Here is a 112,130-nt window from a genome sequence, read left to right on the forward strand (position 1 = left end):
GGCGTCGGCCGGTCCGCAGAAGGTGTTGGAGACGACGTACGCCGAGCCGAAGATCTGGAACGAGTGGATCGACTCCAGCAGGACGTTGAAGAAGAGCACCGGCGAGATCATCGGCAGGGTGATGTTCCAGAACCGGCGCAGCGGTCCCGCCCCGTCGACGGCCGCGGCCTCGTACAGCTCCTTCGGGACCTGCTTGAGCCCGGCGAGGAAGATGACCATCGGGGCGCCGAACTGCCAGACGGTGAGCGCCACGAGGGAGTAGATGATCAGGTCCGGGTCGCCGATCCAGCCGCCGAGGTTCAGGCCGAGGGCGCCGAGTCCCTTGTCGACGACGGCGTTGTCGGAGAAGATCGCCCGCCAGACGAAGCCGACGGAGACGCTGGCGCCGATCAGCGACGGAGCGTAGAAGGCGGCCCGGTACAGGCCCTGGCCGCGGCGGCTCTGGTTGAGCAGCAGCGCGACGGCGAGGGCGAGAGCCAGCTTCAGCGGTGTGCCGATGACGACGTACTTCAAGGTGACCTGGACCGACTTCTGCCAGCGCGGGTCGTCGAACATGGCCGTGAAGTTGTCGAAGCCGATCCACTGGGGCGGCGCGAACAGGTTGTAGTTCGTGAACGCGTAGTAGAGCGACGCGATCATCGGCCCCGCCGTCAGCAGCAGGAACCCTGCCAGCCACGGCGACATGAACAGATAGCCGGCAAGGTTGTCGCGCCTGCCCCGTCGCTTCTGGGCGACGGGGCTGGCGGAGCGGTTCTTGCCGGCCAAGGAAGTGGCGCCGGTGGCGGCGTCCTTGACGAGCGACATGGTGCTGTTTCCCCTCGGAAACGTCGGGGGCCTCAGCCCTGGAAGGCTGCCTCGGCCTCGCTGAAGAACTGCTTCACGGCGGCGGGGACCTTCTGCTTGGCGTTGGCGACGTCACCGGCGATGCGCAGGAACGCGGCCTCGACGACGTCCGCGCCGGACGGGTGCGGGGTGATCTTGCCGAGCACGCCGGCCTTCTCGACCTCGGTCTCGTACGCGCCGATGCCCTTGTTGGCCTCGGCGACGGCCTTGTCGGTCTCCTCGCCGGGCTTGTAGGCGTCGAACTGCTCCTGGGTGGCGAGCACGCCCATGTCGTAACCCATGATCTTGCCGACCTCGGGGTCGTGGACCATGAAGTCGATGAACTTGGCGGCCTGCGCCTGGGCCTTGCACTTGGTGGAGATCGACAGCATCAGCGAGCCGAGGTACTGACCGGTCTCCTTGCCGTCCGTGGTGGGGATCGGCGCCAGCCCGTAGTCGGAGTCGCCCTCGCCCTCGTAGCGCACCGAGAAGTTGTCCCAGGTGAACTCACCGGCCGCGAGGCCTGCGGAGAGCCCGGACTTCGGCTTGACCTGCTCGATCTTCTTCGGGTCGGTGACGAGGCCGGACTTGACGCGCTTGTAGTAGTCGGACCACCACTGCGTCAGATCGTCCTCGGAGAAGCCGAGTTTGCCGTCCTTGAAGAACGCCTTGCCGTTCTGACGCAGGTACAGGTCGTACAGGTACATGATGCCGGCGTACCCGGTGTCACCCGAGATCTTGAGCTTGTCCTGGATGGTCTGGAGCGACTTGAAGTACTCGTCCCAGGTCCAGCCGAACTTGGGCTCGACGCCCGCCTTGGCCCATGCCTTCTTGTCGATGACGAGCGACATGGTGTTGGCGCCGACCGGCACCGCGACCTGCTTGCCGCCGGTGACCTGACCCGCGGTCTCGACACCGCCGCGGAAGTTCTTGAGGTTCAGATTTCCGGCGTCTATCTGAGACTTGAGGTCGAGCAGCACTCCGCGCTTGTCGTACTTGGCAAGAAATGCAACGGAGTTGAGAAAAACGTCCGGCGGATTGCCGCCCGAGGCCTGTGTCTGGAACTTCTCCCAGAACGCCTGGTAGTCGGTGAATTCGGGCTTGATCTTGATCTTCGGGTTCTTCTTCTCGAAGAGGGCGATCGCCTTCTTGATCTTCACGGCGCGCGGCTCGCCGCCCCACCAGGCGAACCGGAGCGTCGCGGGACCGTCCGCGTTCGTCCCGCCCGAACCTCCGTCGTCGCCGCCACAGCCGGCTGCTGCCAGACCGACCGTCGCGAGCGACGCCCCCGTGACCTTCAGCAGGCCACGCCGGTCAAGATCCCTGTTCGTAGGCACAGTTCGCCCCTCCACCCTGCGCATTGAATCGTTTTAGGAAAGCGCTTGCCGGGCCAAGGTAGAGACGGGGCGGTGGCGCGTCAACGGTTCGGGCAAGATTCGCATCGAAGCGCTTCGCGCGTGCAGGTCAGAGCGGTGATTGAACCGTTACAGAGGGAGCAGGAACGCCGAAGGCCCCGGAGACGTGATGTCTCCGGGGCCTTCGGTTCCGGGTGGGCGATACTGGGTTCGAACCAGTGACCTCTTCGGTGTGAACGAAGCGCTCTCCCACTGAGCTAATCGCCCGGGCGCAGGAAGAACATTACCCCATGTCAGCGGGTGCCTGAGACCACCCTGCGGACCGTCCTGCGCCGCTGTGGATCACTCCTTGATGTTCCACGGCATCTCGAGCCCGAACTTCCACACGTAGACCCCGACGAGCACGGCGATGATCACCAGGCCGATCGTGGTCAGGATGATGTTCCGCCGGCGCACCTTCGGGTCCAGGGCACGCTGCGTGGCCTCCGTGACCTTGCGTTTCGTCCAGCGCAGCACCAGCTGCGCCCAGACGAACTCGGTCGCCCAGATCGCCATGCCCCCGAAGATCACCAGCCAGCCCGGGCCCGGCAGCGGCAGCATGATCACGCCCGCGACCACGACCGCGAGCCCCACGACGAAGACGCCCACCTGCCAGCTCAGATGCAGGGCCCTGCGGGCCTGGATGAACTCCGGCGCTCGCGAGCCCAGCGGCTTCTCGGCTTTCCCGTCCTCCGTGTCGGCGACCGCGTCGGGCGCCCCGTCACTCCCCGTATTCATACTGCCAAACCTACCCGAACGATTCGTGTCACCGGAATGGCCGTTCCCCATCAAGAAAGACTCGGCCGTACGAGCTACGTAAAGACGCCCAAAACCCTCAGAGGGGTTTACAACGGCACCGTAGGTGGCATGTCGATTTCGCCGACGTGCGAATCCCCGAGCGCACACTGAGCGAAAGGCCCTGGCGCTTATGAACACCACGGTCAGCTGCGAGCTGCACCTGCGCCTCGTTGTGTCGAGCGAGTCCTCACTGCCTGTTCCCGCAGGACTGCGGTATGACACGGCCGATCCGTATGCCGTGCACGCCACCTTCCACACCGGAGCCGAGGAGACCGTCGAGTGGGTGTTTGCCCGCGATCTCCTCGCCGAAGGTCTTCACCGACCGACCGGCACCGGCGACGTCCGAGTCTGGCCGTCCCGTAGCCACGGTCAGGGCGTTGTCTGCATCGCCCTGAGCTCTCCCGAGGGCGAAGCACTGCTCGAGGCCCCGGCGCGGGCCCTGGAGTCGTTCCTCAAGCGGACCGACGCCGCCGTGCCCCCGGGCACGGAGCATCGCCACTTCGATCTCGACCAGGAGCTCTCGCACATCCTCGCGGAGAGCTAACCGCGCGGGAGGCGCGCGTCGGCAGCCAGCCGCCGTGAGCAGGCGAGAGCTACCCGTGCCGTCGACTCGGGGAGACGGCACGGGGTCAGGCCAGCACAACAACCGCATACGGCAGACATCGGCGCCGTCGCCGTGGGACTTTTCCACGGGGACGGCGTCGTTGCGCGCTCAGCGCCCATCTGTGACCTTCTCGGGGCCGCTCAGGCACTAGGCTCGGCCAGCATCGGCGGGCGAGGGCCCGACCCCAGGCCAGGGAGCGAATCGTGCTGATCACCCACGACACCCGGTGCGCGCTGGACACCGTGGTCGATCTGGTGAACACCGCGCCGGAGGACGACGGCGCTGCCGACGGCCTCGCGAGCGTGGCGGCTCTGGAGGATTTCGTACGAAGGAACGACATCAGCGACGTCGGCGTCCTCACGGAGCGTGACCTCCGCGGGGTGCGCACGGTGCGTGACCGGTTCGCCGAGGTCTTCGCCGCTCCTGACCCGCGGGGCGCCGCGGCGCTGATCAACGAACTGATCGCCGCGGCGGGCACCACGCCCCGTCTGACGGACCACGACGGCTACGACTGGCACGTCCACTACTTCGCTCCCGGTGCGTCCGTCGCGGACCACTTGGCGGCCGACTGCGGGATGGCCCTCGCTTTCTTCGTGGTCGCCGGGGAACAGGAGCGGCTGCGGCGCTGCGAGGCTCCGGACTGCCGGCACGCGTTCGTGGATTTGTCGCGCAACCGGTCGCGCCGCTACTGCGACAGCCGTACGTGCGGGAACCGGCTGCACGTGGCCGCGTACCGGGCACGCCGCAAGGAAGCCGCGGGCTGAGCGGGCTCACAGCAGCAGGAGGTCGTGCAGGGCCGCCATCATGAGCAGGCAGCCGATCACCGCCAGGAAGATCATGAGCGGTGGCTGGGAGAGCGCGAAGAGGCAGCCGCGCTGCTCCGCGAGGTGTTCGGGCGTGGGCGGCGCGGGTTCGCACGGCGACGGCGCCTGCCCCTGTTCGGCGTCCAGCTGGTCGTCCAGCTGCGGTGTGTCGAGCATCTCGCGCCGCAGACTACGCAGCCGCGGGGTGACGGGACCTCAATACATGCGCCCGCGGCGGGAGTTCGCCGGATTTCGTGACACCGCGCACGGGCATCTGCGCGAATTGACGGCTTCTGTCGAACTCTCGTACCGAGAAAGGGCGTTGGATCAGATGCCGTGCTTCTTCAGAATCGCCTCGATGTCGCTGAAGTCCTCGCTCGCCGCGGGCTTCGGCTTCGGCTGTGCGGCGGGCGTCGCGGTGCGGGTGCCCTGGCCGAGCGAGGGGGCGGACGCCGCGGGGGCGACGGCCTCGCGGCGCGCGGCCGCCTTCGCCGCCCGGCGCTCCTTGCGGGTGCCGCCGGAGCGGCGCTCGACGGCGCGCGTCCCCATGAACATCAGCCAGGCGGCGCCGAGCACGCCGAAGCCGGCCCACGCGGTGGGGCTGAACGCGGTGTCGACGACCCACTCGACAGCGCCGGTCATCACCAGGCCCAGCGGGACCAGGGAGTAGGCGGCGAGCCGGGCCGCCGCGAGGAAGCGCTTGCGGTACGCGGTGACGGCGGCGATGCCCAGGCCCGCCACGGACACGGCGGAGCAGACGGTCTCGGCAATCATCCGGTCCTCCTGGAGTCGGGCGTTCTGGTCGCGGGCGGGCGATCCGTGCCCTTCCATCCTGCACCGCCCGAGGGCCCGCGGGCCACGGCCGGGACCGACCTCAGGGACATCTCGGGGTCGGGTCTCCTCCGCAGGTCCAGGTTGGGCGCCGTGATCCGGCCTGGGAGACTGACCCCATGAACGCCCCGAACCCGGCCCCCATCCTTGACGTGTGGTGCGAGCTCCAGTGCCCCGACTGCCGCACCGCCCTGGACGACGTACGCGCGCTGCGTGAGCGGTACGGCGACCGCATCGATCTTCGCCTGCGCCACTTCCCGCTGGAGAAGCACAAGCACTCCTTCGCCGGGGCGCAGGCCGTCGAGGAGGCGTTCGAGCAGGGCAAGGGGTGGGCGTTCGTGGAGGCCGTGCTCGGCCGGGTCGAGGAGTTCGACCGCGCGGGCGAGCCGTTCCTCGTCGAGGTGGCCCGTGAACTCGGCCTGGACGCCGAGGAGTTCGACACCGCTCTGGTCGACGGGCGGCACATCCTGATCGTCGACGCCGACCAGGCCGAGGGCAAGGCGATCGGCGTGACGGGCACGCCGACGTATGTCATCGGGGGCGAGCGGCTCGACGGCGGGCAGAGCCAGGACGGACTGCGCGAGCGCATCCAGGAGATCGCGGACCGGCTGCTCGCCGAGTAGCTCAGAGCAGCTGCTTGTACAGGTGGTACAGGGTCGGCTCGTAGCCGAGCGACTCGTACAGGCGCTGCGCGGGCGTGTTGTCCGCGAAGACGTTGAGGCCGAGCCGGGTGGCGCCCGCGGCGATCGAGTCGGCCTCGGCGAGCAGCATCAGGGAGCGCCCGTGCCCCTGCCCCCTGTGGTCGGGCGCGACCTCGACGTCGTACACGTACCCGCCGTCGGAGCGCTGGGCGACCCACAGCGTGCCGACGCGCTCGCCGTCGTGTTCCAGTACGCCGAGGAAGACGTCCGGGGTCGCGATGCCCTCGGGCAGCAGCGCCGCGTGGTCGCGCTCGGCCTTCAGGCGGGCGTCCTCTTCCATGGCGCCGCGCTGGGCCACCGAGCGCGCGTAGTGCTCCTTGGCACGGTCGAGCCACGGCCCGAACTCGTCCTCCGTCATCCGGCGGCCGACGCTGCCCTCGGGGAGCGCGGGCGGCCGGGCGGGCAGGGTCTTGGCCATGTTCCGGTTGCGCTCGACGTAGCCGAGGGCGCCCGCGAGGCGCAGCAGGGCCTGCTGGTCAGCGGGGACGGCGGCCTCCAGGCGGCGGCAGTTCCAGCCGCGGGCCACCTCCTCGGCGGCGAGCGCGGCGACGGTGCCGCGGCCGCGTCCCCGGTCCCGTTCGTCGATCCGCAGGTCCCGTAGCTGGGCCACGGACGGGCCGAACACGGGGTGCGTGGCGAGGTGGAGCGAGCCGACGGGCCGGCTGTTCACGCACACCGTGTAGTGGCGTGAGCGGGACCCGTCGGCGGTGCGCTGGAGCGGCTCGGTCGGCCGCAGGGTCGTGGTCATCACGGGTGTTCTACCCGCCCGCGCCCCGCGGACGACAGGGGTTTTGCCGGCGGCTTACGGGTCGACGTGGTCCGTGGCCCGCTCGTCCCAGACGCGCATCGCCTTCGCGGTGACCGGGCCGGGGGCGTCGCTCAGGCCGCGGTCGTCCACCCGGTGCACGGCCTGGATGTCGCGCAGGGTCGAGGTCAGGAAGATCTCGTCGGCCTCGGCGAGCACGGTCAGCGGCAGGTCGGTCTCCTTGGCGCCCGTCCACTCCACGGCCAGGGCGCGCGTGATGCCCGCGAGGCAGCCGGAGGCGACCGGTGGGGTGTGGATCTCGCCGTCCAGGACGACGAAGACGTTCGAGCCCGTGCCCTCGCACAGCTGCCCCACGGTGTTCGCGAACAGGGCCTCGGACGCGCCGTGTTCGTGGGCGCGGGCGAGCGCGACGACGTTCTCCGCGTAGGAGGTGGTCTTCAGGCCGGCCAGCGCGCCGCGTTCGTTACGGGTCCAGGGGACGGTGATCACCGAGGTGGTGTCGGGCCGCCGGGTGACCTGGCCGAGCGCGACGACGAGGGTGGTGCCCTGGTCGCCGCGGTCGGAGCCGAGCGGGGAGACGCCGCCGGTGTAGGTGATGCGCAGGCGGCCGAGCGGCATCGGGTTGGCCTGGAGGACGGCGGCGCAGGCGCGGCGCACCTCGTCGAGGTCGGGTTCGGGCAGGCCGAGGCCGCGCGCGGAACGGGCGAGCCGGTCCAGGTGGCGGGTGAGGGCGAAGGGCTGTCCGTCGACCGCCTTCACGGTCTCGAAGATGCCGTCGCCCACGGTCAGCCCGTGATCGAAGACGGAGACGCGGGCCGTCTCGGTGTCCTGGAGCCCGCCGTCGAGCCAGATCTTCACTTCCGTCAGTCCCTCCATCGTGCGTGGACCAGGGCCTAAGTCGTCTCCCTGTACGTTCCCGACGCTACAGCCAGCAGCCGCGACGCCTTCAGCTCGGTCTCCCGCCACTCGCCCTCCGGGTCGGAGCCCCAGGTGATCCCGGCGCCGGTGCCGAAGCGCAGGACGTCGCCGTCCGCGCCGCGGTCGATCCAGAACGTACGGATGCCGACGGCCAGTTCACCGGTCCCCCGGTCCGCGTCGACCCAGCCGATGCCGCCGCAGTACGGGCCGCGCGGCGCCGTCTCCAGCTCGTCGATGATGCGCAGGGCGCTGGACTTGGGCGCGCCGGTGACGGAGCCGGGCGGGAAGGCGGCGCCGAGCAGCTCGGCCCAGCCGGCGCCGTCGGGCAGTTCGCCGCGCACCGTGGACACGAGGTGGACGAGGCCCGGGTGCTTCTCGACGACGCACAGGTCGGGCACGGTCACCGTGCCGGTGGCGCAGACGCGGCCCAGGTCGTTGCGGACCAGGTCGACGATCATGACGTTCTCGGCGTAGTCCTTCTCCAGGAGGTCCGCCTCGGTGCGGCCGGTGCCCTTGATGGGGCCGGACTCGACGACCCTCCCCTGCCGGCGCAGGAACAGCTCGGGCGAGGCCGTCGCGATCTCCACGCCGTGCCCGGGCAGCCGAATCGTTCCGGCGTACGGGGCGGGGTTCCCGCGCGCGAGGAGAGCGGTGAGGGCGTCCACGTCGGCGTCGGCCGCGACCGGCGCGGAGAGCACCCGGCAGAGGTTGGCCTGGTAGACCTCGCCGGTCGCGATGCGCTCCCGTACGCGACGTACGCCTTCCGTGTACGCGGCGTGGTCGAGCGAGGACACCCAGTCCGTGGCCGCGGGGCCGTGCCAGGCGCCCGGGACCGGGGCGGGCACGGGCTGCTCCCGTACGTCGTCGAAGCGGGCGCAGACCAGACGCCCCTCGAAGTCGGCGGAGACCGCCCAGAAGCCGGAGGAGTCCAGGGCCGCGGGGTCGGTGGTCACGTCGCGAAGGCCGGTGGCGAGGAGGCCGCCGAAGCGGGCGAGGGGAGTGAGAGAGGAGGAGCCGTGCACGGTTTTGAGTCTATGGCCGGTGACCGGAGGGTGACCTGGGGTGCGGGTGCGCAGGTCACCGAGGGAATGCGTCGGCGATCGCACCGCAGCACGCTGCGCAAACGCGTTTTGGACCTCCCCCGGGAATCCGCTAGAGTTCAACACGTCGCCGGGACGCGGAAGCGAAACGGAAAGACACGCGAACGTAGCTCAGTTGGTAGAGCGCAACCTTGCCAAGGTTGAGGTCGCCGGTTCGAACCCGGTCGTTCGCTCAGGATGTGGGGGATCTTCCCGAACCCCTACGCTCCTGGTGGAGTGGCCGAGAGGCGAGGCAACGGCCTGCAAAGCCGTCTACACGGGTTCAAATCCCGTCTCCACCTCCATGCGCGATTAGCTCAGCGGGAGAGCGCTTCCCTGACACGGAAGAGGTCACTGGTTCAATCCCAGTATCGCGCACTGGATCTTCGGACTCCGGTTCGTTCCACAGATCCGTCCCGCGCGATTAGCTCAGCGGGAGAGCGCTTCCCTGACACGGAAGAGGTCACTGGTTCAATCCCAGTATCGCGCACGCAGTACCACGTAGTACCTGGCAGTACCCCTCGCGGAGCCTGATAGAGTCTGGCCCGTTCCCGCGCGATTAGCTCAGCGGGAGAGCGCTTCCCTGACACGGAAGAGGTCACTGGTTCAATCCCAGTATCGCGCACCGGCAAGAAGCCCCCGGTCGATTCGTCGACCGGGGGCTTCTTCGTGTTTCACGATGCGTGTTCAGGAAGAGAAGAGCATCCGGCCGAAGCCCTTGTTGTGGTGACCGTGGTGGCCCTGGTGTCCGTAGTGGCCGCCCTGGTGCGGGGCTCCCCACGCCGGGGCAGGGGCGGCGGGGTAGGCCTGTGGAGCGGGCGGGGCCGGAGGGGCCTGCTGCTGCCACTGCGACTCGAGCCGGGTCAGGGACTCCAGCTCGCCGTAGTCGAGGAAGATCCCGCGGCAACCGCTGCACTGCTCGATCTGGACGCCATTGCGGTTGTACGTGTGCATCGGTGCGTGACACTTGGGACACTGCATGGTCGGGTCAACTCCTCGCCGTTCGGCACTGCTTCGCCGGATCACTTCCCGGCTTCCGTCTCCCGCACCCTACTTGGCGTCGCCGTATCCCAACTGGGGCGGTACGGACACCATTCGGGCACAGGCGTCGATCACCGCCTCCTCCACCTCGTCGAGCGCTCGGCCCGCCTCGGTGGCCTTCGTCACGGCGAGAGCGGCGGTCTGCACGGTGAGGGCGCGGGCCGGGACGTCGAGGGCGGGCCAGGGGTCGGGCAGGCTCAGTTCCTTTGCGCCGCCTGTGCGTTGGTAGGCGGTCAGGAAGCGCGTCCAGTCCTCGGCGGGCAGCAGGCCGCAGGCGAACCAGGCCGCGGGGCGCGCCAAGTCCCAGGCGGGGTCGCCGATTCCGAGGTCGTCGACGTCGATCAGGAGCCACTGCGCGGAGTCGGCCGGGTGGCGGACCAGCTGGCCCAGGTGGAGGTCGCCGTGGCACAGGGCCCTTGCGTGGTCGCACGGGGCTTCGGCGCGGGCCCAGGCGGGCAGGGACCGCCAGGCGCGGCGCACGGGGTCCGCGGCCGGGTGGTCGGGGGCCGTGGCGTGCAGGCGGGCCAGGGCGCGGGCGGCTTTCGCGGGGCCGCGCATCGGGGGCAGCGCGTGCGGGAGTTCGACGGTGGGCGTGGTGTGGAGGCGGGCCAGGAGGGCGGCCGCGGCCTCCCAGGGGGCGTCCTCGGGGTGCTCGGGGTCGACCGGGGTGCCGTGGGGCCAGAAGGTGACCAGGCGGTCGTGCAGCGGCGACGCCGTCGGCCGCAGGGGCGGCAGGAGGACGCCGGAGAGGGCCGGGTGGGCGGCCACGGCGACGCGCAGGGCGAGTTCGGCCGGGTCGGTGTCCGGGGCGTGGGCCTTCGCGACGGTGTCGCCGTGCCGGACCACGGTGGCGTCGGGGCGGTCGGCGAGGGTGGTGGCGCCGCAGACGCAGGCGATGCCGGGCGGATGGGCCGCACCCCTGGCTTCGGCCCGGAGCGCGGGAAGCAAGGGCGTGGTCACCCGCCCGAGCCTACGGGTCCGCCGGGGTTCCCGGGGCACAAAAGTGCCGCGTGCAGCTCCCCAGCTGCACGCGGCATTTGTGCCGTCCGCCGCACCCCCGTCCCCACGGGGTTTCATGGCCGGATGTCCCCGCCCGGACCGCTCTTCCGGGCCTGGGGGCGCCGCTCAGCGCCCCAGCATCACGCCCACGGACGACGCTTGTGTGACCACCGCGTCCCAGCCGCCGAAGACGACGACGAGAAGGGCCGCGAGAGGGAGGACCATGGCGGTCGCCACCAAGGGGTGGCGACGGCCGGCCGCCGGGCTGCCGAACGCGTCGGCCCTGCCGATCCGTGCGCGGAGCGCTGTCGTCCGCGATGCCGTGTCCGCCATGGTCCTCTCCCGGTCAAGATCTTGAGTTCTAAATCGTGTTGTCCTTGCCTTGAGCTGTGGCAGCGGCGGGTGCCTGACCTCGGGGGACGAGTGCTGCACCCGCCGCTTGACCTCAAATCTACGATCGGCTGCGCCCCCGGTCGTCATGCCCTCGTACCGATTGCCGGGCCTCCCGGAGGATGAGCGCTCCCACCGCGTGTACTCCCCTGGGTGGAGACGGGGACCTAGGTCTCGGGGTCTTCCCGGAGGGGACGGCTCTTCTCCGCCGCTTCCGACGCCTCCTCTCGCGGAACCGGCTGTTCGACCAGCGCCAGGACCCGCGTCGCCATGAAGCGCGCGGTGCGAACCACGGAGCCGGAGCGGGTGACTTCGCTCACTTCCACCACTCCCCTGCGCACCGCCGTCTCCACCCTGCGGCCTGCCCGGCTCGCCACCACCTCGTACGTACGCGTCGTGTCACCGGCGTCCACGACTATCTCGACCCGATCGCCCTTCATGGGCCCAATCCCCCTTCTGCGACGGGTGGTTGGGGATGCGCGCGACATCAAGCCGCCCTGTTTCCGCGCTCCCTGACCACCTTTCAAGTTTCCCACCCGGCACTGACAATCGAATGGGACGAGAGGGCGCGGCCTCTGCGCGCACCCGGGCGCGGAAACGTAAGCTGTGGCTCGTCAGACGGACCGGGCAGCAGCGGGGATGAACATGGCGATGATGCGCCTGAGGCGCGAGGACCCGCGCGTCGTCGGCTCGTTCAGGCTTCACAGACGGCTCGGCGCGGGCGGGATGGGCGTCGTCTACCTCGGTTCCGACCGGCGTGGGCAGCGGGTCGCCCTCAAGGTGATCAGGCCGGATCTGGCGGAGGATCAGGAGTTCAGGTCGCGGTTCGCGCGCGAGGTGTCCGCCGCGCGGCGGATCCGGGGCGGCTGCACCGCGCGGCTCGTCGCCGCCGATCTCGACGCCGAGCGCCCGTGGTTCGCGACGCAGTACGTGCCCGGGCCCTCGCTGCACGACAAGGTCGCCGAGGAAGGGCCGTTGGCCGCCGCGGACGTGGCCGCCGTCGGGGCAGCGCTGTCCGAAGGGCTCGTCGCCGTCCACGAGGCGGGGGTCGTGCACCGTGACCTCAAACCGTCGAACATCCTGCTGTCCCCGAAGGGGCCGCGGATCATCGACTTCGGTATCGCGTGGGCGACCGGCGCCTCGACGCTGACGCATGTGGGGACCGCGGTCGGCTCCCCCGGCTTCCTCGCGCCCGAGCAGGTGCGCGGCGCCGCCGTCACGCCCGCCACCGACGTCTTCGCCCTCGGGGCGACGCTCGCGTACTCCGCGATGGGCGACTCGCCTTTCGGGCACGGCAGTTCGGAGGTCATGCTCTACCGCGTCGTGCACGAGGAGGCGCAGCTGCACGGGGTGCCGGACGCGCTGGCGCCGCTGCTGCGCGCGTGCCTCGCCAAGGACCCGGAGGAGCGGCCCAGCACGCTGCAACTGTCGCTGCGGCTCAAGGAGATCGCGGCGCGTGAGGCGCAGGGGCTCGGCGAGGTGCGGCCGCCCGCGCCGCGGACCGCCGAGCAGGACCGGCCGACGGGGCGGCTCGTCGAGGACGGTCACACCGAGCGCACCCAGCGGCGTACGCAGCCGGGCACGCCCGCGCCGCGGCCCAGCAACGGCCGGACGGGCGGCGGTTCGGGTCCGCGCAGCACCACGTCCCGGTCGGGCTCCAGGCCCGCTCCGCGCAGTGGTGCCGGGCGGCCCGCTCCCCGTACGAACGGGACGGGCGCGGGCAAGAAGCTGCGGCCGGCGAACCCGCGGCTGCTGCGGCAGCGGCTCTTCGTGTTCGTCGTCGTGACGCTGCTCGTGGCGCTCGCCATCGCGGCGGCTCAGGGCTGCCAGGGCCCGTCGCGCGGGCTCGGCGTCGACAGCGGCGTACCGCGTGTCTCACATGCCGTACAGGACCCCGGTCACAGCTCCGGGCGGCCGGTGGCCACCGCGTAGAAGGCGACGGCGGCCGCTGCGCCCACGTTGAGCGAGTCGACGCCGTGGGCCATCGGGATGCGGACCCATTCGTCCGCCGCCATCAGGGCCTTCGTGGAGAGCCCCTCGCCCTCGGCGCCGAGCATCAGGGCGACCCGGTCCATGCGGTGCGGGGCGACCTCGTCCAGGGACTTGGCCTGGTCGGCGGGGGTGAGGGCCAGGAGGTTGAAGCCCGCTTCGCGGACCGTCTCCAGGGACTTGGGCCAGGCGTCGAGGCGCGCGTACGGGACCGAGAAGACGGCGCCCATGGAGACCTTGACCGAGCGGCGGTAGAGCGGGTCCGCGCAGTCCGGTGAGAGCAGCACGGCGTCCATGCCGAGCGCCGCGGCGGAGCGGAAGATCGCGCCGATGTTGGTGTGGTCGTTGACCGACTCCATGACGACGATGCGGCGGGCCGTCGTGAGGAGTTCCTCGGCCGTCGGGAGCGGTTTGCGCTGCATGGAGGCGAGGGCGCCGCGGTGCACGTGGTAGCCGGTGACCTGTTCGGCCAGGTCGGGGGCTACCGCGTAGACCGGGGCGGGGACCTCGTCGATGACGTCGCGCATGACGTCGACCCACTTCGCGGAGAGCAGCATCGAGCGCATCTCGTAGCCGGCCTGCTTGGCGCGGCGGATGACCTTCTCGCCCTCCGCGATGAACAGGCCCTCGGCCGGTTCGCGCTTGCGGCGCAGTTCTACGTCGGTGAGGCCCGTGTAGTCGCGCAGGCGCGGGTCGGCGGGGTCGTCGATGGTGATGAGACCTTGGGGTTCTGCCACGGGTCGATACTGCCTTGTTCTGGGTGTGGTGCCAACGGCTCGGGACAGGTCGCGTTACCGCGGGTTACGGTCGGGGCCCTCGTTCACCACGGCGCCGATGACGATGACGGCCGGGGGCTTGACGCCTTCCGAGACCGCCGTCTCGCCGACGGTGGCGAGCGTGGCGTCGACGCGGCGCTGGGCGGCCGTGGTGCCCTCCTGGATCAGCGCGACGGGGGTGTCCGCCGGCTTTCCGTGGGCGATCAGGGCCTCGGCGATCTTTCCGATCTTGTCGACGCCCATGAGGATGACCAGGGTGCCGGTCAGCCTGGCCATCGCCGACCAGTCGACCAGGGAGCGCTCGTCGTCGGGCGCCACATGGCCGCTGACCACGGTGAACTCGTGGGCGACGCCGCGGTGCGTGACCGGGATGCCGGCCGCGCCCGGGACCGAGATCGAGCTGGAGATGCCGGGGACGACCGTGACCGGGATGCCCTCGGCCGCGAGGGCCTGGGCCTCTTCCATGCCGCGGCCGAAGACGTACGGGTCGCCACCCTTGAGACGGACGACGGCCTTGCCCTGCTTGGCGTGGTCGATGAGCGCCTGGTTGATGGCCTCCTGGACCATCTGCCGGCCGTACGGGATCTTCGCCGCGTCGATCACCTCGACGTGCGGCGGGAGTTCGTCGAGGAGGTCGCGCGGGCCGAGGCGGTCGGCGATCACGACGTCGGCCTCGGCGAGCAGGCGGCGGCCACGGACCGTGATGAGGTCCGGGTCGCCGGGGCCGCCGCCGACCAGGGCGACGCCCGGGGTGCGCTCCTTGTGGACCGAGACCGTGCCGTCGCGCAGCGCCTCGACGAGGGCGTCGCGGATGGCGGCGGTGCGGCGCGGGTCGCGGTCGGCGGCCTCGGAGGACAGGACGGCGACGGTGACGCCTTCGGTGCGGCCGGTGGCCGGGGTCCAGGCGGTGGCCGCGTCGGCGTCGTCGGAGCGGACGCACCAGGTGCGGGTGCGCTCCGCTTCGGCGGAGGCCTCGTCGTTGGCCTTGCGGTCGGCCGTGGCGATCAGGACGTACCAGGCGTCGGCGAGGTCGCCCTCCTCGTAGCGGCGCCTGACCCAGGTGATCTCGCCCGCGTCCGCCATGGCCTCCACGGAGGGGGTGGCCGACGGGGAGATCAGGGTGATGTCCGCGCCCGCCGCGATCAGGGCCGGCAGGCGGCGCTGGGCGACCTGGCCGCCGCCGATGACGATCGTCTTGCGACCGGTCAGGCGCAGGCCTACGGGGTATGCGGGGTGCTGTGCGGCGGGCATGTCGTGTGGCTCCCGGGGCGAGCGTGCGGGTGGGGCTGCGTCTTTGGAGCCCGGTGTTCGTGTGCTGCTGTGCTGGTGCGGTCAGCTTATGTCGTGGCCTGATCGCACGGCTGGTCGGCACTGGAGGGCTGTGCCCACCCGTCCGCCGTGCGGAACGCCTGCCCACAGCCGGTGCGGGCAGGCGTTCCCGTGGTGCGGAGCCGACTACTTCTCTGTGACGCCCGCCGAGTCGAACGTGGCCACCTCGTGCATCGCCCGGGCCGCGCTCTGGACGATCGGGAGGGCGAGCAGGGCGCCCGTGCCCTCGCCGAGGCGGAGGTCCAGGTCGACCAGGGGGCGCAGGCCCAGCTTGTTGAGCGCGGCGACGTGGCCGGGTTCGGCACTGCGGTGGCCCGCGATGCAGGCGGCCAGGACCTCGGGGGCGATGGCGCGGGCGACCAGGGCGGCCGCGCCGGCGCTGACGCCGTCGAGGATGACCGGCGTGCGGAGCGAGGCGCCGCCGAGAAGCAGGCCGACCATGGCCGCGTGCTCCAGGCCGCCGACGGCCGCGAGGACGCCGATGGGGTCCGCCGGGTCGGGCTGGTGGACCTCGAGGGCGCGGCGCACGACCTCGATCTTGCGGGCGTGGGTCTCGTCGTTGATGCCGGTGCCGCGGCCGGTGACCTCGGCCGGGTCGACCTCGGTGTAGACGGAGATCAGGGCCGCCGACGCCGTGGTGTTGGCGATGCCCATCTCACCGGTCAGGAGCGCCTTGTTGCCGGCGGAGACGAGGTCGCGGGCGGTCTCGATGCCGACCTCGATGGCCGCCTTGACCTCCTCGCGGGTCATGGCCTGGCCGGTCGTCATGTCGGCGGTGCCCGCGCGGACCTTGCGGGGCAACAGGCCGGGCGTGGCCGGGAGTTCGGAGGCGACGCCCACGTCGATGACGCAGACCTCGGCGCCGACCTGGTTCGCGAAGGCGTTGCAGACCGCGCCGCCGCCGAGGAAGTTCGCGACCATCTGGCCGGTCACCTCCTGGGGCCACGGGGTAACGCCCTGGGCGTGGACGCCGTGGTCGCCCGCGAAGATCGCGACGGCCGCGGGCTCCGGGATCGGCGGCGGGCACATCCGGGACAGGCCGGACAGCTGCGCGGAGATGATCTCCAGCATGCCGAGCGCCCCGGCGGGCTTCGTCATGCGCTTCTGCCGCTCCCACGCCTCGCCGAGCGCCTTGGCGTCCAGCGGGCGGATGTTGGAGACGGTCTCGGAGAGCAGGTCGTGCGGGTCCTCGCCGGGCAGGGCGCGGCGGCCGTACGTCTCCTCGTGGACGACCCAGGACAGCGGGCGGCGCTTGGCCCAGCCGGCCTGCATCAGCTCGGGCTCGTCCGGGAACTCGTCGACGTAACCGACGCAGAGGTACGCGACCACTTCGAGGTGGTCGGGCAGGCCCAGCGTGCGGACCATCTCGCGCTCGTCGAAGAAGCTGACCCAGCCGACGCCGAGGCCTTCGGCGCGGGCCGCGAGCCACAGGTTCTCGACCGCGAGCGCGGAGGAGTAGGGGGCCATCTGCGGCTGGGTGTGGCGGCCGAGGGTGTGGCGGCCGCCGCGGGTCGGGTCGGCGGTGACCACGATGTTCACGGGGGTGTCGAGGATGGCCTCGATCTTCAGTTCCTTGAACTGCTTCGCGCGGCCCTTCGGCAGGGACTTGGCGTACGCGTCCTTCTGGCGCATGGCCAGTTCGTGCATCGTGCGGCGGGTCTCCGCCGAGCGGATGACGACGAAGTCCCAGGGCTGCGAGTGCCCGACGGACGGCGCCGTGTGGGCCGCCTCCAGGACGCGGAGCAGCACCTCGTGCGGGATGGGGTCGCTGCGGAAGCCGTTGCGGATGTCGCGGCGCTCGCGCATCACGCGCAGGACGGCCTCGCGCTCGGCGTCGTCGTAGCCGGGGGCCGCGGTGCCGGTCGCCTCGGCGGCGACGGGGTGGGGTTCGGGCTCGGGCTGCGGCTCGGGCGCGACCTCGATGAGTTCGGGCTCGTCGTCGGCGGCCGGCTCGGGGGCCTGCGTGGCGGCGGGGCCGCCGTCGCGGGGCGCGGGCACGACGGGCGCGACCTCGATGAGTTCGGGCTCCTCGGCGACGGGCTGCTCCGCGACCGGTTGCTCGGCGACCGGTTGCTCGGCGGCGGGCTGCTCGGCGCTCTCGGGGGCCGGGGCCTCCGCGACCGGCGCCTCGACGACGGGCGGCGGCTCCTCGGCCTGGACCTGTACGGGCTCCTCGGCCTGGACCGGTGCCGGCTCGGGTGCCGGCTCGGCGACAGCGACCGGCTCGGGCTCCGCGGGCTGCTCCGCCACCGGCTCGGCGGCCTCGGCGACCGGCTCCGCGACGGCGACCGGCTCCGGTGCCTGCGGGGTCTGCGCCTCGGCCACGTACTCGGGAGCGATCGGCTCCATCGCGCTCGGCTCCGCCGGGACGGGCTCGGGAGCGACGGGCTCGTCCGCGACCGGTTCAGCCGCCTCGGCCGGCTCCGGCAGCGGCGGTACGACCATGGCCTGCGGCGGCGTCGGCGCCAGGTGCGGCGTCGTCGGGACGATGCCGTCGACGGGGACGAACTGCCCGAGGGGCTGCTCGGGCGCGGCGGCGTACTGCCCCTGCTGCTCGCCCTGTCCGGCGTACGCGCCGACCGGGGTCGGCTCGGCGGTGGGGGCGAACTCCTGGCCGGCGTCCGGGGTCTGCGGGAACGGAACGTGCTGCTCCGCGTACGCCGCGGGGGCCGGCTCAGGGACGACCGTTTCTGCGGGCGCCGCGAGCGGCATCTCGTATCCGCCCTGCTGCTGCGGCTCGACCGGCTGCTGCTGGTGCTGCTGCTGCGGCGGGGCGGCCTCGGCGGGCTGCCACGGAGCGGCGCCCTGCGGCGGGATGTCGAGGTACTCGGGCCCGGTGGTGGGCGGGCCCGCCTGGCGCACCGGCATGGCGTGCGGCGGCGTCGCCTGCGCGGGGCCGCGGTCGGCGAGCGAGCGCACGGGGCCGCCGCCCGTCTCGGGCACGGGCGGACCCATGTGCAGGGGACGGCGCGCCGGGCCGCCCTGGCTCTGCATCTGCGGGACCTGCTGGGCCTGGGCGCCGACGGGCGTGTGCAGCGCGCCGAGGTCGTGGTGGCCGCTGTCGCGCCCCGCGGTCTCGTGCGGGCCCGGCTCGTGCCCGACGGGCTCGGCGGGCGCCGGGATGTACTGCTGCTGCGCCGGCGGCTGACCCCAGGCGCCCTGGGAGCCGGGCATCAGGAGGAGTTCGTCGTCCTCGGCGGTGGCGTCGGAGGGATCGAGGAAGGTGTACGCACCCGGGGCGGGAACGCCCGGCTGGTCCACCAAGCCTGCGTTCTCCGGCAGCCCCTCGCCCGGAACCTGACCGGTGTCGGTCATGCCTACCCCTCGCCCATCGATGAGAACTTGGCCGCTCCCGGCCGACCGCCGGGTATGCAACCCCCTTGACCGGAGCGGCGCGTCGACCGCCCGTCCTGATGAACGAGCGCACGCGCCGCGCGGCACGAACCGTCCCGGACAACACGCATTGTCCCGGTCGGATCGCGGCCACGGAACGTAGTTCGACCATGGCCTTCTGTGGACTGCGCCACGTTGCGCGTCCTCCGGTCGTTGCCGTACCACACACGCTCCAAAACTGGCGCGTTTTCAGGACATTGACGTACGAAAAATCTGACGTCCCGGTGCGGTACAACGATCGGCCAGCCTACCGCGCGCGTTGGGCCGTCAGGGTCACGGGTGGCGGTCCGGAAGCCGCCCGGACAGGAGGAACCCGACCGTCCGCTCCTTCTCCGTCCAGACGCGAGTGTCCAGTTCGACGGATTGCAGGAGGGCGCACTCGACGTCGTATCCGTGCTCCGTCAGGTCCCTGCCGATGAGTTCGGCGGCGTCGCGTGTCGCTGCGTGCGTGACGATGCGCGCGGGCCGGCGGTCGGCGACGGCCGAGACGACCGCCGCTCCCCCGCCGCCGACGCGGACGACATCGGGCTCGGGCAGGTCCTCCAGGTCGTGCGGCGCGGTGCCGTGCACGATCTGGGCCTGGACGCCGAAGCGGCGGGCGGTGGCGAGGGTGCGGGCGCAGGCGTCGGGGTCGCGGTCGACGGCGATGACGGCGGCGCCGAAGCGCGCGGCCTCCGCCGTGAACGCGCCGCTGCCGCAGCCGATGTCCCACACGAGGTCGCCCGACTTCGGCCCGAGGCGCGCGAGTTGGGCGGCGCGCAGCAGCTCCGTCTCACCCTCGCCGAAGGGGCCCGCGTAGGCGGCGGCGGGCAGCGCCCAGCCGCGCTGCGACGTGTCGGGGTCGCCGCCCGCGAGCCAGCCGCCGCCCTCGGGGGCGCCGGTGGTGACCGGGCCGCCGATGACGATGACGACGTTCGGGTCGCGCCAGCTGTGGTCGGCGGCCTTGTCGGAGGTGACGACGGTGACCTGTTCGCGCTCGGTGCCCAGTTCCTCGCAGATGACGAAGGTGCGATGCACGCCTTCGAGGAGGAGGCCGAGTTCGGCGGGGCCCGCGCCGGGCGAGGTGAGGACGGCGACCTTGGTGTGGGCGCGGCACACGTTCACCGCGCGTCGCAGGGTGCGCCGGTGTGCGACGACCACCTGGGCGTCGTCCCACGGCATGCCCGCGCGGGCGAAGGCCTGGGCGACGGAGGAGACGGCGGGCACGACTTCGACCTCGAGGCCGTACTCGGGTGCGCGCAGGGTCCGTACGACACCGAAGAAGCCGGGGTCGCCGTCCGCGAGGACCACGGCGGTACCGCGGTGGCCCGTGATGCGGCGGGCGGCCAGGGAGACGCTGCCGAGCCGGATCCGCTCGGCGCGCGCGGGCACCTCGGGCAGCGCCAGGTGGTGGGCCGCGCCGGCCACGAGGGTGGCAGCGCCGAGTGCGGAGCGGGCCGCCGCGGTCAGGGGCGAACCGTCCCAGCCGATCACCGTGACCCGGTCGGCCATCGTCGTCAGTCTCCAGGGTGTGCTCGGGTGCGTACGCGCAGCGGTACGCGGGTCATGGGCAGCCGCCGGGGACAGGGCCGGGCGGGGCACCGAGAGCGTACCTGCTGGGCCCGGGGACTTCCTGTGGGGTCAGTTCCAGTCCGAGAAGGCCGTGAAACCCCCGGCTTCGGCGAGCTGCTCGGTGACGCCCTCCAGGTCCTCGGGCAGCAGGCTCCATACGATGAAGTCGGTGCGGACCTCGACCCAGCTGCCGTCCTCGGTGCGGGTGCGCGCCATGCACGCGTTGCGCAGGACGCCCTCGCTGATGCAGCCGATCTTCTGGGCGACCTGCTGGGAGGCCGTGTTGTCGGCGGCGGTGCGCAGTTCGATGCGCTCGAAGCGCTGGTCGCGGAAGAGCCACTGGGCCATGGCGAGGGCGGCCTCGGAGGCGTAGCCCTCGCCGCGGGCCCAGGGGGCGACGATGTACGACAACTCGGTCGCGCGGACATGCCAGTTGGTCTTGGTGAGCTGGACGATGCCGACGAGGCGCTGGGTGAGGAACTCGGTGACGGCGAGGTCGAGTCCGGTGCCCGCGGCCCGCTCCTTCGGCGCGTACTCGTGGATCCAGCGGCGCGCGCCGTCCTCGGTGAACGGCTGGGGGACCGAGGTCCAGGCCGCGACCAGTTCGTCGTTCATCATCTCGGCGAGCGCGGGCACGTCGTCCTCGTCGAGCGGACGCAGCACCAAGCGCTCCGTGCTGATGGAGACCTCGGGGAAGGTGTTCGTCATGCGCCGCTCCGTCCGTGGATGAAGAGCCCAGCATGCAGCATGCAGGCACGTAACTGCACATGGGGGCCGCCCCTGTTGTCAGGTGCGGCCCCCATGCGGAGCGTTCCGGTCAGGCCGGCAGCACCGAGCCCTGGTACTTCCGCTCGATGAACTTCTTCACCTCGGGCGACGTGAGGAGCTCGGCGAGCTTCTTGACGCGCGGGTCGTCCTCGTCGCCCTTCTTGACGGCGAGGACGTTGTTGTACGGGTTGCCCTTCACGGACTCGAGAAGGATGGCGTCCTTCTTGGGGCTCAGGCCCGCGTCGAGCGCGAAGTTGTTGTTGACGGCGGCCACGTCGACGTCGTCCAGCGACCGCGGCAGCTGTGCCGCTTCGAGCTCCTTGAAGGTGAGGTGCTTCGGGTTCTCCGTGACGTCCTTGGGCGTCGCGTTCACCCCCGCGCCCTTCTTGAGCCCGATCAGGCCCTGGGAGGCGAGGAGTTCGAGCGCCCTCGACTCGTTGGTCGCGTCGTTGGGCAGCGCGACGGAGGCGCCGTCCCGCAGCTTCGCGATGTCCGCGGTCTTCTTGGAGTAGAAGCCGAGGGGCGGCAGGTAGACCTCGGTGACGGCGGTCAGCGTGGTGCCCTTGGACTTGTTGAAGTCCTTCAGGTAGGGCGCGTGCTGGAAGAGGTTGGCGTCGAGCTCGCCCTGCTGGAGTGCGGTGTTCGGCAGGACGTAGTCCGTGAACTCCTTGACCTCCAGGTCGAGTCCGGCCTTCTTCGCCAGCTTCTTCTGTACGTACGCGAGGACTTCGCCGGCCGGGGTCGGGGTGGCCCCGACGACGAGCTTGTCGCCCGCGCCCGCGCTGTCGCTCTTGTCGGACCCGCAGGCCGTGAGGCCGAGGACGAGCGCCCCGGCGATCACGGCGGCGGGCAGCGTGTACGCGCGCATCAGAAGGACGCCAGGACCGAGCCGTCGTACTTGTCGGCGATGAACTTCTTGACCTCGGGCGACGTGAGGAGCTTGGCGAGCTTCTTGACGCGCGGGTCGTCCTCGTTGCCCTTCTTCACGGCGAGGAAGTTCGAGTACGGGTTGTTCTTGGTCGACTCCAGGACGAGGGCGTCCTTGGCGGGCTTGAGGTCGGCCTCGATGGCGTAGTTGCCGTTGACCACCGCGGCGTCGACGTCCTGGAGGGAGCGCGCCGTCTGGGCGGCCTCGACCTCCTTGAACTTCAGGCCCTTGGGGTTCTTCGCGATGTCCGCCGGGGTCGCGCTGTTCCCGGCGCCGCCCTTGAGCGTGATGATCCCGTTGGCGTCGAGGAGCTTGAGGGCGCGGCCCTCGTTCACCGTGTCGTTCGGGACGGCGACGGTGGCGCCCTTCTTCAGGTCGTCGGCGCTCTTGACCTTGGAGGAGTAGAGGCCGAGCGGCTCCAGGTGGACCGTGACGACGGGCACGATGTCGGTGCCGTTCTTCTTGTTGAAGTCGTCGAGGTACGGCTGGTTCTGGAAGTAGTTGGCGTCGACGGAGCCGTCCTGGGTCGCCGTGTTCGGCGTGACGTAGTCCGTGAACTCCTTGACTTCGAGGTTGAGGCCGGCCTTCTTCGCCAGGTGGTCCTTGACGTAGTCGAGGATCTCGGCGTGCGGGACGGGGCTGGCCGCGACGACCAGCGGGTCGGACGCCTTGGCCTTGGTGTCGGCCTTGTCGGAGCCGCAGGCGGTGAGGCCCAGGGTGAGGGCGCCGGTGGCGAGGACAGCTGCGGTGATCTTGGTGGTGTTACGCACGAAAAGTGCCTTTCTCCATGGGTGGTGCAACCCGCCGGGTGGGGCGGGGAGTCAGGGGTTCAGCGGACCTTCGCGGTCGCGACCGTGGTGCGGCCCGCGAAGAGGTTGAAGCGGAGCGGTTCGCCGCCCTTGCCCGCACGGCGGTGCAGGACGCGGGCGCCGCTGTCGCCGGCGAGCTGGATGACGGCGATGACGACGGCGAGGATCGCGACGATGATCCACATCAGTTCGGTCTCGAACCGCTGGTAGCCGTAGCGGATCGCGAGGTCGCCGAGGCCGCCCGCGCCGACCGTGCCGGCCATCGCGGAGTAGCCGATGATCGCGATGATCGTCGTGGTGGTCGCCGAGATCAGCGACGGCAGCGACTCGGGCACGAGGACCTTGCGCACGACGGTCCAGGTGTTGCCGCCCATCGCCTGCACGGCCTCGATCAGGCCGCCGTCGACCTCGCGTACGGACGTCTCGACGAGCCGCGCGAAGAACGGGATGGCGCCGATGGCGAGCGGCACGATGGCGGCCTCGCGGCCGATGGTGGTGCCGACGACCCAGCGCGTGAAGGTCATCAGGGCGACCATCAGGATCAGGAAGGGCATCGAGCGGACGATGTTCACGACCTGTCCGATGACCTTGTTGGCCACGCCGTTCTGGAGCATCCCGCCGCGGTCGGTGAGGACGAGCAGGATGCCGAGCGGAAGACCGCCGACGACGGCGATCAACGTGGACCAGCCGACCATGTAGAGGGTGTCCCAACACGCCTGGGACAGCAGCGGCTGCATCTCCGACCAGGTCACTGGGTGACACCTTCCTTCAGCAGTACGGGCGCGTCGCCCTGGTGACCATGGATCTCGACCTGGAGGCCCTGCTCGCGCAGGAATCCGATCGGGACGACGTTCTCCTCGTAGCGGCCGGGCAGTTCGATGCGCATGCGGCCGACCTGCTTGCCCGCGACGGTGTCCATCGCGGCGCCGAGGATCGAGATGTCGACGTTGTAGGTGCGCGACAGCTGCGAGATGACCGGCTGGGTCGTCGACTCGCCGTGGAAGGTGACGTCGATGACGGTGCGGTCGGCGCCGGTGGCCTCGCCGCTGACCGGGAAGAGCGCGGCGGCGAGCTGGGAGCCCGGCGTCGCGAGGAGCTCGCTGACGGTGCCGGACTCGACGATCTGCCCGCGCTCCATGAGGGCGGCGGAGTCGCAGACGGTCTTGACGACGTCCATCTCGTGCGTGATGAGCAGGACGGTCAGGCCGAGCTGCCGGTTGAGGTCGCGCAGGAGCTGGAGGATCGAGCGGGTGGTCTCCGGGTCGAGGGCGCTGGTCGCCTCGTCGGAGAGGAGCACCTTCGGGTCGCCGGCGAGCGCGCGGGCGATGCCGACGCGCTGCTTCTGGCCGCCGGAGAGCTGGGCCGGGTAGGACGTGGCCTTGTCGGCGAGGCCGACGAGGTCGAGGAGTTCCAGCGCCTTGGCGGAACGTTCCTTCCCCGACGTGCCGAGGATCTCGAGCGGCAGCTCGATGTTGTCCTGGACGGTGCGCGAGGAGAGCAGGTTGAAGTGCTGGAAGACCATGCCGATCCGGCTGCGCGCCGCGCGCAGTTCCTTGCCGGCGCGCGGGCCGCGGCCCGCGAGGGCGGTGAGGTCCTGGCCGGCGACGGTCACGGTGCCGGAGGTGGGGCGTTCGAGCAGGTTCACGCAGCGGATCAGCGAGGACTTGCCGGCACCGGACTGGCCGATGACGCCGTACACCTCGCCTTCGCGCACGTGCAGGTCGACGCCGTCGAGGGCGGTGACCTCTCGGCCGCGCGAGCGGTAGACCTTGGTGAGGCCCTGGGTGGTGATCACTGGGGTTTCCGTCACTGTCGAGTGCCGGGCACGGGTGGCGCCGGGCACGGGGCAAACATTCGGGAACTTGGGGGAGTTTCCGGGCGCGGCAGGCTCTCGCTCGTGGCGTGTGCCGGTACGGGATCAGTGGTCGCGGATCCGTACGGAGAAGCTGTGCGCGGGCGCGCGGGTCTCGCTTCGGGGCGCGAGAACAGGCGGTGCGGGGGCCCTCAGAAGGCGCACATTCGACACATACAACGAGCACCGGGCGTCATCGTCGCCTCGGTCGCAAGGGTGCGGCTGCTCGTCGTGGTCATGCGGGAAAGTAAAGCAGACGTGAGGGCGTGGACCGCCCGCCCTGTCCGAATAGCGGACAGGGCTGGACGCCCGGAACGGCACGTCAGGGAGTGGCGGTGAGCTCCACTCCGGCCTCGGTGGCCAGTGCGGACACGGCCGAGAGGTCCTTCACCACGACGTCCGCGACGAGCTCGTGGGCCTCGTGCGTTGTGGCCAAGGCCACGGTCGTCATGCCGCCGGCGCGGCCCGCGGCCAGTCCGGCCGGCGCGTCCTCGAAGACCACGCAGCGGGCGGGGTCCGCGCCGAGCTTCTCGGCGGCGAGCAGGAAGGGCTCCGGGTCGGGCTTGCCGCGGGTGATGTCGTCGGCGGCGATGAGCAGCGGCGGCTCGATGCCCACGGCGGCGAGACGGGCCTCGGCCAGGCGGCGGGTCGCGGAGGTGACGACGGCCCAGCGGCCCGCGGGCAGCGAGGCGAGCAGGTCGAGGGTGCCGGGCAGGACGTGGGTGCCGCCGTTGGGCACGTCCTCGACCTCAAGGTCCTCGATGCGGGCCACGGCCGCGGGCACGGTCTCGGCGGGCAGCAGGTCGGCGGCGATCTCGGCGGCGGGGCGGCCGTGCAGCTCGACCTTCGCGAAGTCCTCGGCGGTGATCCCGTACTCCTGCGCCCACCGGCTCCAGCAGCGGTACACCGACTCCATGGACGAGAGCAGGGTTCCGTCGTTGTCGAACAGCAGGGCGTCAGCGGTGATCTTCATGTTTGCCAAGGCTACGGGGGTAGCTGGGGGCGGGCGCAGCGGGCCTTTTGGCCCGTAATAGGCTCACGGCCATGCTTGATGTCCTGACCCTGGTGACGGGTCTCGCCGCGCTCGCGCTCGCCGCGTGGTGCGGTTTCGCCGCCTCCCGCGACCAGCCGACCAAGGACTGGCACTTCATCGGCATGGCCGTGGTGTCCGTGCTCGCGCTGGTCCAGCTCGTGGTCGGGATCGTGCAGCTGGCCCGGGGCGAGAAGCCGGAGCAGGGCACGACGATCTTCGTCGCGTATCTGATCGGGGCGTTCGCGTGCGTGCCGGCGGCGGGGTTCATGTCGCTCGCCGAGCGCACCCGCTGGGGGTCGGTGACGGTCGCCGCGGGCGGCGTCGTCCTGGCCGTCCTCGAAGTACGGCTCTACGACATCTGGGGAGGATGAGGTGGCTGTGACCTCTTCGGAGAAGGACACCGGGGCGCGGAAGTCCGGCGAGCGGCAGCGGCTGATTGGCGGCCCGGGCATCGTGCTCGTATGGCTCTACGGGGTGATGGTCGTCGGCGCCGTGTCGCGGTCCGTCTTCCAGATCTCGACGCAGTTCGACAAGGCGCCGCTCGCGTACTCACTGTCGGCGGTGGCGGGGCTCGTCTACTGCTTCATCACGTACTCGCTGGTCCGCGGCGGGGACTCGGCGCGGCGGGCCGCTTTCGTGTGCTGCGCCCTGGAGTTGGCGGGCGTGCTGATCGTGGGCGCGTGGACGGTCGTCGACCCGTCGGCGTTCCCGGACCAGACCGTGTGGTCGGACTTCGGGATGGAGTACCTGTTCATCCCGGTGCTGCTGCCGCTCACCGCCATGTACTGGCTGCGCAAGGGCGTGCTGCGACAGCAGCAGCCGGAAGCCACTCTTTAGATCTTTACGCGGCTGCTCAGGCGCTCGTGGCGAAGGCGCCCGCCTCCGCGTCCTTCGCCAGCGTCACCAGCGTGAGGCGCTCGTCCACCTTCTTGGTGGAGACCGGCGCGTAGCCGTGCTTGCGGTACAGGCGCAGGTTGTGCTCGCTGCGGTGGCCCGTGAAGAGCTGGTAGCGCTTGGCGGTGCCGGGCGCCGCGAGGTCGGACTCGATGGCCGCCAGGAGCCGGCCGCCCAGGCCGTGGCGCTGCATGCGCGGGTGCACGATGAGCTTGTTGATCCGGGCGGTGCCGTCGGCGTCGATCGTGCCGCGCACCGACGCGACCACTTCGTCGCCGAGGCGCGCCACCAGGACGCTGCCGCCCGACAGTTCGGCCCTGACCGAGTCGAGGGACTGGGTCAGCGGCTCGATCGTGTAGTCCCCGTAGAGCTGCGCCTCGCTCTGGTAGCAGAGGTACTGCAGCTTGAGGATCTGCTCGGCATCCGCTTCGGTCGCCGCAGAGATGGTCACGCTCATGCCCATGTGTGCATGCCTCCCGCTCACCTGTCCCGCCGGTTGTCCCTCACCCTTTTCCCCGGCGGGCCGTGAGCGCAACCTCGGAGGCCATGATTCTGCGCAGGCATCCCAGACATCTGGAACGTTCCGGCCCAAGACTGCCCTGTGACATACCCAACTCGCCTGCGATCTCACGGTAGGTGAGGTCGTGCGGGGACAGGAGTGCGCCGATGAGGCGGGGGCAGCGTCCGGGGAGTCGCCGGACGGCGGCGTGCAGTGCCCGGGTCCGTTCGCGGGCCAGGATGCGCTGCTCGGGGTCCGACTCGGCGGTGTCGGCGGCGGGTTCGGTGGCGTACGGCAGCTCGTGGCGGGTGGTGCTGCGCCGGCGGCGGGCCTCCGAGCGGACCGTCGCCGTGAGCCAGGCGGCCGGGTCGGGCGGCGGGCCCTGGGTGCCGAGGCGCTCCAACAGGCGCAGCCAGACGGTCTGTTCGAGGTCACGGGCCTCGTCGGTCCCGTCGGCGGCTGTCGGCAGTTCGGCGCGGACCTCCGCGGCGAGCAGCGGGCGCAGGGTCGCGATCACCATGTCGTACGTCATGCCGGGCGGGACGCGGCCGCCCCGGCGCGTGGTTGCCGGGGCGGACGCCTGTCACTCCAACCGGCGCCTGCGGATCAGCCGTTGACGAAGTCCTCGCGGGCGAGGAGGCCGGTGTCGCAGTTGTCGGTGAAGACGCCGTCGATGCCGGTGGCGAAGTAGGTCTTGAAGGCGCCGAACGCGTCGCCGTATGCGTTCGGGTCGGTGCCCTTCTTGAAGTCGGCGGGCAGGAAGGTGTTCTCGTTGCGCATCGTGTAGGGGTGCAGGATCAGCCCGGCGTCGTGTGCGTCCTTGACGAGCGTGGTCGGCTGGGTGAGCTTGCCCGAGGCGTCCTTGGGGATGATCAGGTCCAGGGTGGGGCCGATGCCCTGCGCGTACGTCGCGATCTCCGCGAGGCCCTTCGGCGTGATCAGGTCGGCGACGGTGCGCGGGTCGCCGCTGTCGACGAAGTCCGCGGGCCGGGAGGACGCCGTGGAGAGCAGGACGGCGAGGGGGTTGTCGACGAGCTTGTTCATGCGCTGGATGCTCGTCGGCTCGAAGGACTGGATGATGACGGGCGAGTTCTTCCTGTGCAGTCCGTGCGCGCGCAGGATCCTCGCGAGGCGCTCCTCGACGCCGAGGCCGAGCTTGCGGAAGTAGGTGGGGTGCTTGAGCTCCGGGTAGATCCACACCTCGCGGCCGCGCTTCCTGCTCTGCTCGGCGCGCCAGGCGAGGGCTTCCTCGAAGGTGGGGATCTCCCAGCGGCCGTCGTAGAGGGTGTTGCGCTGGCGGGTCGCCGGGATGCGCTCCTTGGCGCGCAGCGTCTTCAGTTCGGCGAGCGTGAAGTCCTCGGTGAACCAGCCGGTCGTGGAGACGCCGTCGAGGATCTTCGTGGTCTTGCGGGACGCGAACTCGGGGTGCGCGGAGACGTCCGTGGTGCCGCCGATTTCCGGCTCGTGACGGCATACGAGGTGGCCGTCCTTGGTCGGGACGAGGTCGCCGGCCTCGATGATGTGGGCGCCCATGTCGAGGGCCAGTTGGTACGAGCCCAGGGTGTGCTCGGGCCGGTAGCCGCTGGCGCCGCGGTGGCCGATGATCGTCGGCACGGGCAGGGCCTTGTATCCCCGGCCGTTCACGGACCGGTCCGCGTGAGACGCGTCACTGTCGCGGTCGGCGGCTCTCGCGGTTCCCGGCACGGCGAGGGCTGCCGCACCCGTGCCCAGGACCGCGGCCCCGAGCAGCGAACGCCGGCCCACTCCCCCGCCGGTCTGCGACTCATGTGCCTGTTGTGCCTTCTTGTTCCCCATGAAGCACTCCTCCCGCCCAGTAATGCCCTGCGACTGCCTTGCACCTGTCAAAGCGGGACCGATGGTAGGTGGGCGGGAGTGACGAACGGGAGACCTCGGACGGAACGTCAGGGTGCGTCGCGGTGGCCGGTGGGGGTCACGTGTGTGTCAACGGGGTGCGACGGCAGGTGAACCACGTCAACTCTGCGTATCCAGTCGGTGAACCCGATGTGCAAGGGGTACCCGCCCGCGAGTATCGTCCTCACCTGCACAGACCCCGCACCACTTCCCTGTCCATTCCTTGAAAACCGGAGGGCCCGTTGTCCCGCTTCGCGCTCATCAAGGCAGTGCTCGGACCGATCATGCGCCTGATGTTCCGTCTCCGGACGGAAGGCGCCGAGAACATTCCGGGGAACGGTCCCGTCATCCTGGCGGGCAACCACCTGACGTTCATCGACTCGATGATCCTGCCGCTCGTCTGTGACCGGCAGGTGTTCTTCATCGGCAAGGACGAGTACGTCACCGGCAAGTCCCTCAAGGGCCGCCTCATGGCGTGGTTCTTCACCGGGGTCGGCATGATCCCGGTCGACCGCGACGGCGCGAACGGCGGCGTGGCCGCGCTGATGACCGGCCGCCGCGTCCTCGAGGACGGCAACATCTTCGGCATCTACCCGGAGGGCACCCGCTCCCCCGACGGACGCCTGTACCGCGGCCGCACCGGTATCGCGCGGCTGACCCTGATGACCGGCGCGCCCGTCGTGCCGTTCGCGATGATCGGCACGGACAAGCTCCAGCCGGGCGGTGCGGGGATGCCGCGTCCGGGGCGGGTGACCGTGCGCTTCGGCGAGCCGATGGAGTTCTCGCGCTACGACGGCATGGGCCGCGACCGGTACGTGCTGCGGGCCGTGACCGACTCCGTGATGACCGAGGTCATGCGGCTTTCCGGCCAGGAGTACGTGGACATGTACGCCACGAAGGCGAAGGCCGCGTAGCGCCTCGGGAAGCTGATCGGAGCCCCGGCCCACCGGAGATGTCCGGCGGGCCGGGGCTCTGTCGTGTGCGGCCGCGGGTCACTGTTCCAGGCGCTGGCCGCGCAGCAGGAACCACGCCGCGACGGCCGTCGCCAGGAGGACGGCCGCGCCGACGCCGGCCGCGACCTGGAGACCGTCGACGAAGGCGGTCTGGGCCGAGCCGAGCAGCTCCTGCGCCTGGGCCGCCGGCAGCGAGCCGACAGCGTCGACCGCTCCGCCGAGGGACTCGTGGGCGGCCGACGCCACGTCCGCCGGGGTGCCCGGCGGCGCCGTGAAGCCCGCGTAGACGCCCGTGACGATCGAGCCGAGTACGGCGATGCCGAGGGCCGCGCCCAGTTCGTACGCCGTCTCGGAGACCGCGGACGCCGCGCCCGCCTGCTCCTTGGGCACGCTGGAGAGGATCACGTCGGCCGTCACCGTGAACGAGAAGCCCGCGCCGACGCCGACGACCAGGAGCACCGTGCCGAGCAGCGGGTAGCCGGTCGACTGGCTCAGCGTCGTGAGCGCCGCGAGGGCGAGGCCCACCGCGGCGAGGCCGCCCGCGACGACGGACCGCACGGAGAAGCGGCGCGCGACCGTACCGGCGACCAGTCCGGCCGCCACCGCGCCGACAGCGGCCGGGAGTTCGGCGAGCCCCGCCTCGAACGGCTCGCGGCCCTGCACCAGTTGGAGGAACTGGGACAGGAAGAAGACCAGGCCCGACAGGCCGAGGATGGTCAGCAGGTCGGCGAGGACCGCTCCGGAGAAGCCGCGGTTGCGGAACAGGCGCATGTCCAACAGCGGTGAGGAAAGGGTGAGTTGGCGCCGCACGAAGTAGGTGAGCGCGGCGATGCCGATGACCGCGGACACGGCCACGTCCCCGCTCACGCCGTGCGCCGCCGCTTCCTTGACGGCGTAGACGACAGCGATCATTCCGATGAGGGAGAGGGCGACGCTCGCCAGGTCCCAGGGGCCGTGCACCGGGTTCTTCGACTCGGGGATGAGCTTGATGCCGACGACGACCAGGACGGCCATCACGGGCAGGTTGATCAGGAAGACCGAGCCCCACCAGAAGTGTTCGAGCAGGAAGCCGCCGACGACCGGGCCGACCGCCGCGCCGGCCGAGGCCATGGCGCCCCAGATGCCGACGGCGAGGGACCGCTCGCGCGGGTCGTGGAAGATGTTGCGGATCAGGGCGAGGGTCGACGGCATCAGCGTCGCACCGGCCACGCCGAGCAGGGCGCGCGCCAGGATCATCAACTCCGGTGACGTGGCATAGGCGTTGAGCACCGAGACCGCGCCGAACGCGACCGCGCCGGTCAGCAGCAGCTTCTTGCGGCCGATGCGGTCACCGAGGCTGCCCATGGAGACGAGCAGTCCGGCGATGACGAACGAGTAGACGTCGCCGATCCACAGCAGCTGCGTACCGGAGGGCTTGAGGTCCTCGCTGATGTAGGGGGTCGCGAGGCCGAGGACGGTGGCGTCCACGGCGACGAGCAGCACGGCGAGCACGAGGACGCAGAGGGCGAGCCACCGTCCGGGGCGTGCCACCTCCGTCGCCGGGGTGCTCTGTCGGGTGCTGGTCATGGTTCCACGCTCCGTCGTGCGCCGCCGAGCAGCAGCTCGGCGATCATGAATTGGAAGTCCTTCGCCGCCACGCGGCCGTCCATGACGGCCCAGGCGCCGCTGCTGATGAGGCCGTACAGGGCCTCGGTCAGCCAGGCGGGTGTCAGGTCGATGCGGAACTCGCCGTCCTCCTGGCCGCGCCGGAACAGTGCTCCTATGCGGGCGTCCAGGCGGGCCCAGCCCTCGTTCTGCTCCTCGCCCTCGAAGAGCTGGTTCTCGGTGACGAGGAACGCGAGCAGGGGGGCGGACGGCTCGATCGCACCGATGAGGCGGCGCAGCGCGTCCTCGGCGCGGCCGTCCTCCGGGCGGGCCCGGTCGAGCGCTGCCTCGCACTCCCGGATACCGAGGTCCTCCAGGGCGCGGACGAGGGCGTCGCGGCCCGCGAAGTGGCGGTGGAGGGTGGCGCGACTGATGCCCGCGGCCCGCGCGACCTCGTCCATCGTGGCCGTGGACTTGCGGGTGAGCAGGGCGGCGGCGCTGCGCAGCATCTGATCGCGATCGACTGACATGAGACAAGAGTAGACCGAATGAGACGTTGATGTCTCATTCTTGAGGAGGAGGGACTCCGGTGGCCGGGGCGCTCACGCGGTGTTACGACTGTCGGAGCGTTCGTCGGGACGTTCAGGAGCTCCGGGAGGCAAGGGCATGGGGTGCTGCATCTTCGCGGCGATGGCGGCGATCGGACCGCGGGTCGCGCTCGTCATCACCTGGCTGTTCACGAATCTCGTGGACCGCGCCTTCACCGGGGTCCTGCTGCCGCTGCTCGGCCTGATCCTGCTGCCGTGGACGACCTTGGGGTACGTCCTCGCGTACGCGCCCGTCGTCGGCGTCGGCGGCATCGGCTGGGTGGTGGTCCTCTTCGGGCTGCTGCTCGATCTGTCGAGCTACGGGGGCGGGGCGCGCTCCCGCCGCTGAGTCTTCCGTCGGCCCGCCGTCACGGTGTCCAGGCCGCGTCGCTGAGCGCCGCCGACACCTCCTGCGTATAGCGGGCGCAGGCCAGCCACGTACGGGCGAACGCGCCCTCGTCGGCCGGGGCGAGGCGGCCGAAGGCGTCCCGGCCCCGGTCGGCCGCCGCGCGGTGCAGGGCGTCGAGCAGCTCGGCCGCCGTGGGCAGGCCTGCCGTCCGCAGCGCCTTCACATCGGTGTCCGGGGCCCCCAGGGTGAGGGCGCGGCGGCCCGCCACCACCGCCTGGTCGACGCGGCGGCGCAGCGGATGGGTGGGTGCGGGCGGTGTCGGAACCGGGGCGGCAAGCGCGGGCGCGGGCTCCGTCGCGGGGACGTCCGCGCGCGTGAGGCGGTCCAGGCCCAGGTCGTGCAGGGCGCCGGAGGGCAGGCGCACAGCCAGCAGGGCCGCGCGGGCGTGGGCGGCCGGGACGAGGCGGGCGATGACGCGCAGGCGGGTGCCGGGGGCGGCGGCGAGCAGGGCGAGGTTGTCCCGGTGGGCGAAGGCCGGGTCGTCGTGTGCCGCGGTGAGCCGTACGGGCACTCCTTCGCACTCGGCGACCAGGCAGTCGCCTCCCCGCTCGCGGGCGACGCCGTGCAACGTCACGTCCAGGAAGAGCAGGCCGTGGGGCGAGGTACGGGCGCGGGCGGCCTGTTCGGCGACGGGCACGGACCACAGGGCGGCGAGCGGCTGCTCGGTCCAGTCGGCGCCGCGGGCCCGGGCCGCCTGCACGGACTTGCCGGCGCCGAGCCGCCCGTCCTGCGCCACGGTCGCACCGGAGACGGTCAGGCCGGCCCGGGACAGTTCGCGCGCGGTGAGCGACGTGTCGCCGATCCGGACCGCGCGATCGGCGACGGCGCGGGCCCGGGCCGCGGTGCCGGGGGCGAGGTCAGGGACCGTGCAGAGCCGGCCGTCGGCGTCGACGGTCCAGGTGACGCAGCCCGCGTGCCCGGCGGCGGTGAGCACCGGTTCCGTGAACAGGCCGTACAGGCGCAGCGAGCCCGCCGGGGTGTAGCTGCGGCGGGCGGCGCCGCGAGCCGCCTCGTCGCCGGGGTCCCGGGTCAGGGCGTGGGTCGTGGCGAGCAACTCGGTGAGCGCGTCGGCCAGTTCGGCGGTGCGGTGCGCCGGGTCGGCGGCGCGGGCCGCCCGTACGCCGTTCACCACGCGGATCGCGGCGGCGGCCGGGCGGTGCAGTCCGGCGACCTTGCCGACGTGGGCGGCGCGCAGCAGGTCGGCCTGGGAGACGGCGCCGGCACCGTCGACTCCGGCGTCGAGCAGACGGGCGGCGGATTGCCAGAGGGCGTGGGCGGCTTGGGTGACGGGGGTTGTGTCGCGGGCTGGGGCGGGCGGCCTGTCGTGGGCCGGGTCGGGTGGCCCGGCGGATTCCGTGGCGGGGGCCGGGCTGTCCGGCGACGGGACTTCGGCGGAGGCGGTGGGGTCCGGGGCCGCGCCGGAGTCCGGGGTCGCGCCGGAGTCCGGGTCCGTGACGGGGTCCGGGTCCGTGACGGGATCCGGATCCGCGAGGACGCTCGGGTTCTCCAGGGAGTCCGGCTCCGTGGAGGGCTCCGCCACCGGTGCCAGCGTGACCGCCGCCGCGCGGTGGACGCACGCCGGGGCCAGCAGGCAGTCGCAGCGGACCGCGTCGGGCGAGGTCACCGTGCCGCCGGGCGCGTGCAGTTCGACGGTCGTGCCGTCGTCCACGGCGATCCGGTGCACGCCGGACCCGGGGTCGGCCGTGTGCGGGCGCCCCGCGAGTTTGGCCGCGGCGGCGTCCAGGCGTTTGCGCAGCCGGGGCGTGAGCGCGGCGACGATCTCGCCGGTGACGACGGGCTGTACGGGCGGCAACGTGGTCATCGGATCCTCTCCCCCACCCAGCGGGCGAGTTCCAGTGGGCTGAGGGCCGCCACCGGCATGCCCGCGGCGACGAGCCGCCCTGCCGTACCGGTCGAGTACCGCGGGCGCCCCGCGTCGTCGAGGCTCGCGCAGCCCAACAACTGGCAGCCCGCGCCGACGAGTTCCCGTACCTCGCCGAGCAGCCCGCCGAGCGGGTAGCCCTCCTCGAAGTCGCTGATCACCACGACGAGCGTGCGCGAGGGCACGGTCACCAGGCGGCGGGCGTGGCGCAGGCCGGCCGCGATGTGGGTGCCGCCGCCGACCCGTGTCTCCAGGAGCAGGGCGAGCGGGTCGTGCACATGCTCCGTGAGGTCGATGACCTCCGTGGAGAACGCGAGGAAGTGGGTGGACAGGGCGGGCACTCCGGCGAGCACGGACGCGGTCAGCGCGGCCCAGATCGTCGACGCCTCCATGGAGCCGGAGACATCCGTGACGACGATCAGGCGCCAGTCCGCGGCGCGCCGGGCGCGGCCGTGGAAGACCGGCCGCTCCGGCACCACGACGATCCGCCCGTCGTCGGTCCTGCGGGCCGTGGCGAGGTTGGCCCGCAGGGTGCGGGCCAGGTCGAGGCCGCCGCCCGGGCGCCGGGTGGGGCGGGCGGTGGCGGCGCCGGTGAGGGCGGGGCGCAGCCGGGTGGCGAGCGCCCGGGTCAGCTCGTCGACGAGGCGGCGGACCAGCGGGCGCAGGGCGGCGAGCCGTGACTCGGGCAGGCCTCCGGCGTGCTGGAGGACGGTGCGCAGCAGCTCGACGGAGGGGCGGGCCGCGTCGGGGTCGAGCGCCTCGACGGCGTCGGTGCGGCCCGCTGCCGCGGCGGCCGCGAGCACCTCCTCGCGGACGCCGGGTCCGAACAGCGCGGTGAGCGCCTCGGCCCATTCCCGTACGCCGGGGTAGGGGGCTTCGCGGCCGCCGCCGCGGCCGGTGAGGTCGCCGCGGGCCCCCTCGCCGCGGCCGGCGCCGTACAGCTCGTCGAGGGCGGTCGCCAACGGGGCCGCGGCGGGCGGCAGTTCGTCGGCGCGGCGGCCCAGGAGCAGTCGCCAGCGTGCGGCCGGGGCGAGGGTGGCGGCGGGGGCGGCCGGTGCCGGGGTCGCTCGGGATGTTGCGTTCCGAGCGGCATCGGGTGCCTTCGACGGCGCGGGGCATACGAACTCGGGTCCCAAACCCAGTCCCAGCTCCTCCAGCGTCTCGCGCGCCGCCAGGTCCGCTCGGGTCCAGGCCGCCTGGGTCGCGGGGTCCGTCGTGAGCGGGGCGAGGGCGGCGCCGGTGCGGGACTCCACCACGTCGAGGAGGCGGTCCCGGGCAGCCGGTGACAGGGTGTCGAAGCCGCCGCGCAGCGCGGGCAGCCGGTCGAGGAACGCCCGGTCGGACAGGTTCGTGACGCGGTCGAGGAGCGGGTCGAGGACGTCCGGGGCGGTCTCCAGGAGGGCGCCGGCCGCCGTGCACAGGCCGGTCAGCCGGGCGGTGAGCGCGGCGCGGGCGGCCGGGCCGGTCGCCGCGTCCACCCAGGACGCGACCCGGCGGCCGAAGGCCTCGGCCGGGGTGTGGCCGAGCAGGGCCCGCACCGCTCCGGCCGCCGCCGCCATCAGGGGCGTGCCGTCCGCGGCGAGCCGGGCCAGCGCGTCCGTGAGCCGCAGCGAGCCCGGTTCGTCGGCCTGGCGCGCCAGCTCCACCAGCGCTCGGGCGTCCGCCGGGTCGTCGGAGCCCCCGATGCCGTCGAGCGCACGGACCGCCCCCGCGCTCAGTACGTCGGCCGCGGCGGCGAGGCGCAGGCGCCGGGCGTCCTCCGCGTCCGGATCCGGATCGTCCGGGGCGGCGAGGCCCGCTATGTGTCCCGCCGCGAGCCGGTCGACGAGGCGCAGGCCCGCGAGGAGTTCGGGCAGCGTCGCGCCGGCCGGCAGGACCGTGGTCAGCTCGGCGAGCGCGTCCTCGGCGAGTGCGGGCAGCGCGCACTGGGCGGCCTGTTCGAGCGCCGTCAGGGCCTGCGCCGCCGTGGGGCCGCCCTCCTCGGCGGCGGTCCGCATCCGCGTACGCAGCACGCCCTCGGCGGCCTGCGCGGGCGTCACGCCGCGCACGCTCGCGGTCGTCAGGACCGCGGCCGTCGCCGGGGTCCAGGTCACCGTCCACCGGGTGGTGAGCGCCTCGCCGCCGCCCGTGCCGGTGACGGCGTGCTCCTGCGCGTACGGGACCCCGCACAGGGCGAGGCGGCGCAGCAGGATCTCGCGGCGGCGGTCGCGAGGGGTGCGCAGCGGGTCGAGGCGCACCTCCCTTTCCTTGCCCGGCTGTTGGGGTCCCGGCAGGCCGAGCTCGGCGAGCTCCCGCTCCACGGCGGGGCCGAGTCCGCCGCGCGGGGCGGCGGGGGTGGGGCGGCCGGTGCGCTCTCCGACGAGGACCTTCTCCATCGCGCGGGCCACCGCCCGGCCCCGGCCGAGCGGTTCGCCCTGGGCGAGGACGGTCTGGACGGCCTCGACGAGTTCGCCGCGGCCGGGCGCGCGCAGGCCGCGCAGGGCCGCGAGGTCACCGGTGATCCGCACGATCTCGCGGGCGTCGGCCGGGCCGCTGGGGTGGCCCTGCTCCCGTACGTCCGCGCAGATCGCCACGGCGGCGCGCAGCACGGCCTCCCGCAGCGCCTGCGGGGCGCCCGCCGCGTCGAGGACGCGGTGCTGCCACTCCGGGTCGCGGATCCCGGCGGGATAGCCGGAGCGGGCGTCGAGCAGCGGATACGTGTACGGGATGAGGCTGACGGTGCAGTCACCGGCGGCGCTGTGCACCTCCCCGGCAGGCGGTCCTGGGGCCGGGGCCGGGCGGCTCTCGTCCCTGGCCGCGTCCCGGTCCAGCGCCTCCCGGGTCAGGGCGGCCGCATGGAACGCGCCCACGACCAGCGCCGCCCGCCCCCCGTCCGCCGTGGCCGCGCGCACGCACGCCCGCATCCACGCCTCACGCGCGAGGTCCAGCAAGTCGGTGCCCCCACCCTCCTCCGCGTCCCGGCGCAGTGCCCACCCGGTGAGCAGCGCGGCGCGGCGCAACTCCTCGGGCGCCGCTCCGGGGGCGGGCGCTTCGACGAGCCGGTCCCACAGGTCGTCGTCGGCGCGGCCGGTGATCCGCTCGCGCAGGGCGTCCTGGAGACGGCGGCCTGCCTTCGCCGCGGGACCGGTCAGGCGTGGCTCGCGCCAGGCCGGGTCGGCGAGCGGCAGGTCGCAGGCGACCACGGGAACGCCTGCCCGCCGGGCCCAGCGCAGCGCCGCCAGTTCCGGCGAGAAGTCGGCGAAGGGGTAGAAGGCGGGCCCCGCCCCGGTGTCGCCGCCGCCCGCCTTGTCCGCACCCAGGACCGCGGCCAGCGCGACCGGCGCGACGGTCTCCTCGTCGGCCAGCCAGCCCAGGAACTCCTGGGTCTCCGCGGGCAGTTCGACGAGGAGCACATCGGGCCGCGCCTCGTCCAGGAGCCGCGGCACGACGGCGGCGAGCGCGGGAGAGTGATGGCGTACGCCGATGAGGTACGGGCCGTCGGGCGCGGTGAGCGCGGCGACGGCCTCGTCCGGGGCGGGCGGCGACGGCGGAGCGGCGGTCATGTCGGTCAGCCCTCCAGCACCGGGCGCAGGTCCCACAGGGTCCGCCAGCTGGCGGACCCCTCCTCCGCGCGGCGGCGCACCGCCCCGTCCCAGTAGCCGAGCAGGCGGGCCGCGTCGGCCGGGTCGTCCTTGCGCACGACTCCCGTGAGGTGCCCGGGAAGCAGCGCGAGAGCGTCCCGGTCGCCCGGGAAGTAGGCCGCGGCGAGGCCGAGGGCGGCCGCGACGGCCACGGCTTCCGCGGTGCTCATGACCGTCGAGGGGCGCTCGATCTCCCACCCTTCGGCGGAGCGGCCGGTGCGCAGCTCGCGGAACGCGGTCACGAGGATGTCGAGGACCGTGTCGTCGAGGCGGTACTCCGCGCCCGAGCGTTCCACGGCCGCCCTGGACTGGCTGCGGACCAGGTCGAGTTCGGCCTCGAAGTCGCCGATCGGGCCGACCGTCTCGAAGTTGAACCGGCGCTTGAGCGCGGCGGACATCTCGGAGACGCCCTTGTCGCGGAGGTTGGCCGTCGCGATCACGTTGAACCCCGGGGCCGCGAACGCCTGAGCGTGCTCCGTCCCGGCGAGTTCGGGCACGGCCAGGCGGCGCTCGGACAGCAGCGAGATCAGCGCGTCCTGCACCTCGGGCAGGCAGCGGGTGACCTCCTCGACCCGGGCGACGGCGCCCGAGCGCATCGCGGTGAGCACCGGGGACGGCACCAATGCCTGCGGGCTGGGGCCCTGCGCCAGCAACAGGGCATAGTTCCAGCCGTACTTGAGCTGGTCCTCGGTGGTGCCCGCGGTGCCCTGGACGGTCAGCGCGCTGGTCCCCGAGACGGCCGCGGCGAGCAGTTCGGAGAGCATCGACTTGGCGGTGCCGGGCTCGCCGACGAGCAGCAGGCCCCGCTCTCCCGCGAGTGTCACCACGCACCGCTCGACGAGGGCCCGCTCCCCCACGAACTTGCGCCGGATCGCCAGTCTGCGCGGCACGCCCTCCGGTCCGGCCGTCCCCTCGGGCAGGGCCAGGGGCTGGTCGGTGCCCATGACGAAGGTGACGACCGCGCGGGGCGTCAGCGCCCAGCCGGGCGGCCGGGGTCCGGCGTCGTGGGCGGCGAGGAAGGCGAGTTCCTGCGCGTACAGCTCCTCGGGCGGCACGATCTGGCGGGCCGGTGCGGTGGTCGTCAGCGGGGTCATCAGCAGGTCCCCTCCGGGGTTCTCAATGTGCTCACGGTGCTCGGGGTGTGCGGCAGGTGCGGCAGGTGCGGTGCTCTACGGCGGGCGGGGTCAGCCACGGGCCCGCCCCTTCCGGGTAGCCCGCGTGGTCAGTTCCTCGTAGGCCGGTACGTCCCCGGAGCGCACCCGCTCCCAGGCGCGGGCGAACAGTTCGGGGACGGGCAGCAGAGGTACGGCCCGCGTGTGCCCCGTGACGTCGAGGAACGCGCTCTTCCACCCTTCGAGCGGCAGCGCAGGAGCCCTGAGGGCGAGCCAGGGTCCGGGCAGGAAGAGACCGCGCCCCGCCCGCGCCCGCTTGGCCTCGACGACCAGGTCGGTCGCGGCGAGTTCGGCGCGGGCCTTCTTGAGGCGGGCGGGCTTCCAGCCGGTCCACCGCGCCGTGTTCCGGTCGGTGGGGTCGGGCAGGGCGAGGAGCTGGAGGTACAGGGCGGCGGCGTCCGCGCCGATGCCGTGGGCGTCCGCGACCTCGGTGACGAGGCCGGGCACGCTGCGCGTGGGGTCCTGGGCCGGACCCTCGACGTCACCGTCGGCGGCGAGCGCGCGGGTGAGGTCGCCGCCGCGCAGGGCGGCGATACGGCGCAGCGTGCGGGCCGCCCCGGCGCCGACGATGCCCTCGACGAGCCCGATCGCCGGGTCGTCGGGACCGGTCAGCCCGGCCGGCCGCAGCAGCGTCATCTCCTGGTCGCCGTGGCCGGGGTGCAGGACGAACGCCGCCCCTGCGCGGGTCAGGCCGTCCGCGTCCGCGCCGCCGGTCGCGGGCATCCCGTACGCCGTTCGGAGCCGCGCGGCGGTCAGGACGCGGCCCGTCTCCGGCCAGGAGAGGCGGCAGTCCAGGAAGAGGCCGGGGTCGTCGAGCCGGGCGCGCAGCGCGGCCTGCGCCCCGGGCAGCGCGGCCCGCAGCGGATGCCCGTACGGCAGTCCGTACGCGAGGGCCGCGAGCCCGTCGACCGCCTCGGTGAGGGTGCGCGACTGGGGCAGCGCTTCGAGGTCGTCCGCGACGAGCCGCCCCTGATCGCTGATGCGCTGGGTGGTGGTGCGGGACAGCCAGGCGTGGCGGTCCGCGTTCAGAACGGCCTCCGCGGCGGCGAGGGCCGGCACGCCGAGGGCGGCGGTGTCCACGTCCTCGGCGAGCCGGACGAGGCTGCCGAACCGCTCGGTCCACACGGCGCGCGCGGCGGCCGCGTCGGGTCCGGTGCGCCACAGGGCAGCGGTGTCGGCGGGCAGCAGCGCGGCGGCGACCTCGTGCCGCTCGGCGGCGGGCAGCGCGCGCAGCCGCTCCTCCCCTGCCTCGATCTGCGTCCTGGTGAGCCCGGTGACCTCGCGGCACTCGGTCACGTCGTCCGTGGTGAGGGTGCCCCAGGGGCGTCCCATGAGGAGCAGCGCGGCCTGCGCCGGTCCGCAGCCGGGTGCGGCGGCGAGTTCGGCGACGGCTTCGGGGCTCCAGGCCACGGGGCCCGACTCCCGCACACGCGCGGCGAGTTCGGTCAGCCGGTCGGCGCCGAGGCTCGCCGTCAGGGGCTCGCTGCGGTGCACGGTGAAGTGGCCGACCGGGCCGAACGCTCCGCTCGGGTCGTGGTCGAGGGCGATCCACTCCAGGGTGCGGTGGTGGTAGCCGCCGTCGCCGTACACGTACTCGCTGTGCAGCAGGACGACGGTGCGCTCGCCGCAGCGGTGCACCTCGCCCCTGCGCTGGGGCGCCTCGTCGTCCTTGAGCGGCTGCTCGCGCAGGACGACGCGGCGCAGGGTGGCGGTGCCCGCGGCGAGCGGACCGCTCGCGACGGCGTCGAAGAAGTGCAGCAGCGCGGCGCGCTCGGCCTCGTCGGTGAACGGCACGGTGGCGCGGTGGGCGAGGCCCGCCAGGTGCGGCAGCAGCCGCAGCCAGCCGCCGCCGCCGGCGGGGACGGTGCCGTCGTCGCGCGTCCAGCCGTCGGCGAGCGGCGGCGTGTCACGGTGCGGCTCGGGGCCGCTCGCCGGGGCTCCGGACAGGACGTCGCCGACGGCCCTGATCTGCCGCAGCGCGTGCGGCTCGTCGCCGGACCAGTGGCCGGCGACGCCGTGGCCGACGACGGCGCGGACCGCCCGCAGCAGGAGGGTGTCGCTGCCGTGCTCGGGGGTGAAGTCCGCGTACATGGCGCGGCGCGGCCGCGGAGCCCGGGCGGCCGCCTCGCCGGCCGGCTCCGGGTCCGTGAACTGGTGCGCGGACACGCACAGTTGGAGGGCCACGCCGGCGATCGAGGTGATGCCTTCGCGCAGCGCCGGGTCGGTGACGCCGGGCAGCGCGCGGGCGACGGCGGCGGTCCATCGGGCGCGCAGTTCCAGGGTGTCCTGGGCCCTCTGTTCGTCGGTGCGCTCGCCCCGGGTGGCGGTGGCGTGCTCGGCGTAGATCTCGGCGAGTTCCTCGACCAGGGCGGCGGCCGTCTCGTCGGCGCAGTCCCGTAGCGTCTTGGAACCCGCTTCGTCGCGGGGCCGCAGCGCGTGCCAGAACGGCAGCGGCGGCACGAGAGGCGTGCCCGCCGCGTACCGGCCGCCGCCGGGTCCCTGTTGCACGGTGCCGTACGCGCCGGCCGCGGGCGCCGTCCCGTCCGCGTACAGGCCGATGGCGCCGCCGTGCAGGCCGAGCACCGGTGCCGCGCCGCCGGGCAGGCGCAGGGTGCCGACGGGGACGACGCCGCCGCGGTCGAGGAGCGAGACCGTGCCGCCGCCCGGGGTGCCGGCCGTGAGGCGGTCGCCGTCGGCGCGGACCCAGTGGCCGACCACGGTGCCGTCGGTGCCGAGCGGGGTGTCCTCCAGGCCCGGCTGGAGCGGGAGCAGCCGGCAGTCGGCGAGGCGCAGGGGGCTGCCGTCGCGCACGGCGGCCGCGAAGTGGGCGGGGAGCGAGGCGCGCCCGGTGGCGCCGGTCGCCGCGTCGTACTCGATCCAGGAGGTGCCGGTGCTGGTCACCCGCTGCCGCCAGTGTCCGACGCCGTCGCCGATGACCTGGTGGCTCTCGGGCAGCTGGGTGTCGCCCGCGTGCAGCGGCCGGGCGCCGGTGGTGCGGCCGCCCGCGGGCAGCGGCAGGCTCGCGTCGACGGCCTGGTGGTGCCAGAACAGGGAGCGGGGCATGTCCGGTTCGAAGACGTGACCGGGGCGCGAGGTCCAGTAGGCGCGGGCGCCGCCGCTCTCCCACCAGGCGACGAGCAGGTCTCCGTCGACGTACCGGTAGGCGCGGCTGCTCCAGTCGTCGGCGGCCGCGGGGACGCGCAGTTCGTGTTCCACAAGGACGCTGTCCGGGCCGACGACGACGGCCTTGTCGCGGTGGGCGACGATCAGCGCGGGCCACGCCTCCTGGACGACGTACGGCTGCCCGTGCCGGATCTTGGGTGCGGGGCCGAGCCGGCGCATCGCCTCCTCGAGCGCGGGCCAGCCCAGCTCGTCGACGATGCCGGCGCGCAGGGTGCGGGCGAGGTGGGCGGTGAGGTCGTGGTCGCGTACGCGGTCCACGGCGGCCGGGTTGACCTCGGCGGCGACGGAGCGGAAGCGCCGCAGGTGGTTCAGGGCGCCCTCGACGCCGGGCAGGCCCGCGGCGCCGGTGAGCGCGTCGGCCTGCTCGTCGAGCCAGTCGCTCAACACGCCGCGCAGGACGGGGTGTCCGGCGATGAATCCGGTGTGGCGGTGGTTCCAGTTGCCGAAACCGATGTGCGTCCGCAGAAGGGGTGCGAAGCGCGGGTCTGCGGCAAGCGCGGCCAGGTCGCGGCGGCCCTCGGCGTCCCCGTCGAGCCACTCGTCGAGGCCGATGCCGCGGCGCCGCCCGTACACGTTCGGCCCCTGGTCGGGGTGGGGGTCGGCGACCGGGACGCCGAGAGCGAGGCACAGGTCGGCGAGGTCGAGGTCGAGGCGGCTCTGCCATGCGGTCCCTGCGCGGTCCAGGTCGACCGGCCGTCCTTCGGCGACGAGGCGGGCCGCCATGCGCTCCACGAGGGCGTACGTCAGCGGGGTGCGGCGCCTGCCGCGCCAGCCGCCCTGGAGGTGTGCGGCCCAGCGGGACAGCCAGCCGCCCGCGTCCACGTCAGGGGTGGCCTCGGGGGTGGTGAGCAGGGCCTCGGCGCCGGTCTCGGCGAGCAGGTCGAGCCACTGCCGCTCGGCGTCGGCGTCCCGGCCCAGTCCGGTCGGCACGAACTCCAACAGGCGGGCGCGGACGGCGGGTTGCTCCTCGGCGAGGACGGCGAGCGTGGCCCGGTAGGCGGTCCAGAAGGAGGCGGGGGCGCGCACCACGGCCGGGGACGCGAGCAGTTCGGCGAGGAGGGCGGTCTCCTCGGTGACGCGGTTCAGGCCCGCGGCCTTGATGAGGCGGCGCGCGTCCTGCGGCAGCGCCGCGTACGGCGGCATGCCGGCGCCGCACCGCTCGACGACGAGCTGCCGGTACTGCCGCCAGGCGGCCTCGGGGCTGAGCCGCTCGGTGAGGTCGCGGACGTGGTCCTTGAGGGCCTTGACGGTGAGCGCGCCGGCGAAGGCGAACTCCAGGAACACGGCGCGCTGCCGCTCCTCGTCGACGGTCAGGCTGTGCACCCGCTCGGCCTCGCGGGCCTTGCCGAAGAACGTCGCCGCGTAGGTGGTGTTCTCGTGGCGGAGGAAGGCGCGTCCGGCCTCTTCGTAGAAAGTGGGCAGGAAGTGCGGCACGGAGCGGCCGAGGCGCTCACCGAGCGCTTCGAAGCCCTCCTTCGCGGCGCCCGCGCGGGACTTGGCCATGCGGGAGAACCGCTCGACATCCTTGACGAGGGCCAGCGCGTGGTGTCCGTTGGCCGGGTCGTGGACGAGGGGCCAGGCGGGGAAGCCGAGCGTCTCGCGGCGCACCTGGCCGAGGCCGGTGTGCAGTGCGGTGCGGGTCAGTCCGAGGAAGTCGAGGGCCAGGTCCTCGGCCTCGCCGAGGGTCTCGGGGACGAGGCGGACGACGGTCCGGCCCTCGAGGACGGGGTGCGCGTACGCGCGGACCGTCAGCGCGTCGGCGTCCTCGCCCTGGTGGGTGCCGGGCAGCAGGACGGCGCCCGCCTCCAGCAGCGTCCCCGTGTCCGTACCGGTGTACGTCCCCATACCCGTCTCCCCCATAGCCGTCTCCCCCGTGGCCCCGTGCTGCTCGTCGTGTGCGCTCATGCCGCCTGCTCCGTGTCCTCGAGGACGCGGCCCGCGTACAGGGCGGCGGCCATGCGCATGCCTTCGGACCAGGCGACCGGGCCGACTTCACCGAGAGGCAGGGCGGCGCCGTGCGGGGTGGTCCAGGTCAGCGGGCCCGTCTCGGTCTCCTCGTAGCCGTCGTAGTCGCCGACCCAGACACGGGCCTCGACGCCGCGGCCCGCTTCGAGGACGGGCAGCACGGCCTGGCCGCCGCGGACGCGGTAGCCGAGCGAGGTGGCGCGGCCGACGAGGAAGCGGAGCTCCTTGAAGGTGCCGCCCTCGTAGTCGTCGACGGCCTTGGCCGAAAGGTCGCGGTCGGCGCCGCGGACGTAGGTCTCGCGGAACAGCTGCTGGACGCCCTGCTCGACGCCGAGCTCCACCGCGAACTCGCGCAGTTCGTCGAGGTCTTCGAGGAGCACGGGGTGCGGGATGCGGATCTGCGCGGGGCTGACGCGGACCGTGTCGCCGTCCAGGTCGACGAGGCCGATGCCGCGCTCGTCGTCCGCGTCGCGCAGGAAACCGGCCACCGTGCCGTCGTCCCCCGTGACGACGAGGTCCTGGAGCGCGGCGCGCCAGGCGGGGTCGGGCCAGACGCGGGCGAGGACGGCGGCGGGGACGGGCAGGGACCGCGTCATCCAGTTCTCCACCTGGTCGCGGCAGTCGCGCTCGTGGCGCTCAAGCCACTCGGTGAGCTGGCGCAGGCCCACCACGGCCGGTTCGTCGGCGATCTTCGGCGGGACGGACTTCAGCAGCCTGCCCTTGCCGTTGCGACAGACGACCTTGCCGGTCTCGTCCAAGGCGACCTCATAGTCGCCCGCGGTCATCCACCCCACAACTGCCTCCCCGACAGCCCGTGCTGATCAACTGCTCGAACTGTAGAGGCGACCACTGACAACGCGACGCGGCCCGGTCCCCAGGGAGGGGACCGGGCCGCGTGAGCCGCTGCGGCGGGGCTACTTCTTGGCGTCCGCCCAGGTCCGCTGGACGGTCAGGTCCTGCTTGACCTCGGCGAGTTGGACGGCGACCGCGCTGGGTGCCGTGCCGCCGCGGCCGGAGCGGGAGGCCAGGGCGCCCGGCACGTTCAGAACCGTACGGACCTCGGGCGTGAGGTGCTCGGAGATCTTGGCGAACTGGTCGTCGGTGAGCTCGTCCAGCTCCTTGCCGTCGGCCTCGGCGACCTTGACGCACTCGCCCGCGACCTCGTGCGCCACCCGGAACGGCACGCCCTGCTTCACCAGCCACTCGGCGATGTCCGTGGCGAGCGAGAAGCCGGCCGGGGCGAGCTCCTCCATGCGCTCCCGGTTGACGGTGAGCGTGGCCATCATGCCGGTGAACGCCGGGAGCAGGACCTCCAGTTGGTCGCAGGAGTCGAAGACCGGCTCCTTGTCCTCCTGGAGGTCGCGGTTGTACGCGAGCGGGAGGGCCTTGAGGGTCGCCATCAGGCCCGTCAGGTTGCCGATGAGGCGGCCGGACTTGCCCCGGGCCAGCTCGGCGATGTCCGGGTTCTTCTTCTGCGGCATGATCGACGAGCCGGTGGAGAAGGCGTCGTGGAGCGTGACGAAGGAGAACTCCTTCGTGTTCCAGATGATGATCTCCTCCGCGATGCGGGAGAGGTTCACCCCGATCATCGCCGTGATGAAGGCGAACTCGGCGACGAAGTCGCGCGAGGCCGTGCCGTCGATGGAATTCGCGGCGCTGCCGTGCTCGAAGCCGAGGTCCTTCGCGACCGCCTCCGGGTCGAGGCCGAGGGAGGAACCGGCCAGCGCGCCCGAGCCGTACGGCGACACGGCCGTCCGCTCGTCCCACTGCCGCAGCCGCTCCGCGTCCCGGGAGAGGGACTGCACATGCGCCAGGACGTGGTGGGCGAAGAGCACCGGCTGGGCGTGCTGGAGGTGTGTGCGGCCCGGCATCGCGACGTCCGGGTGCGCCTCGGCGAGTCCGACGAGGGCCTCCTGGAGGTCGGCGATCAGGCCGCCGATGATCCGGGCGTGGTCGCGCAGGTACATCCGGAAGAGCGTCGCCACCTGGTCGTTGCGCGAGCGGCCCGCGCGCAGCTTGCCGCCGAGGTCCGGGCCGAGGCGCTCGAGGAGTCCGCGCTCCAGGGCGGTGTGGACGTCCTCGTCGGCGATGGTGCCCACGAAGGAGCCGTCCGCGACGTCCGCCTCCAGCTGGTCGAGGCCGGCGATCATCCGCTGCAGCTCGTCCTCGGTGAGCAGGCCCGCCTTGTGCAGCACGCGCGCGTGGGCTCGGGAGCCCGCGATGTCGTACGGGGCGAGGCGCCAGTCGAAGTGGACGGACGCGGAGAGTTTCGCCAGGGCCTCGGCCGGCCCGTCGGCGAACCGGCCGCCCCAGAGGCGGACATCTCCGGTGTTGCTGCTCACGGTTGCTCCTTGTTGTGCCGGTGTGCCGTCGTCCCGGTCGTGCGGGCCCGGCCGTGCGGTGTCGCGCCGATGCCCTCTAGGCATAACTATGCAGACCTCTGTATGTTTTGTCAACGGGGCGCTCCGCACGGCGCCCGCCCGGGCCGACGCCGGGCAGGGCAAACGCTGAGCCCGGTCCCGCCCGGCGCATAAAGCGCTCAGGGCCCGCGTGGGAAAATCGCCGCATGGGAAAAACGTACGACCGCATCGACGGCCGCCTGCGCACCTTCATAGAAGAGCAGCCGATCTTCTTCACCGCGACCGCGCCGCTCTCCGGCGACGGCACCGTGAACCTCTCCCCCAAGGGCCTCAAGGGCTCCTTCGCCCTCCTCGACGAACTGACCGTCGCCTACCTGGACTTCGCCGGGTCGAACGCCGAGACGATCGCGCACCTTCGCGAGAACGGCCGGATCACGCTCATGTGGTGCGCGTTCCAGGGCCCGCCGTCCATCGTGCGGGTGCACGGCCGCGGTGAGCCCGTCTTCCGCGACGACCCGCGCTTCGGCGAGCTCCTGGCGCACTTCGAGGACATCGACCCGACCCGCAGCGGTCTGCGCGCGATCATCGTCGTACGGGCCGAACTCGTCCGTGACACCTGCGGGTTCGCGGTGCCCTTCATGACGTACGACGAGGAGCGGACGCTGCACGGCGACTACTTCGCGCGCAAGGACGACGGTGAACTCGCCGCGTACTTCGAGAAGAAGGAGCACATCGGGCAGAGCCTGGACGGCCTACCGGGGCTGCCGTTGCCGCTGCCGCCCGCTACGTTCTGAGGCATGCGTCCCTTACGAGCAGGTATCGCCGTCGCCCTGGCCTCCTTCGCCGCGCTGGGTGCCGCCCCGCCCGCCGGCGCCACCGCCGCGGTCCCGTTGCCCGCCCGCATGGCCGACACCGGCGGCGGGCGCCAGTTGATCACCGCCGAGGCGCCCCGCGCGTCCGCCACGTCCGGCACCGTCACCTGGTGGGACCGCCGGGCGGATGGCCGCTGGGCGAAGGCGGGTTCGGTGACCGCGCGGTTCGGCGCGAAGGGCCTGGTCGAGGGCGCGCGGCGCAAGCAGGGGACGAACACGACACCGACCGGCCTGTACGACCTGCCGTTCGCGTTCGGCGTCAAGGCGGCGCCGGGCGGGACGCGGGCCGCGTACCGCCGGGTGCACCGCGACTCCTGGTGGTGCCAGGACAACGCCTCGCGCTCCTACAACCGCTGGACCGAGCCGCGCCCGGCCGACTGCCGCGCCTCGGAGTCCGAGCACCTCGCCGACTACGACACGCAGTACGCGTACGCCCTTGTCGTCGGCTTCAACTACCACCGTCCGGTGCACGGCCGCGGCGCCGGGATCTTCCTGCACGTCAACGGCCGTGCGACGACGGCCGGTTGTGTGTCCGTGCCGCAGGACGCGATGCGCCGGATCCTGGCGTGGGCGCGGCCGGGGAAGGCGCCGCACATCGCGATCGGCACGTCGGGCGGGGCGACGGCGATCACCCGGTACTGAAGCCCCGCCCCGTCCGCCACCGAACCACATGTAGCGACCACATATCGAGACAGGGTTGCAGGGGTGCCCGGCCGCGGCGTTGCATCGCCCGGTGCACAGCGAAACCGAACACACGACCATCAGTTCCCCCGACCGGAAGAGCGGCTCCGCCGACCGTGCGGCGCGGCTCGCGGTCACTGTCTTCCCCGTGCTCGTCCTCGTCGCGGGCGCCTGGGGCCTGGCCGCGCCCGGCACCTTCGCCGGGTGGGGGACGAACGTTCCCTATCTCCTCGGCGTCGTGATGTTCTGCATGGGTCTGACGATGACGCTCGACGATTTCCGCGGCGTCGCGCGGCGCCCCTGGGCCGTCGGTCTCGGGCTCGTGGCCCACTACGTGATCATGCCCGGGCTCGGCTGGGCGATCGCCCACGCCCTGGGCCTCTCCCCGCAGTTGGCGGCCGGCGTCATCCTCGTCGGCTGCGCGCCGAGCGGGACCGCGTCCAACGTCGTGACGTTCCTGGCCCGCGGCGACGTCGCCCTGTCGGTGTCCGTCGCGACCGTCTCCACGGTGCTCGCGCCGCTGATCACGCCCCCGCTGACGCTGCTGCTCGCGGGCGAGTACCTGCCGGTGGACGCCGGGTCGATGATGACGGACATCCTCAAGACCGTGCTGCTGCCGGTCGTCGCGGGTCTGGTCGTCCGGCTGGTGCTCGGCCGCTACGTGGACCGGGTCCTCGGCGTGCTGCCGTGGCTGTCGGCGCTGACCATCGCCGTGATCGTCGCGGTGGTGGTGGCGGGCAGCGCCGAGACCATCAAGTCGGCGGCGGCGCTGGTGCTCCTCGCCGTCGTGCTGCACAACGGCCTCGGTCTCGCCCTCGGTTACGGGGCCGGGAAGCTGGCCCGGCTCGGCGCACCGGCGTCGCGGGCGATGGCCTTCGAGGTCGGCATGCAGAACTCGGGGCTCGCCGCGTCGCTGGCCACGGCCCACTTCAGCCCGCTGGCGGCGCTGCCCGCCGCCGTGTTCTCGGTGTGGCACAACGTCTCGGGCGCGCTGGTCGCGGCATGGATGTCGTACCGGGCGAAGAACGAAGCCGCGGGCCAGGGCTGAGCCCCGGGCCGCGGCCTGAAGTGCCGGTCCGTCAGTGATCGTTCTGCGCGAGGCGGAGCATGTGCTCCGCCAGCGCCTGACCGCCCGCCGGATCCCGGCTGATCAGCAGCAACGTATCGTCACCGGCGATCGTGCCGAGGATGACGTGCAGTTCGGCCTGGTCGATGGCCGAGGCGAGGAACTGTGCCGCGCCCGGCGGCGTCCGCAGCACCACCAGGTTCGCCGACGCCTCGGCGGAGATGAGCAGTTCACCGGCGAGGCGGCGCATGCGCTCCTCCTTCGCCGACTCGCCGAGCGGTGCCTGCGGGGTGCGGAAGCCGCCCTCGCTGGGCACGGCGTAGATCAGCTCGCCGCCGGTGTTGCGGATCTTGACCGCGCCCAGTTCGTCGAGGTCACGGGAGAGCGTGGCCTGGGTGACGTTGAGTCCGTCGTCGGCGAGCAGCTTCGCCAGCTGGCTCTGCGAGCGCACCGGCTGCCGGTTGAGGATGTCCACGATCCTGCGGTGGCGGGCGGTGCGCGTCTGCGGCACGGCCGGGCCGTGAGGGTGGTGGGCGAGCGCCACGTTCCTCGCGGCCTGCTCGTCTCTCGCGGCCTTCTCCGCGTTCTCCGCTTTGCTGCTCATCGTCGTCGTCCCATCCTCAGGCTCGGTCCCCGTCGGCCGCGGCCGTGTCCAGTGCGGCGGGCAGCGCCGCGAGGAACGCGTCCGCCTCGGCGTCGGTCAGGTTCAGCGGGGGCATGAGCCGGATGACGTCGGGTGCGGGCGCGTTCACCAGGAGGCCCGCGTCCTGGGCCGCCTGCTGCACCTGCGGTGCGCGCGGCCCGGTGAGCACGATACCCAGGAGGAGGCCCGCGCCCCGGACGTGGCTGACCAGCGGGTGGCCGAGCCCTTCGATTCCGGCCGTGATCCGCTCGCCGACCCGCTTGGTGTTCTCGAGCAGGCTCTCGGAGGCGATCGTGTCGAGGACCGCGAGTCCGGCCGCGCACGCGATCGGGTTGCCGCCGAACGTCGAGCCGTGCTGGCCGGGCTTCAGCAGCTTCGCGGCCTCGCCGAACGCGACGGTCGCGCCGAGCGGAAGACCGCCGCCGAGCCCCTTGGCGAGCGTGACGACGTCGGGCTCGATGCCCTCGTCTGCCTGGTACGCGAACCAGTGCCCGGTCCTGCCGATGCCGGTCTGCACCTCGTCGAGGACGAGCAGGGTGCCGGTGGCGCGGGTGATGTCCCGGGCGGCCTTGAGGTAGCCGGCGGGCGGGACCACCGCTCCGTTCTCCCCCTGGATCGGCTCGATGATGACGAACGCCGTCTCCTCGGTGACCGCGGCCCTGAGCGCGTCCACATCCCCGTACGGGACGTGCGTGACGTCGCCCGGGAGCGGGGTGAAGCCGTCCTGCTTGCCGGGCTGGCCGGTCAGGGCGAGGGCGCCCATGGTCCGGCCGTGGAAGCCGCCGGTCGTGGCGACCATGTGGCGCCTGCCGGTGAGCCGGCCGATCTTGAACGCGCCTTCGTTGGCCTCGGCGCCGGAGTTGCAGAAGTAGACCGCGCCGTCCCGGCCGAACAGCTGGAGGAGCCGCTCGGCGAGGGCGATGGGCGGCTCGGCGATGAAGAGGTTCGAGACGTGGCCGAGGGAGGCGATCTGGGTGGAGACGGCCTCGACGACCGCGGGGTGGGCATGGCCGAGCGCGTTGACCGCGATGCCGCCGACGAGGTCGAGGTACTCCTTGCCGTCGGCGTCCCACAGCGTCGCGCCCGCGCCCTTGACCAGGGGCAGTCGCGGCGTGCCGTAGTTGTTCATGAGGGCGGCCTGCCACCGCGTCGTCAGCTCTTCGTTGCTGCTCATGAGTTGGGTTCCCCCTCCGCGTCGGGCACGACCATCGTGCCGATGCCTTCGTCCGTGAAGATCTCCAGCAGGATCGAGTGCTGGACCCGCCCGTCGATGACACGGGCGGTGTGCACGCCGTTGCGCACGGCGTGCAGGCAGCCCTCCATCTTGGGGACCATGCCGCTCGCCAGCTCGGGGAGCAGCTTTTCGAGTTCGGTGGCGGTGAGCCGGCTGATGACCTCGTCGGAGTTCGGCCAGTCCTCGTAGAGGCCTTCGACGTCGGTCAGCACCATCAGCGTCTCGGCGTCCAGCGCAGCAGCGAGTGCCGCAGCCGCCGTATCAGCATTGACGTTGTAGACATGGTGGTCGTCCTGGGAGCGGGCGATCGAGGAGACGACCGGGATTCGGCCGTCGGCGAGCAGGGCCTCGATGGCGCCGGTGTCGATCTCGGTGATCTCGCCGACGCGGCCGATGTCGACCAACTCGCCCTCGATGCGGGGCTGGTGCTTGGTGGCGGTGATGGTGTGCGCGTCCTCGCCGGTGAGGCCGACGGCGAGCGGGCCGTGCTGGTTGAGCAGGCCGACCAGCTCACGCTGGACCTGTCCGGCGAGCACCATCCGCACGACGTCCATGGCGTCCTCGGTGGTGACCCGCAGGCCCGCCTTGAACTCGCTGACGATGCCGTGCTTGTCGAGGGCCCTGCTGATCTGCGGGCCGCCGCCGTGCACGACGACCGGCTTGAGCCCGGCGTGGTGCAGGAAGACGACGTCCTGCGCGAACGCGGCCTTCAACTCCTCGTCGATCATGGCGTTTCCGCCGAACTTGATGACGACGGTCTTGCCGTGGTGCCGGGTCAGCCAGGGCAGCGCCTCGATGAGGATCTGCGCCTTGGGCAGGGCGGTGTGCTTCCGCGCGGGGGCCGTCTTCTGCTTCTCGGTCGGCTCGCTCATGACGAGTACGCGCTGTTCTCGTGGACGTAGTCGGCGGTCAGGTCGTTCGTCCAGATCGTCGCGGTCTCGGTGCCCGCGGCGAGGTCGGCGACGATGTGGACCTCGCGGTAGCGCATGTCGACCTTGTCGCGGTCCTCGCCCACGCCGCCGTTCTTGCAGACCCACACGCCGTTGATCGCGACGTTCAGCTGGTCCGGCTCGAAGGCCGCCGACGTCGTGCCGATGGCGGACAGGACCCGGCCCCAGTTGGGGTCCTCGCCGTGCAGGGCGCACTTGAGGAGGTTGTTGCGGGCGATGGAGCGGCCCACCTCGACGGCGTCGTCCTCGGTCGCGGCGTTGATCACCTCGACCTTGATGTCCTTGCTGGCGCCCTCGGCGTCACCGATGAGCTGGCGGCCGAGGTCGTCGCAGACGGTCCGTACGGCGGCCGCGAACTCGGTGTACTCCGGGGCGACTTCGGAGGCGCCGGAGGCGAGCAGCAGCACCGTGTCGTTCGTCGACATGCAGCCGTCGGAGTCGACCCGGTCGAAGGTGACCCGGGTGGCGTCGCGCAGCGCCTTGTCGAGGATCTCGCTGTCGAGGTCGGCGTCCGTGGTGAGGACGACGAGCATCGTGGCGAGGCCGGGGGCCAGCATGCCGGCGCCCTTCGCCATGCCGCCGACGGTCCAGCCGTCGCCCTCGTACACCGACGTCTTGTGCACGGTGTCGGTGGTCTTGATGGCGATCGCGGCCTTCTCGCCGCCGTGCTCGGAGAGCTGGGACGCGGCGGTCTCCACTCCCGGGAGCAGCTTGTCCATGGGGAGCAGTACGCCGATGAGGCCGGTGGAGGCGACGGCGACCTCCCCCGCGTTCAGGTCGAGGACCTCGGCGACCTTCTCGGCGGTGGCGTGCGTGTCCTGGAAGCCCTTCGGCCCCGTACAGGCGTTGGCCCCGCCGGAGTTCAGGACGACGGCCGAGACGAGGCCGCCCTTGAGGACCTGCTCGGACCAGAGGACCGGGGCGGCCTTGACGCGGTTGGAGGTGAAGACGCCCGCGGCCGCCAGGCGGGGGCCGCGGTTGACCACGAGGGCCAGGTCCGCGTTCCCGCTGTCCTTGATTCCGGCGGCGATGCCCGCGGCCTGGAATCCCTTGGCTGCCGTCACACTCACGGCGCGACTCCGATCGTCGAGAGGCCCGTGGTCTCATCCAGACCCAGGGCGATGTTCATGGACTGAACGGCACCGCCTGCGGTGCCCTTCGTGAGGTTGTCGATGGCGCTGATCACGATGACCCGGCCGGCCGCCGCGTCGTGTGCGACCTGCACCTGCACCGCGTTCGACCCGTACACGGCGGCGGTCTGCGGCCACTGCCCCTCGGGCAGCAGGTGCACGAACGGCTCGTCGGCGTACGCCTTCTCGTACGCGGCCCGTACGGTCTCGGCGGTGACGCCGTCCTTGGCCTTGGCGCTGCACGTGGCGAGGATGCCGCGCGGCATGGGCGCGAGGGTCGGCGTGAAGGAGACGGAGACCTTGTGGCCCGCGGCCGCGCTGAGGTTCTGGATCATCTCGGGGGTGTGCCGGTGGCCCCCACCGACGCCGTACGGCGACATGTTCCCCATGACCTCGCTGCCGAGCAGGTGCGGCTTGGCCGCCTTGCCCGCGCCCGAGGTGCCGGAGGCGGCGACGATCACGGCCTCGCTCTCGACGAGCCCTGCCGCGTACGCCGGGAAGAGGGCGAGGGAGACGGCCGTCGGGTAGCAACCGGGCACCGCGATGCGCTTGGACCCCTCCAGCGCGGCGCGGCCGCCCGGCAGTTCGGGAAGGCCGTAGGGCCAGGTACCCGCGTGCGGGCTGCCGTAGAACGCCTCCCAGTCGGCCGCGTCCTTCAGCCGGAAGTCGGCGCCCATGTCGACGACGAGGACGTCGGGGCCGAGCTGCTCGGCGACGGCGGCGGACTGCCCGTGCGGGAGCGCCAGGAAGACCACATCATGCCGTCGGCCCTGCCCGGCGAGGACGTCGGCGGTGGTCTCCTGGAGGACGCGGTCGGCGAGGGGGAACAGGTGGGGCTGGAGCGCACCCAGGCGCTGCCCCGCGTTCGAGTTGCCCGTCAGGGCGCCGATCTCCACCTCGGGGTGGGCGAGCAGCAGGCGCAGAACTTCCCCGCCCGCGTATCCGCTCGCTCCAGCCACTGCTGCGCGTACCGCCATGGAACCCTCCTCTTCGATGGCATGACTATACGTGGCGATGCACGTTTATGCAATCATGCGGGTCTGCGAGACATACCGTTCCCCCGCGATCCCGAGCCCGCGCGACCGATGAGTTTTCCGTCCGCCGCCGGTCCAAGCTGGTGACACTCCAGGAAGGGACACCGTCATGTCAGAGCTTCTCGTCGACTTCATCACCTCCCTCGACGGCTACGCGTCCGCGGAGGGATGGCCCGGGTTCTGGGGTCTGGAGAGCCCGGAGTACCTCGCCTGGCTCGGCAAGCAGCCCGAGTCCACCTACCTGATGGGGGCGAACACCTACCGTCTGATGTCGGGCTTCGCGGCGGGCGAGGTGCCGGAGGGGCTTGACGAGTTCAGGCCCGAGGAAGAGGCATCCGTGGACGAGCTCACGCAGGCGCCCAAGGTCGTCTTCTCCTCCTCGCTGGAGGCTCCGCTGACCTGGGCCAACTGCACGCTCGTGCGGGACGACGCCGTCGAGGCGGTCCGTGACCTGAAGGCGAGCGGGTCGGGGCTCCTCAGCACGATCGGCAGCCTCAGCCTGTGCCGGTCCCTGCTGAGCGCCGGACTCGTCGACCGGTTCCGGGTCGTGATGTTCCCGGTGATCACCGGGGCCACGGGCGAGGAGCGCATCTACGACGGCTATCCGGACGTCGCCCTGGAGATGACCGAGCACCGCACCTTCGAGGGTGGCCTCCAGCTGGTCGAGTACAAGCCCCGCGTTCTCGAACACCCGCCGCTCGGCGCCCCCGCCTGATGCCGCTCCCCCGCGAACCGCGCTCACCGGACCGCTGACGGTGCGCTCGGCTTCCGGCGCAGGCTGTTCCGCGACCACCCGCGCGCGGATCCGGCGGCGTGGGACGCAGGGGGCAGGTTCGAGCGGCGGGCGTCCTGATGGGCGCGGCCGAGCTGTGGGCCGACGCGGGCGGGTGGTCCGCGGGCCGGGTTTGACCTGGAGCGCACTCGAAGTCATAGCGTCGACAGGGTCAGGAACGCTCCCCCGTCCTTCTGGAGGCCACCATGACGGATCTCCCCACCCGCCGCCTCGGCGCGCTCACCGTCTCCGCACAGGGCCTCGGCTGCATGGGCATGAGCCACGCCTACGGCACCTCCGACGACGACCAGTCGATCGGCACCCTGCACCGGGCCCTGGACCTCGGCGTCACCCTTCTCGACACCTCCGACTTCTACGGCGCCGGACACAACGAGGAACTGATCGGCCGCGCCCTCGCCTCTCCGGGGCGCCGCGAACAGGCCGTCGTGGCGACGAAGTTCGGCTTCGCCAACAAGCTCGGCGAGCCCGTCGAGATCCGCGGCGACGCGGCCTACGTACGCCAGGCCTGCGAGGCGTCGCTGCGCCGGCTCGGCGTGGACCACATCGACCTGTACTACGTGCACCGCGTCGACCGGAGCGTCCCGGTCGAGGAGACGATCGGTGCGCTGGCGGAGCTGGTCGAGGAGGGCAAGGTCCGTCACCTGGGCCTGTCCGAGGCCGGTCCCGAGACGCTGCGCCGCGCGCACGCCGTGCACCCGATCGCCGCGCTGCAGAGCGAGTACTCGCTGTGGACGCGGGACCTGGAGGCCGACGTTCTGCCGGTCTGCCGGGAGTTGGGCATCGGAATCGTGCCGTTCTCGCCCCTCGGCCGGGGCTTCCTCACCGGCCGGTACAGGTCGACCGAGGCCCTGGAGGACGGGGACATGCGGCGCGCCCAGCCGCGGTTCGCCGACGGGAACCTGGAGCGCAACCTCGCCATCGTCGCCCGCCTGGAGGACCTCGCGGCCCAGAAGGGCGTCACCGCGGGCCAGTTGGCGCTCGCCTGGGTCCACCACCAGGGCGACGACATGGTCCCCATCCCCGGCACGCGCCGCCAGAAGTACCTGGAGGAGAACGTCGCGGCGGCCACCCTGGACCTCTCCGCGGACGACCTCGCCGCGATCGGTGCGGCGGCCGGCGACGTGGCGGGCGCCCGCTACGACGACGGCAGCATGAAGTTCGTGAACGGCTAGCCACGCGCGACGGACGCCGTGCCGCCCTTGTCGAGCGGACACGGCGTTCGTCACGAGGTCACGAGGTCACGAGCGGCAGATCATTCCGCCGGCCCCGAGGGACTCAGTCCTCCTTGATCCTCAGGAACGTCACCGAGTTCGCCGGGAACGTGTACGTGAACGAGTCCGCGACCCCCTCGAACGTCGACGTCACCGGCTTCACCGGGGTCTCGGTCGCACTGTTCTCGGCGTCGGGCGCGGCCGTCAGCGTCGTCACCGCGGCCTTCCGCCCGACGTCGGCGCCGCCGAGCTTCACCGTCGTACGGGCCTGCGCGTCCTGCGCGTTGACGACCTTGACGATCAGGTCACCGGTCTTCTTGTCGCGCGTGACGACCTGACGGAACGGCTCCGCGGGCTTGTCGTCCTTGAAGGAGCCCCACTCCTGCCCGTCGAGGTAGAGCGTGACCTGGCGGCCGCGCACCTTGATGTCGACGTCGTAGGCGCGGCCCGTCTCGATGGTGCCGGGCTTGGCGATGAGCGTCGACTTGCCGCCGTTCACGGCCTGTTCGACGGCGGACTGGGTGTTGTTCCAGCCACCGAGGTTCCACCAGTAGTAGTTCCCCGTGTCCTTGACACCGAAGGCGACGAGGAAGCCCTCCTTGCCGGACTTCTTGGTGGCCTTCACATGCAGGTCGTAGTTCTGCCAGCCGGGGTCGCCGGCGGTGACCAAGGTGTTCTCGGCGGCCTCGTCGGACTGCACGTACTGCCCGTCCTGGACGCTCCAGCTGCCGCTTCCGCTGCCGGTCCACTTCGCGGCGTCACCGCTGAAGTCGTCGCCGAACAGGGCCGTCCCGTCGGCGCCGGTGACCTTCACGTCGTCGTACGCGGCGCTCGTCGCCCACGTCGACAGGCCCACGGCGCCGGTGATCGGCTCCAGGGTCGACGGCGTGGCGGTGGCGGTCGAGGGCACGACCTGGTCGCCGACGTTGCGCATGAACAGCTTCTGCACCTCGTAGTCGGCCGAACCCCACGACTTCTGGTCGTTGAACCAGATCATGTCGGGCGCCCACTGCACGGTGTCCTGGCGGGCGAACAGCGGTGCGTACGAAGCGAGTTTGACCACGTCGGCGTTGCGCTCGAGGCCCGTCATGTACGCGGCTTCCGACATCGCGTTGGACCACTTGTTGCCGAGGGACGCGTACTCGCCGAGGAAGACCTTCGGCCCGTTCCTGTCGTACGAGTCGTAGCGGTCGTTGTTCTGGAGGAACCACTGCGGGCTGTTGTAGTAGTGCTCGTCGACCATGTCGACGTGGGCGTCCTTGTTGAGCTTCCAGGCCGTGTCGAACGTCGAACCGGAGTCGTCGGGGCCGGAGTTGGAGATGACCTTGACGTCCGGGTACTTGGCCGCGATGGCCGTACGGAACTGCGTGAAGCGGGCGAAGAACTCGTTCGGCAGGTTCTCCTCGTTGCCGACCTCCAGGTGCGTGAGGTGGAAGGGCTTCGGGTGGCCCATGTCGGCGCGGAGCTTGCCCCATGTGCTGGCGACCGGCCCGTTGGCGAACTCGATGAGGTCGAGGGTGTCCTGGATGTGCCGCTTGAGCAGCGCGTCGTCGTCGGTCGCCCTGTTCTGGCCGCAGCCGGTGACGAGCGCGGGCACCACGGGCAGCGGCATCGCGCCGATGTCCTCGGCGAACTGGAAGTACTCGTAGTAGCCGAGCCCGTAACTCTGGTTGTAGCCCCAGAAGTTGGAGTTGGTCGCGCGCTGCTCGACCGGCCCTACCGTGTCCTTCCACTGGTAGGAGCGCTTGCGCTCATAGCCGGACGCCTCGTCGTAGCCCTTCATCGAGCCGGTGTTGACGAGGCAGCCGCCGGGGAAGCGCACGAAACCGGGCTTCAGGGCGGCGACCTTCTCGGCGAGGTCCTTGCGCAGGCCGTTCTTGCGGCCCTTGTAGGTGTCGCGCGGGAACAGCGAGACCATGTCGAGCGCGGTGTCCGCCGACGAGGTGACGGAGAGGCGTCCCGTGGTGCTGGCGCGCGAGGCCGTGAACGTCGCCGTGTACCTGGCCCAGCCGCCGCGGGTGTCCACGCGCCGGGCGGTGGCGAGGGCGCCGTCGGCGTCCCTCAGCGCCACGGTCAGCGCGGAGTCGCCGCGCGCCCACACCGAGAAGTCGTAGCTCTTGCCCTTCGCGACGGTGATGCCGGTGCCGTACGCGGAGTTGGTGACCGTCGAACCCGCGCCCAGGGCAAGGTAGTTGCGGTTGCGGGCGTTGAGCCGACCGGCGTCGTCGACGACCTTGGCCGTGCCGTCGACGGACCACGCAGTGAGCGGCGTGTACGCCTTGTTGTCAGCGGTCGAGTACTCGAAGGACCGGTTCTGGAGCAGCTCGGCGTAGAGCCCGCCGTCGGCGGCCCGGTTGATGTCCTCGAAGAAGACGCCGTACATCGTGTCGTCGATCGTCGCGCCCGTGCGGCTCGGGTCGACGGTGACCGTGTAGTCGGTGGCCCCGGCGGCCTCGGTTGTGTCGTCGGCCATGGCAGAGGGCATGACCGCGGTGCCGGCCAGCAGGGCCCCCACCGCCGCTCCGAGCCCGAGTCTCCAGCGCCTGCGTCGTCCACGCGTCATGCGCTTCCCCATCCTTCACAGCGAATACGGAACTGTTCGATATCTCGTACGTCGTCCTAAACTGCGAACGGCAAGATAGGAAGCGACGGAGCGCGCGTCAACGGTTGGCGCAGAAGCGAACGGAGTGATGAGGGTGAGGGGCGAACTCTGGCCGGTTTCCGACGTGTTGGCGTACCTCGCGGGGCGCTGGCAGGTCGAGCGGACCGTGCGGGACCTCGCCGACGACGTGACCGGCACGTTCACCGGCACGACGGAGTTCACCCCGCTCGACGGCCCGGCGCCCCAGGGCGGGCTGCTGCACTTCGAGTCCGGCGTCTTCGCGTGGCGCGGCACGTCACGCCCCGCCGAGCGCACCCTGCGCTATCTGCCCGGCTCGAAGGACGAGACACCGGGCACCGCCGTCGTGCACTTCTCCGACGGCCGCTTCTTCCACGGCCTCGACCTGCGCACCGGGCACCACATCGCCGACCACCCGTGCTCCGCGGACCTCTATCGCGGCGAGTTCACCGTGTACGACGCCGGCCGGTGGCGGACGGTGTGGCGCGTGAAGGGCCCGGCGAAGGATCTGCGGCTCACGACGGACTACCGCCGAGCCGCGGACTCCACCGCCCCGGATGACCGCTGACCGTGGCCGCCGACAGGGGGCGCTCGTCGATGTTCCCGTACGCCGACGGGGGCGCCTTCAGCGCGTGGACGAGGGCGGCGCGGACCACCGACGGCTCGGCGATGGCCACCACCCGGGTCCCGTCGGCGGGCCGGGTGTCAGCGGCCCGAAGGGCCTCCGGCAAGGGCAGTGGTGGGCGACGGGCGGGACAGCGGTCCGAGCCCCGGCGCCGCGCGCTGCACCTCGTACCAGCCGGCCCCGTCCAGCGGCCGGTCGCCGTCGAAGCGCTCGGCGAGCGGGGAGGGTCTGCGCGCGGCGGCCGGAAGCGTGACGCTGCGCTGCATGTGCCTGATCGTGAACTCGCCGGTAGCTCAGGTCGAGGCTTCACGCGCGGCGACGATTCAGCGGGGCTGCGGGCGCAGCGACTGGTCGAAGTAGAAGACCATCCACTGGTCGGGTCCGGGCAGCGGTTCGAAGCCGACCTCGGCGTAGACCGCGTGCGCGTCCTTGGTGGCGAGCAGGATGCGGCGCACGCCCATCGGCCCCATGTGGTCGCGCACGGCGGCCGCGAGGGCCTTGCCGAGCCCCTTGCCGCGCACCCGCCGGTCCACGTAGACGTCGCAGAGCCAGCCGAAGGTGGCATGGTCCGTGACGACCCGGGCGTAGCCGACCTGCTCCCCCGAACCGACCTCGTACACACCGAAGTTGAGGGACCCCGCGATCGCCTTGTCCTGCTTCTCGCGCGGGCGGTGCATCGCCCAGTACGCGTCGGTGGACAGCCAGTGGTGCACCCGCGCCGCGTCTATGCGTGCGGGGTCGGCGGAGATCTCGTATCCGTCCGGAAGGTACGTCGTCATACCGCGAGCCTTGCAGGTCAGCCGGGCTTCAGTCGAGCCGGGCCCGCCCCGGGAGAAGTTCGTCACAGGCCGCGCGGAGCCGGCGTACCCCCTCGGTGATCTCCGCCGTGCCGGCGACGGCCACGAAGCTCAGCCTGATGTACGGGGCCGGGGACTCGGCCGCGAAGTACGGGCTGCCGGGGGCCACCGCGACGCCGGCCCGCAGCGCGCCGTCGACAAGGCGCCGCTCGTCCGTGCCGTCGGGCAGCCGCACCCACAGGTGGTAGCCGCCGGCCGGGATGTGCGGCAGCGTCAGCTGCGGCACCTGCGCGGTGAGCGCGGTCGTCATGGTGTCGCGGCGGTGCCTCAACTCCCCTGCCACGGTGCGCAGATGGCGCGGCCAGGCGGGCGACCCGACCAGTTCGAGCGTCGCCTCCTGGAGCGGGCCCGGCACGAAGAGGTGGTCGACGACCTGGATGGCGCGCAGCCGCTCCAGGACGGAGCCGCGCGCGGCGAGGCAGCCGATGCGCAGGCTCGGCGAGGTCGCCTTGGTGAGCGAGCAGACGTGCACGACGACGCCGTCGGGATCGTCGGTGGCGAGGGGCCTGGGCAGCGGTCCGGCGTCCTCGTGCACGAGGCGGCGCACGAAGTCGTCCTCGATGACGAACGCCCCGGCCTCGCGGGCGATCCGCAGCACCTCGGGCCGCCGCTCGGCGGAGAGCACCGCGCCGGTCGGGTTCTGGAACAGCGGCTGGCACACGAAGAGTCGGGCGCCGGTCGCCTTGAAGGCCTGGGCGAGCAGGTGCGGTCGCACCCCGTCCCGGTCGACGGGCACCGGTACCGGGCGCAGGCCCGCGGCCCGCGCGATCGCCAACATGCCGGGGTACGTGGGCGATTCGACCAGCACGGGCGCGCCGGGCGGGGCGAGCGCCCGCAGGGCCGTCGTGAGCGCCGACTGTCCTCCGGCGGTGACGAGGACCTCGGCCGCGGTGATCGCGCCGCCGATGCCGCGCGCGAACCACGAGCGCAGTTCGGGCAGTCCGTCGACGGGCGGCCGGTTCCACGCGCCGGGGCGGCGGCCAGCACGCGCGAGGGCCGCCGCCATCGCGGCGGTGGGCTGGAGGTTCTGATGCAGATAGCCGCCGTTGAACTCGATGACGCCGGGCGGCGGCGCGGCGAGCGTCATCAGGACCCCGGAGGCGTCGACGGCGCGCGGCACCGGTTCCGTGGCGGAGTCGGCGCTGAGCGCGACCTCCTGCCAGGACGTGTCGCCGACGGGGGCGGCGGCGCGCGGCGCGGCCTTGTAGGCGCCCGCGCCGGGCCGGGTCACCACGAGGCCTTCGGCGGAGAGCTGGGCGAGGGCCCGCGAGACCGTCACGGGGCTGACCCGGAACCGCTCGACGAGGGCGCGGCTCGACGGCAGCTTCTCATCCACGGAGTAGCGGTTCAGCTCCGACTTCAACTGTTTCGCCAGCTCACTCACGCTGCTACTCTCATGCATGAGAACAGAGAATAGCGCTACCGACCCGGACGCGATAGCGGTTGCCGAGCGGCCCGCGACGCGGGCACCCCGGCGGGGCCGCCCGTCCGCCGCCGCCTCCGGCACCCTGCTCGCCGCCCTCGGCGTCACCACGTTCTCGCTCACCTTCCCCTCCACCGCGTGGGGCCTTGAGGGCTTCGGCCCCTGGTCCCTGGTCAGCCTGCGCAGCGTGCTCGCGGCGGTGATCGCCGGAGCGTGCCTGCTCGCCCTGCGCGTCCGCTTGCCGGAGCGCCGCCACTGGGCCGGGCTCGCGGTCGTCGCGGCCGGTGTGGTGCTCGGCTTCCCGATGCTCACGACGCTCGCGCTGCAGACGGCGACGACCGCTCACTCGGCCGTGGTGGTGGGCCTGTTGCCGCTGACCACGGCCGTCTTCTCGTCCCTGCGCACGGGGGCCAGGCCCTCCCGCACGTTCTGGATCGCGGCCTGCGCGGGCGCGGCCGCCGTCATCGCCTTCACGGTGCAGCAGAGCGGCGGCGCCCTCACGCGGGCCGACCTCTACCTCTTCGGGGCGCTCCTGATCTGCGCCGCCGGGTACACGGAAGGCGGCCGGCTCGCCAAGGAGATGCCCGGCTGGCAGGTCATCGGCTGGGCCCTCGTCCTGTGCCTGCCGCTCGCCGTGGCGGGCGCCGTGGTCTCCCTGGCGTACGAGCCCGTGCACCTCACCGGGCACGCGGTCGTCGGCCTGGTGTGGGTGGCGACGGTCTCGCAGTTCCTCGGCCTGGTCGTCTGGTACAAGGGCATGGCCGTCATCGGCGTACCCAAGGCGAGCCAACTCCAGCTCGCCCAGCCGCTGTTGACCCTGGTGTGGTCGGTGTTCCTGCTCGGCGAGTCGCTTCCTGTGGCGGCGCCGCTCACCGCGGTGGCGGTCCTGGTCTGCATCGCGGTGACCCAGCGCGCCCGCGGCTGACACCTCTGCGGGGTCTCAACTCCCTTGACACGCCGTAGACTTGCGGCAACTCACGGGCACGGCGAGGAGGTCACTCCTGATGCGCGCAACCGTAGGCGACCAGCTCCTGGTGCACGGCCGGATCGTCGGGCAGCACGACAGGGTCGCCCAGATCATCGAGGTGCTCGGCGCCGACGACGGACCGCCGTTCCGCGTCCGCTTCGAGGACGGGCACGAGGCGATCCTGTCGCCGGGCCCCGACGCGGTCGTCCGCCACGGGGCAAGCAGGCGCGAGTAGTCCGGGAGCGGGGTCAGGCGTAGTGGTCCGCGACGACGCGGGCCATCGCGCCGTTCCTGTCCTGCCCGACCTCCTTGGCCGAGAAGTACACGTGCCCGCGCACCTCGGGGAACCCGTCCGCGTAGTCGAGGTGCCGGGACAGCTCCGCCGGGTCCTGCCAGGCCGCGGGCTGCGCCGGATCGCCCGCCTTGTAGAGGGCCTCACCGATGTACAGACGCACGCCTGTGCCCCGTACGACATCGGCCCACCATCGCACGAGCTTCGCGTAGTCGGCGGCCGCGAAGCCGATGTTCCAGTACACCTGCGGCACGATGTAGTCGATCCACCGCTCGCGCACCCACTTACGGGTGTCCGCGTGCAGGTTGTCGTAGGTCTGCACGCCCGCCGTGGTGTCGGAGCCCTCCGGGTCGGTCGCCATGTTCCGCCACACCGCGAACGGGCTGATCCCGAACCGGACATGGGGCCGCGCCCGCTTGATGCGTGCCGCCATCTCCCGGACGAGCCGGTCGATGTTGTCGCGCCGCCAGGCCGCCCGGTCCGCGAAGCCGCCGCCGTAGCGCGCGTACGCGGCGTCGTCGTCGAAGGTCTGTCCGGCCACCGGATACGGATAGAAGTAGTCGTCGAAGTGGACCGCGTCGATCGCGTACTTGCGTACCGCGTCGAGCATCGCGTCCTGCACGAACCGGCGGACCTCCGGCAGACCCGGGTTGTAGTAGAGCTTCCCGCCGTACGGGACGACCCAGTCGGGGTGCAGCCGGGCCGGGTGCGTGGGCAGCAGGCGGCTCGGGTCGGTGTGGTTCGCGATCCGGTACGGGTTGAACCAGGCGTGCAGCTCCAGGCCGCGCCGGTGCGCCTCGGTCACGGCCGTGCCCAGCGGGTCCCAACCCGGGTCCTGGCCCTGCGTCCCGGTGAGGACCTGCGACCACGGCTCGTACGGGGACGGCCACAGGGCGTCGGCGGTCGGCCGCACCTGGAAGACCACCGTGTTGAGGCGGCGGCGCACCGCGGTGTCCAGGTGCGCGATCAGCTCGGCCCGCTGCTCGGCCGCGGTGAGCCCGGCCCGCGAGGGCCAGTCGCGATTGGCGACGGTGGCCAGCCACATGCCCCGCATCTCGCGCGGTCCCGGCACCCCGCGCCCGGCGGCGACGGCGTCCCCCGCCGTCAGCGAGGCGACCGTGAGCGCGGCCCCGAGCGCGAACGTCCGACGTGACATACGACGTGAGATACGTCCCATGGTTCCCCCCAGTTTCCTGTGCCACGGTGGTGCGCGGATGAACAGCCGTTAACCCGAGCTCCACCCCTCCCATGTCTACGGGGTAACGTGCAGATCCGAAAGACCCTGTAGAGCACTGGCGCCGGCGACCCCGGACGAACAGCGAAAGGCACGAGGTGACGGACGCCTTGACTGACATCACACGCGTCGGAGTGGTGGGCTGTGGCCAGATGGGAGCCGGGATCGCGGAGGTCTGCGCCCGCTCCGGCCTGGACGTGATGGTGGCCGAGACCACCGGCGAAGCCCTGGAGATCGGCCGTACCCGGCTGCTCAACTCCCTCGCCAAGGCGGCCTCCCGCGGCAAGATCACCGACGAGGAACTGGCGGAGACGCAGGCGCGCCTCACGTTCACCACCGACCTCGGCGAGTTCGCCGACCGGGACCTGGTCATCGAGGCCGTCGTCGAGAACGAGCAGGTCAAGACCGAGATCTTCCAGGTGCTCGACCAGGTCATGACGCGCCCCGACGCGATCCTCGCCTCGAACACCTCGTCCATCCCGCTGGTGAAGCTGGCCGTGGCGACGTCCCGCCCCGACCACGTCATCGGCATCCACTTCTTCAACCCGGCCCCGGTGCAGCAGCTCGTCGAGCTGATCCCGGCGCTGACCACGTCCGAGGGCACGATCAGCCGCGCCCAGGCCCTGGTGGAGAAGGTCCTCGGCAAGCACGCGATCCGCGCCCAGGACCGCTCGGGCTTCGTGGTCAACGCGCTGCTCGTGCCGTACCTGCTCTCCTCGATCCGGATGTTCGAGTCGGGCATCGCCAGCCGCGAGGACATCGACAACGGCATGGAGCTGGGCTGCGCCCACCCGATGGGGCCGCTCAAGCTCTCCGACCTGATCGGACTCGACACCATCGCGTCCATCGCGGACTCGATGTACGCCGAGTACAAGGAGCCGCTGTACGCCGCTCCGCCGCTGCTTCAGCGGATGGTCGACGCGGGCCGCCTCGGCCGCAAGACGGGGTCGGGCTTCTACACGTACGCCTGACAGCACGTACGCCTGACGGCACGCACCCCTGATCACTCACCGTGTTCGTTCACGGGCCCGGCGCTCTTCGGAGCACCGGGCCCGTTGCGTTCGCACGGGGTGCGCGCGACGGACGAGCATATGCCCTCCGCACACGCTCCCGCCGTGTCCACCAGGCGAGTTGACTTCCGATGCGCATGACAGGGATGTCATGACTACGGAAAGGAGCGGACTCGTGACCACCGACCCGGAGCATGCCGTGGTCCCCGAAGAACTCGCAGAGTTACGCCGCGTCTTCGAGGTCGGCCTGACCCGTATCGACGGCCAACTGGCTTTGCTCGCCCACCGCGACGACCAGACGGCCAAGGATCAGGACGACCTCAGCGCGCGGATCAAGGCGCTGGAGCACACCCGCTGGCCCCTGCCCGCGGTCGCCGCGCTCACCGCGGTCGGCGCGCTGGCCATCGCGGTGTGGCAGGCACTCGGTCACTAGGGCAACTGGCCCTAACCGAGCCGGAGATGGTGCAGGAGCAGTAACGCGGCCGCCATGTTGGCGGCCGGGACCTCTCCGCGAGCGATCATGTCGGGGACGAGTTTGAGCGGGACCCATTCCCTGCGGTCCGACTCGAAGTCGTCCTGGGGGTGGCCGACGTACGTTCCCTCGTCGGTCCAGTAGATGTGGTGCCGGGCATCCGTGAGGCCGTTGGACGGCTCCACGGTCAGCAGGTGCCGCAGCGGTCCCGGCCGCCAGCCTGTCTCCTCCTCCATTTCCCGGGCGGCCGCGTACGCGATGTCCTCACCGTCCTCGACGACACCCGCGGCCAGTTCCCAGCCCCAGCTGTCGGTGATGAAACGGTGCCGCCACAGCAGCAGCACCTCGTTGGCCTCGTTCACCACCGTGGCCACCGCCACCGGGCGAAGGCGTATCAGGAAGTGATCGAGGTGCTTGCCGTCCGGCAGTTCGACGTCGGCCAGATTGACGCTGAACCACCGGTTTTCATACACAGTCTGTTCGTTTTGTTTCGTCCACTGCACGGTTCTGCCACCTTCCGCCGAGTTGATGGCAATATCGCAGCAGTGGCGTGAACGAGCGCCCAGCAGAAGGGCTCAAGGGCTCAGAGCGGTACGCGCAGCGCCCCGTCGATGAGTTCGGCGGCCTCGGCCGTGCCGGCGCAGCCGCTGCGTACGAGGTGCTCGCGTACCGCCCGGAGTCTGTCGCGCAACCGCTGGGACTCCATGCCCCGCGCGGCCTCGGCCATCTGCACGGCGGTCTCCACCGCCTGTTCGGCGTGGCCCTGGCGCAGCTGGATCTGGCTGAGCACGGCGAGCCGGTGCACCCGGCCGCGGTCGTGCGCCGGGGTGTGCACGGCCTCCTGGGCGTGCTCCTTGGCGGCCGCGTAGTCCCCGAGGCTGAACAGGGCTTCCGCGACCTGGACGTTGACGAATCCGGGCTGCACGTAGCCCGTCTCGTCCGGTTCGTGTCCGCGCCGGATCCGGTCGGCGGCGGACTCGGCACGCCGGATGCACTCCAGGGCGCTCGTACCGTCGCCGAGGTGTGCGTACGCCTTCGCCTGCATCGCGTACAGATCGGAGGCGAGCGCCGGGGTGATGTGCCGTCCGGCCGCGCGCAGGGCCGCCTCGGCGAAGGCGACGGCCTGCCGGTGCTCGCGCATGTGCAGCGACTGGTTGACGAGCAGCGCTATGACGTACGCGCCGAGCCCCCGGTCACCACTGGCTTTGGCGAGCCGCAGCGCCTGGTGGAAGTAGCGCTGGGCGAGGCCGTGGGCGTCGGAGTCGTAGGCACAGATGCCCGCGATGGCCACCAACCCGCCGGTGGCGCGGTGCAGTTGGCGGCCGGTCGCGTCCGTGTAGCTGCCGCGGAGCAGCGGCGCCGCCTCGGCGTTGAGGAAGCCGACGATCCGGGTGCGCGTCGCGATGCCGCCCGCCTTGCGGTACATCTGCTCGTAGTGCGTACGGGCCGAACGCATCATCTCGATGTCGGCGGCGCTGACCAGGAGCCGCCCCCCGCGCGAGACGTCGTTGTCCTCCGGTGGGTTCTCCCACTCCCAGACGGGCATCACGGCCGGGGTGCCCGTGACGGCGGGGGCGTCGAGGATGTGCCGGCGCTGCTGTTCGTCGGAGCGCCACAGGGCCGTGGCCCGCTCGACGAATCCGGAGAGGCCGGACGCCCCGTGCGGGGTGGCCGGTTCACCGGGGATGCCGAGGCCGATGTCGTCGAGCGTGACATGCCGCTGGAGCCGGGCCGCGAGCACCTCGCAGATCAGGTCGGGGACCTGACCGCGCGGGCGCTGCCCCTTCAACCAGCGGGCGACGGCGGTGTGTTCGTACCGCAGGGCCAGACCGCGGGCCTTCCCGGCCTGGTTCACATGTGCGGCGAGGCCCGCATGGGAGATCCCGGCCTCGTCGAGGATCGCGTCGAGCAAGGTGTTGGGCTGCATGGATGCCCTCCGTGGGCTCAGTGGCGCCAGCGTAGTCGCTGGTTCTTCACACGGGGTGTGATCGGAATGCTCAACTCCGGGTGCTGTGCACTCTGTTGTGGCTGGTTTCCTCCCGCTTGACTGAACTGCCTCGCAAGAGGCCGGCCGGGCCGCCGGCTCCCCCTCGACAGTGCGGCGGCCCGATCCCGCGTCGTCCGCCCGCTCGCCTGCCCGACAACTCCGCGGCGGGCGGACGGCGCGCCCCTGGAGCTTGATGCCCTCGCAGCTTGGAGCCCTGGATGTCAGCGAGCGTGGTGCGCGCTGTGCAGGGCCGGTTCGCCGGCCTGCGTCGGTACGCGCCTGCGGTCGTTGCGCAGGACGAGCATCGCGGCGTCGTCGCTGGGCGGCCCGGCGAGGTGGCAGAGCAGCCGCGTGTGGACGGCCTGGATGAGGGCCTTGGGCACGACCGGCCTGCGCCGTACGGCGGCCGTGAGCTCGGCGGTCAGCGGAAAGAACCGGCCATGACCGTCGCGGGCGTCCTCGATGCCGTCGGTGTGCAGCAGCATCGCCTCACCGGGCAGGATCCGCCCGCACCGCACGGGCTCGAGCTCGGCGGGCAGTGGGAACGGGCCGAGCGGCGGCATCGGATCGCCGCCGCTCATCGTCGTCACGCAGCACACCGCTCCGGGCCGCAGCAGATACGGCCAGGGGTGCCCGCAGTTGAGCGCGTACACGGCGCCGTCCTGCCGGATCTCGAGCAGCAGGACGGTGACGAACTCCTCAGCGAGGGGGTTCTCGGGCTCCCCTCCCCCGGCGGCCGGGTGCTCGTCGCGCGAACGCTGGCGCAGATGGCGGGCGTGGGCCCGCTCCAACCGGCGCAGCACGCACCCGAGTTCGTCCTCGTCGTGAGCGGCCTCGCGAAAGCTTCCGAGCACGGCGCCGACGGTGGCGAGCGCGGCGAGGCCGTGCCCGCGGACGTCACCCATGACGACGCGGACCCCGTGGTCGGTGGCCACGACGTCGTACAGATCGCCGCCGACGCTGGCGCCACGGTCGGCGGAGAGCTGGCCCGCGGCGAGCGCGAGCCCGTCGAGCCGGGGCGGCAGCGGCCGCAGCAGCACGGACTGCGCGGCACCCGCGACGGCCCGGATCTCTCTGAGCTCGCGCAGCAGCGTCTGCCGCACGTGGAGTATCAGCCCGGTGCCCACGGCGAAGAACACGGCGCTGGTCACGATCCGCGCCCCCAGGCCGTTCTGCTGGGCGAGGGGGCAGGTGAGCTTGTACGTGATGGCGACGGCGCCCCACACCGTGGGCAGGCCGAGCGTCAACGCGCGCCGGCCCCCGCCGGGTTCGCCCCAGGGCGTACGGGCGGTGCGCACGAACAGGGAACGGAGGGAGGCGGGGAGGACTCGGGTGGGCGCCCCGGTCGTGGTTCGCATCATGCCGATGGCCCCCTAGGTCGTGTCCGCACAGTCCCAGTTCAGCGCGGTCACCGGTCGGCCCGGCGGCCGCACTGATTCTGTCGACCGCCTGCCCCGATCGGACCAGATCAACGAGATTCCTCACCCGAACGAGTGAGGGGCGCATCCGGTGTTCCGGATGCGCCCCTCACCTGGGACTACGTGCGACGTGGCGCGACGCTCACGCGCCGCGCAGCACCGCGCCCGTCCGCTCGGCGGCGAGTGCCACCGCGGCGTCACGGGCGGCGGACGCCTCGTCGACGGTCAGCGTGCGGTCGCCGGCCCGGAAGCGCAGCGCGTACGCGAGCGACTTCTTGCCGTCGCCGAGCTGCTCGGCGTTCTCGTACACGTCGAACAGGCGCAGCGACTCCAGGAGTTCACCTGCGCCTTCGCGCAGCACCTTCTCGACCTCGGCGGCCGGGACGGTCTTGTCGACGACGAGTGCGACGTCCTGCGTGGCGACGGGGAACGTGGAGATCCGCGGCGCCTGCACCGCGCCCGTGGACGCCTGCTCGATGAGGTCGAGCTCGATCTCCATGGCACAGGTGCGCTCGGGCAGGTGCATCGCCTTGACGACGCGCGGGTGCAGCTCACCGGCGTGGCCGACGAGCGTGTCGCCCGCGTACAGGGCGGCGCAGCGGCCCGGGTGCCACGGCTCGTGCTGGTCGGCGCGGACCGTCAGCTCGACCCCGGCCTCGGCGGCCACGGCACGGGCCGCCTCGATGGCGTCCGCCCAGGTCGCCGGGGTGCCCTTGCCCCACCAGCCGGCCTGCTCGCGGGCGCCCGCGAGGACGACGGCGACGCGGCGCGGCTGGCGCGGCAGCGCGCTGGTGAGCTCCGCGATCTCCTCGTCGGTGGGCCTGCGGTCCACCGGGAGGCGCACGGCCTTGTGCTCGTGGCCGGTCGGCCGGAAGACGAGGCCCGTCTCGAAGAGCGCGAGGTCGTGGCTGCCGCGTCCGTCGTTGCGGCGCAGCGCGCCGAGCAGGCCCGGCAGCAGCGTCGTACGGAGCGAGGGCTCCTCGTCGGAGAGCGGGTTGACCAGCTCGACGGTGACGCGGCGCGGGTCGTCCTTGTCCAGGCCCAGCTGATCGAGGACGGCCTGCCCGATGAACGGGTAGTTCAGCGCCTCGACATAACCGGCACCGGCGAGCGCCCGGCCCACGCGGCGGTGCAGCCGCTGCCGGTCGGTCAGACCACGGCCGGCCGGGGGCTTCGGCAGGGTCGAGGGCAGGTTCTCGTAGCCCTCGAGCCGGATGACCTCTTCGGCCAGGTCGTTCGGGTCGGTCAGGTCGGGGCGCCAGGACGGCACCGTGACGACCAGCTCGTCCTGCCCGTAGACGTCGCAGCCGACTTCCTGGAGGCGCCGCACGACGGTCTCGCGGCCGTACGCGACGCCCGCGACCTTGTCCGGGTGGTCGGCCGGGATGCTGATGGTGCGCGGGGCACCCGGCGCGATGACCTCGGTGACGCCCTCGTCCGCGGTACCGCCGGCGAGCAGCACGAGGAGGTCGACGACGCGCTGCGCGGCGGCCGACGTGGCCTGCGGGTCGACACCGCGCTCGTAGCGCTTGGACGCCTCGGAGGTCAGCTTGTGGCGGCGCGCGGTGCGGGCGATCGTGATCGCGTCGAAGTGCGCCGCCTCGACGACGACGTCGGTCGTGCCGGCGTCCGCGTCGTGGTCGGCGATCTCCGTGTTGGCACCGCCCATGACACCCGCGAGACCGATCGGACCGCGGTCGTCGACGATGACCAGGTCCTCCGCGTCGAGCTTGCGCTTGACGCCGTCGAGCGTGGTGATCTGCTCGCCCTGCTGCGCCCGGCGCACGCCGATGGCGCCCTGGACGAGCGAACGGTCGTACGTGTGCAGGGGCTGGCCCAGCTCCAGCATCACGTAGTTCGCGACGTCGACGGCGAGCGAGATCGGGCGCATGCCGGCCTTCTGCAGACGGCGCTGGAGCCAGATCGGCGAGCGGGCCTCGGGGCTCAGACCGGAGACGGTGCGCGCGGTGAAGCGGTCGCAGCCGATGGGGTCGGAGACGCGGACCGGGAAGCCGTTCGCGTTCGGCGCCGGGACGTCGAGGAGCGCCGGGTCGCGCAGCGGAAGCCCGTATGCGATGGCGGTCTCGCGGGCGATGCCGCGCATCGACAGGCAGTAGCCGCGGTCGGGCGTGACGGCGATGTCGAGGACCTCGTCGACCAGCTCGAGCAGCTCGATGGCGTCGGTGCCGGCCTCGTGCTCCGGCGGCAGCACGATGATGCCGTGCGTGCCGTCGTCGCCCATGCCGAGCTCGTCGGTCGAGCAGATCATGCCGTGCGACGTCCTGCCGTACGTCTTGCGCGCGGCGATCGCGAAGCCGCCGGGCAGCTCGGCGCCGGGCAGCACGACGACGACCTTGTCGCCGACCTGGAAGTTCCGGGCGCCGCAGACGATCTCCTGCGGCTCGCCGGTGCCGTTGGCCTGGCCGACGTCGACCGTGCAGAAGCGGATCGGCTTCTTGAAGCCCTCGAGCTCCTCGATCGTCAGCACCTGGCCGACGACCAGGGGGCCCTTGATGTCGGCGCCGAGCTGCTCGACGGTCTCGACCTCAAGTCCTACGCCGACGAGCTTGGCCTGCACGTCGCGGCCGGTCTCAGTGGCGGGGAGGTCGACGTACTCCCGCAGCCAGGAAAGCGGGACCCGCATCAGATCTCCATCCCGAAAGGCCGGGTGAACCGGACGTCACCCTCGACCATGTCTCGCATGTCTTCGACGTTGTGGCGGAACATCAGCATCCGCTCGATGCCGAACCCGAAGGCGAATCCGCTGTACTTCTCGGGGTCGACACCGCACGCGGTGAGCACGCGCGGGTTGACCATGCCGCAGCCGCCCAGCTCGATCCAGCCCTCGCTGCCGCAGGTGCGGCACGGACGGTCCGGGTTGCCGACGGACTCGCCGCGGCAGACGTAGCAGACCATGTCCATCTCGGCGGACGGCTCGGTGAACGGGAAGTAGTTGGGGCGCAGTCGCGTCTTCATGTCGTCGCCGAAGAGCGCCCTGACCATGTGGTCGAGGGTGCCCTTCAGGTCGGCCATGGTCAGGCCCTCGTCGATCGCGAGCAGCTCGATCTGGTGGAAGACCGGGGTGTGCGTGGCGTCGAGCTCGTCGGTGCGGAAGACGCGGCCGGGGCAGACGATGTAGACGGGCGGCTCACGGTCGAGCAGCGCGCGCGCCTGCACCGGGGACGTGTGCGTGCGCAGCACGACGCCGGACTCGTCGCCGACGGTCTTCTCGCGGCCCTCGGGACCGGCGACGAAGAACGTGTCCTGCATCTGCCGCGCCGGGTGGTCCGGCGTGAAGTTCAGGGCGTCGAAGTTGAACCACTCGGCCTCGACCTCGGGGCCCTCGGCGATCTCGTATCCCATGGACACGAAGACGTCCGCGACGCGCTCCATCATGGTCGTCAGCGGGTGGCGGGCGCCGGCCGGCGTGCGGTCGTAGGGCAGCGTGACGTCCACGGCCTCCTCGACCAGGACGCGCGCGTCGCGCTCGGCCTCCAGCTCGGCCTGGCGGGCGGCGAGGCCCCGGCCGACGGCGGCGCGGGCCTGGCCCACGCGCTTGCCGGCCTCGGCCTTGGCCTGCGGCGGCAGCGCGCCGATCTCGCGGTTGGCGAGCGACAGCGGCGACGTGCCGCCGGCGTGCGCGACCTTGGCGGCCTGAAGCGCGTCGAGCGAGTCCGCTGCGGCGAAGGCGGCGAGCGCCTCGTCCCGCATGCGCTCGATCTCTTCCGGTTTCAGTGCCTCGACCTCGACAGGGTCGTACGACTTGTTCGGTGCCGACATCTCTTCCCGTGCTTCCGGTTGGCTGGCGGATGGCCCCGTCTACGACTCGTCCCGAATCCGACGACGAACCGTCCCTGACGTGGAGACGCAATGTGCCAAAGGACGAGTCTAACGGGGGTGAGGTGTGCGATTGCGCCCGTGGGGCCCGTGCGCTCAGCTGGTGAGATACGCCGGGGTGGCCACGGGCAACGTAAATCGGAACTCGGCGCCGCCGCCGGGCGCTCGGCCCACCGTGATGGTGCCGCCGTGGGCCTCGACGATGCCCTTGACGATGTAGAGGCCCAGGCCCGTGCCGCCGCGCTTGCTGCCCCGCCAGAAGCGGGTGAAGACGCGGTTCATGGACTCCTCCGGGATGCCGGGGCCTTCGTCGCTCACGGTGACCGACGTGCCGAGGGGCTCGGCCCGCTCGATGTCGATCGTGACAGTTCCCTCGCCGTGGCGCACCGCGTTTTCCAGCAGGTTGCTCAGGATCTGGTCGACCTTGTCGGGGTCGGCCCACAGGTCGGGCAGCGGCTGCGTGACGCGCAGCAGGAACCGGTCGGCCGCCTGGCCCGAGGCGACGTGCGCCTGGATGTGCCGGGAGACGGCAGCGGCGATGTCGACGGGCTGGCGCCGCACTTCGAGGCGCCCGGAGTCGATCCGGGAGATGTCGAGCAGCTCGGCGATCAGCCGGGTGACGCGATTGGCGTCGGCGTCGACGGTCTCCAGCATCAGCCGCTTCTGCTCGTCGGTGAACCGTTCCCACTTCGCGAGCAGCGTCGCGGTGAAGCCCTTCACGGAGGTCAGCGGCGAGCGCAGTTCGTGGGCGACGGTGGCGATCAGCTCGGCGTGGCTGCGCTCGGTGCGGCGCCGGGCCTCGGTGTCGCGGACCGAGACGACGACGCGGCGCACGGGCCCGGTGGGGCGGCTGCGGACGTAGCGCGCGGTGACGAGGACTTCGCGGCCGCCCGGCAGGAGCAGGTTCCGCTCGGGCTGTCCGACGCGGGTGGCGAGTCCGCCGTAGGGGTCGGTCAGCTGCCACCAGCGGCGGCCTTCGAGGTCCTCCAGGGGCAGCGCCCGCTCCAGCGGGGCGCCGAGGGCCCGGGGTGCGGGGACGGCGGTGATGCGCTCGGCGGCGCGGTTGAAGCAGACGACGCGGCCGCTCTCGTCGGCGACGACGAGTCCGTCGGGGAGGTCGTCGGGGTGGACACCGAGCCCGGCGAGGTCGTCGGGTCCGCACCGGGGCGCGGCAGGGACCGACGGTCCCTGCGCTCCTCGTGAGCTGCTCGTGCCGACGACGCTCATCTCCCCGTATCCCACCTCTCGCCCCTATCCAGGGACAGGCCCGAGGTGGTCACCCTACTAGCTGGGCGTGACGGAACGGCACCCTCCGGGGGCGCGCTGGGCCCGTGCGGAGGCGTACAGGCACACGGCGGCCGCCGTCGCGAGGTTGAGGCTCTCGGCCTTGCCGTGGATGGGGACGCGCACGACGGCGTCCGCGAGCGCGCGGGTCTCCTCCGGGAGCCCCCACGCCTCGTTGCCGAAGACCCAGGCGGTCGGGGTGCCCATGGTGCCCTTGTCGAGTTCGTCGTCGAGGTCGTCGTCCCCGGCGCCGTCGGCGGCGAGGATGCGTACACCCGCGCCCTTGAGCCCCGCGACGGCCTGCTCGACGGGCACGCCCACGGCGACCGGCAGGTGGAACAGGGAGCCGACCGAGGCGCGGACGGCCTTCGGGTTGTACAGGTCGACGGAGGCGTCGGTCAGCACGACGGCCTCGGCCCCGGCGGCGTCGGCGCAGCGCAGCACGGTGCCCGCGTTCCCGGGGTCGCGCACATGGGCCAGGACGGCGACGAGCTGGGGCCGCGCGGCGAGGATCTCCTCGAAGGGCACGTCCAGGAACCGGCAGACGCCGACGACGCCCTGCGGGGTCACGGTCGTGGAGATCTCCGCGATGACGCTCTCGTCGGCGAGGTGCACCCGGGCGCCGGCCTCGCGCGCCTCGCCCACGATGTCGGCGTAGCGCTCCGCGGCCTCGACGGTCGCGAACATCTCCACGAGCCCGCCGTGCGCGGCGGCCTCCCGCACGGCCTGCGGCCCCTCGGCGAGGAACAGCTGCTCCTTCCCCCGGAAGTTCCGCTTCCCGAGCCGCCGGGCGGCGGACACACGGGACGATTTGGGAGAGATCAGCTCAGGAACAGCAACCATGGAACTCACCTGGGGAGAAAGTGCCCCGTAAGGGGCGCGGGGAACTGCGCGACCGGCCACAACCGGTCCGCACACGGCACACAACAGACGACGGCAGATGCGACGCCGAACGCATTCGGACCCGCAAGCAGCAAGCTTGCGGGTCCGAATAACCGGCTCAGCGGAGCGATCAGGCCGCAGCCTTGGGCGCGTTGACGTCAGCCGGCAGCGCCTTCTGCGCAACCTCGACCAGCGCGGCGAACGCGTTGGAGTCGTTGACGGCGAGCTCCGCGAGGATCTTGCGGTCCACCTCGATGTTGGCGGCCTTCAGACCCTGGATGAGGCGGTTGTACGTCATGCCGTTCTGGCGGGCAGCGGCGTTGATGCGCTGGATCCACAGCTGACGGAAGTCGCCCTTGCGCTTCTTGCGGTCGTTGTAGTTGTAGACCAGGGAGTGGGTGACCTGCTCCTTGGCCTTGCGGTACAGACGCGAACGCTGACCGCGGTAGCCGCTGGCCTGCTCGAGGATCGCCCGACGCTTCTTGTGCGCGTTGACTGCGCGCTTGACGCGTGCCACTTGTTAACTCCTTGTAGCGGGGTCGGGGTTGACGTCACCCGACCCAAGTTCGTATGGGTCCCGGTCGTGCTGACGTAGTGGCGCCTGGGCGCCGTACGTCACTTGCCGAGAAGCTTCTTGATCTTCGCGGCGTCGCCCGGGGCCATCTCGGCGTTGCCGGTGAGGCGGCGCGTCACGCGGGACGACTTGTGCTCGAGCAGGTGGCGCTTGCCGGCGCGCTCACGGAGCACCTTGCCGGAGCCGGTGATCTTGAAGCGCTTGCTGGCACCGCTGTGCGACTTGTTCTTCGGCATAGCGCCGTTCTCTCCTCGTCAGTGGCGTTCCCGGCCGGTCCGTGCCTCAGGCGCGAACCGGCCGTGGGGGAACGTCAGTTGTGTCAGTTGGGTGTCCGAGGCGTACAGGCTGCACGCCGCCGGATCATGCCTCGGCCGGAGCCTCGGCGGGGGCCTCGGTGTCGACCTCGGCCTCGACCTCGACCTCGTCCGACTCCGCCGCGTTCTGCGACTTGCCGGGGTTGGCCTTCGCGTCGGCCTTGCGGGCGGCCTGGGCCTCCCGGGCCTCGGCCATGGCTTCGGTCTTCTTCTTGTGCGGACCGAGAACCATGATCATGTTTCGGCCGTCCTGCTTCGGGTTCGACTCGATGAACCCGAGGTCTTCGACGTCGTTCGCGAGACGCTGCAGCAGTCGGTAGCCGAGCTCCGGCCGGGACTGCTCGCGACCACGGAACATGATCGTGATCTTGACCTTGTCGCCCTGCTTGAGGAACCGAACGACGTGACCCTTCTTGGTGTCATAGTCGTGCGGGTCGATCTTCGGCCGGAGCTTCATCTCCTTGATGACCGTGTGCGCCTGGTTCTTGCGCGCCTCACGGGCCTTCATGGCCGACTCGTACTTGAACTTCCCGTAGTCCATGAGCTTGCAGACGGGCGGACGGGCGTTCGCCGCCACCTCGACCAGGTCGAGGTCGTACTCCTGAGCAAGCTCAAGGGCCTTGGCAAGCGGAACAATCCCGACCTGCTCGCCGCTGGGACCGACAAGTCGCACTTCGGGAACGCGAATCCGGTCGTTGATGCGGGGCTCGGCGCTGATGGATCCTCCTCGGTAGCACCACACGACGGCCTGGCGGGCCGCCGCGTAACGTCTCGTTACGTAGTACCAACCGCTCCAGCGCACAAAAAATGCCCCGGACGGTACACATCGCGGGACTCCGAGAACTACCGGAGCACCGCCACGGTGAACCGCGGGGCGCATCATCGGACGGTTCCATCGTCCGTACGGAACGATGGGGACCATCTGACCGGTGACCCACCGCCCTAGCCGGGCGGTCAGGTGGGAGATCGGAGCCTCCACTTGTGGGCCAGTCGCTCTGTCCAAGGGACAGGGGCGTCCGGCCGGTCGTTACACAAGGTTAGCAGCACTTGGGGGGTGCGCCCAACCGAGTGGACGGCGGCTTATCGTGGGGCCCATGAGTGACGCGACCCCCGCAACCGAAACCCCTGACTACGACGCGCTGACCCGCGACATCGCCGAGGTGCCCGCCGTCGAGGTCATCGTGACGGTCGCGGTGAACCTGATGAGCGCCGCCGCGGTGAAGCTCGGCCTCACCGAGGAGGGCGACGCCCACAAGGACCTCGACGAGGCCCGCAAGCTGATCCACGCCCTGGCCGGTCTGCTCGACGGCAGCGCCACGGAGATCTCGTCCTTCCACGCGGCGCCGCTGCGCGACGGCCTGAAGTCGCTCCAGCTCGCTTTCCGCGAGGCGTCGATCGTGCCGGACGAGCCGGGCCAGGGCCCGGGCGAGAAGTACACGGGCGCCATCTACGGCTGACCCGCTGGTTCAGCCTCGTACGTACAAGGGCTCGCCGGGAGGCGTGGCGTCGGCCGGCAGGAGTGCCAGGTCGAGGCCGCGCACCAGGCGGGCCCGCAGTGTTTCGTCGGCCGCGATGCGGCGGGCGAGCGCCTGGGCGGTGACCGAGGGGTCGGCGGCCGGGTCGAGGACGAGGGCGAGGACGCCGTCCGCCTGGCCGGGGCCCAGGTAGGCGCGGGCCACCGCGGGTTCCGCGGCGACGGCCGTGCGCACCGCGTCGGTGACGGCCGGGTCCGCGAGGGGGTCGGTGCTGGTGCGGCCCTCCGCGAGGGCGTAGAGGGCGGCGCCCGTGATCTCGTACGGGACCGGGCCCGCGAGGTCGAGGACGACGGTGTCGGCCTGCTCGTGGGCGGCGGCCTGGAGCGCCTGGTGGAGGGGGACGGCGACCGGGCGGGCCTCGGGGTCCCACAGGGCGAGGGACGCGGTCGACGTGAAGGCGGGGAGGGCCTTGCGGTCGCCCGCCTTGAGGGTCGGCACCGCCATGTCGGAGGTCTTCTCGCGGCGAAGGCCGTTCTCGTCCTCCTCGACTTCGCCGAGCACGGCGACGACGGGGACGAGGAGCCGGGCGCCCTTGAGGGCCTCCAGGACCGGGCCGTGGGCCGTGCGGTCGGCCGACCACGCGGCCAGGGCCTCGGCGAGGCGGGGGTCCGCGGTGCCGTCGTCGTCGGAGAAGCCGGGGTCGGGAATGTTCTTGTTCGCCACGTTCACCGACCCTACCGAGCGCGGCCGCCCGTGTTCTCAGCGGACCCTGAGGTCCTGCTCATGGTGGACACAGAGCCGGGTCCGAGCATCTCCGTATGCCTCCGAAGCCCCGCCGCCGGCGCCCTCTCGTGTACGCGGCCGTCGCCTCCGCCATGCTCGTCTCCGGGACCGCCGCCACTACGGTCCACGTGAAGGCGCAGGCGCACGACGCGACTTGCGCTGGTGTCGCACATCACGTCCGCCGAGGGGGATTCGTCCGTGTCACCGTCCGCTTCTTCTTCGCCGACCGCGGATCTCGACGCGCTGCTCGCGAAGGCCGTGGAGTCAGCCGCCGCCGGGCACGGCGGGGACGTGTCCGTGGCGGTCCTGGAGGTGGACTCCGGGGCGCGCGCCTCGTACGCGTCGGGCGGGGGGACGTACGACACCGCGAGCATCGTGAAGGTCGACGTCCTCGCCGCGCTGCTGGTGCGGGCGCAGGACGCGGGGCGGGAGCTGACCGCGCAGGAGAAGACGTACGCGACCGCGATGATCGAGAACAGCGACAACGCGTCGACGACCGAGTTGTGGAACGCCATCGGGCGGGCCGACGGGCTCGACGCGGCGAACGAGCGGCTCGGGCTGACCGGGACGACCGGTGGGGACGGGCCGCTGTGGGGGCTCACGCAGACGACGTCCGAGGACCAACTCGTCCTGCTCAAGCAGGTGTTCGGGGTCGGCCACGCTCTCGTGCTGGACGAGGAGTCGCGCGCGTACGTGCGGGAGCTGATGGGGAACGTCGAGTCCGGCCAGACGTGGGGGGTGTCCGCGGCCGGTGACGCGGACACGGCCGAGCTGAAGAACGGGTGGCTTCAGCGGAGCACGACCGGGCTGTGGGTCATCAACAGCGTGGGGCGGGTGAGCGTGGACGGGAAGCGGTACCTGGTGGCCGTCGTCTCGAACGGGAGCGCCACCAAAGACGCGGGGATCTCGCTGGTGGAAGACGTGGCGAAGGCCGCCGTGCGGACGGTCAGCGCCGGCGGCTGAGACGGTGGCCGCGCCACAGGTGGACGGCCGCGCCGAGCAGCAGGACGCCGAGGCCGCCCGCGACCGGGCCGACCCAGGCCGCGGGGCCCTCGTCGCGCGGGTCGTCGGGGCCCGCGCCGAAGTACTTCTTGCCGTACGCCGTCGAGGTCAGGCCCTGCGGTTTCAGTTTCGCGGCGGCGGTGATCGCGGCGGCCGGGTCGATGAGGCCGTAGCCGCGTGAGTCGTCGCGGCCGCCGGCGGGCGGGTCCTGGGCGGTGTCCTCGACGAGCTTCTTGATCTGGGCGGGGCTCAGTCCGGGGTGGGCGGCGCGGATCAGGGCGACGGCGCCGGAGACGAACGCGGAGGCGGCGCTGGTGCCCCAGGCCGAGTAGTACTTGCGGTCGGGGTCGGCGGTGACGATGCCGCGGCCGGGGGCGGCGACGGAGGCGTACCAGCGGCGGGTGGAGAAGGAGGCGCGGGTGCCGGCCGCGTCGACGGCGGTGGCCGTGATGACGCCGGGGTAGGCGGCCGGGTAGGAGATGTGGTCGCCCTTCTCGCCGCCGTTGCCCGCGGAGGCGACGACGGAGACACCTTTCTTCAGGGCGTACTGGATGGCCGCGTCCTCGCCGGCCTCGGGGTGGGCGGTGTCGGAGTCGTCGCCGAGCGAGAGGTTGATGACGTCGGCGCCGTGGTCCGCGGCCCAGCGGATGCCCTCCGCGAGGGCGTTGCCGCGGGTCTCGCGGGCCTTGGCGCGGGACGGGTCGCCGTCCTCCAGGATCACGCGGACGGGCAGGATCTTCGCCTCCGGGGCGACGCCCATCACGCCGTCGCCGCCGCCCTGGCCGTGTCCGTGGCCCGCGATGATGCCGGCGATGGCGGTGCCGTGGCGGGCCCAGGGCCGGTCGCCGCGCCCGGCGCCGAAGCCGACGAGGTCCTTGCCCGTGAGGACGTTGCCCTTCAGGTCGGGGTGCTGGTCGTCGACACCGGTGTCCAGGACGGCGACCGTGATCCCCTTGCCCTTGGTCGTGCGCCACGCCTCCTGGGTGTGCATCGCGGTGAGGCCCCACTGCTGGGCGCGGACCGAGTCGGCGTGGGCGGCGGTCGACGGGAGCAGGGCGAGGGCCGCGGCGCCGGCGACCCCGGCGAACCCGGCGATCGTGCGGTGGTGCTTCATGACGGCTGCTCCGTGGACTTCTGTACGGCCTTGCGCAGGCTCCGTTCGACGCGGTCGGCGATGCCCTGCGCCTCGTGGCCGAGTCCGGCCTGGGCGGGGGCGGTCGTGGCGCCCGCCTTCATCGCGTCGGCGGCGGGCTCCGGGTCGGCGACGGTGCGGCCGTCGGCGAAGCCGGAGACGGCGTAGACGACGACGGGGGCGTCGGTGAGGACGTCGATCGTCCAGGACGCGCGCTGGGCGTCTCCGAAGCCCGCGGCGGCGGTGCCCTGGGCGGCGTACGGGCGCGGCATGAGGTCGGTGCGCCGGTCGAGGCCCTGCTCGGTGAAGCGGGTGCGCAGCGCCTGGCTGGCCTCGGCGTCGGCGCGCGTGAACATCAGGCCGACGGTGGTGACGTTGGACTGCGTGGCGTCCGTGTACGTGGCGCGCAGGAGGCGCAGGCAGCCCGCCGGGCGCAGCGCCTTGCGGAGCAGCGGGTCGAACGCGCCCTTGCAGCCGCTGTCGGGGGCGACGGCGATCCGGGTCCAGGTGCGGTCGGCTCCGCCGGGGCCCGCGCCCTCGCCCTTGAGAGTGGGCGGGAAGAGCCGGTCGACGGGTATGCCGTGCCACAGTTCGCCGGCCGCGTGGTAGGCGCTGTGCGCGGAGGCGGGGTCGTCGCCGCCGTCGCCGGCGAGCAGGGAGCCGGTGGCGGCGCCGCCGATGAGGCCGAGGCCGAGCACGAGGCAGGCCGCGGCGGCCGCCGCGCGGGGCCGCAGGCGGGAGCCGACGGGGCGCAGGCGGGTGGTGCTGTCGTCGTAGTGCTCGGGGCGGGCGAACGTGACGAAGGGCCTGCCGGCGGTTTCGGGGTGGGGGGTGAGGTCGACGGCGCCGATCGGCCTTCGGGGGGCTGACGTCGGTGCGGGTGGGACGGGGCGGAGGCGGGTGGTGGTCTCGGTGGGGGGTGCCTCCGGGGGGAGGGGGATCGAACTCGCCTTCGCGCCGTTGCCGGTCGAGGTGGTGTTCGCGGGTGCGGACTTCGTGTCGTTGCTCGCGCCGTTCCTCGCGCCCCTTTGGGGCGGCGGTGTGTCCGGGAAGCGTGAAGAGGGGGACGGCGGGGGCGGCGTCGCCGGCAACGGGGGTGTGCCGGAGGGGAGTTGGGGGGCAGGGGCGTGGGTGGGGCGGGGCGGGACACGTCGGGCTTCCGTGCTCATGCCTCCCCGTTTCCTCGAGCCTGCGTCGCGTCACTCTAACGGGCCCGCCCGGCAACAGGGGGAACGAGCCCGCACCCGCGGCCGATCTGCCCGTATCGTCCCTCTACCCTGCGGTAATCGGGTCTGGCAGGCTTCGGACATGACACCGCGCGCCGCCGACCGTGCCCGTTACGACCGGGCCACCGCACACCTCGACGCCCCTGTGGCGATCGTGGATCTGGACGCCTTCGACGCCAACGCCGACGATCTCGTACGCCGGGCCGGCGGGAAGCCGGTCCGGGTCGCGAGCAAGTCGGTGCGGTGCCGGGCCCTGCTGGAGCGGGTCCTCGCCCGTGACGGGTTCGCCGGGATCATGTCGTTCACGCTGGCGGAGTCGATCTGGCTGGCGCGCTCCGGGTTCGAGGACATCCTGCTCGCGTACCCGTCGGCGGACCGGGCCGGTTTCGCCGAGCTGGCGCACGACCCGAAGCTGGCCGCCGCCGTGACGGTGATGGTCGACGACCCGGCGCAGCTGCGGCTGATCGACGACGCCCGGGACGGCGGCACCGAGGAGATCCGGGTCTGCCTGGAGCTCGACACGTCGTGGCAGGTGCTGGGCGGGCGGGTCAGGATCGGCGCGCTGCGCTCCCCGCTGCGCACGCCGTCCCAACTCGCCGATCTGGCGCGGGCGGTGGTCCGCGCGCCCGGGTTCCGGCTCGTGGGGATCATGGCGTACGAGGGTCATGTGGCCGGGGTCGGGGACGCGCTCGCGGGGCGTCCGGTGCGCTCGCGGGCGATCCGGCTGATGCAGGCCGCGGCGCGCAAGGAGCTGGCGGTGCGGCGCGGCGAGGTGGTGCGGGCCGTGCGGGCGGTGGCGCCGGACCTGGAGTTCGTGAACGGCGGCGGCACGGGCAGCGTGCAGCACACGGCCGCCGAGGACGCGGTGACGGAGATCGCCGCAGGGTCGGGGCTGTACGTCCCGCGGCTCTTCGACAACTACACGTCGTTCAGCGGACGTCCGGCCGCGCTGTTCGCACAGCCGGTGGTGCGCCGCCCGGGGGTGGGCGTGGTGACCGTGCTCGGCGGCGGGTATCCGGCGTCGGGCGCTCCCGGCCCGGACCGGCTGCCGGTGCCGTATCTCCCGGAGGGGCTGCGCTACGACGCCCAGGAGGGGCCGGGCGAGGTGCAGACGCCGCTGCTCGGCGCGGCCGCCGACGATCTGCTCCTCGGCGACAAGGTGTGGTTCCGGCACGCGAAGGCCGGTGAACTGTGCGAGCGGTTCGAGGTGTTGCACCTGATCGAGGGCGACGCGGTGACCGGGACGGTGCCCACGTATCGCGGCGAGGGCTACACGTTCCTCTAGCTCTTACGTGCTGGGGCCGATGCTGCTGCCCACTCCCCCGCCGCCCGAGCCGCCCACGGGGCGGATCCCCTTGACGATCTTGTCGAGGTCGGAGAGCGGGGGTGCGGCGTCGCTCGCGTCGAGGGTGCAGCGCACGGCGACCAGCGCTTCGGAGCCGACGCTGGAGGGGAAGACCACCGACTGCACATAGCCGCCGGGGCCCTCGGCGGTCGTGACCTTCCAGCGCACGAGGTAGCCGGCCCGGCCCGCGACCGCCAACTGCCGCGCTGCGACGACCTTGTGGCCGGTGATGCCGCCGAAGGGCCGCTCCCCGATCGCGTTCTTGTCGTACGCGAGGTCGGCGGCGTCGGAGACGTCCTTCTTGGCGAGGACCTCGGGATCGGTCTCGTCGGTGTTGGTGACGGTGTGCGTGGAGACGGTGCCGCGCCGGCACAGGCCGTCGTCGTACGGGCAGTCGTAGGTGCGCGGCGTGGTGATGAGGGTGTACTCGTCGGCGACGGTCTCGGCTTTCTGCCAGCCGTCGACGACGGGCAGTGTGATGCCGTTGAGCGGATCGGTGACGCGGCGGGCGTCCTCGGTCGGGGACGGCGCGGGGGCGCTGCTCGATGCCGCGGAGGAGGACTGGGCCAGTTCCGAAGGCACCCCGGTGCGCGCCTCGGGCCCGCCGGAGTCGCCGTTCACGAGGAGGACGACCCCGGTGACGACGGCCGCGACGAGCACGAGGCCCGCGGCGGCGAGGGCGACGATCCTGCCGCCCCGCGAGGGGCCGGCCGCCACCGGTACGTGCGGCTGCCTGCGGTGGGGGGTCCACGCGGCCCCGTCCCACCAGCGTTCGGTGGACGGGGCCTTGGGGTCCGGGTACCAGCCGGGCGGCGGCGTCATGCTCATGCGGGCACTGTAGGCCGCACCCGGCTCACGCGTACACGCGGTCGGTACCCGGGATCAGTACACGGTGTCCGTCTGATCGGGCACGACCGAACCGTCGTCCCTCAGGAGCGGTCCGAAGCCGCCTTCGGGCTTGTTGTACGCGGCCGTCGAGCACGGATAGGGGGACGCCTTCCTCGGCAGCGGCTCGATGAACATCGGGTTGGCGACCCAGCGTCCGTCGGCGTTGTCATAGGCGCGGCACATGATCTCGTTCTTGTTCCGGTTGAGGACGAGGTGGGCGCCGGTCGCGTCGCCGACGAAGGTCACGTCGGTGTCGGCGTCACCGCCGCCGAGCGCGATCCGCTTGCCCGGGCGCTGCTTCTCCCAGGCCGACGTGCCCTTCACATGGAAGATGTCCTGGTTGACCCAGCAGCGCTTGCCGTCGATGTACGGGATGGCCTCGCCCTGGGTGCGGCCGACGCCGCCGCAGCCTTCGTTGTACGTCGTGATGCGGCCCTCGGCGTCGAGGACGGACCGGATCGCGATGGTGTGCGCCCGGTCGATGCCGACGCCGCGGGACCACACCTCGGTCACCGGCTCGGATCCGGCGGACACGATGTAGACGTCGAAGCCGGCCTTCTGCAACGTACGGATGAGGTCGCGCTGCTGGTCGTAGTAGCGGACGTAGCCGGGGATGGTGTGCGTGCCCAGCTTCTGGGTCGCGCCGACCGGCGCGGCGAGGGCCTCGGTGCGGGCCGCGGCCGCGTACGACTCCAGCTCGGGGACCGTGTGGCCGGCGAACAGCTGGGGCACCCAGGCGTACTGGGGCACCGTGCGGCGGTGGTTCCAGTCGCCCGCGAAGGCGGCGGCGCCGCTCATGGTCCTGCCCGACTCACGGATGTTGAAGATCTCGTCCGTGCAGTCGGTGTCGGTGGAGGTGGGCAGCGGCGATCCGACGGGGACGGCGGTGCCGCAGGCGGCCGTGAGCGCCTTGTCGGCGTCGTCGGTCATCCACTTGCTGGTCTTCTTCCAGCTCGCGGGCCGCAGGATCTTGTCGTGCTTCAGCGACCAGGCGATGGTCGCGTCGGTGACGTCGTTCTTGGAGACGGTGTTGTCCCAGTCGAACGCGGCGACGGGGCGGGGGCCGTGGTGACCGTGGCAGGTCCCGCGTTCGTCGATCATGCGCTGGAGCTGGGCCCGGTTCTGCCCGTACCACGGCAGCTCCTGCGAGAGCTGCGGGCACTTTCCGGAGGTCGGGGACGCGGACGTGGCGGCGGCCGCAGGAGAGACGAGAGCCGCGGTCACCAGGACGGTGACCACGGCTGAGGTCCACGCGGCAACATCTCTGTTACGCATGTGAAGGGACCGTACACCCGGTTGTCGCGTCCCCTACAGAGGCGTGACGTACGCGCCCGAAATCCCGCCGTCGACAAGGAAGTCGGTGGCGTTGACGAAGGAGGAGTCGTCGCTGGCCAGGAAGGCGACGGCGGCCGCGATCTCGTCGGCCTCGGCGAACCGGCCGACCGGAATGTGCACCAGGCGGCGCGCCGCCCGCTCCGGGTCCTTGGCGAACAGCTCCTGGAGCAGCGGGGTGTTGACCGGGCCGGGGCACAGGGCGTTGACGCGGATGCCCTCGCGGGCGAACTGCACGCCCAGTTCACGGGACATGGCGAGGACGCCGCCCTTGGACGCGGTGTACGAGATCTGCGAGGTGGCCGCGCCCATCCGCGCCACGAACGACGCGGTGTTGATGATCGAACCCTTGCCCTGCTGCCGCATGTAGGGGATCGCGGCCTTGCAACACAGGTACACGGAGGTGAGGTTGACCTCCTGGACGCGCTTCCACGCCTCCAGGCCCGTGTCGAGGATGGAGTCGTCGTCGGGCGGCGAGATGCCGGCGTTGTTGAAGGCGATGTCGACGCTGCCGTAGGTGTCGAAGGCCGTCTTGAAGAGGGCCTCGACCTGTTCGGCGTCGGTGACGTCGACCTGGACGAAGATCCCTCCGGCCTCCTCGGCGGCCTTCTTGCCCGCGGTGGCGTCGATGTCGCCGCAGACGACGTGGGCGCCCTCGGCGGCGAGGCGGCGGGCGGTCGCGAGGCCGATACCGCTGCCGGCGCCGGTGATGACGGCGGTGCGGCCGACGAGGCGGCGGCAGATGCTGTTCTCTTCGGTCACTGTGCGGGGCCCTCCGTGCTTTCCGTGCGTTCGGTGCTTTCCGTGCTGATGAAGACGTTCTTGGTCTCGGTGAAGGCGGTCAGGGCGTCGGGGCCGAGCTCACGGCCGAGCCCGGACTGCTTGTAGCCGCCGAACGGTGTCCAATAGCGCACGCTGGAATGGGAGTTGACGGACAGGTTGCCCGCGCGGACGGCTCCGGACATGCGCAGGGCGCGGCCCAGGTCGCGGGTCCAGATGGATCCCGAGAGGCCGTACGGGGTGTCGTTGGCGAGGCGGATCGCGTCGGCCTCGTCGGAGAACGGGAGCAGGACGGCGACCGGGCCGAAGATCTCCTCGACGGCGGCGCGCCCGTCCGGCGCCTCGCCCGTCAGTACGGTCGGCGGGAACCAGAAGCCGGGCCCGGTCGGGGCGCTGCCGCGGATCGCCGGCGCGTCGCCGGACACGAAGTGCCGTACCCGGTCCAGCTGCTGACGGGAGATCAGCGGGCCCATCTGTGTCTTCTCGTCCAGCGGGTCGCCGACCACGACGGCTCCGATCGCGTCCGTGAGATACGCGACGGCCTCCTCGTACACGGACTCCTGGACGAGGACGCGGGTGCGGGCGCAGCAGTCCTGTCCGGAGTTGTCGAGGAAGGAGAACGGGTCGAGGGCCCGGGTGAGGTCGGCGTCGGCGAAGACGATGTTCGGGCTCTTGCCGCCCAGTTCGAGGGTGACGGGCTTGGCCTGTTCGGCGCAGCGGCGCATGACGTCGCGGCCGGTGCGCGTGGAGCCGGTGAAGACGACCTTCGCGACGTCGGGGTGGTCGACGAGGGCGCGGCCCGCGTGGGCGCCGTAGCCGGGCAGAACCTGGAAGAGGTGCTCGGGAAGGCCCGCGTCCAGGGCGAGTTCGGCCAGGCGCAGGGCGGTGAGCGGGGTCGTCTCGGCGGGCTTGAGGACGACCGCGTTGCCTGCCGCGAGGGCGGGGGCCGTGCCCCAGGCGGCGATCGGCATCGGGAAGTTCCAGGGGGCGATGACGCCGACGACGCCGAGCGGCTCGTGGAAGGTGACGTTCCAGCCGCCGGGCGCGGGGATCTGCGCCCCGTTGAGGCGTTCGGCGCCGCCGGCCGCGTACAGGAGCAGGTCCCGTACGTTGCCGGCCTCCCAGCGCGCGTTGCCGATGAGGTGTCCGGCCTCGCGGACCTCCAACTGGGCGAGTTCTTCCGCGTGCCGGTCGACGGTGTCGGCGAAGCGGCGCAGCAGGCGGGCGCGGTCGGCGGGTGCCGCGGCGGCCCAGCCGCGCTGCGCCTCCACGGCGCGGCGCACGGCACGGTCGACGTCGCCCGCGTCGGCGGCGGGGACGGTGGCGACGACGTCCTCGGTGGCCGGGTTGAGGACGGTGAGGGTGGTCGGGTCGGTGGGGGGTGCGGTGCTCAGGTCGGTCTCCCAGTCGGGCGCGAGCGGGGTCACGGGGTCACAGCCTTTCGAAGCCTCGGCGAAGCTCCCAGTCGGTGACTGCGGCGTCGAACGCGTCCAGTTCGACGCGCGCCAGATTGCGGTAGTGGGCGACGACCTCGTCCCCGAACGCGGCCTTCGCGATCGGGCTGTTCTCCCAGAGCTCGGCGGCCTCGCGCAGGGTGGAGGGGACGTGCTCGTACCCGGCGGTGTACGCGTTCCCCGCGCAGGCGTCCGGGAGTTCGAGCTTGTGCTCCACGCCGTACAGGCCCGCCGCGACCATGCCGGCGACGGCGAGGTGCGGGTTGACGTCGCCGCCGGGGAGCCGGTTCTCGAAGCGGAGCGAGCGGCCGTGGCCGACGACGCGCAGCGCGCACGTGCGGTTGTCGTGGCCCCAGGCGACGGCGGTGGGCGCGAAGGAGCCCGGCTGGAAGCGCTTGTAGCTGTTGATGTTCGGCGCGTAGAGCAGGGAGAAGTCGCGCAGCGCGGCGAGCTGGCCGGCGAGGAAGTGCCGCATGAGCTCGGTCATCCCCTCGGGACCGGACATCGCGCCCGCGCCGTCCGCGTCCGTGAGCGAGAGGTGGATGTGGCAGGAGTTGCCCTCGCGCTCGTTGTACTTCGCCATGAAGGTGAGCGAGACACCGTCCTGCGCGGCGATCTCCTTGGCGCCCGTCTTGTAGACGGCGTGCTGGTCGCAGGTGACGAGCGCCTCGTCGTAGCGGAAGACGATCTCGTGCTGGCCGGGGTTGCACTCGCCCTTGGCCGACTCGACGGTGAGGCCCGCGCCCGCCATCTCGTTGCGGATGCGGCGCAGCAGCGGCTCGATGCGGCCGGTGCCGAGGACGGAGTAGTCGATGTTGTACTGATTCGCGGGCGTGAGGCCGCGGTAGTTCGCGTCCCAGGCCTGCTCGTACGTGTCCTTGAAGACGATGAACTCCAGCTCCGTGCCGACCTGGGCGGTCAGGCCCAGCTCGGCGAGCCGCTCCAGCTGGCGACGGAGGATCTGGCGGGGCGCGGCGACGACGGGCGAGCCGTCCTCCCAGGCGAGGTCGGCGATGAGCATCGCGGTGCCCGCGTTCCAGGGGACGCGGCGCAGGGTGGACAGGTCGGGGTGCATCGCGAAGTCCCCGTAGCCGCGGTCCCAGGAGGACATCGCGTAGCCGTCGACCGTGTTCATCTCGGTGTCGACGGCGAGGAGGTAGTTGCAGCCCTCGGTGCCGTGGTGGAGGACCTCGTCGAGGAAGAACCGGGCGGCGAAGCGCTTGCCCTGGAGGCGGCCTTGCATGTCGGGGAAGGCCAGGACGACGGTGTCGATCTCGCCGCCCGCGACGAGGGCGTGCAGCTCCTCGACGGCGAGCGGGGGTGTGCGGTCTGCCACGGGAAATCCTCCTAGGCCCTGGGGTCCCTTGGGTCAGCCGAGAGCCATAAGGTATTGCCGAGAACCTTTGCTTGGGAAGGGGGTTGGGCCAGATGTCGCACACGGACGACGCGGGGGGCCTCGCCACGGTGCTGCGCCCGGTCCGGGCGGGCAACGGCTTCGAGGAGGCGCTGGAGCAGATCCTCCAGGTGGTCAGGCTCGGCCTGGTGCCCGGGGGTGAACGGCTGCCGTCCGAGCGGGAGTTGGCGGACCGGCTCGGCATCAGCCGGGTCACGCTGCGCGAGGTTCTGAAGGTACTTCAGGACCAGGGCCTGGTGGCGTCGCGGCGCGGCCGGTACGGCGGCACGTTCGTCGTGCCGCGCACGGCGACGCCCGGCGAGGACGAGCTGCGCCGCCGTCTGGCGGACGTGGACGTGGAGGACGCGCTGCGCTTCCGCGAGGTCCTCGAGGTGGGGGCCGCGGGGCTGTGCGCGTCCCACGGGCTCGACGCGGCACCGGCCGCACGGCTGCGCGCCGCGCTCGCCGACACGCACGACGCCCCGCTCGACGCCTACCGCCGCCGGGACACCCGGCTGCACCTCACCCTCGCGGAGCTGTCCGGGTCACCGACGCTGGCGGCGCAGTACGCGGCGGTGCGCGCCACGATCAACGAACTCCTCGACTGCATCCCGCTGTTGGTACGGAACCTGGAGCATTCGCAGCGCCAGCACACCGCCCTGGTGGACGCTGTGCTCGACGGGGACGCGGACGGGGCGCGGGAGATGATGCGGGAGCACTGCGCGGGCACGGCGGCGCTGCTGCGCGGCTTTCTCACGTAGCGCCCCGCAAAAGGTCTTCCCCCATTCCATTGACCTTTCTCTTGGCCGTGCCCACATGCTGAACGTGTCGGTGTGCCGGGCGGCGGTCTCGTACGCTCTGAGCCCCCGGACCGAGAAGGATCACGCCATGGTGAGCAGGCCGCTGATCGGCATCAGCACCTACCTGGAGGACCGTGCCCGTTGGGGCGTGTGGGAGCTGCCCGCCGCCCTCCTCCCGGTCGGCTATCCGCGGCTCGTGCAGGAGTCCGGCGGGCTCGCCGCGATGGTGCCGCCGGACGACCCGAAGCACGCTCCCTCCGTGGTGGCGCGGCTCGACGGGGTGATCGTCGCGGGCGGCCCCGACGTGGAGCCGTCGCGGTACGGGGCCGAGCGCGATCCGCGTACGGGACCCGCGGCAACGGAGCGCGACACGTGGGAACTCGCCCTGATCCGGGCCGCGTTGACGTCCGGGACGCCACTGCTCGGCATCTGTCGCGGCATGCAGCTCCTGAACGTGGCGCTGGGCGGCACCCTCACGCAGCACATCGACGGTCACGTGAAGGAGGTCGGCACGTTCGGCCGGCACACGGTCACGTCGGTGCCCGGCACGCGGTACGGGGAGCTCGTCCCCGAGCCCTCCGACGTGCCGACCTACCACCATCAGGCGGTGGACCGTCTCGGCAAGGGCCTCGTGGCGTCGGCCCACGCGGCGGACGGCACGGTCGAGGCGGTGGAACTGCCCGGCATGTCCTGGGTGATCGGGGTCCAGTGGCACCCCGAGATGGGCGAGGACACGAGGGTCACACAGGGCTTGGTACGGGCGGCGTCGGCCCCGCACGGCTTCTGATCCAAGCCTTGCGACGAACGACAAGCGGGACCACATCAAGCCCCTGCGGCGATTGAGCAGCGGGGTCCGGGGCAGAGCCCCGCGACCTCAGCGAGATCGCCGCTCAACCCGACCGGGTCAACGACAACAGATCCCGCGCAGGCCCCGTCGGCAGATGCCCCGCAGGCCACACAGCCCGAAGATCCCGGCTCAGCCGAACCCCCTCCAGCGGAACCTGCACCAGCCGACGAGACGCCAGCTCCTCCCCCACCGCCAACTCACTGAGCACAGAAGGCCCGGCCCCGCTGACCGCCGCCGCCTTCACCGCGGTCGTCGACGACAGCTCGATCAACGGCCGCGCGAGCCCGCCGAGCGCGGCGTCGAGCACCTGCCGCGTCCCCGACCCCTCCTCGCGAAGGATCAGCGGCGTCGCCGCCAGCTCGTCCGCGAGCAGCGGCCGCCGGCGCCGCGACCACGGGTGTCCCGGCGCGGCCACCACGATGAGGCTGTCCTGCGCGATGACCGCCGAGTCGAGACCGGCCGGCACGGAGACTCCCTCCACGAACCCCAGGTCCGCGTCGCCCGACAGCAGCCGTTCGCCGACGGTCGCCGAGTTCCCGGCGAGCAGCGACACCGCGGTGTCAGGACGCTCGGCCCGCAGGGCGATGAGCCAGCGCGGCAGCAGGTACTCGGCGATCGTCATGCTCGCCGCGACCCGCAGCCGGGAGTCCCGCCGGACGCGCAGCGCCTGCGCGCCGGCGTCGAACTCCTCCGCGGCGTCCACGATCCGCCGCGCCCAGTCGGTGACGAGCGCGCCCGTGTCGGTGAGCCGCGAACCGCGCGGCGACCGGTCGACGAGGGCGAGGCCGAGCTGTCGCTCCATGGAGCGGATGCGGCTGCTGGCGGCGGGCTGGGTGATGCCGAGTTCGCGGGCTGCCGCGCCGAGACTGCCCAGGCGGGCGACGGCGAGCAGCAGCTCGAGGGCGCCGAGGTCGGGCACCCGGTGCGCGAGCGCCCCGGGCACCGTCGGGTCCGTCTCCGTACGCTCCTTGCTCATAAAGTCAGCTTATGCCCCCATAGCGACAACGTCCCTGGTGGGGGCCCTGCCATTGCGGGAGCGTAAAGACATGGTCACCGCTGTCCGCCACCTCGGCCCCAACTGGTACGCCTCCGTCATGGGTACCGCGATCGTCGCCAACGCGGGCGCGACGCTGCCCGTGCAGTTCACCGGGCTGCGCACCGCGTGCACGCTCGTGTGGGCGCTGTCGTTCGTGATGCTCCTGCTGCTGCTCGGCGCGCGGGTTCTGCACTGGGTCCACCACCCCGACCAGGCGCGGGCGCACCTCATGGACCCGGCGGTGGCCCCGTTCTACGGCTGTCTGTCGATGGCGCTGCTCGCGGTGGGGGCCGGGACGCTGCTCGTCGGCCAGGACTGGATCGGGGTCGGCGCGGCGGTCGCCGTCGACTCGGTGCTGTTCGTCGCGGGCACGCTCATCGGTCTCGCCGCCGCCGTCGCGATCCCGTACCTGATGGTGGTCAGGCACCGTATCGAGCCGGGTCAGGCGTCGCCGGTGTGGCTGCTGCCGGTCGTCGCGCCGATGGTGTCGGCGGCGGTCGGCCCGCTCCTCGTGCCCCACCTCCCGCCCGGCCAGGCGCAGCAAACCCTGCTCCTCGCCTGCTACGCCATGTTCGGTCTGAGCCTGCTGGCGACCCTGGTGATGCTGCCGGTGATCTTCGCGCGGCTGGTCACGGCCGGCCCCCTCCCCCTCGCGCTGACCCCGACGCTGTTCCTGGTGCTCGGTCCGCTGGGCCAGTCGACGACCGCGGCCAACAAGTTCGCCGACGTCGCGGGCGGTGTGCTGCCCGACTCGTACGCGCACGGCTTCACCGCGTTCGCCGTCCTCTACGGCGTCCCGGTGATGGGCTTCGCCCTGATGTGGCTGACGCTCGCCGTGGCGATGGTGGTGCGGGCGCGCCGCAGGGGCATGGGGTTCGCGATGACGTGGTGGGCGTTCACGTTCCCCGTCGGCACATGCGTCACGGGCGCGGAGGGCCTCGCCGAGCACACCGGCCTCGCCGCGTTCGACGCCCTCGCGCTCGTCCTGTACGGGGTACTCGTGGCGGCCTGGGCGGTGGCGGCCCTCCACACGGCCCGCGGCCTGCGCACCGGCCGCCTCCTGGCGCCACCGCGGGCCCGGGTCACCGCTTCAGCGCTCGGTACCGCTTGAGGAGGGCGGTGATCCGCGCCGGGTCCGCCGCGCCGTTCAGCTCGGTCAGCAGGTCGTCCGGGCAGAGCTCGTAGTGGTCGCCCCACCAGCGGCGGCCCGCGTTGTCCCGGATCCGGTACCCGCCGGGCACGCCTCGGGCGACGTACCGCCGTCTGCTCACCGCTCCCCCGCCCTCCCTCGCAGCGCCGCGCCAAGAACACCCGGCGCCTCGGCCAACGACGGCCCGTACCACGTCAGATGGCGGCCGCTCACCAGCGCCGACGGGGTCTCGAATGCCTCGGGGCCGTCGGTTGCGGTGAAGCGGTAGGGCTCGTCGGGGAGGACCACCAAGTCGGGCTCCGCCGCGCGCAGTTCGTCGAGGGGGACGCGGGGATAGCGGTCGGAATGGTGGGCGTACGTGTTGTCGACGCCGAGCCGGGACAGGAGGTCGCCGGCGAAGGTGTCGCGGCCGAGCACCATCCAGGGGCGCCGCCAGATCGGCACGACGGCCCGCAAGCGCCGTGCGGGGACGGGGAGTCGGCCCCAGGCCGCCTCCGCCTCGTCCAGCCATCGCGGCCGGGACGACGCCCCGCAGGCGCGCAGGACCCGGTCCAGTTCCCGCAGCGCCTGCGGCAGTTGACGTATCTCGGTGACGAGCACCTCGATGCCGGCCGCGCGCAGGGCGGCGAGGTCGGGCTCCCGGTTCTCCTCCTCGTTGGCGAGGACCAGATCGGGGCGGAGCGCGAGGATCGCCGGGACGTCCGGGTTCTTGGTGCCGCCGATCCGGGGGACATCGAGCCCGGCGGGATGCGTGCACCAGTCGGTCGCGCCGGCCAGGGCATCCGGCAGCGTGACGGCCACCGCCTCCGTCAGCGACGGGACGAGTGAGACGACCCGCACGCTACTTCGGCCCGGGCTCGTCGACCGCGTCGATGTGCTCGGCGACCGCGACCACGAGGACCCGCGTGTCCGGCACGGTCGCCCGCCAGCGGTGCCGTACGCCGCCGGTCAGGTACAGCGTGTCACCGCGCACGAGGCGGTACGCCCGCCCATCCGCCTCCACCTCGACGGCCCCCTCGGTGACGTACATCAGCACGTCGTTGCGGAGCTGGAACTCGCGGCCCGGGTCGTGGTCGCCCACGAACTCCTGGGCGTGCATCTGATGGTGGCCGCGGACGAGGGACCGTACGACGGTGTCCGCGCTGTCCCCCTCGTCCACCGAGGTGTCGTCGGCGCGCACCAGATCGACGGTGCGGGCGGGGTCGGCGGCGGCGAGGAGTTCGACGGCGGTGGTGCCGAGGGCGTCGGCGACCTTCTCCAGGGAGCGGTGGCTGGGCCGGGCCCGCTCGTTCTCGACCTGGCTGAGGAACGGCACGGACAGACCGCTGCGCTCGGCGACGGCGGAGAGCGTCAGTTCGAGCGTGCGGCGGCGGCGTCGCACGGCCGCGCCCACGCGAAGTGTCTCCTTGTGTTCGTCCATGACTTCCGCTCCCTCCCGCCGATCCCACCGCCGCGCTGTTCGTTTATCTGCACCCTACGCATGTTCGCCGGACGGTTTCATGCGAGCGGAGGAAGCCGTGGGTTCGTATCGGGCCGTGTGCTGGAGCTCCCGCCAGTACACGAGCTGCCCGGATTCTCCGTCCGCCGCACCCTCCGCGGGGATGAACAGGCTTACCAGGAGAGCGGGCCGGCCACCAGGGTCCGTGATCAGGTTCGCCGACGGATTCGCGAAGGAGGTGGAGCCGCCGTGCGTGCGCAGCGGGACGCGGTCGGCCCGGCCGGAGGCGGGATCGTAGGCGTACGTGGACCAGCTGCCGAAGTCGTCGCGCCACCGCTGCCCCTCGATGAGGACCATCGGCTGCCCGGCGAGTTCGAGCGGGGCCCGGTCGCCGATGTTGCCGGTGGCGCCGTGCGTCTCTATCGCGCGGTCGAGGCGGTGGACGGGCTCCGCGTGCCAGTCGCGGTAGTCGCGCAGGGTGGCGGTGAGCTGACGGTCGGTGTCGCAGTCGGCGCGGTAGTGGCCGGTCAGTTCGATCGTGCCGCCGCGTACGGCCGTGATCGCGGGCGTGCCCTCGGAGCAGCGCGAGAGCGTGCGGGGCGCGTCGAAGGCGTGGGCGGCGCGGCCGGCGAGGAGCGCGTCGAGGTCGTCGTAGCCGCGCACCGCGATGTGGTTGGCCGGGTCCTTCTCGTAGGCGAGGACATAGCCGCCGCGGCCGTCGGCGGCGAGCGCCGGCTGGCTGGATCCCGCCCCGAAGTCGTGCCGTCGCTGCCAGTTCACGAGGTCGTCGGAGGTGGCGACGGCCGAGTGGAAGCGGCCGTCGGCGAGCATCGTGTGATAGACGGCGAGGTACATGCCGTCGGCGGCCTGCACGATCTGGGCGGCGTCCATGGTCCGCCCGGTGTCGTCGGCGGAGGCGTAGTGGTACCCGTCCGCCGTGGTGACATTCGCGGCAAGTTCCACAAAACGGGCGGTGGCGGTCGAGGCCGCCGAAGCGCTGGCGGCGGGCAGCTGGACGAACAGCAGAGCGGCGGCGAGCGCGGCGGCGGCGAAGGCGCTGAGCCGGGCGGCGGACACGGTGCTGTCGAGCGTACGAACGCGAGCCGCGACGACGGAACGGAACGAGGGGTGGGCTGTCTCACAGCCCACCCCTCGCGTCACGCACGCGTACCGGAGATCAGGAAGCGGTCATCCGCTTCTCGACGTCCGCGTGATCCTTCAGCCACGCGGCGACGGCCTCTTCCTCCTGGCCCTTGCCGCGGTTCTTGATCTCGGCCTCCAGGCTGCCCAGCTCGTCCTCGCTCATCTTGAAGTTCTTGAACCACTTCGTGAGCTGCGGGTAGTCGCTCGGGAAGTCCTTGTTGGAGATCGTCCGGATCGTGTTGCCCTCACCGAACTTCTTCTTCGGGTCGGCCAGCTTGGTCAGCTTGTACTCGCTGTACGCCCAGTGCGGCGACCAGAGCACGACCGCGATCGGCTCCTTCTTCGCGTAGGCGCGCTTGAGTTCGGCGAGCATCGCCGGGGTCGAGCCGTCGACGACCTTGTACTCCTTGTCCAGGCCGTAGCCGGGGAGCACGTCCTTCTTCAGGAGGTTCATCTCGCCGGTGCCCGGCTCGATACCGATGATCTTCCCGTCGAAGGTCTTCGACTTGCCCTTGAGGTCCGCGAGGGACTTGACGCCCTTCACGTACGACGGAACGGCGAGTTCGAGGGAGGTCGGACTGTACCAGCTGCCCAGATCCTTCAGGTTGTCCTTGCTCTTGTTCCAGTAGTTGCTCTGGGCGTACGGCAGCCAGGCGTCGAAGTTGACGTCGAGGTCACCGCTGGCGAGGCCGGTGTAGACCGGGCCGACGTCCATCTGCTTGAGGTTCAGCTTGTAGCCGCGCTTCTCCAGGACGTTCTTCCAGAGATACGTGACCGCGACGTCCTCGTCCCACGGGAACCAGGCGACGTTCACCGGGTCCTTGGAGTCCGAGCCGGTGCCGGAGGACTGCTTCTTGACGGGGGCGAGCTTGTCGACGAGGCCGGGGTGGGACTTCAGCCACGTCTTGACGGCGTCCTGCTGCTTGCCCTTGCCCGCCTTGTTGATCTCGGCCTCAAGACTGGTGAGCTGCTTCTCGCTCATCTTGAAGTCCTTGAGCCACTTGGCGACCTCGGGGTTGTCGTCGCCGAAGCCCTTGCGGGACAGCGTGTGCACGCCGTCGCCCTTGCCCCAGACGCCCTTCGGGTCCTTGAGCTTCTTGAGCTTGTAGTCGTTGTACGCCCAGTGCGGCGACCACAGCGGAACCACGATGGGCTCCTTCTTGGCGTACGCGCGCTTCAGCTCGGCCAGCATCGCCGGCGTCGAGCTGTCGACGACCTTGTACTCCTTGTCGAGGCCGTACGCCTTGAGCACCTTGCTCTTGAGCAGCGCGGTCTCGCCGGCGCTGGCCTCGATGCCGGTGATCTTGCCCTTGAACTTGTCGCCCTGGCCCTTGAGGTCGGCGAGCGAGTCGATGCCCTTCATGTAGGCGGGCACCGTCAGCTCCAGGGACGTCTCGCCGTACCAGGCGCCGAGGTCGTCGAGCTGCTTGCCGTACTTCTTCCAGTACTGGGCGTGCGTCGTCGGCAGCCAGGAGTCGGTCTCGAAGTCGACGCTGCCCTGCGCGAGCGAGGTGTAGAGCGGGCCCGCGTCGAACTGCTTGGCCTCGACGTCGAATCCGCGCTGCTCCAGGATCTCCTTCCACAGGAACGTGGAGGCGACGCCCTCGTCCCAGGGGATGTAGCCGATGGAGATCTTCTTGCCCTGGCCGACGTTCGTGCTGTCGCCGGAGGCGGTCGACGAGGTGGTGCCGCCGAACATGCCCATGCCGCCCGCGACGAGCGCGAGGACGACGACACCGACGACCGCGACGGCCGGACGGGGACGGTAGGACCAGATGTTCAGGCCCTGCGCGGAGCGCAGCTTGGCGAGCGCGCGGCGGCCGAGCGGGGAGACCTGCTGGCCGAGCGAGCTGGTCATGCGGTCCAGGTAGATCGCCAGGATGACGATCGCGATGCCGGACTCCGCGCCCAGGCCGACGTTCAGCTGGCCGATGGCCTGGTTGACGTCGGCACCGAGGCCCTCGGTGCCGACCATGCCCGCGATGGCGGCCATGGACAGGCCGAGCATGATGACCTGGTTGACGCCGGCCATGATCGTCGGCAGGGCGAGCGGCAGCTGCACGCGCAGCAGGGTGTTGCGCGGCCTGGTGCCGAAGGCCTCGGCGGCCTCGACCAGTTCCTTGTCGACCTGGCGGATGCCCAGCTCGGTCATGCGGACGCCCGGGGGCACCGCGAAGATCAGGGTCGCCACGATGCCGGCGGGGGCGCCGGAGCCGAAGAACAGGATGGCGGGGATCAGGTAGACCATCGCCGGCAGCGTCTGCATCAGGTCGAGGACCGGCCGGAACAGGCCGCTGACCCGGTTCGAGCGGGCCGCCCAGATGCCGAGCGGCACGCCGACGACCAGCGCGATGAGCGTCGCCACGAGGACGAGCGCCAGCGTCTGCATGGCGTGGTCCCACAGCTCCAGGTTCACGATGAACCCGAGGCCGACGAAGGTCAGGACGCCGGCGAGTGTGCCGCGCAGCCAGAAGGCGATGACGGCGAAGATGCCGACCAGGATCAGCGGCTCGGGGGCCTGGAGCAGGTCGCTGATGCCCGTGTAGATGCCGTCGAAGCAGGTCTTGAGGAAGTCGAAGAGCCACGACATGTGGCCCAGCAGCCACTCGACCACATCGTTGACCCAGTCGCCGAAGGGGATCCTAGGCACCGGCGTTCACCTTCTCCACCGGCTCGTCGCCCTCGCCGCGCGGGGCGGGGACGGCGTCCTTCGGCTCCTTCACGAGGCCGCTCTTCCCGGCGTCCTCGACGGTCTTCATCGGCTCGCCGAGCACCGCGAGCAGCCGTTCGCGCGGCACGACGCCGACGAGCTTGCCGCCCTCACCGGTGACGGCGACGGGTATCTCACTGGTCGCGCAGGGCGTGAACAGGTCGATGATCGGGGTGTCCTCGGTGACCGTCGCGGGCGCCGCGGCCTTGTCGTAGCCCTTCTCGGCCACGGCCATGATCGCGCCGGCGGTCAGCACGCGGGAGCGGTCGACGTCCTGGGTGAAGGACGCGACGTAGTCGTTGGCCGGCGTGACGAGGATGTCCTCGGCGGAGCCGATCTGGACGATGCGGCCGTCGCGCATGACGGCGATGCGGTCGCCCAGGCGCATGGCCTCGTTCAGGTCGTGCGTGATGAAGACGATGGTCTTCTTCAGCGTCTTCTGGAGATCGAGGAGCTGGTCCTGCATGTCGCGCCGGATCAGCGGGTCGAGCGCGCTGAAAGACTCGTCCATCAGGAGCAGGTCGGCGTCGGTGGCGAGCGCGCGGGCCAGGCCCACACGCTGCTGCATGCCGCCGGAGAGCTCGTCCGGGAAGGACTTCTCCCAGCCCTTGAGCCCCGCGAGTTCGAGCGCCTCACGGGCGCGCTTGTCGCGCTCGGCGCGCGGCACTCCCTGCACCTCCAGGCCGTAGCCCGCGTTCTCCAGGACGGAGCGGTGCGGGAAGAGCGCGAAGTGCTGGAAGACCATGCTGATCTTCTTCGAGCGCACCTCACGCAGCTCCCGTGCGGAGAGCTGCGTCAGGTCCTGCCCGTCGAAGCGGACGTGTCCCGCGGTGGGCTCCAAAAGTCCGTTCAGCATGCGCAGAAGGGTGGACTTGCCGGATCCCGACAGACCCATGACGACGAAGATCTGGCCGGGCTCGACGGTGAAGGACGCGTCGATCACGGCGGCGGTGGTGCCTTCGGCGCGCAGCTCCTCACGGTCTGCTCCGCGGCGGAGTTTCTCCACCGCCTCATCGGGTCGTCTGCCGAACACCTTGTACAGGTCTTCGGCTTCAAGCCTGGACACATACACCTCTCGGGTCGAACCAAGACGGCCCGCCTCCCCCGCCGGCGGGCCGTGGAGCGGTGCGGAGTCTGCCCGCGTGAAACCGGCCACGATTCAATAGTTGAACGTGCGACCGGCTCCGCTCCGGCTCGGCGCCTGCCCGGGCTTATGCCGATCAAACAGAAGAGTGGTCCAGTTCACATCGCGTTCACGGTGGTCGACGGTTTCCGCACAAGCGGAGCCGGGCATTGGTGGCCGACTGCGACTGTCAGTGGGCTGCGGCATGATGCGAGGCGTGATCCAAGGACCCGAAGCCACCACCGTGCCCCAGCGTCTGATGCTGCTCGACACGGCGTCCCTGTACTTCCGCGCCTACTTCGGAGTGCCCGACTCCGTGAAGGCCCCGGACGGCACGCCGGTCAACGCGGTGCGCGGGCTGCTGGAATTCATCACCCGGCTCGTCCACGACCACCACCCCACGCACCTGGTGGCGTGCATGGACGCGGACTGGCGCCCGCAGTGGCGCGTCGACCTCATCCCCTCGTACAAGGCGCACCGCGTCGCCGAGGAGACGGCAGCCGGCACCCCGGACGAGGAGGAGATCCCCGACACCCTCTCGCCGCAGGTCCCGATCATCGAGGCCGTGCTCGACGCGCTCGGCATCGCGCGCGTGGGCGTCGAGGGGTACGAGGCGGACGACGTGATCGGCACGTTCACCGGCCGTGCGAGCGGCCCGGTCGACATCGTCACCGGCGACCGCGACCTGTTCCAGCTCGTCGACGACAAGAAGGAGCGGCGTGTCCTGTACCCGCTCAAGGGCGTCGGCACGTTGCAGATGACCGACGAGGACCTGCTGCGCGAGAAGTACGGCGTGGACGGCTCCGGTTACGTGGACATGGCCCTGCTGCGCGGCGACCCGAGCGACGGCCTGCCGGGCGTGCCCGGCATCGGCGAGAAGACGGCCGCGAAGCTGCTCGCCCAGTTCGGTGACCTCGCCGGGATCATGGCGGCCGTCGACGACCCGGCGTCGAAGCTGACGCCGACCCAGCGCAAGCGGCTCGACGAGGCGCGGCCGTACATCGCGGTGGCGCCGACGGTGGTCCGCGTCGCGGCCGATGTACCGCTGCCGGACGTGGACACGGCGCTGCCGCGCGAGCCCCGTGACCCCATGGCCCTGGAGGAGCTGGCGAACCGCTGGGGCTTGGGCGGATCTTTGCACCGGCTCCTCGCCACCCTCTCCGGATGAGGTGTTAGCTTAGGTAAACCTAAGTAGTGGTGACCGAGGGAGACCGCACATGGCCGAGCGTCCCGCACGCAAGCCCCGCAAGGCCCGTTCCGCGCAGGTGGTGCGGACGGAACGGCTGACGCCGCACATGCAGCGCGTGGTCCTCGGCGGTGACGGGCTCGCGGACTTCCCCGCGGAGCTGGAGTACACCGACCACTACGTGAAGCTCCTCTTCCCGCCGGCCGGGGTCACCTACGCCGAGCCCTTCGACGTGGAGCGCATCCGCGAGGAACTGCCGCGCGAGCAGTGGCCCGTGACGCGTACGTACACGGTGCGCGCCTGGGACCCGGCCGCGCGGGAGCTCACCCTCGACTTCGTGGTCCACGGCGACGAGGGTCTCGCGGGTCCGTGGGCGGCGCGCGTCCAGCCGGGCGAGACGATCCACTTCATGGGCCCGGGCGGCGCCTACCGCCCCGACACCGCGGCGGACTGGCATCTGCTCGCCGGTGACGAGAGCGCGCTGCCCGCCGTCGCCGCGGCGCTCGAAGCGCTGCCCGAGGGCACGCGCGCGCATGTCTTCCTGGAGGTCGAGGGCCCCGAGGAGGAGCAGAAGATCGACTCCCCCGTCGAGGTCACCTGGCTGCACCGGGCCGGTCGCCCCGCGGGCCGGGCGCTGGTCGCCGCGGTCACCGAACTGGACTTCCCCGAGGGCCGGTTGCAGGCGTTCGTGCACGGCGAGGCGGGTTTCGTGAAGGAGCTCCGCCGCCATCTGCGCATCGACCGCGCGATCCCGCGCGAGGACCTCTCGATCTCCGGCTACTGGCGCCTGGGGCACAACGAGGACGGCTGGCAGGCCTCGAAGCGGGACTGGAACGCACAGGTGGAGGCGGAGCAGGAGGCGGGAGCCTGACGGCTCCCCGCCCCCGGCCTTGCGGCTACACCTTGCGCTGATACGCCCTGAAGGTGCGCGTCGACAGCCACACCGCCGCCACCGCGAGGATCAGCAGACCCCCGCCCCGGCTCGCCACGTCCGACCAGTCGGGGTCGGGGGACATCGCCGAACGCCCCGCCACCATCGCCCAGTCGAGCGGGTTGACGTCGGCCGCGTGCCGGATCCAGGACGGCATCTGGGACGGCGCCATGAACGCCGACGACAGGAACGTCAGCGGGAGCAGCAGGAAGGTGTTGATCCCGATGATCGACTCCCGCTCCTGGACGAGCATCCCCAGCGCGTTCGACAGCGCCCCGAAGACCGTGCCGAGCAGCACCGAGGCGACGACCAGGACGAGCACGCCCACCGCGCCGCCCGCGTAGTCCGCCCCGCCCAGCAGGCCGAGCAGCACGATGACCACCGACTGGAACGCGGTGACCAGGCCGTTGTTGACGACGTTGCCGTTGGCCAGCGCGGTGCGGCTGACCGGTGTCGTCAGGAAGCGGTTGAGCGTGCCGCGCTGGATCTCGTCGAGCGTCGTCATGCCCGCCCACATGTTGGAGCTGAGGGCGCTCATCACGACGACGCCGGGCACCAGGTAGTCAAGGTACGAGGTGGTGCCGAAGCCGCCGAGCTCCACCACGTTCTTGAAGAGGCTGCCGAAGAGGAACAGCCAGACCACCGGCTGGATGAGCGTGATCAGCAGATACGCGGGCTGCCACACGAACACCATCAGCTGACGCTGCGTCATGTACCAGGTCTGGGCCAGGGTGTTGGGCAGGCTGTCGGACACATTCGTGGCGCTCATCGGGCGCCTCCCGTCAGGGCCGGGGCGGCGTCGGCCTCGGTGTAGCGGCGGCCGGCGTGGCGGAGATAGACGTCGTCGAGGGAGGGGCGGGCGACCGTCGCGGAGGCGACCGCGAGGCCGGCCCGGTCGAGGGCACCGAGCAGCAGCGGGACCGCCGCCGCCCCGTCGTCGGCGCGCACGCTGATGCGGCGGCCGTCGACGTGGGCCTCGTTCACCCCGGGCAGGCCGGCGAGCGCGCCGTTCAGGAGGCCGCGTCCGTCGTCACCGACCGGTTCGGGCAGCGCCAAGTGGACGGCGTCGCCCCGCAGTTCACCCTTGAGCGCGTCGGGGGTGCCGGCCACGACGACGCGGCCGCGGTCGACGATGGCGATCCGCTCGGCGAGCCGGTCGGCCTCTTCCAGGTAGTGCGTGGTGAGCAGGATCGTGAGGCCCTCGTCTCCGGCGAGCCGGGCGATCTCGTCCCACATCGCGGTGCGCGCCTCGGGGTCGAGCCCGGTCGTCGGCTCGTCGAGGAAGAGCACCTCGGGGCGGTGCACGAGGCCGAGCGCCACGTCGAGGCGGCGCTGCATCCCGCCCGAGTACCCCTTGACGGGCCGGTCGGCGGCATCGGTGAGCGCGAACCTGTCGAGCAGCTCGGCGACCCTGCTCCTGAGGCCCGCGCCCCTCAACCCGTAGATCCTGCCCTGGAGTCGAAGGTTCTCGCGGCCGGTGGCGACGGGGTCGGCGCCGGACTTCTGGGCGACGACGCCGATCGCGCGGCGCACCCGGCCTGGGTGGCGCAGCACGTCGTGGCCGGCGACCTCGGCGGTGCCGGAGTCGGGCCGCGCGAGGGTCGTGAGGATCTTGACCGTGGTGGACTTGCCCGCCCCGTTCGGCCCGAGGAGGCCGAAGACGGTGCCGGGTTCGACGGTGATGTCCAGCTCGCTGAGGGCCGTGACATCGCCGGGGTAGGTCTTGACGAGACGGTGCGCCCGTACGGCGGGCGCGATGCTGTTCATGACGGAGCTCTCCCCAGTGGGTGAGTCGGTGCGTGACGGGGTCGCGTACGTGATCGCGTACGCGCGGGACGACTGATCCACGTGACGAGCTCCGGGCTACCCTGGGTGTGCCGCACCTCGGTGGCCGGGCCCGCTCCACGGTGGGGTCGGTCCGGGGTTCGAGACCCTGGCGGGGCCGCTGCAACGGCCCTGCCGGGGTCTGTTTCCGCATCGGTCGTGCGGTGTCAGCTGTCCGTGGGCGACTCCTCCAAGTCCTCCAAGTCCCGGAATTCCGGCGGGACTTCACCGGTCTCGTGGAACGACCGCCACTGCGCGACACCCTCCAGTGAGCCGCTCCTGACCTCGTCGAGGAAGGACCGGATCCACTCGGCCTGGGCCTGGAGCATGTGCAGCTGGTACTCGGTCTCGACCAGGAAGATCCGCGGCAGCGTCTCGTACAGCTTGGCGAGTCCGCCGCGCGCGCTCGCCACCTGGAGGTCGAGGCCCGCGAGCCGCTCCTCCAGGAGGCGCACCACCTCGTCGGGATGCAGGATCCCCATCAGGGACAGCGCGGTCTCGAAGATCGGGTACTCGGTCGCGGGCACGGCGAGCAGGTCGGAGAGCCACTCGGCGGCCTCCTCGCGGCCCGCGTCGGTGATCCCGTAGAGCGTGCGCTCCGGCCGGTTGCCCCGCCGCTGCACGCCCGCGACCTCGACGAAGCCGTGCTTCTCCAGGTTCTGCACGACGGTGTAGAGCGAGCCGTAGTTGATCTTCGTGGTGGTGTCCTTGCCGCGGCGGCGCAGCGTCTGCGCGATCTCGTACGGGTGCATGGACTTCTCCATGAGCAGCACCATCACGGCGAGCGCGAGCGGGTTGGAGAGCCTGCGCCGCTTCGTCGCCACCGCAACCACCTCGACCCGTCCGGGCCGTGTCGCCGGCCACTGGCTCGCTTACGAATACTCGTGGCCGAACATATCGCGAGTTGCCGGGACGGTCAATACGCGATGCATCGCGAATGCGCGGCGTGCGCCCCCGCCGGGTGAGCACTTGGGCGCTGTCGCGACACGGTCATGTCATACGGGCGAAACGGCGCACCCCTAATTTCTGTCGCCCGACAGGAATCCCTCCGGCCCCGAAGGCAGGTGTCGCGCCCCGTGACCACCCTCGCCCCGTCCGACGCCACCCCGTCCCGGCCCCTGCCCGCCGACGACGCCTCGCTCACCGCGTTCGGCTACCGCCAGGAGCTGCACCGCAGCCTCGGCCGGTACGCGTCGTTCGCCGCCGGCTTCTCCTTCATCTCCGTTCTGACGACGGTCTTCCAGTTCTTCGCCGTCGGATACGCGTTCGGCGGACCGGTCTTCTTCTGGACCTGGCCCGCCGTGCTCGTCGGGCAGTTGCTCGTCGCGGCGTGCTTCGCCGAACTCGCCGCGCGCTACCCGATCTCGGGCGCGATCTACCAGTGGTCCACCCGCCTCTCCACGCCGTCCTTCGGCTGGTTCGCGGGCTGGATCATGGTGATCGGGCAGATCGTCGTCGTCGCGGCGGCCGCGCTCGCGCTGCAGATGGTGATGCCGCCGCTGTGGTCCGGGTTCCAGCTGGTGGGCGGCGACCCCTCGCCCACGTCGGCGACGGGCGCGGCGAACGCGGCGGTCCTCGGCGTGATCCTGCTGGCGCTCACCACACTGGTCAACGTCGTCGACAACCGCGTGATGTCACTGATCAACCGGGTCGGGGTGACCGCCGAGATCGTCGGCGCGATCCTCATCGTGGTACTCCTGCTCACCCATTCCGAGCGCTCCCCCGGCATCACCTTCCACCTCGGCGAGGCAGGTCGATCGGGCCTCCTGGCCGCCCTGTTGACGGGCTCGCTCACCGCCGCGTACGTCCTGATCGGCTTCGACAGCGCGGGCGAGATGAGCGAGGAGACGCACCATCCGCGCCGAACCTCGCCCCGTACGATCCTCACCGCGCTCGGCGCCGCGGGCCTGCTCGGCGGGCTGCTCGTGCTCGGCGGGATCCTCGCGGCGCCCAGCCTCACCGACGGCGGCCTCGCCTCGGGCGGCCTGAGTTACGTCCTCACCAGCAGCCTCGGCGACGGAGTCGGCCGGGTGCTGCTCGCCGACGTGGTGATCGCCATCGCGGTGGCCACGCTCGCCATCCAGACGGCCGCGTGCCGGATGCTCTTCTCGATGGCACGCGACGGGGTGCTGCCCTGCTCCCGCGTCCTGTCCCGGGTCAGCCCGCGCACCGGGATGCCCACGGGCCCTGCCCTGGTCGTGGGCGTCTGCGCGGCGGCCCTGCTGCTCCTGAACTTCGCGTCGCCGGACGCCTTCCTCGCCATCGGCACGACCTGCATCGTGATGCTGTATCTGGCGTACGCGATGGTGACGGGCCCGATGCTGGTGCGCAGGGTGCGCGGCACCTACCGGGGCTCCCGCGCGGACGGCACCGACGAGACGGGCCGCCCGCTCTTCTCGCTGGGCCGCTGGGGCCTGCCGGTCAACGCCCTCGCCCTGCTCTACGGCCTGTTCATGACGGTCAACCTGGCGTGGCCCCGGGCCGCGGTGTACGACCCGACGGGCGGGCACTGGTACTTCCAGTGGTTCACGGTGCTGTTCCTCGGCGCCACGATCGCCCTCGGCGCGGCCTTCCGCTGGACCCGCGCGCGCCGCCCGCTCCCGGAGCCCGCGCTCGCCTGAGCCCTCCCGCCCCGTGAGTCCCCGTACCCTTGCCCGGTGACCCGCCGCTCCTCCCGCACCCCGCCCTCCCCGCTCCCGCAGCGCGACGGGGTCGACCCGGTGCGGGTGCGGATGCCCGTCGACGGGGCGTGGCGGACGGTGCGCGAGCATCTCGTGGGGCGGCTCGCCGCCGGGGACGGGGTGATCGACGCGATGATCGACGCGGGGCGGATCGTGCGCGCCGACGGGTCCGCCGTGACCGCCGGGACGCCGTACGAGCCCGGCGGGTACGTCTGGTTCCACCGGGACCTCGCGCCCGAGACCCCCGTGCCGTTCGGCGTCGACATCGTGTACCGCGACGAGCACATCGTCGTCGCCGACAAGCCGCACTTCCTGGCGACGACACCGCGCGGCAGTCATGTCGCCGAGACGCTCCTCGCGCGGCTCCGTCGGGAGACGGGCATCGCCGCGCTCGGCCCCGCGCACCGGCTCGACCGGCTGACCGCGGGGCTCGTGCTCTTCGTCGTACGACCGGAGGAGCGCGGCCGGTACCAGACCCTGTTCCGCGACCGGCTCGTGCGCAAGACGTACGAGGCGGTCGCCGCGTACGACCCCGGGGTCGCGCTGCCGGTCACCGTGCGCAGCCGGATCGAGAAGGAGCGCGGGGTGCTCGCCGCCCAGGAGATCCCGGGCGGCGAGGTCAACGCCGAGAGCCACGTCCAGCTCGCGGCGCACCACGGTACGTGGGGGCTCTACGCGCTCACGCCGCACACCGGGCGGACCCATCAGCTGCGGGTCCACATGAACAGCCTGGGCCTGCCGATCCTCGGCGATCCGCTCTATCCCCGCATCGCCGGTCCCGTGGCGCCGGACGACTTCCGCAGGCCTCTGCAACTCCTCGCGCGCTCCCTGGAGTTCAGGGATCCGGTGACCGGCTTCGAGCACCGGTTCACCAGTGGACGCGTCCTTGAGGCCTGGGAGTCGTACGACAGCTGGGATCAGTAGCCGCGCCACCAGCGCAGGAAGCGCTGCCAGGCGCCCGGCGCCCGCTGCGGCTCGGCGGGGGCCGCGGGCGCCGGAGCCGGTGCGGGGGCGGGCGCAGGCGCGGGGGCCGGCATCGGCGCGGCCGGCGCGGACGGCGACACCTCCCACTCCTTGCGCGCCGTCGGCACGCCGCTCTTGGTTCCCGGGCCCTCCTGCGGCCGCGGCGAGAACTCCACGGGCAGCGCCACGAGGTGCCGCGACATGATCGTCGACCGCCACCTCAACTCGGCCTCGGACACGGCGAGTTCGGCGTCGGGCAGACGCATGAGGAACGCGTCCACGCCGATCTCGGCGATGGCACGCCCCAGGTCCTGGCCCGGGCAGGCGTGCGGCCCGCCGCCGAACGCGAGGTGCGAGCGGTTGCCCATCATGTGCGCCGTCGGGTCGGGGCGCACCGCCGGGTCGACGTTGCCCGGCTGGATGCCGAAGATCAGGCCGTCGCCCTTGCGGATGCGCTGCCCGCCCAGTTCCGTGTCGACCTTGGCGAAGTAGCCGATGTTGGCGCTGAACGGCGGCTCGTCCCACAGGGACTGCTCGACCGCCTCGGGCACCGTCATCTGCCCGCCGTTCAGCTGGGCCCTGAAGCGCGGGTCGGTGAGGACCACCCGCAGCACGTTGGCGATGAGGTTGGCCGTGCCCTCGTACGCGGCGATGAGGATGAGCCGCAGATGCTGCCCCACCTCGTCGTCGGTGAGGGCGGCCGGGTGGGCGATGAGGGCGGTGGTGAAGTCGTCCTCGACCGGCTCGGCCCGGCGCCGCACGGCAAGTCCCATCAGGACGCTCATGAGGTACTCGTTGCTCGCGACGGCCGTCTCGGTGCCCTTGAGCATGTCGCGGGCCGCCTGCACGATGCGCTCGTCGTACGCCTCCGGGGCGCCCAGGAGTTCGAGCATGACCATCATCGGCAGGTGCTCGGCGAACTCGCTGACGACGTCGCAGGAGCCGCGCTCGGAGAACCGGTTGATGATGACCTGCGTCGCCTTGTTGATGGTGCGGCGGACGCTGCGGTGCTCGATGGTGTCCACGGCGGCGAGGACGGCGCCGCTCTGCCGGCGGTGCTCGTCGCCCTCGGTCATCGAGCAGATGGGCTGGAAGGTGAAGACCGGCGCGAGCGGATGCGTCGGCTTGACGGTCCCGTCCTTCAGGGGCGTCCAGTTGCGGGCGTCGCGGTTGAACTGGCTCGGGGTGCTGACCATCTGGAGGTTCTCGCTGTGGCCGAGCACCGCCCACATGCGGACGTCCTCGTGGATCAGCACCGGTGCGACGGGGCCGTGTTCGGCCCGCAGTTTCTCGTAGACGGCCGCGATGTCCTCGTCGGCCTCGGGCCCGTACAGCCGGCGCAGCCCGTCCGGGCCGAGGGCGTGCGCGGGGCAGCCGGGCGGCGGGGCTGCCGAGGGGTCCCCGAGGGCGTCGAATCCGGTCGGTGACTGGGAGGGCTGGGAGGGAGGCGTCACGTGATCGCTCCGGTCATGTGGTCAACAGATGCAGATACGAGGCGAGTGGGGGTGGTCAGGCGTGATGCAGGGCCATCTCGTGCAGATAGCGCATCAGGGTCATCAGGACGTCGCGGCTGGAGGCCCTGCGGCGGGCGTCGCACTCGATGATCGGGACGTGCGGGTCCAGGTCGAGGGCGTTGCGCAGTTCCTCGGAGGGGTAGCGCGGGCCGTCGGGGAACGCGTTGTTGGCGATGACGAACGGCACACCGCGCTCCTCCAGGCGCCCGATCACGTCGAAGCTGACCTCCAGGCGGCGGGTGTCGATGAGCACGACGGCGCCGAGCGCCCCCTCGAACAGGCCGTTCCACAGGAACCAGAAGCGCTCCTGGCCGGGCGTCCCGAAGAGGTAGAGGACGAGCTCGTCGGTGATGCCGATCCGGCCGAAGTCCATGGCCACGGTGGTGGCGGTCTTCGTCTCCGAGCCGTAGTTGTCGTCGACGCCGATGCCCGCCTGCGTCATCGTCTCCTCGGTGGTGAGCGGACGGATCTCGCTCACGGATCCGACCATCGTCGTCTTGCCGACGCCGAACCCTCCGACGATGACGATCTTCACGGCCGAGGTGACCGTCTCGGGCATCCGGTCCTCGGCGCGCGGGCCCGGGATGTGCACGCTGCCGGTCGCCATGTCGGTGGCGCCGGGCGCGTCAGAGCTTCTGTAGTCCATGCATCACCGCTTCGAGGAGGGAACGGTCGGCGGTCGCCCCGCGGATCACGGGTGCGCGCGCCTGGACCAGTTCGGCCGCGAGGAGTTCGCCGAGCAGCACGGTGACCACGCTGAACGGCAGACTGAGGTAGGCCGAGATCTCGGCCGTGGACAGGGGTGTGTGGCACATCCGTAAGACGGCGACCTGTTCGGGGGTCGCCGACCGCGGCGGGTCCGCGCGCGCCACGATCAGGGTGACCAGATCGAGGGTCGCGCGGTCCGCGCCGTCGGTGCCGCCCGTGATGACGTACAGGCGCTCGGGGTCGACCGCCTTTCCGTCCTGCGGGGCCCGCCGCTCGCGCTGCGGCGGTTCCCGGAACGGTGGTTCGGGTGGGCGCCGACTCATACGGTCTGCCCGTTGCGTCGCGGCGGGCTGGTGAGGTGGGCGCCGATCCGGATGACGAGGTCGCGCATCTGGTGGCTGACGAGCCCCGCGTCGACGAACTGGTCGGCGAGGACCGCGAGATACGCGCCCTTGCCCGCGGCCATCAGATAGAAGAAGCCGCCGTCGACCTCGATGATGACCATGTTCATGGTGCCGTCGCTGGCCGGGATCTCGGTCGCGACGGCGGACGCCAGGGACTGAAGTCCCGCGCAGGCGGCGGCGATCCGGTCCGCGGCGTCCGGGTCACCTCCGTAGCGGGCGATGCGCAGGCCGTCCGAGGAAAGCACCACCACCTGATGGATGTTGGGCACGCACTCGGCGAGCTCCTTGAGCATCCAGTCGAAATTGGCGCGTTGCTGGATCACTGTCGGTCTCCCTCGTCGACCTGCTGGTTGTACGCGTCGTCATGCGGCTTCTCCGCGTCGCCCGACCCGTCCGGGGCGTCCGGCTTCAGCCCGTTCATGAACGCCTCGACCCACAGGCCGGGTTCGGGCTGCGCCGGCTTGGCGTGCTCCGGCTCCGCGGACGGCGCGGGCGCGGGCGCGGGCGGCGCGGCGGGCGGCGGCATGCTGAGGTCGGGGTTGCGCGGCGTCACGATGATCTGGTCCTCGATGATCTTCGTGTCGTACTTCCTGCGGCGCTGCGGCAGTCCATTGGCCCGCCATTCGGTGACCACCGGGACGTCGTCCTCCAGGGGAACGAGCGGGGCGGACGGGCGCGGGCCCGTGGTGGGGCGCCGCGTCTTCTTCAGCCGCGGCTCTTCCTTGATCGGTACGCCGTTGTGGTCGACCCGGGGCACGGCGGTGGCGCCGATGCCGTGCGCGAGGCCGGGCGCGGGCTCGGTGCTCATCATCTCGCGCGGCACGACGAGGACGGCGCGCACGCCGCCGTAGGCGGACTGACGCAGGGAGATCTGCATGTTGTACACGGAGCAGAGCCGGCCGACGATCGCGAGGCCGAGGCGGGGGTTCTCGCCGAGGTCGTTGAGGTCGACGCCGGCCTTGGCCTTGTCCAGCATCCGCTCGACCTTGGCCTGGGCCTCCTCGCCGAGGCTGATGCCGCCGTCCTCGATCTCGATGGCGATGCCGGTCTGCACCTCGACGGCGGTGACGTGCACCCGGGTCGACGGGGGCGAGTAGCGGGTCGCGTTGTCGAGGAGTTCGGCGCACGCGTGGATCAGGGGTTCGACGTAAATGCCCTTGATGGCGGTGTCGCAGATGGCGTGCAGGTCGATGCGCGGGTATTCGAGGATGCGCGACATGGCACCGCGCAGCACGCTGTAGAGCTTGACGGGCCGCGGCCACTGGCGGCCGGGGCGGGCGCCGCCGAGGACGGTGACGGAGTCGGCGAGGCGGCCGATCAGGGCGGTGCCGTGGTCGATGCGCAGGAGGTCGTCGAAGACCTCGGGGTTGCGGCCGTGGTCCTCTTCCATCTCGCGCAGTTCCTGGGCCTGCTTGTGCACGATGGCCTGGACGCGGCGGGCGACGGAGACGAAGGCGCGCTGGGCGGCGTCGTTCTCCGCGATCGAGCGGTCGACCTCTTTGAGGCAGCGGCGCATGAGTTCGCGCTCGCCCGCGGTGACGTCGCGGAAGGCGGGGTCCGAGTCGCAGGCGTACTGGACGGCGTCCTTGGGGTTGTCACCGGCCTTCACCAGGTGCACGGCGTGCGGGACGACTTCCTTGGCGATGCGCAGCGTGCGCTGCTCCTGGCCCGCGATCCGGGCCTCGAGTTCGGCGACGTGGTGCGCGTACTGCGTGCGCTGGCCCCGGATGACGCGGCCGCGGCGGACCGCCTCTGCGGCGACGGCGACGACCAGGAGCGTGCCGAGGGCGCCGCACAGGGCGACGGCGAGGCGGGCCGGCTGCGCGACGGTGCCCACGGCCGCTCCGGTGGCGGCGGCCATGACCATCGCGGGAAGCAACAGCACGCGTGTGTAGGGGACGTCTCGGCCACCGGGAGGCGATTGAACACTCACCATGTATGCCCTCTGAACGATCGGGTCGGGGAAGTTTGCGACGGTTCGCCATGTTTCGTTCCGGGGATCAATGCGAACCATCGGCGCGCAGGGGAACAAGCGCCCGAATACATCTCAACTCGGTGCGCTGCGGGCGAGCTTAGTCCGGCCGGATCATCGCCGAGTCATATTCAGTAAGGCCCTGAAATAACCCCCGCGAGAGGAATACACTCGCTCCCATTTACACGCTCAGCTGTGAATCGCACACATGGAGTGAGGGCGTCCGGACGTCCGAACACCGTTGCCCCGAAGGGGTGTTGCGCCAGAGGTGAGCAGGTCAGACGCCGGCGATGCGCAGCGCCGCGTCGGCCGTGGCCGCGGCGAAGACCGACACGGAGCGTTCCGGGTCGGACCGGTGCACGAGGATGACGCCTTCGATCAGGCCGAACAACAGGTCGGTCCGCAGCGAGAGTTCACCCTTGGCGAGGGTGGAACCCGCGCCGGTTTCGGCGATCAACTGCCGGTACGCGTCCTTGAGTTCGGCCCGCACGGCGTGGAACCCGGCGAACCGCTCGCTGCGCACCTCGGGCAGCAGATAGAGGCCGCCCAGATTGTGCGGGCCGCCGCACAGCAGCTCGACGTCCCGGCGGCACAGCTCCCACAACCGGTCCTCGGCCGTGCGCTCCGCGTCGGCGAGCAGCGCGCGGGCGAGGGTGAGCGAGGGGGTGACGGTCGACTCCAGGAGCTCCGCGAGCAGCTCCTCCTTGCCGGAGACGTAGTGGTACATGGTCGCCTGGCGCATCCCCGCCCGCTCGGCGACGGCCCGCGTGGTGGTCGCCGCGTACCCCTTGGTCGTGAACAACTCGGCGGCGGCCTCCAGGAGTTCGGCACGCGGATCGAGCCCGCTGTCCGGCCGCTGCGCGGCCCGCGGGCGTCCGACGCGACGCGCTCCCGAAGTGCTCATACGGTCGATCGTTGCACATCCG

Annotated in this window: 104 protein-coding genes, 6 tRNA genes and 1 pseudogene (1 of these 111 only partly in view); 33 read left to right on the forward strand and 78 right to left on the reverse strand. The window is 71.9% G+C overall.

Annotated elements, in window-relative coordinates; translation table 11 throughout:
* From AB0L37_RS16015 to AB0L37_RS16030, 4 genes are all read right to left on the reverse strand, one after another.
* Window positions 1-804: the 5' portion of a sugar ABC transporter permease gene (locus AB0L37_RS16015; protein WP_365504861.1), read on the reverse strand. 165 nt of this gene lie to the left of the window's left edge; 804 of the gene's 969 nt are visible here — the first part of the coding sequence; the start codon lies at window positions 802-804; its stop codon lies beyond the left edge, outside the window.
* 32 nt (window positions 805-836) lie between these two features.
* On the reverse strand, window positions 837-2,159 hold the full coding sequence (locus AB0L37_RS16020; RefSeq protein ID WP_365504863.1) for an extracellular solute-binding protein: 1,323 nt from the start codon (window positions 2,157-2,159) through the stop codon (window positions 837-839).
* A gap of 213 nt (window positions 2,160-2,372) precedes the next feature.
* A tRNA-Val gene (locus tag AB0L37_RS16025) sits at window positions 2,373-2,444 on the reverse strand.
* 75 nt (window positions 2,445-2,519) lie between these two features.
* Window positions 2,520-2,954, reverse strand: coding sequence for a TIGR02611 family protein (locus AB0L37_RS16030; RefSeq protein ID WP_365504865.1), 435 nt, complete (start codon window positions 2,952-2,954; stop codon window positions 2,520-2,522).
* Window positions 2,955-3,144: 190 nt separating this feature from the next.
* On the opposite strand from AB0L37_RS16030, the gene AB0L37_RS16035 reads away from it, so the two are divergent.
* Together AB0L37_RS16035 and AB0L37_RS16040 are read left to right on the forward strand one after the other, a co-directional pair.
* Window positions 3,145-3,558 (forward strand): SsgA family sporulation/cell division regulator, encoded by a 414-nt coding sequence (locus tag AB0L37_RS16035; RefSeq protein WP_004002642.1) that lies wholly within the window; start codon window positions 3,145-3,147, stop codon window positions 3,556-3,558.
* Window positions 3,559-3,821: 263 nt separating this feature from the next.
* Window positions 3,822-4,382 carry a CGNR zinc finger domain-containing protein gene (locus tag AB0L37_RS16040; protein ID WP_365504867.1) on the forward strand — a complete coding sequence of 187 codons (561 nt, stop codon included), beginning with the start codon at window positions 3,822-3,824 and terminating at the stop codon, window positions 4,380-4,382.
* Window positions 4,383-4,388: 6 nt separating this feature from the next.
* Here the strand turns inward: AB0L37_RS16040 and AB0L37_RS16045 are convergent, their stop codons facing one another.
* Together AB0L37_RS16045 and AB0L37_RS16050 are read right to left on the reverse strand one after the other, a co-directional pair.
* A complete protein-coding gene (locus tag AB0L37_RS16045) occupies window positions 4,389-4,568 on the reverse strand; it encodes a hypothetical protein (protein WP_365505091.1) in 180 nt (59 codons plus the stop codon).
* A gap of 180 nt (window positions 4,569-4,748) precedes the next feature.
* A complete protein-coding gene (locus AB0L37_RS16050) occupies window positions 4,749-5,195 on the reverse strand; it encodes a hypothetical protein (RefSeq protein WP_365504869.1) in 447 nt (148 codons plus the stop codon).
* Window positions 5,196-5,371: 176 nt separating this feature from the next.
* Here AB0L37_RS16050 and AB0L37_RS16055 point away from each other — a divergent pair, with 176 nt between their 5' ends.
* Entirely contained in the window at window positions 5,372-5,875 is a 504-nt protein-coding gene (locus tag AB0L37_RS16055; RefSeq protein WP_365504870.1) for a DsbA family protein, read from the forward strand.
* Window position 5,876: 1 nt separating this feature from the next.
* On the opposite strand, the gene AB0L37_RS16060 is transcribed toward AB0L37_RS16055, so the two are convergent.
* Genes AB0L37_RS16060 through AB0L37_RS16070 form a run of 3 tightly spaced genes read right to left on the reverse strand, consistent with a single transcriptional unit; the run spans window position 5,877 to window position 8,659 of the window.
* A complete protein-coding gene (locus tag AB0L37_RS16060; RefSeq protein WP_365504872.1) occupies window positions 5,877-6,701 on the reverse strand; it encodes a GNAT family N-acetyltransferase in 825 nt (274 codons plus the stop codon).
* A 54-nt stretch (window positions 6,702-6,755) separates the two neighbouring features.
* Window positions 6,756-7,577: an aminodeoxychorismate lyase gene (locus tag AB0L37_RS16065; RefSeq protein WP_365504874.1), complete on the reverse strand. Its 822-nt coding sequence runs from the start codon at window positions 7,575-7,577 to the stop codon at window positions 6,756-6,758.
* 35 nt (window positions 7,578-7,612) lie between these two features.
* Window positions 7,613-8,659, reverse strand: coding sequence for a chorismate-binding protein (locus AB0L37_RS16070; protein WP_365504876.1), 1,047 nt, complete (start codon window positions 8,657-8,659; stop codon window positions 7,613-7,615).
* A 178-nt stretch (window positions 8,660-8,837) separates the two neighbouring features.
* Here AB0L37_RS16070 and AB0L37_RS16075 point away from each other — a divergent pair.
* From AB0L37_RS16075 to AB0L37_RS16095, 5 genes are all read left to right on the forward strand, one after another.
* Window positions 8,838-8,910, forward strand: a tRNA-Gly gene (locus tag AB0L37_RS16075).
* A gap of 37 nt (window positions 8,911-8,947) precedes the next feature.
* Window positions 8,948-9,021, forward strand: a tRNA-Cys gene (locus AB0L37_RS16080).
* A gap of 1 nt (window position 9,022) precedes the next feature.
* Window positions 9,023-9,094, forward strand: a tRNA-Val gene (locus tag AB0L37_RS16085).
* Between the two features lie 40 nt (window positions 9,095-9,134).
* Window positions 9,135-9,206, forward strand: a tRNA-Val gene (locus tag AB0L37_RS16090).
* A 63-nt stretch (window positions 9,207-9,269) separates the two neighbouring features.
* A tRNA-Val gene (locus AB0L37_RS16095) sits at window positions 9,270-9,341 on the forward strand.
* A 62-nt stretch (window positions 9,342-9,403) separates the two neighbouring features.
* On the opposite strand, the gene AB0L37_RS16100 is transcribed toward AB0L37_RS16095, so the two are convergent.
* From AB0L37_RS16100 to AB0L37_RS16115, 4 genes are all read right to left on the reverse strand, one after another.
* Window positions 9,404-9,697 carry a zf-TFIIB domain-containing protein gene (locus AB0L37_RS16100; RefSeq protein ID WP_365504878.1) on the reverse strand — a complete coding sequence of 98 codons (294 nt, stop codon included), beginning with the start codon at window positions 9,695-9,697 and terminating at the stop codon, window positions 9,404-9,406.
* 69 nt (window positions 9,698-9,766) lie between these two features.
* Complete coding sequence (locus AB0L37_RS16105) at window positions 9,767-10,717, reverse strand: aminoglycoside phosphotransferase family protein (protein ID WP_365504880.1); 951 nt, start codon at window positions 10,715-10,717, stop codon at window positions 9,767-9,769.
* Between the two features lie 165 nt (window positions 10,718-10,882).
* On the reverse strand, window positions 10,883-11,089 hold the full coding sequence (locus AB0L37_RS16110; protein ID WP_365504882.1) for a hypothetical protein: 207 nt from the start codon (window positions 11,087-11,089) through the stop codon (window positions 10,883-10,885).
* 224 nt (window positions 11,090-11,313) lie between these two features.
* Complete coding sequence (locus AB0L37_RS16115; RefSeq protein WP_255974475.1) at window positions 11,314-11,586, reverse strand: hypothetical protein; 273 nt, start codon at window positions 11,584-11,586, stop codon at window positions 11,314-11,316.
* Window positions 11,587-11,785: 199 nt separating this feature from the next.
* Between AB0L37_RS16115 and AB0L37_RS16120 the strand changes: the two genes are divergently transcribed.
* On the forward strand, window positions 11,786-13,078 hold the full coding sequence (locus AB0L37_RS16120; protein WP_365505093.1) for a serine/threonine-protein kinase: 1,293 nt from the start codon (window positions 11,786-11,788) through the stop codon (window positions 13,076-13,078).
* Here AB0L37_RS16120 and AB0L37_RS16125 read toward each other — a convergent pair.
* From AB0L37_RS16125 to AB0L37_RS16170, 10 genes are all read right to left on the reverse strand, one after another.
* Complete coding sequence (locus AB0L37_RS16125) at window positions 13,045-13,872, reverse strand: RNA methyltransferase (RefSeq protein WP_365504884.1); 828 nt, start codon at window positions 13,870-13,872, stop codon at window positions 13,045-13,047. The genes AB0L37_RS16120 and AB0L37_RS16125 overlap by 34 nt on opposite strands.
* 54 nt (window positions 13,873-13,926) lie before the next feature.
* Complete coding sequence (cobA, locus tag AB0L37_RS16130) at window positions 13,927-15,162, reverse strand: uroporphyrinogen-III C-methyltransferase (protein WP_365504886.1); 1,236 nt, start codon at window positions 15,160-15,162, stop codon at window positions 13,927-13,929.
* A 204-nt stretch (window positions 15,163-15,366) separates the two neighbouring features.
* On the reverse strand, window positions 15,367-18,555 hold the full coding sequence (gene cobT / locus AB0L37_RS16135) for a nicotinate-nucleotide--dimethylbenzimidazole phosphoribosyltransferase (RefSeq protein WP_365504888.1): 3,189 nt from the start codon (window positions 18,553-18,555) through the stop codon (window positions 15,367-15,369).
* A 351-nt stretch (window positions 18,556-18,906) separates the two neighbouring features.
* Complete coding sequence (cbiE, locus tag AB0L37_RS16140; RefSeq protein WP_365504890.1) at window positions 18,907-20,124, reverse strand: precorrin-6y C5,15-methyltransferase (decarboxylating) subunit CbiE; 1,218 nt, start codon at window positions 20,122-20,124, stop codon at window positions 18,907-18,909.
* Window positions 20,125-20,253: 129 nt separating this feature from the next.
* Complete coding sequence (locus AB0L37_RS16145; protein ID WP_365504892.1) at window positions 20,254-20,892, reverse strand: GNAT family N-acetyltransferase; 639 nt, start codon at window positions 20,890-20,892, stop codon at window positions 20,254-20,256.
* Window positions 20,893-21,001: 109 nt separating this feature from the next.
* The gene (locus tag AB0L37_RS16150; protein ID WP_365504894.1) at window positions 21,002-21,820 is read right to left on the reverse strand and encodes a MetQ/NlpA family ABC transporter substrate-binding protein; all 819 of its coding nucleotides are present in this window, start codon (window positions 21,818-21,820) and stop codon (window positions 21,002-21,004) included.
* Window positions 21,820-22,650 (reverse strand): MetQ/NlpA family ABC transporter substrate-binding protein, encoded by an 831-nt coding sequence (locus AB0L37_RS16155; protein ID WP_365504896.1) that lies wholly within the window; start codon window positions 22,648-22,650, stop codon window positions 21,820-21,822. The genes AB0L37_RS16150 and AB0L37_RS16155 overlap by 1 nt, the downstream gene beginning before the upstream one ends.
* Window positions 22,651-22,709: 59 nt before the next feature.
* Entirely contained in the window at window positions 22,710-23,441 is a 732-nt protein-coding gene (locus tag AB0L37_RS16160) for a methionine ABC transporter permease (RefSeq protein WP_365504898.1), read from the reverse strand.
* Window positions 23,438-24,484, reverse strand: a complete 1,047-nt coding sequence (locus tag AB0L37_RS16165) for an ATP-binding cassette domain-containing protein (RefSeq protein WP_365504900.1) — start codon at window positions 24,482-24,484, stop codon at window positions 23,438-23,440. The genes AB0L37_RS16160 and AB0L37_RS16165 overlap by 4 nt, the downstream gene beginning before the upstream one ends.
* Before the next feature lie 379 nt (window positions 24,485-24,863).
* Window positions 24,864-25,514, reverse strand: a complete 651-nt coding sequence (locus tag AB0L37_RS16170; protein ID WP_365504902.1) for an HAD-IA family hydrolase — start codon at window positions 25,512-25,514, stop codon at window positions 24,864-24,866.
* Window positions 25,515-25,585: 71 nt separating this feature from the next.
* Here AB0L37_RS16170 and AB0L37_RS16175 point away from each other — a divergent pair, with 71 nt between their 5' ends.
* Together AB0L37_RS16175 and AB0L37_RS16180 are read left to right on the forward strand one after the other, a co-directional pair.
* Entirely contained in the window at window positions 25,586-25,945 is a 360-nt protein-coding gene (locus AB0L37_RS16175) for a hypothetical protein (protein ID WP_365504904.1), read from the forward strand.
* A 7-nt stretch (window positions 25,946-25,952) separates the two neighbouring features.
* Window positions 25,953-26,411 carry a hypothetical protein gene (locus tag AB0L37_RS16180; RefSeq protein ID WP_365505095.1) on the forward strand — a complete coding sequence of 153 codons (459 nt, stop codon included), beginning with the start codon at window positions 25,953-25,955 and terminating at the stop codon, window positions 26,409-26,411.
* Between the two features lie 16 nt (window positions 26,412-26,427).
* Here the strand turns inward: AB0L37_RS16180 and AB0L37_RS16185 are convergent, their stop codons facing one another.
* From AB0L37_RS16185 to AB0L37_RS16195, 3 genes are all read right to left on the reverse strand, one after another.
* Window positions 26,428-26,931: a GNAT family N-acetyltransferase gene (locus AB0L37_RS16185; RefSeq protein WP_365504906.1), complete on the reverse strand. Its 504-nt coding sequence runs from the start codon at window positions 26,929-26,931 to the stop codon at window positions 26,428-26,430.
* A gap of 40 nt (window positions 26,932-26,971) precedes the next feature.
* Complete coding sequence (locus tag AB0L37_RS16190) at window positions 26,972-27,499, reverse strand: sigma-70 family RNA polymerase sigma factor (protein WP_365504908.1); 528 nt, start codon at window positions 27,497-27,499, stop codon at window positions 26,972-26,974.
* A gap of 74 nt (window positions 27,500-27,573) precedes the next feature.
* Window positions 27,574-28,782 carry a glycerophosphodiester phosphodiesterase gene (locus AB0L37_RS16195; RefSeq protein WP_365504910.1) on the reverse strand — a complete coding sequence of 403 codons (1,209 nt, stop codon included), beginning with the start codon at window positions 28,780-28,782 and terminating at the stop codon, window positions 27,574-27,576.
* 341 nt (window positions 28,783-29,123) lie between these two features.
* On the opposite strand from AB0L37_RS16195, the gene AB0L37_RS16200 reads away from it, so the two are divergent.
* On the forward strand, window positions 29,124-29,753 hold the full coding sequence (locus tag AB0L37_RS16200; protein ID WP_365505097.1) for a lysophospholipid acyltransferase family protein: 630 nt from the start codon (window positions 29,124-29,126) through the stop codon (window positions 29,751-29,753).
* 78 nt (window positions 29,754-29,831) lie between these two features.
* Here the strand turns inward: AB0L37_RS16200 and AB0L37_RS16205 are convergent, their stop codons facing one another.
* Both AB0L37_RS16205 and AB0L37_RS16210 read right to left on the reverse strand, forming a co-directional pair.
* Window positions 29,832-31,358, reverse strand: a complete 1,527-nt coding sequence (locus AB0L37_RS16205; protein WP_365504912.1) for an MFS transporter — start codon at window positions 31,356-31,358, stop codon at window positions 29,832-29,834.
* A complete protein-coding gene (locus AB0L37_RS16210; RefSeq protein ID WP_365504914.1) occupies window positions 31,355-31,906 on the reverse strand; it encodes a helix-turn-helix domain-containing protein in 552 nt (183 codons plus the stop codon). Before AB0L37_RS16210 ends, AB0L37_RS16205 begins: the two co-directional genes overlap by 4 nt.
* Before the next feature lie 136 nt (window positions 31,907-32,042).
* On the opposite strand from AB0L37_RS16210, the gene AB0L37_RS16215 reads away from it, so the two are divergent.
* A complete protein-coding gene (locus tag AB0L37_RS16215; RefSeq protein ID WP_365504916.1) occupies window positions 32,043-32,312 on the forward strand; it encodes a hypothetical protein in 270 nt (89 codons plus the stop codon).
* Between the two features lie 19 nt (window positions 32,313-32,331).
* On the opposite strand, the gene AB0L37_RS16220 is transcribed toward AB0L37_RS16215, so the two are convergent.
* From AB0L37_RS16220 to argH, 6 genes are all read right to left on the reverse strand, one after another.
* Window positions 32,332-34,194: a hypothetical protein gene (locus tag AB0L37_RS16220; protein WP_365504918.1), complete on the reverse strand. Its 1,863-nt coding sequence runs from the start codon at window positions 34,192-34,194 to the stop codon at window positions 32,332-32,334.
* Complete coding sequence (locus AB0L37_RS16225) at window positions 34,191-37,796, reverse strand: DUF5682 family protein (protein ID WP_365504920.1); 3,606 nt, start codon at window positions 37,794-37,796, stop codon at window positions 34,191-34,193. The genes AB0L37_RS16220 and AB0L37_RS16225 overlap by 4 nt, the downstream gene beginning before the upstream one ends.
* 5 nt (window positions 37,797-37,801) lie before the next feature.
* Entirely contained in the window at window positions 37,802-38,968 is a 1,167-nt protein-coding gene (locus AB0L37_RS16230; protein ID WP_365504922.1) for an AAA family ATPase, read from the reverse strand.
* Window positions 38,969-39,058: 90 nt separating this feature from the next.
* A complete protein-coding gene (locus AB0L37_RS16235) occupies window positions 39,059-44,134 on the reverse strand; it encodes a hypothetical protein (RefSeq protein ID WP_365504924.1) in 5,076 nt (1,691 codons plus the stop codon).
* Window positions 44,131-44,988 (reverse strand): DUF4132 domain-containing protein, encoded by an 858-nt coding sequence (locus AB0L37_RS16240; protein WP_365504926.1) that lies wholly within the window; start codon window positions 44,986-44,988, stop codon window positions 44,131-44,133. The genes AB0L37_RS16235 and AB0L37_RS16240 overlap by 4 nt, the downstream gene beginning before the upstream one ends.
* A 120-nt stretch (window positions 44,989-45,108) precedes the next feature.
* Complete coding sequence (gene argH, locus AB0L37_RS16245) at window positions 45,109-46,536, reverse strand: argininosuccinate lyase (RefSeq protein ID WP_365504927.1); 1,428 nt, start codon at window positions 46,534-46,536, stop codon at window positions 45,109-45,111.
* Between the two features lie 224 nt (window positions 46,537-46,760).
* Between argH and AB0L37_RS16250 the strand changes: the two genes are divergently transcribed.
* The 3 genes from AB0L37_RS16250 to AB0L37_RS16260 all read left to right on the forward strand — a co-directional run bounded on the left by AB0L37_RS16250 (window position 46,761) and on the right by AB0L37_RS16260 (window position 49,155).
* Window positions 46,761-47,348 (forward strand): pyridoxamine 5'-phosphate oxidase family protein, encoded by a 588-nt coding sequence (locus AB0L37_RS16250; protein ID WP_365504929.1) that lies wholly within the window; start codon window positions 46,761-46,763, stop codon window positions 47,346-47,348.
* A 3-nt stretch (window positions 47,349-47,351) separates the two neighbouring features.
* A complete protein-coding gene (locus tag AB0L37_RS16255; protein ID WP_365504931.1) occupies window positions 47,352-48,068 on the forward strand; it encodes a L,D-transpeptidase family protein in 717 nt (238 codons plus the stop codon).
* 91 nt (window positions 48,069-48,159) lie between these two features.
* The gene (locus AB0L37_RS16260) at window positions 48,160-49,155 is read left to right on the forward strand and encodes a bile acid:sodium symporter family protein (RefSeq protein ID WP_365504933.1); all 996 of its coding nucleotides are present in this window, start codon (window positions 48,160-48,162) and stop codon (window positions 49,153-49,155) included.
* Window positions 49,156-49,186: 31 nt separating this feature from the next.
* On the opposite strand, the gene AB0L37_RS16265 is transcribed toward AB0L37_RS16260, so the two are convergent.
* From AB0L37_RS16265 to argC, 5 genes are read right to left on the reverse strand one after another with little or no spacing between them, the layout of a single operon-like run.
* On the reverse strand, window positions 49,187-49,777 hold the full coding sequence (locus AB0L37_RS16265) for an arginine repressor (RefSeq protein WP_365504935.1): 591 nt from the start codon (window positions 49,775-49,777) through the stop codon (window positions 49,187-49,189).
* A gap of 16 nt (window positions 49,778-49,793) precedes the next feature.
* On the reverse strand, window positions 49,794-50,990 hold the full coding sequence (locus AB0L37_RS16270) for an acetylornithine transaminase (RefSeq protein WP_365504936.1): 1,197 nt from the start codon (window positions 50,988-50,990) through the stop codon (window positions 49,794-49,796).
* The gene (gene argB / locus AB0L37_RS16275; RefSeq protein ID WP_365504938.1) at window positions 50,987-51,922 is read right to left on the reverse strand and encodes an acetylglutamate kinase; all 936 of its coding nucleotides are present in this window, start codon (window positions 51,920-51,922) and stop codon (window positions 50,987-50,989) included. The genes AB0L37_RS16270 and argB overlap by 4 nt, the downstream gene beginning before the upstream one ends.
* A complete protein-coding gene (argJ, locus tag AB0L37_RS16280; RefSeq protein WP_365504940.1) occupies window positions 51,919-53,070 on the reverse strand; it encodes a bifunctional glutamate N-acetyltransferase/amino-acid acetyltransferase ArgJ in 1,152 nt (383 codons plus the stop codon). Before argJ ends, argB begins: the two co-directional genes overlap by 4 nt.
* The gene (gene argC, locus AB0L37_RS16285) at window positions 53,067-54,107 is read right to left on the reverse strand and encodes an N-acetyl-gamma-glutamyl-phosphate reductase (protein ID WP_365504942.1); all 1,041 of its coding nucleotides are present in this window, start codon (window positions 54,105-54,107) and stop codon (window positions 53,067-53,069) included. Before argC ends, argJ begins: the two co-directional genes overlap by 4 nt.
* 166 nt (window positions 54,108-54,273) lie before the next feature.
* Here argC and AB0L37_RS16290 point away from each other — a divergent pair, with 166 nt between their 5' ends.
* Window positions 54,274-54,879 (forward strand): dihydrofolate reductase family protein, encoded by a 606-nt coding sequence (locus AB0L37_RS16290; protein ID WP_365504943.1) that lies wholly within the window; start codon window positions 54,274-54,276, stop codon window positions 54,877-54,879.
* A 263-nt stretch (window positions 54,880-55,142) separates the two neighbouring features.
* Window positions 55,143-56,129, forward strand: coding sequence for an aldo/keto reductase (locus AB0L37_RS16295; RefSeq protein ID WP_365504945.1), 987 nt, complete (start codon window positions 55,143-55,145; stop codon window positions 56,127-56,129).
* Window positions 56,130-56,232: 103 nt separating this feature from the next.
* Here the strand turns inward: AB0L37_RS16295 and AB0L37_RS16300 are convergent, their stop codons facing one another.
* Window positions 56,233-58,731, reverse strand: a complete 2,499-nt coding sequence (locus AB0L37_RS16300) for an alpha-L-arabinofuranosidase C-terminal domain-containing protein (RefSeq protein ID WP_365504947.1) — start codon at window positions 58,729-58,731, stop codon at window positions 56,233-56,235.
* Between the two features lie 133 nt (window positions 58,732-58,864).
* Here AB0L37_RS16300 and AB0L37_RS16305 point away from each other — a divergent pair, with 133 nt between their 5' ends.
* Window positions 58,865-59,356, forward strand: coding sequence for a DUF6314 family protein (locus tag AB0L37_RS16305; protein WP_365504949.1), 492 nt, complete (start codon window positions 58,865-58,867; stop codon window positions 59,354-59,356).
* Here AB0L37_RS16305 and AB0L37_RS16310 read toward each other — a convergent pair.
* The 3 genes and pseudogenes from AB0L37_RS16310 to AB0L37_RS16320 all read right to left on the reverse strand — a co-directional run bounded on the left by AB0L37_RS16310 (window position 59,304) and on the right by AB0L37_RS16320 (window position 61,672).
* Window positions 59,304-59,679: pseudogene (locus tag AB0L37_RS16310) on the reverse strand (hypothetical protein). The gene AB0L37_RS16305 and the pseudogene AB0L37_RS16310 sit on opposite strands and share 53 nt — an antisense overlap.
* A 57-nt stretch (window positions 59,680-59,736) precedes the next feature.
* Window positions 59,737-60,192, reverse strand: coding sequence for a GNAT family N-acetyltransferase (locus AB0L37_RS16315; protein WP_365504951.1), 456 nt, complete (start codon window positions 60,190-60,192; stop codon window positions 59,737-59,739).
* 28 nt (window positions 60,193-60,220) lie between these two features.
* Window positions 60,221-61,672 carry a PLP-dependent aminotransferase family protein gene (locus AB0L37_RS16320; protein ID WP_365504952.1) on the reverse strand — a complete coding sequence of 484 codons (1,452 nt, stop codon included), beginning with the start codon at window positions 61,670-61,672 and terminating at the stop codon, window positions 60,221-60,223.
* Here AB0L37_RS16320 and AB0L37_RS16325 point away from each other — a divergent pair.
* Both AB0L37_RS16325 and AB0L37_RS16330 read left to right on the forward strand, forming a co-directional pair.
* A complete protein-coding gene (locus AB0L37_RS16325) occupies window positions 61,671-62,618 on the forward strand; it encodes a DMT family transporter (RefSeq protein ID WP_365504954.1) in 948 nt (315 codons plus the stop codon). The genes AB0L37_RS16320 and AB0L37_RS16325 overlap by 2 nt on opposite strands.
* A 79-nt stretch (window positions 62,619-62,697) precedes the next feature.
* The gene (locus AB0L37_RS16330) at window positions 62,698-62,895 is read left to right on the forward strand and encodes a DUF1918 domain-containing protein (RefSeq protein ID WP_365504956.1); all 198 of its coding nucleotides are present in this window, start codon (window positions 62,698-62,700) and stop codon (window positions 62,893-62,895) included.
* A 13-nt stretch (window positions 62,896-62,908) separates the two neighbouring features.
* Here AB0L37_RS16330 and AB0L37_RS16335 read toward each other — a convergent pair whose 3' ends face one another.
* Window positions 62,909-64,108, reverse strand: coding sequence for a family 10 glycosylhydrolase (locus AB0L37_RS16335; RefSeq protein WP_365504958.1), 1,200 nt, complete (start codon window positions 64,106-64,108; stop codon window positions 62,909-62,911).
* Window positions 64,109-64,296: 188 nt separating this feature from the next.
* On the opposite strand from AB0L37_RS16335, the gene AB0L37_RS16340 reads away from it, so the two are divergent.
* Entirely contained in the window at window positions 64,297-65,157 is an 861-nt protein-coding gene (locus AB0L37_RS16340; RefSeq protein WP_365504960.1) for a 3-hydroxybutyryl-CoA dehydrogenase, read from the forward strand.
* Between the two features lie 214 nt (window positions 65,158-65,371).
* Entirely contained in the window at window positions 65,372-65,629 is a 258-nt protein-coding gene (locus tag AB0L37_RS16345; protein WP_365504962.1) for a hypothetical protein, read from the forward strand.
* Window positions 65,630-65,640: 11 nt separating this feature from the next.
* Here AB0L37_RS16345 and AB0L37_RS16350 read toward each other — a convergent pair whose 3' ends face one another.
* From AB0L37_RS16350 to infC, 10 genes are all read right to left on the reverse strand, one after another.
* Window positions 65,641-66,171 (reverse strand): NUDIX hydrolase, encoded by a 531-nt coding sequence (locus AB0L37_RS16350; protein ID WP_365504964.1) that lies wholly within the window; start codon window positions 66,169-66,171, stop codon window positions 65,641-65,643.
* Window positions 66,172-66,251: 80 nt separating this feature from the next.
* On the reverse strand, window positions 66,252-67,595 hold the full coding sequence (locus tag AB0L37_RS16355; RefSeq protein ID WP_365504966.1) for a transcriptional regulator: 1,344 nt from the start codon (window positions 67,593-67,595) through the stop codon (window positions 66,252-66,254).
* 281 nt (window positions 67,596-67,876) lie between these two features.
* Window positions 67,877-68,881, reverse strand: coding sequence for a PP2C family protein-serine/threonine phosphatase (locus AB0L37_RS16360; protein ID WP_365505099.1), 1,005 nt, complete (start codon window positions 68,879-68,881; stop codon window positions 67,877-67,879).
* A 334-nt stretch (window positions 68,882-69,215) separates the two neighbouring features.
* A complete protein-coding gene (pheT, locus tag AB0L37_RS16365; RefSeq protein WP_365504968.1) occupies window positions 69,216-71,717 on the reverse strand; it encodes a phenylalanine--tRNA ligase subunit beta in 2,502 nt (833 codons plus the stop codon).
* Complete coding sequence (gene pheS, locus AB0L37_RS16370; protein ID WP_365504970.1) at window positions 71,717-72,853, reverse strand: phenylalanine--tRNA ligase subunit alpha; 1,137 nt, start codon at window positions 72,851-72,853, stop codon at window positions 71,717-71,719. The genes pheT and pheS overlap by 1 nt, the downstream gene beginning before the upstream one ends.
* A 153-nt stretch (window positions 72,854-73,006) precedes the next feature.
* Window positions 73,007-74,137 carry an ATP-binding protein gene (locus AB0L37_RS16375; RefSeq protein ID WP_365504972.1) on the reverse strand — a complete coding sequence of 377 codons (1,131 nt, stop codon included), beginning with the start codon at window positions 74,135-74,137 and terminating at the stop codon, window positions 73,007-73,009.
* A gap of 57 nt (window positions 74,138-74,194) precedes the next feature.
* Window positions 74,195-75,037, reverse strand: a complete 843-nt coding sequence (locus AB0L37_RS16380; RefSeq protein WP_365504974.1) for an RNA methyltransferase — start codon at window positions 75,035-75,037, stop codon at window positions 74,195-74,197.
* Window positions 75,038-75,206: 169 nt separating this feature from the next.
* Window positions 75,207-75,593, reverse strand: a complete 387-nt coding sequence (gene rplT, locus AB0L37_RS16385; protein ID WP_189976603.1) for a 50S ribosomal protein L20 — start codon at window positions 75,591-75,593, stop codon at window positions 75,207-75,209.
* 98 nt (window positions 75,594-75,691) lie between these two features.
* Entirely contained in the window at window positions 75,692-75,886 is a 195-nt protein-coding gene (gene rpmI / locus AB0L37_RS16390) for a 50S ribosomal protein L35 (RefSeq protein WP_003977225.1), read from the reverse strand.
* Between the two features lie 124 nt (window positions 75,887-76,010).
* Complete coding sequence (infC, locus tag AB0L37_RS16395) at window positions 76,011-76,706, reverse strand: translation initiation factor IF-3 (protein ID WP_365505101.1); 696 nt, start codon at window positions 76,704-76,706, stop codon at window positions 76,011-76,013.
* A 352-nt stretch (window positions 76,707-77,058) separates the two neighbouring features.
* Here infC and AB0L37_RS16400 point away from each other — a divergent pair, with 352 nt between their 5' ends.
* Window positions 77,059-77,421, forward strand: a complete 363-nt coding sequence (locus AB0L37_RS16400) for a DUF1844 domain-containing protein (protein WP_338694621.1) — start codon at window positions 77,059-77,061, stop codon at window positions 77,419-77,421.
* Between the two features lie 9 nt (window positions 77,422-77,430).
* Here AB0L37_RS16400 and AB0L37_RS16405 read toward each other — a convergent pair whose 3' ends face one another.
* Window positions 77,431-78,162, reverse strand: a complete 732-nt coding sequence (locus AB0L37_RS16405) for an SseB family protein (RefSeq protein ID WP_365504977.1) — start codon at window positions 78,160-78,162, stop codon at window positions 77,431-77,433.
* A 258-nt stretch (window positions 78,163-78,420) separates the two neighbouring features.
* Between AB0L37_RS16405 and AB0L37_RS16410 the strand changes: the two genes are divergently transcribed.
* Complete coding sequence (locus AB0L37_RS16410) at window positions 78,421-79,185, forward strand: serine hydrolase (protein ID WP_365504979.1); 765 nt, start codon at window positions 78,421-78,423, stop codon at window positions 79,183-79,185.
* Here the strand turns inward: AB0L37_RS16410 and mycP are convergent.
* Both mycP and AB0L37_RS16420 read right to left on the reverse strand, forming a co-directional pair.
* Complete coding sequence (gene mycP, locus AB0L37_RS16415; RefSeq protein ID WP_365504981.1) at window positions 79,169-80,338, reverse strand: type VII secretion-associated serine protease mycosin; 1,170 nt, start codon at window positions 80,336-80,338, stop codon at window positions 79,169-79,171. The genes AB0L37_RS16410 and mycP overlap by 17 nt on opposite strands.
* On the reverse strand, window positions 80,335-81,525 hold the full coding sequence (locus AB0L37_RS16420; RefSeq protein WP_365504983.1) for a hypothetical protein: 1,191 nt from the start codon (window positions 81,523-81,525) through the stop codon (window positions 80,335-80,337). Before AB0L37_RS16420 ends, mycP begins: the two co-directional genes overlap by 4 nt.
* A gap of 139 nt (window positions 81,526-81,664) precedes the next feature.
* Here AB0L37_RS16420 and AB0L37_RS16425 point away from each other — a divergent pair, with 139 nt between their 5' ends.
* Window positions 81,665-82,867: an amino acid deaminase/aldolase gene (locus tag AB0L37_RS16425; RefSeq protein WP_365504985.1), complete on the forward strand. Its 1,203-nt coding sequence runs from the start codon at window positions 81,665-81,667 to the stop codon at window positions 82,865-82,867.
* 3 nt (window positions 82,868-82,870) lie between these two features.
* Here AB0L37_RS16425 and AB0L37_RS16430 read toward each other — a convergent pair whose 3' ends face one another.
* Genes AB0L37_RS16430 through AB0L37_RS16450 form a run of 5 tightly spaced genes read right to left on the reverse strand, consistent with a single transcriptional unit; the run spans window position 82,871 to window position 88,717 of the window.
* Complete coding sequence (locus tag AB0L37_RS16430) at window positions 82,871-83,755, reverse strand: DUF2510 domain-containing protein (protein WP_365504987.1); 885 nt, start codon at window positions 83,753-83,755, stop codon at window positions 82,871-82,873.
* 54 nt (window positions 83,756-83,809) lie between these two features.
* Complete coding sequence (locus AB0L37_RS16435) at window positions 83,810-85,090, reverse strand: haloacid dehalogenase-like hydrolase (RefSeq protein ID WP_365504989.1); 1,281 nt, start codon at window positions 85,088-85,090, stop codon at window positions 83,810-83,812.
* 33 nt (window positions 85,091-85,123) lie between these two features.
* Complete coding sequence (locus tag AB0L37_RS16440; protein WP_365504991.1) at window positions 85,124-85,909, reverse strand: 3-oxoacyl-ACP reductase; 786 nt, start codon at window positions 85,907-85,909, stop codon at window positions 85,124-85,126.
* Complete coding sequence (locus tag AB0L37_RS16445; RefSeq protein WP_365505103.1) at window positions 85,906-87,321, reverse strand: aldehyde dehydrogenase family protein; 1,416 nt, start codon at window positions 87,319-87,321, stop codon at window positions 85,906-85,908. Before AB0L37_RS16445 ends, AB0L37_RS16440 begins: the two co-directional genes overlap by 4 nt.
* A gap of 37 nt (window positions 87,322-87,358) precedes the next feature.
* The gene (locus tag AB0L37_RS16450; protein WP_365504993.1) at window positions 87,359-88,717 is read right to left on the reverse strand and encodes a glutamine synthetase family protein; all 1,359 of its coding nucleotides are present in this window, start codon (window positions 88,715-88,717) and stop codon (window positions 87,359-87,361) included.
* Window positions 88,718-88,809: 92 nt separating this feature from the next.
* On the opposite strand from AB0L37_RS16450, the gene AB0L37_RS16455 reads away from it, so the two are divergent.
* Window positions 88,810-89,535 (forward strand): FCD domain-containing protein, encoded by a 726-nt coding sequence (locus tag AB0L37_RS16455; RefSeq protein ID WP_365504995.1) that lies wholly within the window; start codon window positions 88,810-88,812, stop codon window positions 89,533-89,535.
* Window positions 89,536-89,665: 130 nt separating this feature from the next.
* Window positions 89,666-90,361, forward strand: coding sequence for a gamma-glutamyl-gamma-aminobutyrate hydrolase family protein (locus AB0L37_RS16460; protein ID WP_365505105.1), 696 nt, complete (start codon window positions 89,666-89,668; stop codon window positions 90,359-90,361).
* Window positions 90,362-90,464: 103 nt separating this feature from the next.
* On the opposite strand, the gene AB0L37_RS16465 is transcribed toward AB0L37_RS16460, so the two are convergent.
* Complete coding sequence (locus AB0L37_RS16465) at window positions 90,465-91,397, reverse strand: LysR family transcriptional regulator (RefSeq protein ID WP_365504997.1); 933 nt, start codon at window positions 91,395-91,397, stop codon at window positions 90,465-90,467.
* A 70-nt stretch (window positions 91,398-91,467) separates the two neighbouring features.
* Here AB0L37_RS16465 and AB0L37_RS16470 point away from each other — a divergent pair, with 70 nt between their 5' ends.
* Window positions 91,468-92,568 (forward strand): TDT family transporter, encoded by a 1,101-nt coding sequence (locus AB0L37_RS16470; RefSeq protein ID WP_365504999.1) that lies wholly within the window; start codon window positions 91,468-91,470, stop codon window positions 92,566-92,568.
* Here AB0L37_RS16470 and AB0L37_RS16475 read toward each other — a convergent pair.
* The 6 genes from AB0L37_RS16475 to AB0L37_RS16500 all read right to left on the reverse strand — a co-directional run bounded on the left by AB0L37_RS16475 (window position 92,540) and on the right by AB0L37_RS16500 (window position 98,964).
* The gene (locus tag AB0L37_RS16475) at window positions 92,540-92,728 is read right to left on the reverse strand and encodes a hypothetical protein (protein WP_365505001.1); all 189 of its coding nucleotides are present in this window, start codon (window positions 92,726-92,728) and stop codon (window positions 92,540-92,542) included. The two genes, AB0L37_RS16470 and AB0L37_RS16475, sit on opposite strands and share 29 nt — an antisense overlap.
* On the reverse strand, window positions 92,725-93,447 hold the full coding sequence (locus AB0L37_RS16480; protein WP_365505002.1) for a helical backbone metal receptor: 723 nt from the start codon (window positions 93,445-93,447) through the stop codon (window positions 92,725-92,727). Before AB0L37_RS16480 ends, AB0L37_RS16475 begins: the two co-directional genes overlap by 4 nt.
* A 1-nt stretch (window position 93,448) precedes the next feature.
* On the reverse strand, window positions 93,449-94,027 hold the full coding sequence (locus AB0L37_RS16485; protein ID WP_365505004.1) for an XRE family transcriptional regulator: 579 nt from the start codon (window positions 94,025-94,027) through the stop codon (window positions 93,449-93,451).
* A 54-nt stretch (window positions 94,028-94,081) separates the two neighbouring features.
* The gene (locus AB0L37_RS16490) at window positions 94,082-95,122 is read right to left on the reverse strand and encodes a hypothetical protein (protein ID WP_365505006.1); all 1,041 of its coding nucleotides are present in this window, start codon (window positions 95,120-95,122) and stop codon (window positions 94,082-94,084) included.
* A 100-nt stretch (window positions 95,123-95,222) separates the two neighbouring features.
* On the reverse strand, window positions 95,223-97,838 hold the full coding sequence (locus AB0L37_RS16495) for an ABC transporter permease/substrate binding protein (protein ID WP_365505008.1): 2,616 nt from the start codon (window positions 97,836-97,838) through the stop codon (window positions 95,223-95,225).
* On the reverse strand, window positions 97,831-98,964 hold the full coding sequence (locus AB0L37_RS16500; protein WP_365505010.1) for a glycine betaine/L-proline ABC transporter ATP-binding protein: 1,134 nt from the start codon (window positions 98,962-98,964) through the stop codon (window positions 97,831-97,833). The genes AB0L37_RS16495 and AB0L37_RS16500 overlap by 8 nt, the downstream gene beginning before the upstream one ends.
* 265 nt (window positions 98,965-99,229) lie before the next feature.
* Here AB0L37_RS16500 and AB0L37_RS16505 point away from each other — a divergent pair, with 265 nt between their 5' ends.
* Both AB0L37_RS16505 and AB0L37_RS16510 read left to right on the forward strand, forming a co-directional pair.
* Window positions 99,230-100,189 (forward strand): 5'-3' exonuclease, encoded by a 960-nt coding sequence (locus AB0L37_RS16505; RefSeq protein ID WP_365505107.1) that lies wholly within the window; start codon window positions 99,230-99,232, stop codon window positions 100,187-100,189.
* Between the two features lie 49 nt (window positions 100,190-100,238).
* On the forward strand, window positions 100,239-101,078 hold the full coding sequence (locus AB0L37_RS16510; protein WP_365505012.1) for a siderophore-interacting protein: 840 nt from the start codon (window positions 100,239-100,241) through the stop codon (window positions 101,076-101,078).
* Window positions 101,079-101,103: 25 nt separating this feature from the next.
* On the opposite strand, the gene AB0L37_RS16515 is transcribed toward AB0L37_RS16510, so the two are convergent.
* The 3 genes from AB0L37_RS16515 to AB0L37_RS16525 form a co-directional block, all read right to left on the reverse strand.
* Window positions 101,104-101,880, reverse strand: a complete 777-nt coding sequence (locus AB0L37_RS16515; RefSeq protein ID WP_365505109.1) for an ABC transporter permease — start codon at window positions 101,878-101,880, stop codon at window positions 101,104-101,106.
* Window positions 101,881-101,903: 23 nt separating this feature from the next.
* Window positions 101,904-102,905, reverse strand: a complete 1,002-nt coding sequence (locus tag AB0L37_RS16520) for an ATP-binding cassette domain-containing protein (protein ID WP_365505014.1) — start codon at window positions 102,903-102,905, stop codon at window positions 101,904-101,906.
* 224 nt (window positions 102,906-103,129) lie between these two features.
* Window positions 103,130-103,786 carry a PadR family transcriptional regulator gene (locus tag AB0L37_RS16525; protein WP_365505015.1) on the reverse strand — a complete coding sequence of 219 codons (657 nt, stop codon included), beginning with the start codon at window positions 103,784-103,786 and terminating at the stop codon, window positions 103,130-103,132.
* A gap of 252 nt (window positions 103,787-104,038) precedes the next feature.
* On the opposite strand from AB0L37_RS16525, the gene AB0L37_RS16530 reads away from it, so the two are divergent.
* Both AB0L37_RS16530 and AB0L37_RS16535 read left to right on the forward strand, forming a co-directional pair.
* Window positions 104,039-105,583 (forward strand): amino acid permease, encoded by a 1,545-nt coding sequence (locus AB0L37_RS16530; RefSeq protein ID WP_365505017.1) that lies wholly within the window; start codon window positions 104,039-104,041, stop codon window positions 105,581-105,583.
* Window positions 105,584-105,619: 36 nt separating this feature from the next.
* Window positions 105,620-106,567: an RluA family pseudouridine synthase gene (locus AB0L37_RS16535; RefSeq protein ID WP_365505019.1), complete on the forward strand. Its 948-nt coding sequence runs from the start codon at window positions 105,620-105,622 to the stop codon at window positions 106,565-106,567.
* On the opposite strand, the gene AB0L37_RS16540 is transcribed toward AB0L37_RS16535, so the two are convergent.
* The 6 genes from AB0L37_RS16540 to AB0L37_RS16565 all read right to left on the reverse strand — a co-directional run bounded on the left by AB0L37_RS16540 (window position 106,561) and on the right by AB0L37_RS16565 (window position 112,108).
* The gene (locus AB0L37_RS16540) at window positions 106,561-108,060 is read right to left on the reverse strand and encodes a cytochrome P450 (RefSeq protein WP_365505021.1); all 1,500 of its coding nucleotides are present in this window, start codon (window positions 108,058-108,060) and stop codon (window positions 106,561-106,563) included. The genes AB0L37_RS16535 and AB0L37_RS16540 overlap by 7 nt on opposite strands.
* A gap of 55 nt (window positions 108,061-108,115) precedes the next feature.
* Window positions 108,116-108,727 carry an ATP/GTP-binding protein gene (locus tag AB0L37_RS16545; protein ID WP_365505111.1) on the reverse strand — a complete coding sequence of 204 codons (612 nt, stop codon included), beginning with the start codon at window positions 108,725-108,727 and terminating at the stop codon, window positions 108,116-108,118.
* Window positions 108,728-108,746: 19 nt separating this feature from the next.
* Entirely contained in the window at window positions 108,747-109,151 is a 405-nt protein-coding gene (locus AB0L37_RS16550) for a DUF742 domain-containing protein (RefSeq protein WP_365505023.1), read from the reverse strand.
* Window positions 109,148-109,555, reverse strand: coding sequence for a roadblock/LC7 domain-containing protein (locus AB0L37_RS16555; protein WP_365505025.1), 408 nt, complete (start codon window positions 109,553-109,555; stop codon window positions 109,148-109,150). The genes AB0L37_RS16550 and AB0L37_RS16555 overlap by 4 nt, the downstream gene beginning before the upstream one ends.
* On the reverse strand, window positions 109,552-111,168 hold the full coding sequence (locus AB0L37_RS16560) for an ATP-binding protein (protein WP_365505027.1): 1,617 nt from the start codon (window positions 111,166-111,168) through the stop codon (window positions 109,552-109,554). Before AB0L37_RS16560 ends, AB0L37_RS16555 begins: the two co-directional genes overlap by 4 nt.
* Window positions 111,169-111,481: 313 nt before the next feature.
* A complete protein-coding gene (locus AB0L37_RS16565; protein ID WP_365505029.1) occupies window positions 111,482-112,108 on the reverse strand; it encodes a TetR/AcrR family transcriptional regulator in 627 nt (208 codons plus the stop codon).
* Between the last annotated feature and the right edge of the window lie 22 nt (window positions 112,109-112,130).

It is taken from the genome of Streptomyces sp. NPDC052225 (genome assembly GCF_040679615.1).
Lineage (GTDB): Bacteria > Actinomycetota > Actinomycetes > Streptomycetales > Streptomycetaceae > Streptomyces.

Coding starts and splice junctions, on each gene's coding strand:
- AB0L37_RS16050 (WP_365504869.1), bottom strand. CDS start 5,195: ATGATTGCCGAGACCGTCTGCTCCGCCGTGTCCGTGGCGGGCCTGGGC.
- AB0L37_RS16355 (WP_365504966.1), bottom strand. CDS start 67,595: ATGCAGCCCAACACCTTGCTCGACGCGATCCTCGACGAGGCCGGGATC.
- AB0L37_RS16215 (WP_365504916.1), top strand. CDS start 32,043: ATGGGGTGCTGCATCTTCGCGGCGATGGCGGCGATCGGACCGCGGGTC.
- AB0L37_RS16250 (WP_365504929.1), top strand. CDS start 46,761: ATGGGAAAAACGTACGACCGCATCGACGGCCGCCTGCGCACCTTCATA.
- AB0L37_RS16295 (WP_365504945.1), top strand. CDS start 55,143: ATGACGGATCTCCCCACCCGCCGCCTCGGCGCGCTCACCGTCTCCGCA.
- argC (WP_365504942.1), bottom strand. CDS start 54,107: ATGGCGGTACGCGCAGCAGTGGCTGGAGCGAGCGGATACGCGGGCGGG.
- AB0L37_RS16195 (WP_365504910.1), bottom strand. CDS start 28,782: ATGGGGAACAAGAAGGCACAACAGGCACATGAGTCGCAGACCGGCGGG.
- AB0L37_RS16315 (WP_365504951.1), bottom strand. CDS start 60,192: ATGACGACGTACCTTCCGGACGGATACGAGATCTCCGCCGACCCCGCA.
- AB0L37_RS16330 (WP_365504956.1), top strand. CDS start 62,698: ATGCGCGCAACCGTAGGCGACCAGCTCCTGGTGCACGGCCGGATCGTC.
- AB0L37_RS16270 (WP_365504936.1), bottom strand. CDS start 50,990: ATGAGCAGCAACGAAGAGCTGACGACGCGGTGGCAGGCCGCCCTCATG.
- AB0L37_RS16265 (WP_365504935.1), bottom strand. CDS start 49,777: ATGAGCAGCAAAGCGGAGAACGCGGAGAAGGCCGCGAGAGACGAGCAG.
- cobT (WP_365504888.1), bottom strand. CDS start 18,555: ATGACCGACACCGGTCAGGTTCCGGGCGAGGGGCTGCCGGAGAACGCA.
- AB0L37_RS16560 (WP_365505027.1), bottom strand. CDS start 111,168: ATGGTGAGTGTTCAATCGCCTCCCGGTGGCCGAGACGTCCCCTACACA.
- AB0L37_RS16190 (WP_365504908.1), bottom strand. CDS start 27,499: ATGACGTACGACATGGTGATCGCGACCCTGCGCCCGCTGCTCGCCGCG.
- AB0L37_RS16200 (WP_365505097.1), top strand. CDS start 29,124: ATGCGCCTGATGTTCCGTCTCCGGACGGAAGGCGCCGAGAACATTCCG.
- AB0L37_RS16430 (WP_365504987.1), bottom strand. CDS start 83,755: ATGAGCATGACGCCGCCGCCCGGCTGGTACCCGGACCCCAAGGCCCCG.
- AB0L37_RS16425 (WP_365504985.1), top strand. CDS start 81,665: ATGACACCGCGCGCCGCCGACCGTGCCCGTTACGACCGGGCCACCGCA.
- mycP (WP_365504981.1), bottom strand. CDS start 80,338: ATGAAGCACCACCGCACGATCGCCGGGTTCGCCGGGGTCGCCGGCGCC.
- AB0L37_RS16060 (WP_365504872.1), bottom strand. CDS start 6,701: ATGACCACGACCCTGCGGCCGACCGAGCCGCTCCAGCGCACCGCCGAC.
- AB0L37_RS16235 (WP_365504924.1), bottom strand. CDS start 44,134: ATGAGCGCACACGACGAGCAGCACGGGGCCACGGGGGAGACGGCTATG.
- AB0L37_RS16100 (WP_365504878.1), bottom strand. CDS start 9,697: ATGCAGTGTCCCAAGTGTCACGCACCGATGCACACGTACAACCGCAAT.
- AB0L37_RS16485 (WP_365505004.1), bottom strand. CDS start 94,027: ATGGACGAACACAAGGAGACACTTCGCGTGGGCGCGGCCGTGCGACGC.
- rpmI (WP_003977225.1), bottom strand. CDS start 75,886: ATGCCGAAGAACAAGTCGCACAGCGGTGCCAGCAAGCGCTTCAAGATC.
- AB0L37_RS16455 (WP_365504995.1), top strand. CDS start 88,810: ATGTCGCACACGGACGACGCGGGGGGCCTCGCCACGGTGCTGCGCCCG.
- AB0L37_RS16185 (WP_365504906.1), bottom strand. CDS start 26,931: ATGGGCATGAGCGTGACCATCTCTGCGGCGACCGAAGCGGATGCCGAG.
- AB0L37_RS16435 (WP_365504989.1), bottom strand. CDS start 85,090: ATGCGTAACAGAGATGTTGCCGCGTGGACCTCAGCCGTGGTCACCGTC.
- AB0L37_RS16115 (WP_255974475.1), bottom strand. CDS start 11,586: ATGAAGGGCGATCGGGTCGAGATAGTCGTGGACGCCGGTGACACGACG.
- AB0L37_RS16120 (WP_365505093.1), top strand. CDS start 11,786: ATGAACATGGCGATGATGCGCCTGAGGCGCGAGGACCCGCGCGTCGTC.
- pheS (WP_365504970.1), bottom strand. CDS start 72,853: ATGTCGGCACCGAACAAGTCGTACGACCCTGTCGAGGTCGAGGCACTG.
- AB0L37_RS16110 (WP_365504882.1), bottom strand. CDS start 11,089: ATGGCGGACACGGCATCGCGGACGACAGCGCTCCGCGCACGGATCGGC.
- AB0L37_RS16290 (WP_365504943.1), top strand. CDS start 54,274: ATGTCAGAGCTTCTCGTCGACTTCATCACCTCCCTCGACGGCTACGCG.
- AB0L37_RS16035 (WP_004002642.1), top strand. CDS start 3,145: ATGAACACCACGGTCAGCTGCGAGCTGCACCTGCGCCTCGTTGTGTCG.
- AB0L37_RS16550 (WP_365505023.1), bottom strand. CDS start 109,151: ATGAGTCGGCGCCCACCCGAACCACCGTTCCGGGAACCGCCGCAGCGC.
- pheT (WP_365504968.1), bottom strand. CDS start 71,717: ATGCGGGTCCCGCTTTCCTGGCTGCGGGAGTACGTCGACCTCCCCGCC.
- AB0L37_RS16030 (WP_365504865.1), bottom strand. CDS start 2,954: ATGAATACGGGGAGTGACGGGGCGCCCGACGCGGTCGCCGACACGGAG.
- AB0L37_RS16170 (WP_365504902.1), bottom strand. CDS start 25,514: ATGAAGATCACCGCTGACGCCCTGCTGTTCGACAACGACGGAACCCTG.
- cbiE (WP_365504890.1), bottom strand. CDS start 20,124: ATGGCCGACCGGGTCACGGTGATCGGCTGGGACGGTTCGCCCCTGACC.
- AB0L37_RS16380 (WP_365504974.1), bottom strand. CDS start 75,037: ATGGTTGCTGTTCCTGAGCTGATCTCTCCCAAATCGTCCCGTGTGTCC.
- AB0L37_RS16470 (WP_365504999.1), top strand. CDS start 91,468: ATGGTCACCGCTGTCCGCCACCTCGGCCCCAACTGGTACGCCTCCGTC.
- argB (WP_365504938.1), bottom strand. CDS start 51,922: ATGAGCGAGCCGACCGAGAAGCAGAAGACGGCCCCCGCGCGGAAGCAC.
- AB0L37_RS16255 (WP_365504931.1), top strand. CDS start 47,352: ATGCGTCCCTTACGAGCAGGTATCGCCGTCGCCCTGGCCTCCTTCGCC.
- AB0L37_RS16225 (WP_365504920.1), bottom strand. CDS start 37,796: ATGACCGCCGCTCCGCCGTCGCCGCCCGCCCCGGACGAGGCCGTCGCC.
- AB0L37_RS16175 (WP_365504904.1), top strand. CDS start 25,586: ATGCTTGATGTCCTGACCCTGGTGACGGGTCTCGCCGCGCTCGCGCTC.
- AB0L37_RS16400 (WP_338694621.1), top strand. CDS start 77,059: ATGAGTGACGCGACCCCCGCAACCGAAACCCCTGACTACGACGCGCTG.
- AB0L37_RS16325 (WP_365504954.1), top strand. CDS start 61,671: ATGAGAACAGAGAATAGCGCTACCGACCCGGACGCGATAGCGGTTGCC.
- AB0L37_RS16510 (WP_365505012.1), top strand. CDS start 100,239: ATGGCCGAGCGTCCCGCACGCAAGCCCCGCAAGGCCCGTTCCGCGCAG.
- AB0L37_RS16055 (WP_365504870.1), top strand. CDS start 5,372: ATGAACGCCCCGAACCCGGCCCCCATCCTTGACGTGTGGTGCGAGCTC.
- AB0L37_RS16465 (WP_365504997.1), bottom strand. CDS start 91,397: ATGAGCAAGGAGCGTACGGAGACGGACCCGACGGTGCCCGGGGCGCTC.
- cobA (WP_365504886.1), bottom strand. CDS start 15,162: ATGCCCGCCGCACAGCACCCCGCATACCCCGTAGGCCTGCGCCTGACC.
- AB0L37_RS16320 (WP_365504952.1), bottom strand. CDS start 61,672: ATGCATGAGAGTAGCAGCGTGAGTGAGCTGGCGAAACAGTTGAAGTCG.
- AB0L37_RS16420 (WP_365504983.1), bottom strand. CDS start 81,525: ATGAGCACGGAAGCCCGACGTGTCCCGCCCCGCCCCACCCACGCCCCT.
- AB0L37_RS16210 (WP_365504914.1), bottom strand. CDS start 31,906: ATGTCAGTCGATCGCGATCAGATGCTGCGCAGCGCCGCCGCCCTGCTC.
- AB0L37_RS16220 (WP_365504918.1), bottom strand. CDS start 34,194: ATGACCACGTTGCCGCCCGTACAGCCCGTCGTCACCGGCGAGATCGTC.
- AB0L37_RS16505 (WP_365505107.1), top strand. CDS start 99,230: ATGCGAGGCGTGATCCAAGGACCCGAAGCCACCACCGTGCCCCAGCGT.
- AB0L37_RS16375 (WP_365504972.1), bottom strand. CDS start 74,137: ATGAGCGTCGTCGGCACGAGCAGCTCACGAGGAGCGCAGGGACCGTCG.
- AB0L37_RS16335 (WP_365504958.1), bottom strand. CDS start 64,108: ATGTCACGTCGGACGTTCGCGCTCGGGGCCGCGCTCACGGTCGCCTCG.
- AB0L37_RS16520 (WP_365505014.1), bottom strand. CDS start 102,905: ATGAACAGCATCGCGCCCGCCGTACGGGCGCACCGTCTCGTCAAGACC.
- AB0L37_RS16230 (WP_365504922.1), bottom strand. CDS start 38,968: ATGACCCCGCTGACGACCACCGCACCGGCCCGCCAGATCGTGCCGCCC.
- AB0L37_RS16150 (WP_365504894.1), bottom strand. CDS start 21,820: ATGCGCGCGTACACGCTGCCCGCCGCCGTGATCGCCGGGGCGCTCGTC.
- AB0L37_RS16565 (WP_365505029.1), bottom strand. CDS start 112,108: ATGAGCACTTCGGGAGCGCGTCGCGTCGGACGCCCGCGGGCCGCGCAG.
- AB0L37_RS16300 (WP_365504947.1), bottom strand. CDS start 58,731: ATGACGCGTGGACGACGCAGGCGCTGGAGACTCGGGCTCGGAGCGGCG.
- AB0L37_RS16545 (WP_365505111.1), bottom strand. CDS start 108,727: ATGGCGACCGGCAGCGTGCACATCCCGGGCCCGCGCGCCGAGGACCGG.
- AB0L37_RS16145 (WP_365504892.1), bottom strand. CDS start 20,892: ATGACGAACACCTTCCCCGAGGTCTCCATCAGCACGGAGCGCTTGGTG.
- AB0L37_RS16205 (WP_365504912.1), bottom strand. CDS start 31,358: ATGACCAGCACCCGACAGAGCACCCCGGCGACGGAGGTGGCACGCCCC.